The following is a 115343-nucleotide window of genomic DNA, read 5'->3' as shown; positions in this document are numbered from 1 at the left end:
CTGGTGCCGTTCCTGCAGGGCGGCGCATTGCCGGCCTGGCCCGCGCCCACCCCGCTGCCGCTGCTGGGCTGGACGATCTGGCTGCTGATGATCGCCTGCGCCCTGGGCAGCCTGTTCCTGTACAAGCAGCGCCTGCTCGCAGTGCTGGTGCTGGGTGGCACCGGCCTGGCGGTCAGCATGACCTTCGTGTTCCTGTCGGCACCGGATCTTGCGTTGACCCAGTTACTGGTGGAGATGGTCACGCTGGTGCTGATGCTGCTGGCGATGAATTACCTGCCCGAGCGCTCGCTGCCCGAGCCCGCGCGCCTGCGCAAGCTCCGCGATGCCGGTATCGCCGTCGTCGGCGGTGCCGGGCTTGCCGCATTGGCCTATACCTTGATGACCCAGCCCAGCCACACGGTCGCCGGCGAGCTGCTGCAGCGTGCGCTGCCGGAAGCCTACGGGCGCAACGTGGTCAACGTGATCCTGGTGGATTTCCGCGGCTTCGATACCTTCGGCGAGATCACCGTGTTCGCGATCGCCGGGCTGGTGGTACACGCGCTGCTGCGGCGCTCGCGGATGGCGCCGGAGCGCAGCATGCCCGGCCCGCCGATCAAGTTGCCGGTGCCGGCCGATCTGGCGCAGATCATGTTCCCGCTGACGTTGACGGTGTCCTTGTTCCTGTTCCTGCGCGGCCATAACGCGCCCGGTGGCGGCTTCATCGCCGGGCTGGTGCTGGCGGTGCCGTTGCTGATGCAGTACGTGATCCAGGGCACCGCATCGGTGGAATCGCGCTTCGGCTTCGACTACATCCGCCTGATCGGCATCGGCCTGTTGTGCGCGCTGGTCAGCGGTGCCGGTGCGCTGGTGTTCGGCATGCCGTTCCTGAGCAGCGGGCATCTGGAGATTCCGTTGCCGCTGCTGGGCGACCTGGAACTGGCCAGCGCGCTGGGCTTCGATGTCGGCGTGTATCTGGTGGTGTTCGGTGCGGCGATGCTGATGCTGTCGATGATGGGCACGATCAAACCCTCGCGCACGCGCAGCTCGCAGCGCGGCGAGATCGACCCCACCCAACGTTCGACACGCACCGCGGAGCAGCATTGATGGAATTGGCAGTGGCAAGCGCGATCGGCGTCCTCACCGCATTGGCGATCTACCTGTTGCTGCGCGCACGCAGCTTCGACGTGATCCTGGGGATGACCTTCCTGTCGTACGCGACCAACCTGCTGATCTTCGCCGGTGGGCGGCTGCGCAGCGGCCAGGCGCCGGTGCTGCGCGAGGGCGTACCCGCCGACCTGATGCACTACACCGACCCGTTGCCGCAGGCGCTGGTGCTGACCGCGATCGTGATCGCCTTCGCGATGACTGCGGTGAGCCTGGTGCTGGCGATCCGCAGCCGCAGCGACAACGGCAGCGATCATGTGGATGCGCATGAAGACGCCACCACCGGCGTGGACACGCGCGAGGCCCGGCGATGAGCCATCTGCTGATCCTGCCGATCCTGATCCCGATGCTGGGCGCGTCGGCGTCGCTGTTCGTTGAACATCGGCGCTATGGGCCGCGCGTGCAGCGCACGGTGGCATGGGCGAGCATGGCCTTGCTGGCCGCATCGGTCATCGCCTTGTTCGCGCGCGCCGCCGAAGGCCAGGTGTTGGTGTACCTGCTCGGCGACTGGCCGGCGCGCATCGGCATCGTGCTGATGGGCGACCGCCTGTCGGCGTGGATGCTATTGACCACCCTGATCCTAAGCGCGGCCTGCCTGCTGCATGCCTGCGCCGGCTGGGACCGGCGCGCGCCGCATTTCCATGCGCTGTTCCAGTTCCAGTTGATGGGTTTGAACGGTGCGTTCCTGACCGGCGACATCTTCAACCTGTTCGTGTTCTTCGAAGTGATGCTGATCGCCTCCTACGGCCTGCTGCTCAGCGGCGGGCGCGGGCTGCAGATGCGTGTGGGCCTGCATTACGTGGTGTTCAACGTGTGCGCGTCGACCCTGTTCCTGATCGCGCTGGGCCTGCTGTTCGGCGTATTCGGCACCTTGAACATGGCCGAGCTGTCGCAACGCATCGCCGCGTTGCCGGCGCAGGACCTGCCGCTGGCCAAGGCCAGCCTGGGCCTGTTGCTGCTGGTGTTCTGCAGCAAGGCCGCGTTGCTGCCGCTTTACCTGTGGTTGCCGGAGACCTATTCGCGCGCGCCGGCGGCGGTGGCGGCGTTGTTTGCGATCATGACCAAGGTCGGGCTGTACGCGACGCTGCGGGTGTCGGCGCTGTGGTTCGGCGCCGGTGCCGGCGCACTGCAGGGCTTCGGCCGCCACGCATTGCTGTGGCTGGGCATCGCCACGCTGTTGATGGCCGCGTTCGGGGTGATGGCCGCATCGCGGCTGCGGGTGATGGTGTCGTATCTGGTGGTGTTCTCGGCAGCGACATTGTTCATCGCCTTCTCGCTGGACGATGCCGGCGCGTTGGGTGCGGGCCTGTACTACCTGCCGCACAGCAGCTTCGTGGCCGCGGCGTTGTTCATGGTGTCGGACCTGATCCGGCGTCGCCGCGGCAGCGCCAGCGACCGCAAGGAAGTGGTCGCGCCGCTGCCACGGCGTGGGATCCCCGGCGCGATGTTCATGGTCGCCGCGGTGGCGGTCGCCGGACTGCCGCCGTTGTCCGGCTTCCTGGCCAAGGCCGCGTTGCTGCAGCACGTGCCCGAAGGCCTGGTCGGGCCGGTGTGGTTCGCCATCCTGGGCAGCAGCCTGCTGGTGGTGATCGGCCTGACGCGTGCCGGCGTGCGCCTGTTCTGGCGCGTGCCCGAAGCGGTGCAGGACGTCCCCGAGCTGCAGCCGCAACGGCGTGCGCGCATGCGCCCGGTGGAGACCGCCGCAACGCTGCTGTTGCTGAGCGGGCTGGTGGCGATGACGGCCGGTGCCGGCCCGTTGATGCGCTACACCGACGCGGCCGGCGTACAACTGCGCGACCCCGGCGCCTACGTCGAGCAGGTCCGCGCCACCACGCCGCAACGGAGGCAGCCATGAGCACGCGCATGCCGCTGCGCAGCCGGCTGCTGCCCTCGCCGTCGCTGAGCGTGACGGTCTTTATTTTCTGGCTGTTGCTCAGCGACAGCTTCGGGCCGCAGCAATGGGTGCTGGGCTTGTTGCTGGGCTGGGTGGTGCCGATCTTTGCGGCGCGCCTGGACCGCGAGTTCGCCCGCATCGGCTCGCTGCGTTCGGTGCCGCGCATGTTGCTGGTGGCCGCCGGTGACATCGTGCGCTCCAACATCAAGGTGGCCGGCCAGGTGCTCGGCCCGGAGTCGCGCATCCACCCCGGTTTCATCTGGGTGCCGCTGGATATCGCCAACATCCACGGCATCGCCGCGCTGACCAGCATGATCACGCTCACTCCCGGCACGGTGTCGGCAGCGCTCTCGGACGACCGCAAGTATCTGCTGGTGCACGTGCTGCACCTGGACGATCCGGACGCCTTGATCGCTGAGATCAAGACCCGCTACGAGAAGCCCCTGATGGAGATCTTTCCATGACCGGCCACATGTTCATCGAATCGACCATCGTCATCTGCATGCACGCGGTGGGCCTGGCCATGCTGATGGCACTGTGGCGCCTGCTGCGCGGCCCGAGCGTGCCCGATCGCATCCTGGCGCTGGATACCCTGTCCATCACCGCCATCGCCGAGCTGATGCTGCTGGGCATGTACCTGGATTCGCCGATCTACTTCGAGGCCGCGCTGGTGATCGCGATGCTGGGCTTCGGCAGCACCGTGGTGCTGAGCAAGTTCGTGTTGCGTCGGGACATCGTCGAATGATCGCGCTGACCGAATATCTGCTCAGCGCGCTGTTGCTGGTCGGCACCTTCTTCATCCTGATCGGCGCGTTCGGCCTGGTGAAGCTGTCGGACTTTTTCAAGCGCCTGCATGCACCGACCAAGGCCAGCACGCTGGGGGTGGGCTGCGTGCTGCTGGCATCGGTCGGCTATCACCTGTTCCTGGGTGTGGACCCGCAACCGCGCGAGCTGTTGATCACCGTGTTCCTGTTCATCACCGCACCGATCAGCGCCCATCTGATGGCCAAGGCCGCGCTGTCGCTGATGATGGAAAACCGCCCGGAAGTGCCCAACCACGGCGAGATGAAGCAGGAAGGCCTGCCCACACCGCAGACGCAAGGCGATGTGGGCGAAAACGCGGAAACCGCCAAACAGCACGCCGAGCCGGACAAGGATCCGCGCTGAGCTTCGCAGCTGCTTCGAGACCCGCTGCCCGGATGGTCTCGACACGTTGTTCTACGCGCATGCTGCCAATCGGATATGAGCGCGCACGCTGCGCTGCCGGAAGCCGCTTGCGCCGCCGATGCGGCGCAGCGGCGGCCGTGACGGATCAGCCGCAGCCTTCCACATAATCCACTTGCGGCGGCTGCCCGACCCGCCAGCTGCTGACCTTGCCGTCGGCATCGGTCTCGAACACCAACGCGGACCGGGTGGCCGCATCGGCCATGCGCAGGGTGAACGCGCCGGGGACGTATTTGTGCGGCTGTTCGGTCAGACCTGCCGGATACAGCGCGCGCAGCTGCGCCAGCGTCATGCCGACCCTGCCGCCGCCCGGGGCGAGCTCCTTGGGCTCGTTGGTCTGATAACGCATAAGGCGATCGCCTTCGAACATGAAACCGAATCGGCGTGCATCGTCGGCCCACTGCGGCCGTAGCAGATAGCAGCCGCCGTCGGTCGCCGGTTCGCCGCGCAGGTCGCCACCCCAGGCAGCGCGCGCCTGCGCTGCATCCATGCCCAGGCGCAGATCGCCGTACCCATCCAGGCGCGCGAGCGCAGCCGGCTGCTGGCGCAGTTGCGGTGGAAACGTGCCGGCCGGCGCAGTAGCTGGCGGAACATCGCCGGCTGGCTGATCGTTGGCGGCTGCCACCGGTGCGGGTGCCGCGTCGGGCGCGGCCGTGGTGGCGTCCTCGGCACGGTTGCAGCCGGTCAGCAACAGCAATGCGCCCATCAAACCGAGCAATCTGGTGGTCATGCATGCATTCCTTACGGGTCCGCCACAGCCTACACAGCCCACATCGCCGACGATGTGCAGAACGCGCTGGCGTTGCCTCGTGCCAATGTCATCGGCGCTTCATTGGCGGCGGGCAAGCTGGGTGCCTCGCAGGACCGCCGCCATGACCCCGCGCAAGACCGAGCTCGCCCTCACCGCGCTGCAATCGCACCGCAGTCCACTCACCTTGCTGCAGCGACGCGCGCTGATCCTGGCCGACGGCCAGCGCGATCTGGCAACGCTGGCCATGCTGCTGGGCGGGGACGGCGCCGCATTGGTGCATGCGCTCTGCGCGATGGGCTATCTGGAGTCCGGCACGCAGGCAGGGAGTGCGACACGCACTGCCCCGGCGTCTGATTCCTCACCGGCAGGCGTGCCCGGTACCCACGTGACGCCGCCAGCGGCACCACCGAGCGAAGAAGACCTGCAGCGCCAGCGTCGTCGCGCGGCCACCAACGCACGGCTGTACCTGCTCGACATCCTGCAGCTGCAACGTGACCCGGTGGCCGCCGCGCTGCACCGGCAACTGCAGGCCGCACGCGACGAAGACGCCATCGGCGCTGCCATTGCCGAAACGCTGCGCGCCTTGCCGCAGATCACCTCGGCAAGCTACGCCGAGCGCGTACGTGCCCGGATTGGCGAGCTATTGCCGGATGCGCTGCAGGCGGCTTGAGCGGACAACCGGAACCCCCGATCCGACACCTGCGACTTCTGACTGCCGTAGTGCCTGATCAGCACACTCGCCCAGCTGCCTGATTTACTGCGTACCTTCTGAGCCGGACGACTGAAACGCCGCGCGTAATCCGGACCAGCACTGCTGGTAGTCGCCCTGCCGGTGCGCGGCCTGCAAGGCCTGCTGGGTGGGGCGCAGCACCGCACGCGTTTCGAACATGAAGGCCATGGTGTCGGCGATCACATCCGGGCGCGTCAGGTCTGCATGCGAGGCCTTGTCGAAGGTCGCCGCATCCGGGCCATGCCCGCTCATGCAGTTGTGCAGCGAGGCACCACCCGGCGCGAAGCCGTCGGCCTTGGCGTCGTAGACCCCGTGCACCAACCCCATGAACTCGCTGGCCACATTGCGATGGAACCACGGCGGGCGGAAGGTGTGCTGTGCCACCAGCCAGCGCGGCGGGAAGATCGCAAAATCCATGTTCGCCGTGCCATGCGTGTCGCTGGGCGAGGTCAGCACGGTGAAGATGCTCGGATCCGGATGATCGAAGCTGATCGAGCCGATGGTGTTGAAGCGGCGCAGATCGTAGCGATACGGCGCGTAGTTGCCATGCCAGGCCACCACGTCCAGCGGCGAGTGGCCGATGTCCGCACGCCACAGATGGCCCTGGAATTTGGCCACCAGCTCGAACGCACCTTCGCGCTGTTCGTAGGCCGCACGCGGCGTTTCGAAGTCGCGCGCATTGGCCAGCCCGTTGGAGCCGATCGGCCCCAGGTCGGGCAGCCGCAGCAATGCGCCGAAGTTTTCGCAGACATAGCCGCGCGCTTCGCCATCGGGCAGCTCGACACGGAAGCGCACACCGCGCGGTATCACCCCGATCTGCTGCGGCTCCAGCTCCAGCACACCGAGCTCGCTATGGATGCGCAGGCGGCCCAGTTGCGGCACCAGCAACAGCTCGCCGTCGGCATCGTAGAAGAAGCGATCGTGCATCGACGCGTTGGCCGCATACAGATGCACGGCGACCCCGGACATCGCCTCCGGCCCGCCGTTGCCGGCCATGGTGTAGAGACCGTCGACGAAATCGGTTGGCGTGGACGGCAGCGGCAACGGGCTCCAGCGCAGTTGATCCGGCGGCACCGGGCCGCGACCGAAATCGTTGTGGAGCTGCGACTGTTCGACCAGGGAGAAACTGCCATGCACGGCCGCCGGGCGGATGCGGTACAGCCAGCTGCGCCGGTTCTCGCTGCGTGGCGCGGTGAACGCGGTGCCGGACAACTGTTCGGCATACAACCCGTGCGCCACGCGCTGCGGCGAGTTCTGCCCCACCGGCAAGGTACCGGCCACCGCCTCGGTCGCAAACGCGTTGCCGAAACCGGTCATGTAGTGCTGGTTGTTATGCATGGCATGCGTCCGGATCTTGGCCCTCCCTCCCCGGATGCAGAAGGTTGGGATTGAGTTGAATCAGGCCGCTTTCCTACCGAAGAAGAGCTAAGCCTGGCGGATTAAGCCCCTCTCCCGCGGGAAGAGGGGCTTTAACAACGTGCGTCTTCGTTGCTTTGTGTTGTCGGAAAAACACCTTGCCTGAGCGCGCTTGATTGCGACCACTTGCCGCCCGCTTCGTTGGATCCGTACCGGAACTACATCCGACGTGACGGGCAGCCAGGCTGGGCACCACAACACTTTGCACCACTCAAACCCGCACCGACGCAGTTAACGGCACCAACCACAAATCCCGAACAGCTAATCCCCAATCCCCGCCCTCAAAGCACCCCACGCTTCATCTGGTCGCGCTCGATGCTCTCGAACAGCGCCTGGAAATTGCCTTCGCCGAAACCCTCGTTGCCCTTGCGCTGGATGATCTCGAAGAAGATCGGGCCGATGCAGTTCTGGGTGAATATCTGCAGCAGCTTGCGCTGCTTGGTGTCCACGTCGGCGTCGATCAGGATCTTGTTGCGGCGCAGGCGTTCGACATCCTCGCCGTGGTCGGGGATGCGCAGGTCCACCACGTCGAAATAGGTGTCCGGCGTGTCCAGGAATGTCACGCCGGCCTCGCGCATCTTTTCCACCGAGCTGTAGATGTCGTCGGTGAAGCAGGCGATGTGCTGGATGCCTTCGCCGTGGTAGGCATCCAGATACTCGTTGATCTGGCTCTTGGGGTCGGAGGATTCGTTGAGCGGAATGCGCACGATGCCGTCCGGGGCGGTCATCGCCTTGGACACCAGGCCGGTCTTGGCGCCCTTGATATCGAAGTAGCGGATCTCGCGGAAGTTGAATAGGCGCTCGTAATAGTCCGACCAGCGCTGCATGTTGCCGAAGTACAGGTTGTGGGTCAGGTGGTCGATGAAGGTCAGCCCGAAGCCGGCCGGGTGCTGGTCGGCGCCTTCGATCGGCTCGTAGTCGGCGTCGTAGATGCTGCCCGCATCGCCGTAGCGGTCGACCAGATACAGCATGCAGTCGCCGATGCCCTTGACCACCGGGGCCGGCACGGCGCGGGTGTCGGCCTTGTCCTGCACCGCTTCGCCGCCGTTGCCCAGCACGGTCTGCAGCACCGTCTCGGCCGGGGTACGGAAGCGGATCGCAAAGCCGCAAGCGCTCGGGCCGTGCGCGGCGGCGAAATCGGCGGCAAACGAATCGGGCTCTTCGTTGAGCAGGAAGTTGACCCCGCCCTGGCGATAGACGGTAATGGCACGGCTGCGGTGGCGCAGCACCGCGCTGAAGCCCATCTTGCGGAAGTAGTCGTGCAGTTGCGCTGCCTGCTCGGCGGGCGCGGCGAATTCGACGAATTCGAACCCGTCGATCCCCATCGGATTGTCGAAGGTGGTGACCTGCATGCCCAGGTTCGGGCGGGTTGCGGTACTGCTCGGTTGTGCGCTCATCGTCGTTTCTCCACGCTAGGCCGTCCGCAGGGCTATGCGGGGTGGCAGAAGACCCGCGAGAATGCGCAGGCCACCCAAGGTTTGTAGTTGCAAATGAAACCAAAATCAAGACACAGTGCAACATGAGCGATCTCGACGCCCCCACCCCGCCGCCACATCCTGTGCTGCTCAACCTTGAGCAGTTCCTGCCGTATCGCTTGAGCGTGCTGTCCAACCGCATCAGCAGCAATATCGCCAAGGTCTACGGCGATCGTTACGGCATGGCCATTCCCGAGTGGCGGGTGATCACCATCCTGGCGCTGTATCCGGGTTCCTCGGCCAGCGAGGTCTCCGACCGCACCGCGATGGATAAAGTTGCAGTCAGCCGCGCCGTGGCGCGCCTGCTGGAGCGCGGCTTCATCCGCCGCGAAACCCACGGCGACGACCGCCGCCGCTCGATGCTGGCACTGTCGCCGGCCGGCCGCCAGGTCTACGAGACCGTCGCCCCGCTGGTCAACGAGATGGAACAGCGGCTGATGTCGGTGTTCAGTGCCGAGGAGCAGCAGATCCTGGAAAAGCTGATCGACCGGCTGGCCAAGGACGGGCTGCCGCGCATGGCCGGCAAGGACTAAAAAAAACCCCCGCAGTGCGGGGGTTTTTGCATGCCACGGCAACGACGGATCAGGCCTGCGGCGGCGCCCACTGCTTGAGGAAGTCGAACAGCTTCCGGCGATCGAAGCCCTCGCCCTTGCGCAGGTCCGGGCCGGTCTGGGTGGTCAGCAGCTTGCCGTCGTTGTCCAGTACCAGCAGCGACGGATAGTCGTTGAGCTGGGCGAACTGCGACAGGAACGCGGCATTCTCGTTGGCCGCATCGCGATTGACCTTGACCACCACAAAGTGCGCATCGCGGAAGCTGCGCAGCTCTGCATCGCCGCCCATCAGTTCGTCCAGCGCCTTGCACGGCTCGCAGGCCGCATTGCCGACATTGAGCACGATGCGCTTGCCGCCGCGCTTGGCCTCCACCTTGGCGGTCTCCAGATCGGCGGCCGGATCGCGCGAGGGGTCGTACTGCGCATTGAGCGCCGCCGCCGCGGCGATGTCCGCCGCGGTGGGCGTATTGCCCGAGGACACCGGCTGGCTGGGATCGGCGCTGGGCGGCTTCTGCATCGAGGTATCCAGCGGCCGTGGCGCCTCCTGTTGCTCGGTGGGCTGCCCGCAGGCGCTCAACAGACCTGCCAGCAGCAGGCCACAGACAGTGGGTTTGATCGGCATTGCTGTTCTCCTCACTTCACACCATGCATCAGTTTGTTGATCAACGGCGCGATCAGGAACAACACCGCGCCAGCGCCCAATAGCGCCCAAAATCCGAAGGTATACCCGCTCAGGGCCGAGGACACGCTCATCCCTTCGCTTCCGCTGACATGCCCGGCGAAAATGCCCGACAGGTTGTTGCCGATGCCGGTGGACAAAAACCAGCCGCCCATTCCGAAACCGACCAGGCGCACCGGCGCCAGCTTGGTCACCATCGACAGGCCGATCGGCGACAGGCACAGCTCGCCCACCGACTGGATCACGTACACCATGAACAAGGTCCAGAACGGCACCTTGCCAGCATCGTTGACCAGGCTCGACAGTGCAAACATCAGCAGCAGGAACGCCAGGCCGTTGAACAGCAGGCCCAGGCCGAACTTGCGCGGAATCGAGGGGTTGAAGCGGCCGGCCTTGACCCAGATCCAGGCGATGATCGGTGCCAGCGTGATGATGGCAATCGAGTTCACCGACTGGAACCAGGCGGTGGGGAAGGTCCAGTCGCCGAAACCGCGGTCGACGATGTTGTCGGCCAGGAAGGTGAACGAGCTGCCGGCCTGTTCGAAGAACATCCAGAACAGCACGTTGAAGGCGAAGATGATCAGCATCGCGATCACCTTGTCGCGCTGCACCTTGCCTTCGCGGATGCCTTCGACCAGCAGCATCACCGACAGACCGACGAACAACACCGTCAGCACGATCTGCAGCACGTCCGCGCCGACAGCGAGCAGGAAGTACACCACCGGGATCGCCAGCACGCAGCCGACCAGCACCATCAGCACGCGGCCGATGCCCTGCGCGTTCGGCGCCGGTGCACCGATGCCCTTGAGCTGCGCGCGGCCGATCCAGAACCACACCAGGCTGATCAGCATGCCCGCGCCGGAGGCCATGAACACCATCTTGTAGGACGGCATTGCCTGGGTGCCGAACACCTTTTCGGCCAGCAACTGGGTCAGCACCGGCGAGATCATCGCGCCGAGGTTGATGCCCATGTAGAAGATGGTGAAGCCGCTGTCGCGGCGCGGATCGGCCACCGAATACAGCTTGCCGACCATGGTGGAGATGTTCGGCTTGAACAGCCCGTTGCCCACCACCACGGTGGCCAGGCCGATCTCGAACATGGTGTGGTCGGGAATGGCGATCAGGAACAGGCCGGTGGCCATGACGGCCGCACCGACCAGGATCGAGCGTTGGTAGCCGAGCACGCGGTCGGCCACGTAGCCGCCGAAGATCGCTGCCGCATACACCAGCGCCAGATAGGCGCCATAGGTGCGTCCGGCCGGCGCCTGGCCGGTGGCATCGCCGTTGAAGAACTGCGCCACGATGTACAGCACCAGCGCCCAACGAATGCCGTAGAACGCGAAGCGTTCCCAGAATTCGGTCATGAACAGCATCCACAGCGGCCGGGGATGACCGAGCAGCGTGGGGAACTCGGGCGGTGCCGGCGGCGGCGGAGTGGCGGCGGAAGTCGGCGCGGTAGCGTCAACGCTCATGGAATGTCCCTTGCGTATTCAGTAATGGCTGGGTGCCCGGAGCGTACCCCGGGAGACGCGCGAGGATCACTTAGACGTCATGTACGCGTCAAATTCGCAGGACTCGCCGGCCTGATGGCGGCCGGTCTGCGGGGATGACGCCCGTAGCGACCCGCTCAGCCCTTTTCAGGGTCGCCGCGGCCACCACCCACCGGCTCACGACCTTCCACGCCCACCGAGGTGCGCACGTCGAACAGCTCCGGGAAGAACGTCAGCGCCAGCGCCTGCTGCAGAAAGCCCACGCCGCTGGACCCGCCGGTGCCGCGCTTGAAGCCGATCACCCGCATCACCGTGCGCATATGGCGGAAGCGCCAGAGCTGGAACTGGGTTTCCACATCCACCAGGTCCTCGCAGAGCGAGTACTCGCGCCAGTAGCGGTCGGTGTTTTCGTAGATGCGCTCGAACACCGGGCGCAGGCTGTCGTCGGCCACATGCGCGCAGGTCCAGTCGCGGGCCTGGTATTGCGGCGGAATCGCATGCCCGAAGCGTGCCAGGTAGCGCAGGAACTCCTCGTACAGGCTGGGCGCTTCCAGCACCTCGCGCAGCCGCGCCTGCCCCTGCGGGTCATACGCGAACACCTGCAGCATCTGCGGGTTCTTGTTGCCGAGCAGGAACTCGATATAGCGGTATTGCAGCGACTGGAAGCCTGACGAGGGGCCCAGCACATCGCGGAATCCCATGTACTCGCTCGGCGTCAGCGTTTCCAGCACCGACCACTGTTCGGTGAGCTGGCGCAGCACCTGCTTGCTGCGCGCCAGCACCTTGCGGCACTGCCAGACCTGGTCGTTCTGCAGGTGCACCATCGCTGCGCGCAGCTCGTGCGCCAGCAGCTTCAGCCACAGCTCGGAGGTCTGGTGCTGGATGATGAACAGCATCTCGTCGTGGTGCGCCGGTTCGGACAGGGGCTGCTGCGCCGACAGCAACTGGTCCAGCCGCAGATAGCCGCCGTAGGTCAGCCGCCCCTCCAGATCGGTGTGGATGCCGGGTTCCAGGTCACGCAGATTCTTGTCGACGGGCATGGCAGTGCAGGTGGATCGGGCCGGTCAGGGTAGCTCAGTGGCGGGGATTGGGGATTGGGGATTGGGGATTGGGGGGAATCGGGAATCGGGATTCGGGATTCGGGAGGCAGGAGTTGCAGCGCGCGGCCTTGATGCATGTCGCGGCAGCGCGCTGCCGTAGCAGCGACCGGTTTGCCGGGGTGGCCTGCTTACTTGGCAGCCTGACGATGCCGTGGCGTACGCGACCGGTACTTCATACCTGAAAAATCCTGCCGCTTTCGACCGCGTCGTCGCAGCCGCTGCGCAGGTGTCACCGTATCGTCAACCAAGGTCTGCAAATTCATGCAGAATCGAACGGCGCTGCCGGCCAGGGACGTGGCCGGACCAGGGGAGCGCTTCACGTCTCATGGATCAGGGGACTCTCATCTCATGCATGTGTTGCAGCGTCGTGCAGCCTTACTTTTCTGTGCGCTGGCGGTTGCCGGCCACGCCAATGCCCAGGTCGTCATCAGCCAGGTCTACGGCGGTGGCGGCAACAGCGGTGCCACCTTCCGCAGCGATTTCGTCGAGCTGCACAACATCGGCAGTACCACGGTCAGCCTGGACGGCTGGTCGGTGCAATATGCCTCGGCCGCCGGCAGCAGCTGGCAGGTCACGCCATTGGCAGGCAGCGTACCGGCCGGCGGCTACTACCTGGTCAAGCAGGCCGATGGCAGCGGCGGCAGCGTTGCGCTGCCCACGCCCGATGCCACCGGCACCATCGCCATGGGCGGCGGCGCCGGCAAGGTGGCGCTGAGCAACAGCGCCTCCGCGTTGAGCGGCGCCTGCCCCACCGGCAATGCCGATCTGGTCGGCTATGGCAGCACCGCCAGCTGCGCCGAAGGCAATGCGCCCACGCCGGCGCCCAGCAATACGCTGGCAGTGCTGCGCGGCGGCGATGGCTGCACCGACACCGACAACAACGCGGCCGATTTCGCCACCGGCGCGCCGGCCCCGCGCAACGCCGCCAGCCCCGCACGGCTGTGCAGCGGCGGCGGCCAGCCGATCGCCACGCTGGCCGACGTCAGCCAGGCCGAAGGCAACAGCGGCAGCCGCAGTTTCGTGTTCACGCTGAGTTTGAGCCAGCCGGCCGGCGCGGGCGGGGTGAGCTTCACCGCCGCCACCGCCGATGGCACGGCCACGGCCGGCAGCGATTATGTCGCCCTGCCCGCCTCCAGCGTCCGCATCGCCGCCGGCGAGCGCAGCGCCAGCATCACCGTGGAGGTGCTGGGCGACACCACACCCGAACCCGACGAGACCTTCGCGCTGCAGATCAGCGGCCTCACCGGCGCGTTGCCGGCCACGCTGAGCGCCACCGGCACCATCCTCAACGACGACTTCAGCCTGCTGCCGATCCACGCCATCCAGGGCAAGGGCGCACGCTCGCCGCTGGAAGGCCAGGTGGTCGCCACCTCGGGCATCGTCACTGCCCGTCGCAGCGCCGGCTTCTTCCTGCAGGCAGCGGATGCCGAAACCGATGGCGATCCGGCCACCTCCGAAGGCGTCTACGTCTACACCGGCAGCGCACCGCCGGATGCCGCCGCCATCGGCAACCGGGTGCGCGTGCAGGGCACGGTGCTCGAGTACGTGCCCACCGCCGACCCGACCCAGCCGCCGCTGACCGAGATCGGCGGCGGCCTGACCGTGCTGCTGGATTCCACCGGCAACCCGTTGCCGATGCCGGTGGCGTTGAGCGCGAACTTCCCCAACCCGAACGGCGCCTTTGATCAGCTCGAAGCGCTGGAAGGCATGCGTGTCACCGCCGCCAGCCTCACCGTCAATGCGCCCACCGGCGGCAGCGTCAACGAGACCAACGCCACTGCCACCAGCAATGGCGTGTTCCATGCAGTGGTGACCGGCCTGCCGCGCGCCTTTCGCGAGCCCGGCGTGCAGTTGCCCGACCCGCTGCCGGCCGGCTCGCCTGCCGGCGTGCCGCGCTGGAACACCAACCCGGAAGTGATCGCCGTCGGCAGTGCCGGCGTGGGCGCCGAACGGCTGGATCTGGCCTCCGGCTGCGTCGTGCTGGATGTCACCGGCCCGCTGGATTACAGCTTCCGCCGCTACACGCTGTATCCGGAACGCACCCCGCAGGTGAACTGCAACGGTGCCGACCAACCGCGCCCGGCACCGTTGCCGCAGGCCGACGACGTGGCCGTGGCGACCTACAACATGGAGCGCTTCTTCGACGACCAGAACGACCCGGCGATCGGCGAGCCGGTGCTCACCCCGGCCGCGTTCCAGGCCCGCCTCAACAAGGCCTCGCTGGCGATCCGCAACTACCTGCACACGCCCGACATCCTGGGCACGGTGGAGGTGGAAAACATCAGCGTGCTGCAGACCCTGGCTGCGCGCATCAACGCCGATGCCATCGCCTCCGGCCAGCCCAATCCGCAATACGTGGCCTACCTGCAGGAAGGCAATGACGTCGGCGGCATCGACGTCGGTTTCCTGGTCAAGACCGGTACGGTGTCGGCCGGCATGCCGCGCGTGGAAGTGGTGTCCATCGCCCAGGAAGGCAAGACCACCACCTGGACCGAACCGGGCGGTGGCGTGAGCCTGCTCAACGATCGCCCGCCGCTGGTACTCAGCGCCAGTGTGCACCAGGCCGATGGCCGCGTGCTGCCGCTGACCGCCATCGTGGTGCATCAGCGCTCGCTCAACGGCGCCGAGACCGACGATGCGGCCGGCACCCGCATCCGCGCCAAACGCCAGGCCCAGGCCGAGTACCTGGCGCGCCTGCTGCAGACGCGCCAGCAGCTCGACCCGGCCGAACAGGTGCTGGTGATGGGCGACTTCAACGCCTTCGAGTTCAACGACGGCTATGTGGATGCGATGGGCACCGTCACCGGCAGGCCGGCACCGGATGCGCAGACCGTGGTGAGCGGCGATGGCGCGGACCTGGTCAACCCGGACTACACCGACCTGACCTGGTTCAACACGCCCGACCAGAGCTACTCGTACGCCTTCGACGGCAACGTGCAGTCGCTCGATCACATCCTGGCCAACGAGGCGCTGATGCGCGCACCCGGCATCGCCTCGCTGTCGGTGGGCCACGCACGTATCAATGCCGACTTCCCCGGTACCGCGCGCAACGATGCCAATACGCCTACGCGCCTGTCCGACCACGACCCCACCGTGGTGCTGTTGCGCATGGCGCCCGCGTTGCGTGCCGACCTGGGCGCAACGGTCACTGCGGCACGCGCACAGGTCACCGAAGGCGAGCGCATCGATTTCAGTGTGAATGTGGACAACCGTGGGCCCGACAGCGCGGCGTTTGCCGCTGTGGCACTGGCCTTCGATGCCGCGGTCAGCCCACGGGTCACCGCGGCACCGGGCTGGAGCTGCCAGGCGCCGGAAACCGCGACGCAGACGGTGGTCACCTGCACCATCGCCTCGCTGGCAGCCGGTAACGCACAGCGCTTTGCCGTGCAGGTCGACGCTGGCGCGGAACTGGCAGGACGCACGCTGACCCTGGCCGCTTCGGTCGCCTCGCAAACGCCCGACCCGCAGCCGGACAACAACACCGACACCGCCGCAGTCAGTGTGCAGCCAGCGCTGCGCAGCGATCTGGCAGTGCGCCTGGAAGGCCCCGCCACGCTGCCCACCACCGCCTTCAACGCCACCTACCGGGTGTTGCTGGACAACCGCGGCAACGCAGCGGCCACCGGTGCCAGCGTGCGGATCGAAGGCAACACGGTGTCGGCCTTGTCGCTGCTGGTGCCGCCCAGCGGCTGGCGTTGCGCCAAGCAACTGCAGTCGTTGCGCAATGCAGTGTTTGTCTGCAGCACCGCCGCCGCAGTGCAGCCGGGCGCGCAGGCCGTGTTCCAGTTGACCGTCGCGGCAAAGCCGATCCCGGCCGAACGCGCGGTGCGGGTGCAGGCCAGCGCCAGCTCGACCTCGCCCGATGCCAACCCGGCCGACAACACGGCGCTGATCGTCACCCCGATCGGTGGAGGCGCCGGCCGCCGCTGATTGCAGTGCAACACGTCGCAGTTCTGTACTGCGACAAAGGGCGCGGCCTGGTCCGCGCCCTTTTTTTTGTGCAAGCCAGCATCATTGTGTGCTGCGGTGCAGGACAGCTTTTTGCTGCGTGGTCCTTAACATCGCAACTCATATCATTTGAAACTTCTTGGTGAAGGTGTCGCCGCAATGAGCGTAGCCGCGCAGTTCGAGATCGAATATCTGCAATACATGGATGCGGACGGCCAGATCGTCCGCGACGACCTGCCGGCCGACGCCGCCAACCCGCAACAGTTGCTCGCGCTGTTCAAGCGCATGCTGTTCGTGCGCACCTTCGACAGCAAGTCGGTCGCGCTGCAGCGCACCGGCAAGTTGGGCACCTATGCGGCCTGCCTCGGCCACGAAGCCACCCATGTGGGCATCGGCGCATCGATGCGCAGCGGCGATGTGTTCGCGCCCAGCTATCGCGAGTACGGCACCATGTTCGAACGCGGCGTGCGCCCGCGCGACGTGCTGCTGTACTGGGGCGGCGACGAACGCGGCAGCGACTATCCGCGCGATGCCGATGCGGCGATCGACTTCCCGATCTGCGTGCCGATCTCCACCCAGTGCCTGCACGCGGCCGGTTCGGCGCTGTCGTTCAAGCTGCAGGGCAAGCCGCAGGTCGCTGTGGCCTGCTGCGGCGATGGCGGCAGCTCCAAGACCGACTTCTATGCCGCGCTCAATTCGGCCGGCGCCTACAAGCTGCCGCTGATCCTGTGCGTGATCAACAACGGCTGGGCGATCTCGGTGCCGCGCTCGGCGCAGACCGGCGCACAGACGCTGGCGCAGAAGGGCCTGGCCGGCGGCCTGCATTGCCTGCAGGTGGACGGCAACGACCTGATCGCAGTGCTCGAGGCGATGCGCCAGGCGCGTGCGCGTGCACTGGCCGGCGACGGCGGCACGGTGATCGAGTTCCTGACCTACCGCCTGTCCGATCACACCACCGCCGACGATGCGCGGCGCTACCGCGGCGAAGAAGAGGTCAAGCAGGGCTGGGCGCGCGAGCCGCTGCTGCGCCTGCGCCGTTATCTCACCGCGCAGGGCCTGTGGGACGAGGCGCAGGAAACCGCCTGGAAGGCCGAATGCGGCGCGCGCGTGGACGAAGAGGTCAACGCCTACCTCAACACGCCGGTACAGCCGGTGGAAGCGATGTTCGATTACCTCTACGGCGACCCGCCGGCCGAGTTGCTGGCCCAGCGCGCCGAGGTGATGGCACAGGAGGCCCGTCATGGATGAGCTCAACCAGTCACACCTGGCTGCGACACAGCAGCAGGCCAGTGCCCCTTACAACGCCGCAGCCACGCGCGGAGAGATCGCCATGAGTTCGCCCATCACCCTGATCGAAGCCATCACCCAGGCGCTGGCCTGGGAGCTGGAACACGACCCTGCGGTGCTGGTGCTGGGCGAAGATGTCGGCGTCAACGGTGGCGTGTTCCGCGCCACCGCCGGCCTGCAGCAGCGCTTCGGCAGCGAGCGGGTGCTGGACACGCCGCTGGATGAAACCACCATCGCCGGCCTGAGCGTCGGCCTGGCCGCGCAGGGCATGAAGCCGGTGGCCGAAGCGCAGTTCGACGGCTTCGTGTACCCCATGGTCGATCACCTGATCTGCCACGCCGCACGCCTGCGCAACCGCACCCGCGGCCGCCTGCATTGTCCGATGGTGCTGCGCGTGCCGTGGGGCGGCGGCATCCGCGCGCCGGAACATCACAGCGAAGCCAACGAGGCCATCTTCACCAACGTGCCCGGCCTGCGCGTGGTGTTGCCATCCTCGCCGCAGCGCGCCTACGGCCTGTTGCTGGCCGCGATCCGCGACCCGGATCCGGTGATCTACATGGAGCCCAAGCGCATCTACCGCCAGTACAAGGAAGTGGTCGCCAACGACGGCGAAGCGCTGCCGCTGGACGTGTGCTTCGTGCTGCGTGACGGCACCGACGTCACCCTGGTCACCTGGGGTGCGCAGGTCAAGGAAGCGCTGGAAGCGGCCGACAAGCTCGCCGGCGAAGGCATCAGCGCCGAGGTCATCGACGTGGCCACGCTGCGCCCGCTGGACTTCGACACCATTGCCGAATCGGTGGCCAAGACCGGCCGCTGCGTGATCGTGCAGGAAGCCCCGCGCACCGCCGGCTTCGGTGCGGAGATCGCCGCGCAGCTGGCGGAAAAATCGATGTACGACCTGCTCGCACCGGTCGAACGCGTCACCGGCTACGACACGCATATCCCGCTGTTCCGGCTGGAAATGAAGTACCTGCCGAGCGTGGAGCGCATCGTCACCGCCGCCCGTCGCGCGGTGGCCGCCGGCTGACATGCGCGCCCGTCTGCTCTGCGATTACCGCGCCGCGTACGCCAACCCGATCCGCTTCCGTGCTGGTCAGCAGGTGACCATCGGCGTGCGCGATGAGGAATGGCCGGCCTTCGCCTGGGTCAACACCGGCGACGGCCATGCCGGCTGGGCCCCGGTGGCCTGGCTGCGCCCGCTGGGCGACGGCCAGGCCGAAGCCCTGCGCGACTACGACGCACGCGAACTCGATGCCCACCAGGGCGAGGACGTGCTGCTGCATTACGAACATGGCGGTTGGTGGTGGTCCGAGCGTGCCGATGGCATGCAGGGCTGGCTGCCGGCCGCCGACCTCGAACTCCTCGACGACACCACGCCGCCGCTGCCTGCGGCGCAAGAGAACCTGCCATGAGCGAAGCCAAGAATTTCCACCTGCCCGACCTGGGCGAAGGCCTGCCCGACGCCACCATCGTCGAGTGGTTCGTCAAGGAGGGCGACAGCGTGCGCCTGGACGACCCGCTGGTCTCGATGGAGACCGCCAAGGCGGTGGTCGAGGTGCCCTCGCCGTTTTCCGGCACCGTGACCAAACTTGCCGGTGCCGCCGGCGACATCATCGTCACTGGTGCGATGCTGGCGCAGTTCGCGCTGGACGCCTCGCAGCCGCAGCGCGCCGATGGCCAGGACACCGGGCACTCGCACGGCCCTGCACCCACGCACACGCCCAGCACCGGCGACAGCGCGGCCGGCCCGACCGCGCGCGTGGTCGCCTCCGACAACGGCGGCGAGATTGCCGATGCCGATTCCAGTGGCGGGAGCGAGCGTGACGACGCCGGTACCGTGGTCGGTGCGATGCAGAGCTCCAACGCGGTGCAGAGCGAACAGGCGATCGCCGTGGGCGGCGTGCGCGCGATGCCAGCCGTGCGCGCGCTGGCGCGCAAGCTGCGCGTGGACCTGGCCCAGATCCGCGCGAGCGGCCCGGATGGCACGGTGACCATGGCGGATGTGAAGCAGGCCGCCGCGGCCGGCAGCGCGCCGCTGTCTGCAGCGCGCGCCGGCGCATCGGTCACGCCGAGCAACGGCAGCAACGCGCCAGCAACCGCGCCGCACGCCGCTGCCGGCACGCACTCGGCAACCAGCGCAGCCGGCAACGCGCAACCGCGTGCAGCGCTGTCTGCCAGCGGCAAACCGATGCGTACCCAGTCGCCCGGCGTGGTCGCCAAAGGCCAGCCAGAACAGCTCAAGGGCGTGCGTCGCAACATGGCGCGGGTCATGGCCGATGCGCACAGCAAGGTGGTGCCGACCACGCTTAACGACGATGCCGACATCCACGCCTGGCAGCCCGGCAACGATGTCACCGTGCGGCTGGTACGCGGCATCGTGCGGGCGTGCCAGGCGGTTCCCGCGCTCAATGCCTGGTTCGACGGCGAGGCGCTCAGCCGCACCCTGCACACCCAGGTGGATATCGGCATTGCGGTGGATACCGAAGAAGGCCTGTTCGTGCCCGCGCTGCGCAATGCCGACATGCTCGACGCGCACGGCATTCGCGAAAGCGTCAACCGGCTGCGCCAGCAGGTGGAAAACCGCAGCATCGCCGCCTCCGAACTCAGCGGCTACACCATCTCGCTGTCCAACTTCGGCATGTTCGCCGGCCGCTACGCCACCCCGGTGGTGGTGCCGCCATGCGTGGCCATCGTCGCCGCCGGCCGCGCGCGTTACCAGCTCACCCCGGTGATGGGCGGGGTGGAAACCCACAAGGTGATACCGCTGTCGCTGACCTTTGACCACCGCGCCGCCACCGGCGGCGAAGCCGCGCGCTTCCTGCGCGCACTGCTGGACGATCTGGCGCTGGCCGTGTGAACTGACGCCGCCACACCGGCCTTGCGCCATCGCCTGCCGCGCCGTGCTGGGCGGCAGTGCTACGACAGCATTGGCCGGACGCGTGTCAGTGCTCCACGACGCCTTCCGCGCCATGGCAGAGTCAGTCAACGCACTCCACGCTAAACTTGAGCGCCGGACACCAGGCGTTGCGATGCGGACATTTGTCACTCAGGGAGATGGACTTCCCGCGCGGGCATCGCCGATCGGCAATGCCATCATGGAGGCCCCATGAACACACCCGCGACCGACGCTGACTGGCGTCCAGCGGACTGCCCGCCGCTGGCATGGCCGGACCTTGTCGATGACGATGCACGCCTGCAGTGGTACCGACAGGTCTGCACCGCGTATGCCGCACTTCTCGGCGATGACGCTGCGCAACCCGCCAGCCTGCAGGCCGTACTCGCGTGTCAGGCGCGCCTTGGCTGCGCGCTGCCGCCGCTGCTTGCCCGCTATCACGGCGAAGTCGGCTGCCTGGAACTGGCCGAAACGCTGTGCACGCCGGGCGACACCGCACCCAGCATCGAACCCCTGCAGCAGGCCTATCCGAGCATCGACGAGATCGAGGCGAGCGCCGAAGAACAAGCCTTGATCCCGTCGCTGATCGTGTTCGGCGACTACCTGGGCAATGGCAATCTGTGGTGCTTCCATCGCGACAACGGTGCGGTGTATTACTTCGACCACGACGATGGCGCGATGCTGACGCGCCTGTTCGATTCGGTCGCCGTCTATCTGGATGCGCTGATGCTGCTCTGCCTGGGCGAGATTCACGACGATGATGCGGCAGCCCAGGCGCTGCTGGAAGAAAGACTGGGAAGACAGACGGTGCGCAAATGGCGGTACTGACGGCACCGCGAAAAACCATCGGTGTCGTTACCTCACCGCTGCGTCGCAGTCATTGCTTCAATCGCCCACAATGACGCATGTGCCCGGAGATTTCACGATGTCGTTCGACCAGCTCGACCTATCGCCACAGCTGCTGCCTGCCTTTACCGCAGCGCTGACTCGCGCCGGTCACCACACGCCTACGCCGATCCAGCAGCAAGCCATTGCGCCGATGCTGCAGGGGCGCGATCTGATCGCGATGGCACAGACCGGCTCGGGCAAGACGCTGGCCTATGCGCTGCCGCTGCTGCAGCAACGTTGCCTGGCGCCCGACACCGCGCCGCGCGTGCTCGGTGCGCTGGTGCTGGTGCCCACGCGCGAACTCGCTGCGCAGGTCGAAGACACCTTGCGCCAACTGGCCGCGCATCTGCCGCGGCGGCTCAAGATCGTGGCGGCCACCGGCGGCAGTTCGATCAATCCGCAGCTGCTCGCCCTGCGTGGTGGTGCCGATATCGTGGTCGCCACGCCCGGGCGGCTGCTGGATCTGGTCGACCACAACGCGCTGCGCCTGAGCGAGGTCGCCACACTCGTGCTGGATGAAGCCGACCGTCTGCTCGAGCTGGGCTTCGGCGCCGAGCTCGATCGCATCCTGGCCTTGCTGCCGACGCAGCGCCAGAGCGTGCTGTTTTCGGCCACGTTTCCGCCCGGCATCGCCTCGCTGGCCAAGCGTCGCCTGCGCGACCCGCTGCGCATCACCGTTGCCGCCACCCCGGAGGCTGCGCCTGCGATCGAACAACGCGCGATCGCCGTCGATGCCGGCCAGCGCACGCAACTGCTGCGCCACCTGCTGCAGGAGCATGGTTGGTCGCATGTGCTGGTGTTCGTCGCCAGCCGGCACACCGCCGAAAAAGTCGCCGAAAAACTCGGCAAGACCGGCATCAATGCGCAGCCGCTGCACGGCGAACTGAGCCAGGGTCGCCGCGAGCGTACGTTGCACGCCTTCAAACAGCGCGAGCTGCAGGTGCTGGTAGCCACCGACCTGGCCGGACGCGGCATCGATATCGATGCGCTGCCGGCCGTGATCAATTACGACCTGCCGCGCTCGACGGTGGATTACACCCATCGTATCGGCCGCACCGCACGCGCCGGCGCCAGCGGCCTTGCGATCAGCTTCGTCACGGAAGAGAGCCAGCCGCAATGGCGTTTGATCGAAAAACGCCAGGGCCTGCGCGTACCGACCAGCGTGCTTGCCGGGTTCGAGCCGAGCCCCGTGACAGCAGCGCCTGCAACACAGATGCCGAAGACCGGCACGCGCGCTGCGGACGACAACGGCGGCATCAAGGGCAGGCGGCCGAGCAAGAAGGACAAGCAACGCGCCGCAGCGGCGACGCAGGCAGGCAAGCCCAACTGAAGGCGCTGCGTGACACCTGACGCGCTGTCGTCACGCCAAGGCGGACACTACGCGAGGACTCAGTCCTGCTCGAAATCCAGCTCGCCGCCCGGGGCGCTGTCGCCATCGGCACGCGGAGTCCGCTTGCCGGGCTTGCGCAGGATTTCCACGAAGAACTGCTCGCCACCTTCGCTGGTGAGCGCATTGATCGAGCGGATCAGCTCGGCCGGCGGCAGCGGCGCAGCACTGGCCTCGTCCACCCCGAAGCGCATGTCGAAGTCCCAATAATCCGCCCCTTCCGGCAAGTCCTTGCGACGCTCGCGGCGGATGTACTTGCGGATATCGTGCTTGCTGGATTCCAGCAGACGATCGCGGTTCTTGCCTTCGAGGTTGAGCTGGTAGGTCTTGCGCATGGCGACATCGGTTGGGAGCTGGCCGCCTATTGTGAGGCCACACGGCCGTTCTGGGTGAATCGCCGGGGATCCGGTGGCCGGCGGCATGGGCGCAAGCGTTTGCCTGCATCGGAGTGGAGATCGCCACGCGCGCCCTGCGCCAGCATGGATGCACGCCGCCGATGCAGCGCGACGGGCGGCCCATCGATGCAGACTGGCACAGGCGGGCAGGCCACCGCGTCATGCACGGCGACGACGTGTCGCAACCCTCGACCTGCCACCTAGCTGCTGCCGCGCTGGCTGCCCGGCAGCAAGACCGCAGCGTGGCGTTCCATCATCGGCACGTTGCCGCAGCGGACACGTGCGGGTGTGCCGCAGTGCTCATCCCTTCAAGGCGGTTGCCGATGCCGACGGCGCAGCGTGACTGCTCTCGTCCCCCTGCCGTTCGGCCGCAATCACCTCATCGGCGTGATCCTGGCACCAGTGCAGCAGCGCGAGCAGTGGCGCTTCCAGCGTCTCGCCCAGCGCGGTGCGCCGATATTGCACGGCCACCGGCGAGGAGGAGATCACTTCCCTGCTGATCAGGCCGATGCGCTCGAGCCGCCGCAGCGCTTCGGTCAGCGACTTGTGGGTCACGCCGTCCAGCTGCCGCTTGATGTTGTTGAACCGCGTGGGCCCATTGCACAGCACGGTCATGATCATGATCGACCACTTGTTGGCGATCGGCTCCAGCACCGTCCTGATATCGGCAACCCGCGTGAGGCTGCACGGGGTGGTGGTTTCGTCTGCCATATCTAGTTACCTCAAGGTGCGTAATTGAAACTAAGTATATGATGTATATCATCTCGCTGGTGCTGAAAACCGCTTGGACGGGCACTGCCCGCGTCCAGTCCCGCATCGACAACCAACGAGAGAATGTCCATGTCAACGAATGAGCTCCACGGCAAAGTGGCCCTGATTACCGGCGCCTTCAGCGGCATCGGTAGCGCAACGGCAAAGAAACTCGCAGCGGCAGGAATGAAGGTGGGCATTGCCGCACGCCGCATCGACCGGCTGCAGGCATTGAAGTCAGACATTGAACAGGCGGGCGGCCAGGCCGTGGTGCTGGAAATGGATGTCGCCAACAAGCACTCGGTCGCTGCCGGCGTCGCAGCACTGATCGCCGCTTATGGCGCAATCGATGTGCTGGTCAACAACGCCGGCATCATGCCGCTGTCCGGCATCGATGACTTCCATACCGACGAATGGGAACAGATGATCGATGTCAACGTCAAAGGCGTGCTCAACGTGGCCGCAGCGGTGCTGCCGCAGATGATCAAGCAACATTCCGGCCACGTCTTCAATACTTCCTCGATCGCCGGGCGCAAGGTGTTTGGTCAGGGATTTGCGGTGTACTCGGCAAGCAAGTTTGCAGTGACCGCGTTCACCGAAGGCCTGCGGATGGAGGTCGGCAAGAAGCACAACATCCGCGTCACCAGCATTCAACCGGGCATCGTCGCAACCGAGCTTCCGGCACAGACCACCAGCGCGGAATATCAGGCAATGATGGCCGGTTACGCCGGCACGGTTCGCATGCTGGACCCGATGGATATTGCCGACACCATCCTGTTCGCAGCGCAGGCACCGTCCAACGTCAACATCGCCGAAGTCTTCGTGCTTCCGACCGACCAGGTCTGAGTCACCGCCTCACCAGGCAAACCGCAAGGCACGGACGCGCTGTCGTCTGTGCCCTGTACGGCGCCACGATTCCCGCACGCCGGCCTGCCGGCCGGCTGTCAGTTCCTCGCAGGCCGCGGCGGCGGCCCACGCTGGTGAGCGACCGCGCGCCGACGCGTTCGGCAACCGCGACTTGGCCGCCCTGGCCCAGCGGCATCAGGCGTGCTGCGTCGCTGCCCGGGTAATGCCGGAATCGGGCCGGATCTTGAACCAGATCGAATACATCGCCGGCAGGAACACCAGCGTCAGGATCGTGCCGGCCAGGGTGCCGCCGATCAGCGTGTAGGCCAGCGTGCCCCAGAACACCGAATGCGTGAGCGGGATGAACGCCAGGATCGCCGCCAACGCGGTCAGGATCACCGGGCGCGCACGCTGCACGGTGGCTTCCACCAGCGCATGGAACGGGTCCAGCCCTTCGGCCTCGTTGTGATGGATCTGCCCGATCAGGATCAGCGTGTTGCGCATCAGGATGCCCGACAACGCGATCAGGCCCACCAGCGCATTGATGCCGAACGGTTGCTGGAACAGGATCAGGGTCGGCACCACGCCGATCAGGCCGAGCGGGCTGGTCAGAAACACCATCACCATCGCCGAGATCGAACGCACCTGCAGGATGATGATCAGCAAGGTGGCCGCCAGCATGATCGGGAACAGCGGCAGCATCGCGGTGGTTGCCTTGCCGGATTCCTCGATCGAACCGGCCTCCTTGATCTGGTAACCGCTGGGCAATGTGTCGATGATCGGCTGCAGCTGCCTGGTGATCGCCGCCGAGACATCCGGCGGCTGCAGCTGCTCGTCGACATCGCCGCCCACGGTGATCGTCGGCACCCGATCGCGGCGGCGCATGATCGGCTCTTCCATCCGCACATCCACCTTGCCCACCTGCGACAACGGCACGCGCTGGCCGTTGGCACCGGCCAGGGTGAAGTCGGCGATGCGTGCCGGATCGAAGCGCGTGTCGCCGGCCGAACGCGCCATCACCTGCACGCTGCGGATATCCTCGCGCACCAGCGTGACCGGCACGCCGCTGAGCAGGAATTGCAGTTGCTGCGCCACTGCGGCCGAGGTCAGCCCCACCGCCTGCAGGCGGTCCTGGTCCAGGGTGAAATGCAGCGTGGGCGTGCGCGTGCCCCAGTCGGTGTTGACGGTGCGCAGCATCGGGCTGTCCTGCATGACCTGCCTGACCTGCGCGGCGATGCCACGCACCACCTGCGGGTCGGCACCGCTGACCCGGTAGGCCACCGGAAACTGCGAGTACGGGCCGAAGGTGAGTTGGGTCACGCGCACGCGCGCTTCGGATGCCAGGCCTTCGGCGACCGCCTTGCGCATGCGCAGCTTCAGTGCGTCGCGCTCGTGCTGGTTGTCGGTGCGCACCACGATCTTGGCGAACGACGGATCCGGCAACTCCGGGCCCATCGCCAAGAAGAAGCGCGGCGCGCCCTGGCCGATATACGCGGTGACAATCTTCGCTTCGTCCTGTTTGGCCAGCCAGGCTTCCAGCTTGGCCGTGGCCGCGCTGGTCTGGGTGATCGAGCTGCCGTACGGCAGTTGCACTTCGACCAGCACTTCAGGGCGATCGGAGATCGGGAAGAACTGCTTCTTGACGATGCCCATGCCCAGGATCGCAAGCACGAACAGGCCCACCACCGAGCCGGCCACCAACCACTTGCGCGCAATGACGCGTGCCAGCGCGCTGCGGAAGCGGTTGTAGCGCGGCGTGTCGTACATCGCGGCGTGGCCGCCTTCGATCTTCTTCAGATCCGGCAGCATCTTGACGCCCAGGTAGGGCGTGAACACCACTGCCACCACCCACGAGACGATCAGCGCGATCCCCACGATCCAGAACATATTGCTGGTGTATTCGCCGGCGGTGGAGGCGGCAAAGCCGTTCGGCATGAAGCCGACCGCGGTCACCAGCGTGCCGGACAGCATCGGCGCGGCGGTATGGCTCCACGCATAGGCCGATGCGGCGACGCGGCTGTAGCCTTCCTCCATCTTCACCACCATCATCTCGATCGCGATGATGGCGTCGTCCACCAGCAATCCCAGCGCCAGGATCAACGACCCCAGCGTGATACGGTCGAAGTTCTTGCCGGTGGCCAGCATCACCACGAACACCGCCGCCAGCGTCAGCGGCACCGCAGCCGCCACCACGATACCCACGCGCCAGCCCATGCTGACGAAGCACACCAGCATCACTACCAGCAGTGCGACGAAGAACTTGGTCATGAACTCGCCCACCGACGCGTCGATGTTGACCGCCTGGTCGGTGACCTTGCTCAGGGTCATGCCCAGCGGCAGCTCGGCATTGATTGCGCTCACTTCGCTGTCCAGCGATTTGCCCAGATCCAGCCCGTTCCAGCCATCGCGCATGATGATGCCCAGCAGCAACGCCGGCTCGCCGCCACTGCGGATCATGAAGGTGGACGGATCTTCGTAGCCACGTTTGACCGTGGCGATGTCCGACAGTTTCAGGGTGCGGCCCTGCACCACCAGCGGGGTCTCGCGGATCTTCTGCAGGCTGTCGAGCGCGCCGTCCAGGCGAATGAACACCTGCGGCCCGCGCGTTTCCACCGAACCTGCCGCATTCAAGGCGTTCTGCGCATTGAGCGCGGCAAACACCTCCTGCGGACCGACGCCCAGCGTGGCCAGGCGCTCGTGCGAGAACTCGACAAAGATGCGCTCGGGCTGTTCGCCGATGATGTTGACCTTCTTGACGCCCGGCACGTGCAACAGGCGCTGGCGCAGGCTTTCCGCATCGCGCGCAAGCAAACGTTGCGGCTCGCCCTTGGCCTTGAGCGCGAACAGCGCGAAGGTGACGTCGGCATATTCGTCGTTGACCATCGGCCCGATCACACCGGCCGGCAGGTTGCCGACTTCGTCGCCCACCTTCTTGCGCGCCTGATAGAACTGCTCCTGCACCTGGCTGGGTGGTGTGCTGTCCAGCAAGGTCAAGGTCGTGAACGCCAGGCCGGGGCGCGTATAGGTTTCGCTGCGGTCGTACCAGCGCAGCTCCTGCAGGCGCTTTTCGAGTTTCTCGGCGACCTGGTCCTGCATTTCCTGCGGCGTGGCGCCCGGCCAGGCGGTCACGATGATCATGACCTTGACGGTGAAGGCCGGGTCTTCGGCACGCCCAAGCTTGAGGAAGGCGACCAGGCCGGCCAGCGAAATCAGGACGATCAGAAACAGCGTGATCGAGCGCTCGCGCACCGCCAGCGCGGAAAGATTGAACCGGCCTTCGCTCACGGCTGCGCTCCTGCCGCGGCCGCGGCCTTGGCGCCGGTCGTGGCGCCGGCGGCAGGCGCAATCGTGTTGACCACCCGCACCTGCTCGCCGTCGCGCAACAGGTGCGCGCCCAGCGCCACGATGCGCTCACCGCGCGCCAGCTTGCCGGCAACCGTGGCGTGGTCGTCGTCCAGGCCCAGCACCGTCACCGGCCGCCAGCGCACCTTGGCCGGATTGCCGGCAATCACCCACACGCCCGGCCCCTTGCCGGCATCGAACAACGCGGCCAGCGGCACCTGCAGCCCGGCCTGCGTGCCGGCGGCCGTGCCATCGGCAATGCGCAGGCTGACGGTGGTGCCCAACGGCGCATCGCCCAGTGCGCCATCGAGCACGTAACGTGCCTCGAAGGTGCGGGTCAGCCGGTCGGCGCTTTCGGACAGCTGGCGCAAGGTCGCCGGTACGGTGACAGCGGCATTGCCGAACAAGGTGGCCTGCGCCACCGAGCCGACCTGCGGGCGCAAGGTTTCCGGCAACTGGATCACCGCCTCGCGGCGGCCGGCATGCGCCAGCCGCACCACCGGCTGCCCGGCCGCAACGACCTGGCCCGGCTCGACCAGCGTCTCCATCACCACACCATCGGCGTCGGCCAGCAGGTCGGTGTAGCGGTTGGCGTTGCGGGCCACTTCGGCCTGCGCCTGGGCGGCGCTTAGCTGCGCCCTGGCGGCGTCGGCGGCGGCCTTGATCTGGTCGTAGGCCGAAGCCGAGATGGCGCCGGTGCCGCGCAGATCGCGGTAGCGCGCTTCATCCTCACCCTCCTGCTGGGCGCGCGCCTGCGCGGCCGCCACCGCGTCCTGCTGCGCCCGCACGGCGAGCTTGAGGTCGACCGGGTCGATCCGCAGCAGCGGCTGGCCACGCTTCACGCGCTGGCCGGCATCGACCAAGCGCTCCTGCACCTTGCCGGCGACCCGGAACCCCAGGTCGCTCTGCACCCGGGCCGCGACCGTGCCGGAGAAGCTGCGCGCCGCTGCACCGGCGTCTTCGACGATGGCCACCCGCACCAGCGGGGCCTCGGTACGCGGGTCGGAAGGGGGCGCCTTGCCGCAGGCGATCAATGCCAGCGGCAGCACACAGAAAGCGGCAGAGGTAACGAGGCGCCGAAGCATGGCAAATCCAGGAGCGAGCTGATGAAGGCTTGCATCCTGATACTTGTGACTAAATCAGTCAATAGTCACAAACGAATTTAGGGCGATAGACTGCGGAGCACCAGGCTCGACAACAGCACCGGCACCTCGTCGGCCTGCTCGAGGCTATGCTGCAGCAGCAACGGGTTCATGTAGGGGCGCAGCACCATGTAAATCGCCTGCGTGGCCTCGTCCAATGGCGTCTTGCGCTCGAAATCGCCACTTTGCCGGCCTTGCTGCAGCACATCCTGCAGCAGTGTCTGGATGCGCACTTCATAGGCGCGGACCGATTGCCAGCGCTCGGTGGCCGCCGAGGTGGCGATCTCGTACAGCTTGCGATCCTGGAAGAACAGCCGGAGGCTCGCCTCGATCATCACCTTGAAAAGCCTGCGTAATTTCTCCGGCGGCTGCTCCGCCTCGTCGACTGCGGCACGCACCTCGGTCTCGATTTCGCGCAGGCAGTTGCTGCAGATCATCTCGCCGATGGCCTGCTTGGATTCGAAGAACTTGTAGATATAGGCCTTGGAGAACCCGATCGCCTTGGCCAGGTCCGAGACGGCGGTCTTCTCGTAGCCGTAGCGGCTGAAATGCTCGGTGGCCGCAATCACGATCTGATCGCGCACGTCATGGTCGGCCGGGCCGCGGCCCGAAACCGGATAGCTGGATGTCTTGCTCATGCCGCCAGCTTAGCGCCCCGGCGCCCGACATACAAAAGTGACCATTTCGTATTATAGTCACCACTCACTCCTGCCCGCCTGGTCTGCCATGTCCCCGTTCCGTCCTGTTGCCGTGCTTGTCGTTGCCAGCCTTGCCACGGGCTGTGCAGTCGGTCCGACCTATACCCGCCCCGCTGCGCCCCTGCCAGACCGTTACGCGGGCCAGGCGGCGGTCGAAGTGCGCCCGGCGGCGCGACCGGCCGAGCTTTCGACCTGGTGGACCGGCTTCGACGACGCGGACCTGAGCCGCTACGTCACCCAGGCGCTGGCGCAGAACCTGGACCTGGCCCAGGCCACCGCGCGTGTCACCCAGGCCCGCGCCGGCCTGACCGCCGCCACTGCCGCACTGCTGCCCTCGGGCAACATCAGCGGCAACGCGACCCGCGCCTACCAGTCGCTGGAAACGCCGCTCGGCCAGGTGCTCAACAGCACGCCCAACTTCGACCGCTATGCCAGCACCTACGAAGCCAACCTGGGCGCGAGCTGGGAGCTGGATCTGTTCGGCGGCCTGCGTCGCGGGCGTCAGGCCGCACTGGCCGACTACCAGGCCAGCGAAGCCGGCGCCGCCGCCACCCGCCTGGCGGTGGCGGGGCAGACCGCCGATATCTACATCAGCATCCGCGGCCTGCAGGCACGGCTGGAGGTGGCGCAGCGCCAGGTCGCCACCCAGCAGGGCCTGCTGTCGATGGTGACGCTGCTGCACGGCAAGGGGCTCGCGCCGGAGTTGCAACTGCACCAGGCGCAAGGCGCGCTGGCACAGGCGCAGGCCTCGGTGCCCGGTATCGAAAGCGGCCTGGTCGCGGCGATGAACGCCCTGGACGTGATGCTGGGTGTGCCGCCGGGCACGCACCGCGCGGAACTGGCCGCCACCAAACCGATTCCGCTTGCGCCGCGGATCGCCGAGACGGGCACGCCCGGCGACCTGCTGCGGCGCCGCCCCGACCTGATCGCGGCCGAACGCAGGCTGGCAGCGTCGAACGCACGCATCGGCGTGGCGATGGCCGAGTACTACCCCAAATTCTCGCTCAGCGGACTGCTCGGCAGCGCCACCGCGATCTCCGGCGCCAACCTGTTCACCGGCGATGCCAGCCAGTCCGCTGGCGTGCTGGGCCTGCGCTGGCGGCTGTTCGACTTCGGCCGCATCAATGCGCAGATCGCCCAGGCCAAGGGCCAGGAAGCCGAGCAGCTGGCGGCGTATCGCCTGGCGGTCCTGCGCGCCACCGAGGACGTCGAAAATGCATTCACCGCGCTGGTCAAACGCGAACAACAAGCCAGCGTGCTCGCGCAAGGCGTGGACGCACTGGGCAAGACGCGCACCGCGTCCGCACTGGCCTACGAAAAGGGCGTGGTCAGCCTGATCGAAGTGTTGAATGCCGACGAGCAGTTGCTGCGCGCATCCGATGCGCAGGTGCAGGCACGCACGGATGCCGCGCGCAGTGCGGTGGCCACTTTCAGGGCACTGGGTGGCGGCTGGCAATCCAGCGCCGCCGACGCGGTTGCGCTGCAGCAGCCGTCACCGCGCTGACGCAAGCACTGACAGGATCGCGACCGGGCAACCGCCCGCTGCGGCGATTGCATCGCATCGGTGGGCCCTCATTAACCACCGAGGTCTAGACCGACCCTATGCATCTGGCCGGTGACAACCCCATGTGCGTTGCACGATGTTGATGCGGATGACGACTGCGCATCGCCTTGCATGTCGCGAACGTACGCACCCGGCCAGACCGCTTCGAGGTTGCTGCTGTCGCGTCATTGACGCGATGCCAGCCGCAGGTGAGCGACGCAGCGAAACAGTCTGCACGCGCTGCGCTGTGGCATCGCGCAACGCAGCGGCGCGTCAATGCGCGTGGAAGCGGATGCCTTGATCGATTGCGCACTGATACGCCAATAACGGCCCGCGTTGCTGCAGGCTGGGCAGGTCGTACATGTAGGTGGTGAGCCGCACGCGATTGTCCGCGCCCACCTGATAGCGCTGGAACTGCTGGAATGGCTTGCCGTCGCTGCTGGCAGCAATGAACTGGGTATCGGAAAACGCCAACGTGCCATCGGCGGTCAACCGGTACGCACCGATGCGCACACCGCCGCGGCTCTGGCTGGATGCGGTGCCCGCCTCCGCCGTGCAGCGCGACAGATCCACCGACACCGCCACCGCGCGCCCCGCCTCCAGCGCAGCGATCAAGCTGGCCTGGCTACGTAACGATTCAGTGGCGAACGCGGGCACCGCCGCGATGCACAGCGCGGCGGCAACGAGTGACAAACCTGGATATGACGGCATGCGGGTCTCCTCGAGAGTGAGTGGCGGTCAAGTGCATTGCACGACGCGCGGGTGTTAGAGCGGTTACGACGGCTGCAGGCTGCAGGCTGCAGTGCGCGCGATGGCGCTGCAGCAGACCGCAGTCGTCACGGGGCAACGCGCTCAATCGGCGTGGAAGCGGATGCCTTGATTGATCGTGCATTGATACGCTAGCACCGGCCCGCGTTGCTGCAGACCCGGCAGGTCGTACATGTAGGTGGTGAAACGCACGCTGCCATCCGGACGCAGCTGGTAGCGCATGAACTGCTGGATCGGCTTGCCGTCGTTGGCCACGGTGAAGTGCGAACCTGAGAACGCGGCCGTGCCGTCCTCGGTAATGCGGTACGCGTCGATATGGCGGCCGCCACGGGTCTGCGTGACCGGCGTGCCTTCTTCGGGTGTGCAGCGGCCCAGATCGGTGGTCAGGCTGACGTCGTAACCGGATTCCAGGGCTGCGAGCACTTCCGCACGAGTATTGAGCGATTCACTGGCCCAGGCGGGCAGCGCGCAGGCGCACAGCGTGGCGAGCAAGGCAGCGGGAGCAAGACGGGGCATGGCGAACTCCAGAATGGGGGAAGGAAGCGACCTGGACTGTAATCAGCCCGGGGCCGTCAACATGACCCAGTCCTGTCTGCAGCGGCGCACTGCGCTACGCATCACGCGGCATGATTGCGCTGTTTGGCGATGTCCGCGCGAGATTGCGCCGTGCGGGCTATGCCTGCGCGCGCAGAGGCTGTTTGTTGCGTGATCGGGCGCTTCTATCGCCAGGAAAAAGCCGAAGGAATGCCGGCAGACGGCAGACGGCAGACGGCAGACGATACGAGCATTACGCAAGCGTCTGATGCACGCACAAAAAGATGCTGCAACCGGCACGCGTCGACCGGAAGCAACTTAAAGAGGCATCACGCAACCCCACGGGGCTGCGTACCTACCCTCATCCGGCGCTGGCGCGTCACCTTCTCCCGATGGGAGAAGGGTTCAAGATGCGGGGTGATGAGGCACTCTCTCGATGAGAGAAGGCTCAAACTCGCACTCGTCAAAGCTTCAACTTGATACAACCATCAAGAAGCTGCAATACAAATCCACCCCACTACAAACGCGCATTAACCTCGCGCGGCACCTGTTCCGGCTCCGGCTGTAACGCCGGCATCGCGCCCAGCAACAGACGCTCTGCCAGGGCGCGCGTGGCCACGCGCAACTCCGGCACGGCGGTGATTTCCCAATAGCGCCCGCGTAGCAGCGGGCCCACGCAATACAGTCCCGGCACGATCTGCCCGGCACCATCGCGCACGCGCAGTTGTGCATCAGTGTCCACGCCCAGGCCCAGCGGGTCGGCACGCAACAGGCCCGCTTCGCGCATGCCGGCGATCAGCGGATCGCTGGTGCGGTCGATATCGGTATCCAACCCGGTTGCGCGGATCACCGCATCGTAATGATCGGTCTGCGCGTCGGCCGATCCACGCGGGCGAATCACCGCTTCCACGCCGTCGGGCACCCAACGCGCACGCAGCAGGCGCGCTGCGACGATCTGCAGTTGCCCCGATTGCTGCAATTGCGCCAGCTGTTCCGCTGCGCCCGGCGCAACGCGGTGCCGCGCCACCTCCCAATACGGGCGCAGATGGCGCAGGAAACGCGCACGCTGCGGCAACTCCAGCCGCTGCCACAGCGGTTGCAGATGCGGGCGCAAGGCATCCACCACGCGTCGCCAGTCGTCGACTACCGCACTGAGCTGACGCACACCGCGCAGCAGGCCACGCAGGTCGGCATCCTTGACTGCGCGCTGCAAATGCGGCGGCAACTCCAGCGCCGCGCCCGGCTGGCGCAGATGCGCCTGCGGCGCCAGGCCGCGTCGCGAGATCGCCAGCAGGCGGCCGCGATGCCCGCGCGTGTGCAGGGTCAATGCCACGTCCACCATGGTCAGCCCGGTGCCGACGATCAGCACATCGTCGTCCGGCGACAAGCGCGCTAGGGCATCGCCCTGCCACGGCCAGCCGATGTAGCGCGGATGCACGCTCAGGCGCGGGCCGATCCCGGCCAACGCCTGCGGCTGCAGTGCGCCCACCGCCAGCACCACCCGATCGCTGTGGAAGGCATCGCCATTGGCCAGGAACACGCGAAAGCCCTTGCGTGCACGCTCCACTGCCACCGCTTCCTGCGACAGCCGCACGATCGACGCCTGCGCGCCACTGACCGCGGTATCCAGCTCGCTGCGCAGATAATCGCCATAGGCAAGACGCGGCAGGAATTCCAGTCGCCCGCTGTCGCCCAGATGCAGGGTATCGGCGAATGCACCTGGCGCTTGCGCGTCAATGCCCAGGTCCTTGGCGCGTACGTTGAGCAGGTGCTCCGGCCGGGCGGCACCATAGGCGATGCCGCTGCCGAAGGTCTCGGTCACGCCGACCAGGGTGATGCGCACCTGCGCATCGGCCGTCTGCGCCAGCGCACGGACCAGCGCGGTGCCGCAGAAGCCGGCACCGATGACGGTGATATGGGTTTCCATGTGCAACTCCCACTGAATGACCCGCACGTTGTGCCCGCAGCGCGGCGCGAACGTGTAAACAAATGGTTAGCAGCGAACTACCGAAAACGCATGAGCTGATCATGCTTGGTGATGAGGCTTGTGTCGCAAGCGACGTGCGCACGGCATTGCACAAAGATGACAGCGCACGCGACCGCAGCCAGGTGCCGGTGCATGGTTCCCAACCTGGCTCGCAGCGCAGCGCTGCGCAACGCGATTTAGGGTGGCTGACAAAACGTAGCGAGCAATCGCTCGGGGTGTGTGCACGGCGCGCTCAAAACCTGAGTGTACGAGTGGCACATGGCAATTCCGAGCACCGCCGCGCGGCTGGGGATGAGCGCAGTAGATCGCCAGCCCGCTACGCGGTGGCCGGCGCGTCGTTGGCAGAAGCGGTGGAAGTAGTGAAACGGACAGCAGACATTGCGATGCTGCGTTCAACACTGCAACGGCGCCGAGCACCGCGTCATGACCGGGCTGCTCGATAATGTCGGTTTCCAATCGAGTGTCCGCCATGTCCATTTCCGCAGCACCCACGCAAATCTCGCCGCGCAATCAACGTGTGCTGATCGCAGGCGGCAGCCGTGGCATCGGCTTGGCCATTGTCGACGCGTTCGTCCGTAACGGCGCGCAGGTGTCGCTGTGCGCACGTAATGCCGATGGTCTGGCACAGGCCGCACACGCCTTGGCGCCTCATGGAGCCCCGGTACACACCTTCGCCTGCGACCTGTCGGATGCTGCGCAGATCGAGGCATATGTGGAGGCCGCAGCGCAGGCACTGGATGGTCTGGACGTGGTGATCAACAACGCCTCCGGCTATGGACACGGCAACGACGATGCGAGCTGGCAAGCCGGCCTGGACGTGGATCTGATGGCCGCAGTGCGCTGCAATCGCGCCGCGCTGCCGCATCTGCGCAACAGCGACGCGGCAGTGATCCTCAATATCAGCTCGATCAATGCGCAACGCCCCACGCCGCGCGCGATCGCCTACTCCACCGCCAAGGCGGCGCTCAATTACTACACCACCACGCTGGCCGCCGAGCTCGCACGCGAGCGCATCCGCGTCAACGCGATTGCACCGGGCTCGATCGAGTTTCCCGACGGGCTATGGGCCCGCCGCCGCGATGAAGAACCGGAACTGTATGCCCGCATCCGCGACAGCATCCCGTTCGGGGGATTCGGACAGGTGCAGCACATCGCCGATGCGGCGTTGTTTCTTGCATCGCCACAAGCACGCTGGATCACCGGGCAGGTACTGGCGGTGGATGGCGGGCAGTCGTTGGGGATGTGAGCGGAGTATTTGTGCTGGCGAAGATGCCGATCCGCTGCGCGTGACTCTGTAGGAGCGTGCCTGCGCGCGATGAAGCTTTGTCGGTAACGCCCCGTCGCGCGCAGGCACGCTCCTACGACAGCGGGCAACCAGTTCCTTTATCTGTAACGCCCTCGCGACGAAGGGCGGGTGCTGATGGATGGTGGGCAGTTGTTGGGAGTGTGAGCACGGTATTTGCACTGGCGCAGATGCCGATCCGCTGCACGTGACTCTGTAGGAGCGTGCCTGCGCGCGATGAGGCTCTATCGGTAACGCCCCGTCGCGCGCAGGCACCCTCCTACGAATAGCAGGCAAGCCGTTTCTCCCTCTGCAGCGCCCTCGCGACGAAGGGCGGGTGCTGATGGATGGTGGGCAGTCGTTGCGGGTGTGAGCGGGGATTTGTGCTGGCGGAGATGCCGGTCCGCTGCGCGTGGACCTGTAGGAGCGTGCCCGCGCACGATGAAGCTTTATCGGTAACGCCTCGTCGCGCGCAGGCACGCTCCTACGAACAGCAGGCAAGCCGTTTCTCCCTCTGCAGCGCCCTCGCGACGACGGGCGGGTGCTGATGGATGGTGGGCAGTCGTTGGGGGGGCGCACGGCATTTATGCTGGCGGAGACGGCAATCGGCTGCGCCTGAACCTGTAGGAGCGTGCCTGCGCGCGATGAGGCTCTATCGGTAACGCCCCGTCGCGCGCAGGCACGCTACGATACGGCGGCGTCTCACCTCTATCCGGCTGCCTCGCGACCAGGCGATGAGGCAGCGTTAGCCAACCAACTTCGCCGCCTCGACGCTGTGCTCGCCACGCGCCGGTGCCAGCGCGGCGCTCACCATGGCGGCAGCGATGCGTTCGGCCGGGTTGATGCGGAACCGGCGTGGCAGCAGCGGGCCGAGCGCGCCCAGCACGAGGCTGCCGATGTGTTCGCCGGTGCGCCGCTGCTCCCGTTCTCCGCCGATCAGGCCCGGGCGCACGAAGGTGAGCGAGGGGAAGCCGACCGCGCGCAGGTCGCGTTCCAGCTCGCCCTTGACGCGGTTATAGAAGATGCGCGAGTGCGCATCGGCACCGGCCGCCGAATTCAACACGAACACCGAGGTGCCCTGCGCGCAGGCGGCGCGTGCCAGCGCCATCGGGTAGTCGTGATCGATGCGATAGAACGCCTCGCGCGAGCCGGCCTGTTTCATCGTGCTGCCCAGGGCGCAGATGGCCGCTTCCATGCGCGGTGCGGTCCAGTGGTCCAGGCGCTCGAAATCGATCACCTGGTTGCGCAGTTTGGGATGGATCTGCGACAGCGGCCGGCGCGTGATCGCCACCACGCCGGTACAGCGCGCATCGGCCAGCAGTTGTTGCAAAACATGTCCACCGACCAGCCCGGTGGCCCCTGCCAGCAGCACATCCATCAAACCGCCCCTGCCATCAGCGTGCGCCCTCGGAGACGATACGTGCACTGCTGGCGATGCGATCGCGCTCCACTGCCAGCAAGGTCAGCGAGTGCGCCGGCGCCTTCCATTCGCTGCCGCCGGCCACCACGCGGCCGCCATGGCGTGCGGTGTCGACCAGCACGCGCCAATGTTCGTCGTGCATCGCCGGCAGCGTGAACGACACGCTGGTGGAGGCGGCATTGATCAGCATCAGCAAGGTCACGTTGGCGGCGATCTCGCGCAGACCGGTGGTCGGCGAGCGGCCATCCAGGCGCAGCATCAGCGCGCGCGCTTCCGGGTCGTGCCAGCCGGCTTCGTCCATCTCGTGGCCGTCCGGTGCCAGCCAAGTGAGATCCTTCAGGCCCAGCGCTTCGTCGAACTTGCCGTCGAAGAAGCGGGCGCGATGCAGCAGCGGGTAACGCTGGCGGATGCGGATCAGGCGCCGCACGAACGCAGCCTGATCGGCGGCGGCGGCCTTGGTGGCGGCAGTCCAGTCGATCCAGGTCAGTTCGTTGTCCTGGCAATACGCGTTGTTGTTGCCGTTCTGGCTGTGGCCGAACTCGTCACCGGCCAGCAGCATTGGCGTGCCCTGCGACAGCAACAACGTGGCCAGCAGGTTGCGCATCTGCTGACGGCGCAGCTGCTTGATGGCCGGGTCGTTGGTGTCGCCTTCAACGCCGTAATTGGCCGAGATATTGTGGTCGCTGCCGTCCCTGCCCTCTTCGCCGTTGGCGAAGTTGTGCTTGCCTTCGTAGCTGACCAGATCGCGCAGGGTGAAGCCGTCGTGCGCGGTGACGAAATTGACCGACGCGGTGGGGCGGCGGCCACTATGGTTGAACAGATCGGCCGAGCCGGTCAGGCGCGTGGCCAGTTCGGCCAGCTGACCACCGTCGCCACGCCAGAACGCGCGCACGTTGTCGCGGAACTTGTCGTTCCATTCCACCCAGCCCGGCGGGAAGTTGCCGACCTGGTAACCGCCCGGACCGATATCCCACGGCTCGGCGATCAGCTTGGTCTGGCTCAGTACTGGATCCTGGCGCACCGCATCGAGAAAGCTGCCCGACGGATCGAAGCCATAGCGCTCACGGCCGAGGATGCTGGCCAGATCGAAGCGGAAGCCGTCGACGTGCATTTCCTGCACCCAGTAGCGCAGCGAGTCCATCACCATGCGCAACGCGCCGACGTTGGTCAGGTCGAAGGTGTTGCCGGTGCCGGTGTCGTTGATATAGAAGCGGCGATCGTCGGCCAGGCGGTAGTAGCTGGCATTGTCGATGCCCTTGAACGACAACGTCGGCCCCAGCTCGTTGCCTTCGGCGGTGTGGTTGTAGACCACGTCCAGCAGCACTTCCAGCCCGGCGTGATGCAGGCGCGCCACCATCTGCTTGAACTCGGCCACGGTGCGCGTGGCCATGTAGCGCGCCTGCGGCGCGAAGAACCCCAGCGTGTTGTAGCCCCAGTAATTGCGCAGGCCTTTTTCCAGCAGGTACTGGTCGTCGACGAAGGCGTGAACCGGGAGCAGTTCCACCGCGGTGACGCCGAGCAAGCTGATGTGGTCGATCAGCTCGTCGGTCTTCAGGGCCGAGAAGGTGCCGCGATTTTCCGGCGGCACTGCCGGATGCAACATGCTCAGCCCGCGCACGTGCGCTTCGTAGATCACCGTGCGGTTCCACGGCGTCTGCGGCGGGCGGTCCTGGCCCCAGGTAAAGGCCGGGTCGATCACTGCGGATTTGGGCATGAACGCGGCGCTGTCGCGACGGTCGAAGCTCAGATCCTTGTCGCGGTGGCCGATGGTGTAGCCGAACAGATGCGGCGCCCATTTGAGCTCGCCGACGATCTGCTTGGCATACGGGTCCAACAGCAGCTTGTTGTGGTTGAAGCGGTGCCCGGCCTCGGGCGCATAAGGTCCGTGCACGCGGTAGCCGTACAGCTGGCCGGGGCGTGCGTCGGGCAGATAGCCGTGCCAGACCTCGTCGGTGTATTCGGGCAGCGCCAGGCGCTCCTGTTCACGGCCACGCTCGTCGAACAGGCACAGTTCCACCCGGGTGGCGTTGCGCGAGTACAGCGCGAAATTGACCCCCAGGCCATCCCAGGTGGCGCCGAGCGGGTTGGGACGGCCTTCGCGAATGCGCGAGCGCTGAGTGAACTTGCGGGTGGCCATCGGTAACTCCTGAGAACGGTGAACTCAAAACGCTGAGCGAATGCAGGTGCCTGCTTGCCTGGGCACGCTCACCCTGGCACGGCACAGCCTGCAGGGTGAACCATGCAAGGTGACAGAGGCACCGTTACTGGCGTGCAGTCACCGGCGGGCCGGCCTGTTCGGCGGCGCGCTCTTCGGCATCCACCAGCCGCTCGGCCATGGCCCAATGCCGATCTGCGTGGCCGTCCGGGCGGCCTTCGGCCTCCCAGATCTCCTGTGCCAACTGGCGAAGCCGCGCTTGCCGTTCCGTGTCGTTCATTGCTTGCGTTCTCTTAGGGGGTCAACAACACTGCCACTGGCGCACGTGCAAACAGCGTGGATATCGCCACGCGGCCGCCTTGCGGCTGCAGCGTGCTGCCGTCGAGCACATTACGATACGTGGCGGGCGGCAATGCCAACGACGCCTGACGCCAGGCTGCAGGCGGCACCAGCAGCGGCAGATCGCCATCGCCCTGGTTGCCGGCCCCCAGCCGCGTCACTGCCACCACCAGCGACTGGCCGCGGTACTGGCGGCGGAACGCCAGCACCTGCGCATCGCCGCTGACCGCCACGCTCAAGGGCTGATAATCGCCCTTCGCAAACAGCGACGGATGGTCGGCACGCAGCTGCAACAGCAATGCGGTGAGACGTGCCTTGACCGCGCCATCGCGCCAGCTGCGCAGCAGCGTGTTCCAGTCGCGCGCCCGCTCCAGCCATTGCTGGCGCTGCGCGTAGTCGACCGGGCGGCGGTTGTCCGGGTCCACCAGCGACAGATCCCAGCCTTCGGTGCCCTGGTACAGGTCGGGCACGCCCGGCACGGTCAGGCGCAACGTGGTCTGCACCAGCGCGTTGCGCGCACCGGCCGCGGCGATGTGGTTGCTGGCGCGCAGCAACGCCCGCCGCAGCGGCAAGCCGGCGCGGCTGCACAGCACCTGCTCCACGGTGGCCTGCACGGCCTGCTCGTAGGCCGGCGAGCCGTCGGTCCAGCTGGTGTGCAGCTTGGCTTCGCGCACCGCCTTGAGCAGCCACTGCGCAATGCGCTCGGCGTACTCGGCCAGCGGTTCGGTCTGGTCGGCGCCCAGGCCGATCGGCCAGGCGGCCACCAGGGTCTGCCAGAGCATCTGCTGGTCGCCACCGGCCAAGGCCGGCGAGTCCAGCGTCTCGGTCAAGGCATCGAACTGGCTGCTCTGCTCGATCCACCAGCGCGGTTGCTCGGATAGCACCGCCAGCCGCATGCGCAGGTCTTCGCCACGCTTGTGGTCGTGCGTGGCGGTGGCCAGCAACGCGCGCGGGAAATGCTTGGCGCGTTCGAGATTCTGCGCGTGGAACTCGGCCGCCTCGTTGGCGAAGTGGGTCGGATGGCTGCCGACCTCGTTGCGCGACAGCAGCACGCCATGCCGGTAGAACGCGGTGTCTTCCACCGACTTGGCATTGAGCGGTGCGGACAACTGCTCCACGCGACGACGCAGGATGCGCCGCAAGGCGACCTGCGCGCGGTCGGCGCCGGCATCGTCGAGCAGCCAGCGCTCGATCGCGTCGACGGCCGCAACGATCGACTCCGGCATGCCCTCGCGCGCACGCGCGGCGGTAGCGCGCAGGCGCTCGGCTTCGCTGCCGGTCACGCCCTTGGCACCGGCGTAGGTGCGGTACACCGGGAACCAGCGCAGCAATACGCACAGGCCGCGCGCCAGCATCTGCGGGCTGAATTCGCGCGTGGGCGGGTCCAGTCGCGCCAGCGCCGACAACGCACCCACGGCGCGATTGAATTCGGTCTGCAGCGGGCCGCGCAGGATCTCGTCGCGTGCGCTGCGCTCTTCCTGCGCGAAATCGCCACTGCGCCCGCTCACCTTTTGCCAGGCACGCGCCAATGGCTTGAAACCAGCCGGGTCATGCAGCACGCCGCCGACCTGGTCCATGAAGTCGTAGCCGGTGGTGCCATCGCAGGGCCAGTCGGCCGGCAAGGCTTCACCGGGCGCCAGGATCTTTTCCAGATACAACCCCAGCGTGCCGGGCTTGAGGCCACGCGTGCGGCCGGCCGCATCCAGCCGGCTGCGCAGCTTGCGCACATAGCCGGTGGGGTCGGTGAGCCCGTCCACATGGTCGATGCGCAAACCGTCCAGATGGCCTTCGGCCACCAGCCGCAGCGGCAGTGCATGTACCGCGTCGAACACCGCCGGCAGCTCCACGCGCAGTGCCACCAACGAGGTGATATCGAAGAAGCGACGGTAGTTGAGCATGTCGTTACCCACACGCCACCAGTTCAGGCGGTACGGCTGGCGCTCGATCAGCTTGTGCAGACGGCCATCGCCGCGCTTGGCGCCGTCGTTGTAGTCGCGCAGCCATTGCGCGCGTGCCGCTTTCTCCGGCACGTCCAGCGTCTGCGGACGGATCGGGTAACGCTGGTCGTAATGCGCCAGTGCCGCGCTGCCGTCATCCTCCACCACCAGCGTGATCAGGCCTTCGGCCAGTGCGGTGGCATACGGGCGGTCCAGCACCGCCAGCCACAACTTGCCGTCGCGCCCGGGCGCGCGCCAGTCGATGTCGAACCAGTCGGCATGCTTGGCGCTGCGGCCATTGCGCAGCACATCCCACCACCACGCGTTGTCCGCATGCGTGGCCATGTGGTTGGGCACGATGTCGGCGATCAGGCCCATGCCGTGCTCGCGCGCGGCCTGCGACAGGGCGATCAGCGCCTCTTCGCCGCCGAGTTCGGGATTGACCACGGTCGGGTCGATATTGTCGTAGCCGTGCGTCGAGCCCGGCACTGCAGTGCCGATCGGCGACAGGTACAGATGGCTGATGCCGAGGCCGGCGTAATACGGTACCTGCGCGAGCGCATCGTGCAGGGTGAAGCCGACATGCAGCTGCAGGCGGGCGGTGGCGCGAAGCTCGATCATGGATGCGGTTCCGAAACAGCCGCGACGCGACGCGCCTCGGCAAAGCCCTGCAGCGCCGTACTCAGGCGCGCATGCGGCAAGGGATCGGGCAGGCGTCGACGCCAGTTGGGATGGACCTCGACGGTGCCCGGCAGATTGGGTTGTTCTTGCAGCGCCAGGGCGTCTTCCACCGGCAGCAAGGCCAGGGGCGACACACTGGTGGCGGTGAAGCGCAGCGCGCCCAGCAGCGGGCCGTCCGCAGCGCTGAGGCCGGCGTGTTCGACCGCCGCATCCAGGCGTGCCAGATCCTTGCTGCGCGCGGTGGCGTCATCGCTGGCCTGCGCGGGCTGGATCAGTTCCAGCTTGCGCCGCCAGTCGATATCGCGGCCTTCGCGCCAGCCGGTCAGGGTGGGCAGATCGTGCGTGGTGGTGGTGGCCACCGCATCCGGCCGCCACAGCGCCGGCGAGACGAAGGCGCCGTCGTCGTCGCGGGTGAACATCAACACATCGATGCCCATCACCCCGCGCCGGGACAGTTCCTCGCGGATGCCCGGCGGCACCACGCCGAGGTCTTCGCCGATCACAATCGCCCGGTGCCGCCACGATTCCAGCGCGAGCAGGTTGAGCAGATCGTGCAGCGGATAGGCCAGATACGCGCCTTCGTTGGAGCTGGCGCCTTCCGGCACCACCCACAGCCGCAACAACCCCAGGATATGGTCGATGCGGATGCCGCCGCGGTCGCGCAGCACTGCGCGCAGCAACGCGATATACGGTGCGTAGCCGCTACGCCGCAATGCGGTGGGCGAATACGCACCGATGCCCCAGTGCTGGCCGTCGGCATTGAAGGCGTCCGGCGGCGCGCCCAGCACCAGGCCGTGCAGCACGGTGTCGGCGGCCGCTGCGGCTTCGGCGCCATTGGGATCGAAACCGACGGCCAGATCGGCGATCAAACCGATCTTCATGCCGCGCTCGTGCGCCTCGCGTTGCGCATCGGACCAGCTGCGTGCCGCCAGCCATTGCGTGAACACGTGCAGTTGCGGATCGCCATCGCCGAAATCCTGCGCGGCAAACCGTGCAAAGCCCTCCAGCGCCTCACCGCCCTCGCTGCGGAAGGCAGCCAGATCGGGGTGATCGGCGGGCACGCGGGTGTAGAGATGACGCAGCAGCTGCCACTTGGCCTGCGCCGAGGCCGGCCAGTCGATCAGGGCGCTGTGGTGCAGCGTATCGAAGCGCTCGCGCAGGCCGGGCACCTCGTTGATCGCCTCCAGTGCGAGCTCGCCCAATACGCGCACCGGTGCGGCATGCAGGGGATCGAGAAAACGCCGGTCGCTGGGCGAATACGGGCTGTAACCGCCGGTGACCGGGCGCGCGGCATGCACCGGGCTCAGGGCCAGGGCATCGGCGCCGGCCAGTGCGGCATGCCGCACCCATTCCACCGTGCCCGATGCGTCGCCGATGCCGGCGTCGTCGATGCTGCGTGCCGAATACACCTGCAGCGCCATGCCCCAGGCACGCGGTGCCGGCAGGCCACAGGCATCGGCCACGCTGAAGCAGCGTTGCGGGGCGACCGCGACCTGCTGGGTCAGGCTGCCGATCTGCAGCGTCCAGTAGCCGAAACGCTGCGGCGCACGCACCTGCCCCTGCGCATCGGCATGCGCCGGCTCGCTGGCGCCGCTGTCGTCCAGCCAACGGCCGCTGGCATTGGCGGCGACCGACACCGGCAGCAACCCGGCCACCTGCACGGTCAGCAGCGGCGCCGGCTCGGTGGCGTGCGCCTTGCAACGACGCAGGCTGTCTTCGCGCTGCGCAGCGGTGCCGGCAGGCAGTTCCAGCGCGGTGAGCACCGCATGCAGCGATTGGTCGGACACCTGGCGTGGCTGGTCGCTGGCATCCACCCAGTCCACCATCACCCCGGCCGCGCCGGCCAGCGCATGCAGATCGCTCCTGCTCAGATCGCGGGTACTCATGCGCGCGCCTCGTGCCAGGCGATGAAGCCATCGACCGGCAACTGCTGCGCGTCGGCAGCGACGTTTTCGACATGCGCCACGCGGCCACGCAGCGGCGGCATCGGCACCGCCGAGGCGCCGACATTGAAGGCGATATGCCACAGCCCGTCGGGCAGTTCCCAGCTGGCGGTCACTGCACCGTCGGCCAGCACGCTGGCGCCCACCGCGCGCGCCTGTGCAAGCCCCGGTACCAGCCACTGGCGACGCACGCCCAGCAGCGCCTTGAACCAGGCTGTCCACTGCACGCCTTCGCCCTGCGCGGCGTCTTCGATCGGCGAGCGCGAGGCGGCGAAGGTGTCGTGGCTGTTTGGATCGGGAATGGTGGCGCGCTGCGCTTCGTCGGCGAATGCGGCGAAATGCGCAAACTCACGACGCCGCCCTTCGCGCACTGCATCGTCCAGCGGCGGGCCGAAGTCGGTGAAGAACAGGAACGGCTGCGTGGCGCCCCACGGCTCGCCCATGAAGAACAGCGGAATCATCGGCGTCAGCGTGGTCAGCGCCAGCGCAGCACGCAGGCGTTGCGGCGATACCAGCACGCTCAGCCGCTCGCCGCGCGCACGGTTGCCGATCTGGTCGTGGTTCTGCGCAAAGACCACGAACTTGTGCGGCGGCAGCGCCCCGCTGGGCTCGCCACGCACATGCCCGCGCGGGTCCGGCTCGCCCTGGTAGGCGAAACCTTCGCCGAGCACGCGCGCCAGGTGTTCGGTGGGCTTGTCGGCGAAGGCGGCGTAATAGCCTTCCTCTTCGCCGGTCAGCAGCACATGCAGGGCGTTGTGGAAATCGTCGTCCCACTGCGCGGTGTAGCCGCGTTGCAGCTGCGACGCCTGGTTGGCCTCGTTTTCCAGCACCAGATGCACGTGGCGGCCGGCCGGCAGGCTGGCCTGCACGGTCTGCCGCAAGGTATCCAGGAAGGCGTTCGGGGTGATCGCATGCACCGCATCCAGGCGCAGGCCGTCGAAGCCGTATTCGTGCAGCCACATCAGCGCATTGTCGAGAAAGTAACGCTGCACCTGTGGCTTGCGGAAATCGATCGCCGCGCCCCACGGGGTGGGCTTGTCCTCGTTGAAGAACGGGGCGGCATAGCTGTGCAGATAATTGCCGTCCGGGCCGAAGTGGTTATAGACCACGTCCAGCAACACCATCAAGCCGTGTCCGTGCGCGGCGTCGATCAGCGCCTTCAATTGGTCCGGCGTGCCATAGGCTTCCACCGGCGCGTACGGCAGCACGCCGTCGTAGCCCCAGTTATGCGCGCCCGGAAATGCGCTCAGCGGCATCAGCTCGATCGCGGTGATGCCCATCGCCGCCAGCTGCGGCAGTTGCGCCTGCACCCCGGCATAGCCGCCACAGGTGCCAACGTGCAGTTCGTAGATCACCGCCTCGTCCCACGGCCGTCCCTGCCACTGGGTGTTCTGCCAGGCGTAGCCATCGCTGCGCTGCACGGCGCTGGGGCCGTGCACGCCCTCGGGCTGCCAGCGCGAGGCCGGATCCGGCACCGGTTCGCCGCCATCGACGCTGTAGCGATAGCGCGCATCCGCCGCGCATTCGATCACCGCGCTGAAGAAGCCATCCTGCGCGGCCTGCAACGCAACGCGCGCGCCGTCGTCGAAGACCACTTCCACGCTTTTGGCGTCCGGTGCCCAGAGCGCGAAGCGCACCTGTCCCTCACCCGCTGGCCATGCACCCCATGCCGGCGTGGTGTCGTTGCGCTCGTTCATTCTTATTTCTCCGCTTGCAGATAGATCGTGGCCAGCGGCGGTAGGGTCAGGCGCAGGCGTTGTGCGTGCCCGTGCATGCCCATCGGCTCGGTCGCCAGGCGACCGCTATTGCCGAGGTTGCTGCCACCGTAATGGGCACTGTCGGTATTGAGGATTTCGCGCCAGCCGCCGGCACGCGGCACGCCAACGCGATAGTCGTGGTGCGGTTGCGGGGTGAGGTTGCTCACCGTCAGCAAGGGTGCGCCGCCATCGGGATCGTGGCGGATGAATGCCAGTACGCTGTTGCGCGCGTCATCGGCCACGCTCCAGTCGAAGCCGTCGGCACGATGCGTGCCGCGGTACAACGCCGGCACGCGACGCAAGGTGGCGTTGAGATCGCCCACCAGTTGCTGCACGCCGCGATGCGCGGCGCCGTCGAGCAGATGCCAGTCCAGCGATTGATCGTGATTCCAGTCGTTCCACTGGCCGAACTCGGCGCCCATGAATAGCAGCTTGTCACCCGGATGCGCCCACATCAGCGCCAGATACGCGCGCAGGTTGGCAAAGCGCCGCCAGTCGTCGCCGGGCATCTGGCCGAGCAGGCCGCCACTGCCGTGCACCACTTCGTCGTGCGAGATCGGCAGCACGAAACGCTCGGAGAACGCGTACACCAGGCCGAAGGTGAGCTGGCTATGGTGCTGCGCGCGCTCGGCTGGATCGCGCTGCATGTAGCTCAGCGTGTCGTGCATCCAGCCCATGTTCCATTTGTGGGTGAAGCCCAGTCCTCCCTCGCTGATCGGCGCGGTCACGCCCGGCCAGGCGGTGGACTCTTCGGCGATGCTCAGCACACCGGGAAAGCGCGTGGCGATCTCGCTGTTGAGCTGGCGCAGGAAGGCGACCGCTTCCAGATTCTCGCGGCCGCCATGCGCGTTGGGCACCCACTCGCCTTCGGCACGGCCATAGTCGCGGTACAGCATCGAGGCCACTGCATCCACGCGCAGGCCGTCGAGGTGGTAGTGGTCGATCCACTCCAGCGCGCTGCCCAGCAGATAGGCGGTCACTTCGGGCCGGCCGTAGTTGTAGATCAGCGTGTTCCAGTCGCGATGCATGCCTTCGCGCGGGTCGGCATGCTCGTACACCGCGGCGCCGTCGAACTGCGCCAGGCCGTGTGCATCATCGGGAAAGTGCGCGCTGACCCAGTCCAGGATCACGCCGATGCCGGCGCGATGACAGGCATCGACGAACTGGGCAAAGCCATCCGGACTGCCGTGGCGCGCGGTCGGTGCGTACAGCCCCAAAGGTTGATAGCCCCAGGAACCGCCGAACGGATGCTCGGTGATCGGCAGCAACTCGATATGGGTGAAGCCGAGCTGCTGCACATAGGGGATCAGCTGTGCGGCCAATCCTGGCCAGTCCAGCGGCTGGTTGTGCCCATCGCGCCGCCAGGACGCGGCATGCACTTCATAGATCGACAGCGGCGCCGGCGCGGCACTGGCATCGCGCGCGGCCATCCAGGCGGCATCGGTCCAGGCAAACGCAGCCGCGCCCGGCACCACCGAGGCGGTGGCCGGCGGCAATTCGCTCTGGCGCGCCACCGGGTCGGCCTTGAGCAATACGCGGCCATCGGCAGCGGTGACGGCGTACTTGTAACGCGTGCCGGCTTCCACACGCGGCAGGAACAGCTCCCAGAACCCGCCGATGCGCGGGCGCATCGGGTGCCGGCGCACGTCCCAGCCATTGAAATCGCCCACCACTGCCACGCGTTGCGCATGCGGCGCCCACACCGCAAAGCGCACCCCGGGCACGTCGTCGTAGTGCAGGTGCTGGGCACCCAGGGCACGGCGCAGCGCCTGGCCATCGCCGGCAGCGATCTGCAGCAGGGTGGATTCGTCCAGCGTGGCGGCAAAGGCGTATGGGTCTTCGATCTCCTGCACCACGTCCGGCCACACGATGCGCAGCCGATACGGGCCTTCGACCGCCAGCGTGCCCTCGAACACACCATCGACCGGGCCAGCCTGCATGCGCGCCAGCAACTTACCGCGTGGATCGATCAGGCCCATGGCCTCGGCACCGGGCGCCAGCACGCGCACCAGCCGGCGGCCGTCTGCCTGGGAATGCGGGCCCAATACCGCGAATGCATCGGCAGGCAGGCCATCGGCCAGCGCCTGCACGCTCTGCACCAGATCCGACATCCCATCCATGGTCACCACCGGCGCTTCCGTTTCCTGCCCCTGCACGCCCAGCCGTTCGCTCATGACACCGTCGCAAGCGCGGGAGCGGTTGCGGCGGTGCGTTCGTACAGCGAGAGGTATTTCTTGCCCGCCACATCCCAACCACTGGGACGCAGCATCGCCGCGCGGCGCATCGCCGACAGCAGGCTGGGCAAGCGGAAGGTGCGGAATGCGCGCTCCAGGCAGCGGCGCAAGGCCTCGACACTGGCGTGCTGGAATAAAAAGCCGGTGACGCCGTCATCCACGGTGTCGATCAGGCCACCGGTAGCGTGCGCGATCGGCAGGCAGCCAAAGCGTTGTGCATACATCTGGCTCAAGCCGCACGGCTCGAAGCGCGACGGCATCAGCAGGAAGTCGGCGCCGGCGAACATGCGCCGCGCCAGGCCTTCCTCGAAGCCGATGAAGGCACCGACCTGGCCCGGATAGCGCCGGGTCAGCTCGGCGACCTGTTGCTCGATCTCCGGCTCGCCGCCGCCGATCACCGCGATCTGGCCGCCGGCCGCCACGATCTGCGGGGCGACCTCGCAGATCAGGTCCAGGCCCTTCTGATGTACCAGCCGCGACACCACCGCGAACAGCGGGCCGGTGCTCTCGCGCAGCCCGAAGGCCTTGCGCACCTGCGCGGCGTTGGCCTGACGGCCCTGCCACTGATTCACGCTGAAGTGCGTGTCCAGATATTCGTCGGTACGCGGGTCCCAGCTGGCGTCGATGCCGTTGACGATGCCGGTCAACGCGCCCTTGGCGGCGCGGCCGGCCAGCAGGCGGTCCAGGCCACAGCCCTGCGCCGGGCCGGTGATCTGCTGGGCATAGCTGACGCTGACCGTGTTGACGTGGTCGGCATGCACGATGCCGCCGCGCAGGAACGACATCTGCCCGTAGAACTCCAGCTCGGCCACACGCTCGGCCGGGATGCCCAGCGCAGCGGCCATCGAATACGGCACCAGGCCCTGGTAGGCCAGGTTATGGATGGTCAACAGGCACGGCGTGGTGCCGCCGGACCAGCGCACATAGGCGGCCGCCAGCGCACACGGCCAGTCGTTGAGGTGCAGCAGGCGCGGCTTCCAGCCCAGCCCGGCATGGCCGGCGGCGATCTGCGCAGCGGCATGCGACAAGGTGGCAAAGCGGATCGCGTTGTCTTCGAACTCCGAGCCGCTGGTGCTCACATAGGGCGAGCCGTCACGTTCGAACAATTCCTTGGACAGCAGGATGTAGATCGGCAGGCCGTCCGATTGCACGATGCGGCCGATGTCGCAGGCCGGCAGTGCGGCGTGCGCCAGCACCCGGCCGACGATCTCCACCTTGCCCGCCCGCGCCAGTACCGCGCGGTAGCCGGGAATCAGCACACGGACGTCGTAGCGATGGCGCAGCGCGCGTGGCAGCGCCGCAGCCACATCGCCCAGACCGCCCGCCTTGATGAAGTCCGCCATCTCCGACACCACGAACAAGGCGCCGCGGGTATCGGCCGGCGACACCGGCAGACGCTCGTGATGGCGAATGAAGCGGCCACGTGCATCACGCGGTCGCCCGCTCTTCTTCAGAGTGGGGAGCATCGTGCTGCGCTCGAAGCGTGCGGTAGTAGCGTGAAGCGGCATCATGGCAACCATCTAAACGTCCGTCGTAAAGTGGGTGGAGACGGAAAACAGCGAAGCGACAACCATCATCTGCCGATTCAGCCAGACGACCTGCTACGAATGAGGAGCGGGGCCAACGCGCGTACTCCACGTTGTCCTTGAGATGAATCTACACCCCGTGCAAATAAAATATGCGTGAATACGTGCTGACTTTTCTGCGACAGCTACATTCCCTTGCGCATGGTTGCGCATGCCTACTGGCATAAGCGGCGCATTGCAGTGCGATGACATCCCTGCCGTGGTGCGCGGTTGTTGAAACGCACCGAAAGCGGGCGGTGACGGCGGCGCCCGCCATCATCCGCCTGACTTGTTCAGGCATGCGCGCAGGTCGCGCATCGCCCACCGCCTGGCATCGGGCGGGCACGCCGGAACTGCGCAGAACTGCCCAGACCGCTTAAGCGCGACGCCTGCGCGCCGATAACCAGCGATGGCACCACGACTTTCCGAGATCCCGGCGCATGGCAGACCAGCCTGAACTCCCAAGCCGCCCACGTGGCGGGCTGCGCCGCCTGTTGCCCTGGGGCGGGGCGGACAGCGCGCGCCCGGCCGCCGCCCTGCCAAGCGTGATCGGCAGCGAGCGCGGCGGGCACGGCCTGGCCGCGCATCAGCTGGTGCCGGCCAAGAACAAGTCCGGCGCGCACGACCCGGCGGCCGCCACCGCCCTGTTGATGCGCCTGTTCTCGCACGCCGCGCATCCGGAGGCCTTGCTGCTGGCCTTTGCCGAAGGCATCACCAGCCTGCATGGCGAACTCGGCGACATGGGCGTGCGCCTGAGCGCGGCCTATGCGGCCGGCGACTGGCCCGGCTATGGCCGCGCCTTGCGGCAACTGATCGACAAGTACATCCGCACCATCGACACCGGCGACTCGCTGGCCGAAGGACGCACCGAAGCCGAGCAACTGCGCGACCTGCTGCGGCACGCGCTGGGCAATGCCCTGTCCACGCTGCTGCAACGCAGCCCGGAACTGGCCGAGGAAGCACAGACCCTGGCATCGGCACTGCGCCATTGGCGCCCCGGCCATGAGCTGATCACCCTGGAACAGCGCCTGCGCGAACTGAGTCATCAGATCGGCCTGCGTGCCGAAGATGCCAGCGAGCAGCAGAACCTGCTGCTCGGCCTGTTCGACCTGTTGTTGGAAAACGTCGGCGAACTGCTCGACGATCGCAGCTGGCTGCAGGGCCAGATCTCGGTGGTGCGGCAGCTGATCTCCGGGCCGCTGGATGTCGGCTCGATCGAACAGGCACGCGGCACCTTGCGCGAGGTCATCTACAAGCAGGGCCTGCTCAAGCAAGGCATTGCCGACTCCAAGACCGCGATGCGCGAGATGATGGTGTCCTTCGTCGACCGGCTCGACGGCATGGCCACCAGCACCGGCGAGTACCACGATCGCGTTGCCGGCTATTCGCAGGCGATCGGCGACGCTCGCAGCATTCCCGACCTCAACCGGCTGTTGCAGGACGTGCTGCAGGACACCGCCGGGGTGCAGGCGCAGGCACTGGCCGCGCGCGACGAACTGCTGGCCGCACGCCGCCAGGTCGAGGACGCCGAGCAGCGCATCGCCTCGCTCGAACAGGAACTCAAGGACGTGGCCGGGCTGGTGCGCGAAGACCAGCTGACCGGCGCGCTGAACCGCCGCGGCTTCGAGGAACTGTTCCAGCGCGAGGCCGCACGCACCCAGCGCGGCGGGCAACCGTTGTGCGTGGCGATGCTGGATCTGGACGACTTCCGCCGCCTCAACGAGACCCACGGCCACGCCGGTGGCGACGCCGCGCTGCGCCACACCGTGGACGTGGCCAAGTCGGTGCTGCGCACCACCGATGCCATCGCCCGCTTCGGCGGCGAGGAGTTCGTGCTGCTGTTGCCGGACTCCACCATCTTCGAAGCCAGCGCGGCGGTGATCCGCCTGCAGCGCGCACTGGCCCAGCGCTCTTTGCTGCACGAGGACGTGCGCGTGTTCGTCAGCTTCAGCGGCGGCGTGGCACTGCGCCATCTCGACGAGGCCCAGGACGATGTGATCCGCCGTGCCGACCGCGCCATGTACGACGCCAAGGCGGCCGGCAAGAATCGGGTGATCAGCGCCGACTAGCCGCGAACGCGGCCTGCCGCATCGACCGGTCGGACCGGATCACCGACGCACGACGCAGAGGCGCCGCAGGTCCTTCGGTTGCCGCCGGGCTCCCACCACGACCAGCCGCTTCCATGCGGCTGCCAGGGGCTCCCCTGGCCGCCGCGGGACGGCATCAGTGCGCCGCCGGCTTCCCGCGCAGCTTCTGGAACAGCATCACTGCGCCCAGCACGATCGCACCGGCAATCACACCGACCAGCATGTTGCCCAGTGCATCGACCAACCAGCCCATGCCGCCGGCCGACTTGGCCAGGTCCTGCACCAGGTGATGCAGCGCCGGGATGTTGTGCACCAGGATGCCGCCGCCGACCAGGAACATCGCCAGCGTGCCGGCCACCGACAGGAACTTCATCAGCCACGGCGCGGCCACCAGGATGCCGCGGCCCAGCGCCGCCAACGCCGCGCCCTTCTTGCTCAGGTACAGGCCCAGGTCGTCCAGCTTGACGATGGCCGCAACCAGACCGTACACGCCGATGGTCATCGCCAGGGCGATCGCCACCAGCACCGCGACCTGCTGGCCGAACGACACCCCGGCCACCACGCCCAGCGACAGCACGATGATCTCCGCCGACAGGATGAAGTCGGTGCGGATCGCGCCCTTGACCTTGTCCTTTTCCAGCGCCACCACGTCCACGTTCTGGTCGGCCAGCGCGCGGGTGCGCTCGGCATGCCGCTGCGCTTCCTCGTCCTGGTTGTGCAGGAACTTGTGCGCCAGCTTCTCCACGCCCTCGAAGCACAGGTAGGCACCGCCGATCATCATCAGCGGCATCACCAGCGGCACGTTGTAGCCGCGCCCGCGCAGCCAGGCTTCCAGCGCGCTGATCGCCAGCGCCGCCGGCACCAGGATCACCTTGTTCATCAGCGAGCCCTTGGCCACTGCCCACACCACCGGCAGCTCGCGGTCGGCGGTGACGCCGGTGACCTGCTGCGCATTGAGCGCCAGGTCGTCGCCCAGGACGCCAGCGGTCTTCTTGGCCGCGACCTTGGTCAGGATGGAAACGTCGTCCAGCAGCGTGGCGATGTCGTCGAGCAGGGTGAACAGGCTGGCACCGGCCATGCGGGGGTCCTTCGTGAGTGGCGGTGGATTCTCGCCGATCCTGCGCCCGTATGGGGTGATGGCAGGCCGTTGCACGCCGTTGCCGGCCGTTGGCGCGTGATGCCGATGCCCGCCGGCCGCACGATCCGGCCATGCCCGCCGGCCCCGAGCCGCACCCGACTACGCCATGGCAACACGTCTGGATTCACCGCCCGACGACCCGCCGCTGGCCACACTCGCGCTCTTGCACGACCGCCGGAGATGGCCTTGAGTCCGAACGACCCGTACCGCACACCGGCCCAGGCCGCGATCCCCGCCGACACCGGCGTGGTGGGCGGCATGAGCCGTCGCACGCAGATCCTGCGCCTGTTGCTGCGGTATCGCGGGTCGGGCGTGTTCGCCGGCATGAACCTGGATCCGGCCGCAATCAACGAGTACGAAGTGCCCGCCGAAGGCACGCCCGACCAGTTCGTCTCCGACCTGGAGGCGCTCGGCCCCACCTTCGTCAAGCTCGGCCAGATGCTGTCTACGCGGCCGGACATCGTGCCGCCGGAGTTCGCCACGGCGCTGGAACGCATGCAGGAGAACACCAGTTCGGTGCCGGTGGAGCGCATCCGCCAGATCATCGAAGAAGAACTCGGCGTATCGGTCAACAAGGCGTTCTCGTTTTTCGATCCGGTGCCGCTGGGCTGCGCCTCGCTGGCGCAGGTGCACCGCGCCGCCCTGCGCGACGGCACCCCGGTGGCGATCAAGGTGCAAAAGCCCGAAGTCGCCGCCCAGGTACGCTCGGACCTGGACGTGCTCAAGAGCTTTGCCACCGCCGCCGACCGCCTGACCGGCATCGGCCGGCGCGTGCGCTTTGCCGACTGGCTGGGCGAATTCGGCAAGACCCTGCGTGCCGAGCTCAATTACGAGGACGAGGCCGAGACGCTGGTGCGCTTCGGCAAGCATCTCAAGCCGTTTCCGCTGTTGTGGATCCCGCAACCGGTGTGGGACCTGAGCAGCCGCAAGGTGCTGACCATGCAGCTGGCCGAAGGCGTGCGCGTGGACAAGATCTCCGGCCTGCGCCGCACCGAGCAGCCGATGGACAAGCTGGCCGCAGAGCTGGTCAAGGGTTACCTGGACCAGATGTTCGTGCATGGCGAGATCCATGCCGACCCGCATCCGGGCAATCTGCGCGTGCTGCAGGACGGGCGCCTGGCGATCTTCGACCTGGGCATGGTCGCGCACGTGCCGCCGCGCCTGCGCGAGCGCTTGCTCAAGCTGCTGTTCGCCGCCGTCGACGGCCGTGGCGAAGAGGTCGCCGAAGAGACCATCGCGCTGAGCACGCGCCTGGAGGATTACGACGAAGACCGCTACCAGCGCGAAACCGGGCAGATGATTGCCCGCTACGCCGCGCACGACACCACTTCCGAGGGCCGCGTGGTGCTGGATCTGGTGCGCATCGCCACCTCCAACGGCTTGCGCACGCCGCCGGAGCTGAGCCTGCTCGGCAAGACCTTGTTGAACCTGGAAGGCGTGTGCCGCACGCTGTCGCCGCACCTGGACACGCGCCGCGTCGTCGAGCGCCACCTGCAGCATGTGATGCGCGCGCGCCTGAAAAAGTCGCTGTCGGCCGCCAATTTGGCCAGCGAGGCGATGGAGCTGCAACATCTGGTGCGCGAAGGACCGCGCCGCATGTCCGAGATCCTCTCGCTGGCAGCGGAAAACCGCCTGCAGATGCGCGTCACCGGGCTGGAAGAATCGCATCTGATGGAAAGCCTGCAGAAGATCGCCAACCGCGTGGCGGCCGGCATCGTGACTGCGGCGCTGATCATGGCCTCGGCGCAGATGATGCGTATCGAAACCGGCTTGAAGCTATGGGGCTATCCGGCGATTGCGATGGTGCTGTTCCTGCTCGGCGTCGTGCTGGGCCTGGGCATCGTGCTCAGTGCGCTGCTGTTCGACCGCCGTGTGCGTGCACGCGAAGAACGCGGGCATCGATAGCGCCACACCCCCGCGTAGGAGCGCACCCGGGCGCGACGCAGCTTAACCGGCGTCGCATGCCAAGACCGCCGCATCCAGCGGTCAAAAGGAATCGGGCGATGTGGCGTTATCGAAACGTCGCCTATGTGCGAAAGCCGCGCCAGTTGCGGAGTGCAGAAACCGTGGATCCCTCAGCGAGCGCCACCACGACCAGCTGATCGTCAGCGCGCGCAACCACCGCGCTACGACAAGCGCTCAACTCCAACAAACATTTCAGTCAGCTTCAGCGCGGCATAGTCCGTCATCCGGGTGTCACATTGAGTGTGGCGCACAGGACATGGCGAGCAAGGCGTCCGGTACGCGCTCGCATCATTCCCCCACGGACGCTGCCGCATGCATTGGATGTTGTTGTTTTCGCTGTTGCTCCTGCTTTGGCTATTGGTCGCCTCGCCGCGTCTGGCATGGCTGAAGGCCGGATTGTTGTCGTTGCTGCTGCTGTTGCTCAGTGCCTGGGGCCTGGTGGATCGGCTCAGCGGCGACGGCATCAACGCTGCCACGCTGTATCACCTGCGCGCGGACATGGACGGTGCCGGCGTCAGCGATTTCTCCGGCTATATCGCCGTGTTTATCGGCATGGTGCTGTTATCGCTCAGCCCGCTGGTGTTGCTCAGGGTGCGACGCTTCCGTCGCCCGCGTGGAGGCAATGCGGTGTTTGGCGGCTTCGTGGTGATCTTGCTGGTGAGCATCGCGGTCAGCCCCTTGTACCGCGACGGCAAACGCCTGTACTACCAGCTGCGCCCGGTGGATTACGCCACCGTGGTACCGGAATATCTGGTGCCGCAGCAGCCCTTGCAGAAGCGCAAGAACATCGTGTGGATCTACGGCGAGAGCCTGGAACGCACCTACTTCGACGAAGACGTGTTTCCCGGCCTGATGCCAAACCTGCGCGCGCTGGCCAGCGAGGCGGTGGACGTGCGCAACCTCACCTCCACCGAGGGCAGCGGCTGGACCATCGCCGGCATGGTCGCCTCGATGTGCGGCGTGCCGCTGACCACCGCACCCGGCGATGAAAACAGCATGGGCCGCATGGGCCTGTTCCTGCCCGAAGCGCGCTGCCTGGGCGACTATCTCAAGGATCAGGGCTACCGCAATCACTATGTCGGTGGCGCCGATGCCAGCTTTGCCGGCAAGGGCAGTTTTCTGTCCAGCCATGGCTTCGATGTGGTGCACGACGTCAGCTACTTCCGCGACAGGGGCGTGGCGCCGAAACACTTTTCCGCCTGGGGCGTGCACGACGATGTGCTGCTGGACGATGCCTGGGACAGCTTCCAGACGCTGTCGCGCGCCGGCCAGCCGTTCATGCTCACCACGCTGACCATGGACACCCACCACCCTGCCGGCCATCTGCCGCTGGCGTGCAAGGGCCAGCACTACGACAGCGCGTTGGGCGACATCGGGCTGCTGCATGCGATCAAGTGCAGCGACCGGCTGATCGGCGAGCTGGTCGCACGCATTCGCAACAGCCGCTACGGCAAGAACACCATCATCGTGATCGCCTCCGATCATTTGGCGATGCCCAACGATCTCAGCGATGTCCTGGCCAAGCAAAAGCGCGAAAACCTGCTGCTGTTCCTGGGCAAGGACATCGCCCCGCAGCAAGTGGTCACACGCGCCGGCAGCACATTGGATTCGGGGGCGACGCTGCTGCAGTTGCTGGAGCCGGGCATGCGCACGCTGGGCTTCGGCCGCTCGCTGCTGGCCAACGATGCGCCCCCCAGCGCCAGCGTTGCGGCCAGCCGCGACAGCGGCAAGGACTACCCGCGCTATCTCGCTTACGCACGCACGCTGTGGACCGGGCGCAGCACCCGCATGCTGCGCATCAACGGCAACGGCGATGTGGTGGTGGGCGTGCAGCAGGTGCGCCCGCCGGTGCTGCTGGAATACGACGACGACACCAATCTCAAAACCGTCTATCTGGAAAACACCTCGCGCCAGTTCGACCGCACCCGCACCGAGGGCACGCTGGCCTATGTGGATCGCTGCACGGCGTTCGAGGACGGCTCGGCCGATGGCGACTGGTGCGCGCTGGTGGTCGACCGCCACCAGAGCATGAAGCTGTACCGCGACCCGGACCTGACCCGCGGCATCGCTGTGGATGCGCCACTGGAGGCCAGCCAGCAAGGCCCGCGCCCACGCGTGCGCCAGCCGATCATGCTCACCCAGGCCGCGCGCAAGACCGAAGCCGGTCGCTACATGCTGGAGCTGTACGCCAAGCGCCGGCCAACGCGTGCATTCTGGGTAGAGGCAGTCTCGTCGGAGCGCAAGGTGGTGCTGGCCCAGCAATGGGTGGTGCCCGATGCGGCCGGTCGCATCCGCATGCCGGTGGGCCTGGAACATGCGGTGGACGATCTGGAAATCCGCGCCTGGCTGGACTACACCGAAGACGTCAGCGTGGACGACCTGGCGCTGGTGAAGCAGACCCAGGTCGCGGATCGCTCCTGAGTCTGGCTGTCGTCCTGTATGAAGCAACGGCGAAGGCAAAGCTCAAGAGCAACGTCGAAGCTTGCGATCTGTGGCCTGGCTGCGGGCCCTTGCCCGCCCACCATCGCAGGACGCGCCGCAAGTACGTCCATGTAGGCTCTTACGCGGCATCCATGCCGCGTAAGGTCCCGCGACGGTGGGCAGGCAAGGACCAGTCGAAATGGTCGGTGTGTATGGCGCAGGCAGAGCGGGAACTGCGTTGTTCGATCACTGTGCGTGCGAGCAGCCTTGCATCGCAAGTTGAGCATTGGGCAGGTTTTCAAAACGCGACCTGCAACCTCTTTATTCGCCTATCGCAGTGCAAACCGGGCATTACGCTTTCAAAAAGCAGCCGAGCAACTTTCTGGTGCGGTGTCCTTGCCGGTTGCGGGACCCTTGGCGGCATGGATGCCGCCAAGGAGCCTCCATGGACGGATTCACGGCGTGTCCCGCAAGTAGTAAGGGCACCGCACGCTCGACCAACCAAGCTTTTGACCTGAGAGTTAAACAACGCCAGCACTCGAAATCTCGGTTGTTTGGGACAGCTGGATAGTGCGGATAAATCAGTTGTAGCTAGGCAGATCCAAAACCCCACTGCAGCGCCCCTTCCCGCGCGCTGCATCCACGTGTCGACTCAATCTTCCGATGCAGGCGTGCCATCGGCTGGATCGCGCGCCACCGCGGCACCTGCACGGCTGAACCGAATTTCCTGCGGCGATTGCAGCGCAATCCCCGCCGTTTCCATCCGCTGCAACAAGGCGAAGAACAGCTCGCTGCGTACTCCGTACGAATCGCGCGGGCTGCGCACATAGGCGAACGAATTGAAGTTGACGTGCCCGCCGGCCAGCGAATCGATGAACACCGAGGGGGCCGGATCGGCCAGCACCTTGGTGTGCTCGGCGAACAGGTCCAGCAGCATGTTGCGCACCTTTGCCACGTCGGTTTCCAGCGGCACCGAGAACTGCAGCTGCACCCGCCCCATCGGGTTGGACAGGGTCATGTTGCGCACGCTCTTGGTGATCAATTCCGAGTTGGGCACGATCAGGGTGGAGCGGTCGCCGACCTGGATCTCGGTCGCACGCACGCTGATCTTGCGCACGTCGCCCTCCTGGTCGCCGATACGCACCCAGTCGCCGATCTTCACCGGCCGCTCGGCCAGCAGGATCAGGCCCGACACGAAGTTCTGCGTGATCGCCTGCAGACCGAAACCGATACCCACCGACAGCGCGCTCAACACCAGCGCAAGCCGCTTCAGATCCAGGCCCAATGCAGTCAGGCCCCACACCACCACGATCAGCCAGCCCAGGTAGCGCGCCACCGTGCTGATGGAATTGCGCGCGCCGTCATCGAGCTCGGTCTTGGGCAGATAGGTGTTGAGCAACCACTGCTGCACCACGTGCACCAGCCCCATGCCGAGCAGGAACACGCACAGCGCCCTGAACACATCGCCCGGGGTGATCACCAGCTCCTTGCCGATGGTGATGCCGTGGGCGATGTTCTCCGCCCAGTCGGTGACCACGCTGATGTTGGCGCCATATGGCGTCAGCAGTACCGCAATGCCCAGCAGCACCAACAGCACCCGGGTTGCCGCCGATATCAGCAGCCCGAGCTGCACCAGGCGTCCACTGCCGATGCTGAGCGCATGCGACAAGGCCCGGCTGAAGCGGCCGTCGGGCTTGAACAGCCAGGTCATCAGATCGTCGGCAAAGACCACCAGCAGGCCGAGCAGGCTGCACACCAAGGTGATCCAGATGATCTGCCGCTCCACGAACAACGCCAGATTGAGATAGCCGAACAAGGCCGCGATCAGCGCAAAGATCACCGCCAGATGGCCCAGCAGGCGGATCAGCACGATAAAGCCGCCACCGCGCGAGACCACCGGCGGCGGCGCATCGCTGTCCGGATCGGCCACACCGGCATTTGCCGCATGCGCACGCAAGGACAGGCTCAGCCCGGCCAACGCCGACAGGATCAACCCCGCGTACAGCAACGCGGCCAGCGCATCGGTGGCGGTGGTCAGTGCGGGGCTGCTGCCGGCCACCTCGTTGATCTTCATCGCCATGCCGCTGAACCAGATCACCGCCGCGGTGGCCAAGCAATGCACGCGCAGGCGGTCGACAGTGGCATCGTCCAGCGGGAACAGGCGCCAGCTGGGCTGATGTTTCATCAACAGGCTGGCACTGAGCGAACCGACGAAGGCAGCCACCACGCTGATGGCGACGAATCCGGTCAGCAACTGGTCCAGATCGTCAGGCAGCTCGCCGAGCGCGCGGATGCCCTCGACCAGCACGAATGCCGCAATCCCCAGAGTCAGCGTGCCGACCAACAGAAACCACAGTGCCAGCCCCGAGCGTCGCAGGCGCCCGCCGGGCGCACGCGAGGCCGCATAGCGACGCCCCAGATGGCGCAGGAAGATGCGCAGCGGAAGCGCCAGCAGCAACGCGATGACGGCAGCGGTCATCAGCCCGCCCACGCCGTTGGCGGCGATGCCGGCCTGCACCATCTGCACCGTCTTGTCGGACAAGGCCTGCAGGCGGGCACGATCGTCAGGCCATTGCTGCCCGATCTGTTTCCACAAGGTCGGCGACAACGGCGATGCGACCCGCGTGGAGAGCTTCACGCTGAAGCGTTGCACGCGCTCGCGTTCGAGCCGGTCGGCCAGTTCCTTGGCATTGGAGACCAGCAGCGTGGCCCGGATGAACTCGGCATTGAGCTGATCGCGCTCCTTGGTCAGCGCCTTGCGCTGTTTTGCCAGGTCGGCCGGTTCGTTCGGCGCCGCGACACCGAGCCCCTCCAGTCGCCCGTTGAGCTCCTTGAGCGGTTGCTCCAGCGTGCGCACCAGATCCTGCGCCTGCCGCTGCGCGCCGGCGACATCGTCGGTGAGCTTGCCGAGCTGCTCGGTGTCGGCCTTCTCCATGCCCGCGTCGGCCTGGGTCAGCACCTTCTGCATGTTGTCGAGCTGAGTCTGTGCGGTCTCCAGCAGCGTGTCGTCGTCCTGCGCCACGGCGGCGCCCACGCACACCATCCACAACGCGACCAGCAGCAGCACACGCTGCAACACGCCGCGACGGGCACCCAGGGCAACTCGGAATTCGGACACAGGCAAGGATCGGACAGGCGCACACCAGCGCGGTGCCGGCATCTTAATCCACTGCTTCCAGCCAGGCAGATCAAAGCTGCCGTGAGGGTTCAGCCTGGCAGAGCTCGCCAGCAGCGGCTGTTGCTGCGCGATCGCAGGTTCTTTCGCGATGCGGTGACAGCGCCACCCGCCGCAGTGGATGCACCGTCCGGTCATCCCAACCTGAGCATGAACGCGGTGCAGCTTGTCACCTCGCGGCAACGGTGCGCTGTCGCAGAATCGAGTCACCGCTACGGCAGACGCAGCGGATGACCGCGAAGGAGAACACTCTATGCAGATTCAGATCCAGACCGACAAGCACGTGCCGCATGACCCCTCAGTCGTGCAGCATGTCGAGAAGACCTGCTCCGCCCAGCTGGCGCATTTCGCCAACGACATCACCCGCGTCGAAGTGCATTTGCGCGATGAGAACGGCCAACGCGGCGGCGCGGCGGATCGAACCTGCAGCATCGAGGCGCACGTCGCCGGCCTGCCGCCGATCGCGGCCACCAATAGCGCCGAAACCACCGCCTCGGCCGTCACCGGCGCCGCACGCAAGCTGCGCACCGCCATCGAACACGCACGTGGCAAGCAGCACGCCAAGGCCACCGCACCGCCGCCGGAAATGCTCTGATCCGCGCCTGGGCAGGGTGGCGCCAGGCGCCCCCTGCCAGCCGCTGCATCGTTGGCACCGCAGCGCAATAACGCATTGATACATCAGCCGGCACCAACTCCTGGTCCAGAAACGCCATCGGCCCGCTGCAGTGTCACTGCAGCGGGCCGATGGCGTTTTGATCTGGTGCGCCCGGAGGGATTCGAACCCCCGACCAATGGCTTCGGAAGCCACTACTCTATCCGGCTGAGCTACGAGCGCCTGGCCGGGCATTATGCCAGAACCACCGCCGCGCGCGTGACATCCGCAACGCGGGGCCTGCCGAACGGCCGGACACCGCTGCATTGCCGATGGAACCCTGGTCCGGAGCCCGCGCCAGTGCGGGGCCGCTTGGCGCGACCTCGCGCAGCTGCCCGGAAATTTGGACGATGCCTGGCTTGATCGTCACCCAGCGCATGACCGCAGCCGAGCCGCGCTGCTACCCTTTGCAGCATGAGCAAGCATGGTGTTGAACAGCTGCCGACAGCGCCCGCGCTGACCTGGCCGCAGCGACTGGGGCAGTACTGGACGTTGGTCCGCGGCGATCGTCCGATCGGCAGCCTGTTATTGCTGTGGCCCACCTGGTGGGCGTTGTGGCTGGCCGCCGGTGGCCTGCCGCCGCTGTGGACACTGTTCGTGTTCACCGCCGGGGTCTGGCTGACCCGCTCGGCCGGCTGCGTGATCAACGACTATGCCGACCGCTGGCTGGACCCGCATGTGGAGCGCACCAAGTCGCGCCCGCTGGCCACCGGGGCGGTGTCCGGGCGCGAGGCGCTGTGGGTGTTCGTGGTGCTGATGCTGGTGGCATTCGCGCTGGTGCTCACGCTCAACTGGCTGACCGTGGCCCTGAGCGTGCCGGGCGTGTTCCTGGCCGCCAGCTATCCCTATCTCAAACGCCACACCCACCTGCCCCAGGTCTATCTGGGCATGGCCTTCGGCTGGGGCATCCCGATGGCCTTCGCCGCGGTGCAGGGCAGCGTGCCATTGCTGGGCTGGCTGCTGTATGCGGCCAACATCCTCTGGGCCACGGCCTACGACACCTGGTATGCGATGGTCGACCGCGAGGACGACATCCGCATGGGCAGCAAGTCCACCGCCATCCTGTTCGGCAGGTTCGACCTGATCGCGCAAGGCCTGCTGTATGCATCAATGTTTGCTGCATTGGCGCTGGTCGGCCTGCGCGCCGGTCTCGGTATCGCGTACTGGGCGGGGCTGGGCGTGGCCGCACTGCTGGTGGCCTACGAGTTCCGCCTCGCCCGCCACCGCGAACGCGGCCCGTGCTTCCGCGCCTTCCTGCACAACAACTGGGTGGGCCTGGCGATCTTCGTCGGCATCGCCGCGGCGCTGGGATTGCGCTGACGCGCAGAAAGGTCAATCGCCTCGGCTTCAGCCCCTCTCCCCGCGGGAGAGGGGGTTGGGGGTGAGGGTACGGGCGAAGCCCCATGCTGCAGCTCACAACCCCCAGCCCACGCTGCAGCTCACAACCCCCGGCCCACCAAGCCTCACGGCACCCGCGCGCATACCCACGCATCCACCCGCTGCACACCGGCCCGCTGCAAGGCCTGCGCCGCCGCATGCAGCGTCGCACCGGTGGTCATCACGTCATCCACCAGGGCCACATGCGCGGGCAAGGCGCCACGCGCGACAAAGGCCTGGCGCAGATTGCGCTGACGCTCGGCCGCATCCAGCTCCGATTGCGGCGCGGTCGCGCGGACCCGGCGCAGCAACGGCAGGCAGGGCAGCCGCAGCGCGCGGCCGAGCGGTCTGGCCAGCTCCAGCGCCTGATCGTAACCACGCTGGCGCAAGCGCTGCCGGTGCAGACTCACCGGCACCAGCGCCTGCGGACGCGGCAGGCCTGCGCAACGTTTGGCCATCAACTCGCTGAGCAAGCGCCCGGCAGCCAGATCCTGGTGGAACTTGAAACGCCGCAGCAAGCCATCCACCGGCCAGCGATAGGTGAAACACGCATGCACGCGTTGCAGCGGTGGCGGGTGCTGCAGGCATTGCCCGCACAGCAGCGCGTCACCGCAGGCGTATAGCTGCGTTGCGCAACGCAGGCAGGCGTGCCCGTGATCCGGCAATGCGGCGCGACACGACGGGCACAGATCGCAGTCGGCGCTGCCGGGTTCCGCGCACACCAGGCACCGGCTCGGCAGCAGCAGCCGCAACACCCGGCGCGGCCACCTGTAAACCGAGTTGACCTCTTCGAAGTTGACAGCCTCTTCCATGCTCACCAGACTGCCTGGCTTCCAAGCCGCTGACTGTCAGGAAACCCCGATGTCTGTTGTCGTACGCCATGACTGGGATCGCAAAGAGCTGCAGGCGCTGTTCGATCTGCCGTTTCCGGAGCTGCTGCACCGCGCCGCCAGCGTGCATCGCGCCCATTTCGATCCGGCGCAGGTGCAGGTGTCCACATTGCTGTCGGTCAAGACCGGCGGCTGCCCGGAAGACTGCGCGTACTGCCCGCAGGCGCAGCGCTACGACACCGGCGTGACCGCGCAGAAGCTGATGGAGACCGAAGAGGTCGTCGCCAAGGCACGCCAGGCCAAGGCCGCCGGCGCCTCGCGCTTCTGCATGGGCGCGGCCTGGCGCTCGCCCAAGGAGCGCGACATCCCCAAGGTCGCGGCGATGATCCGCGAGGTCAAGGCAATGGGCCTGGAAACCTGCGCCACGCTCGGCATGCTCGACGCCGGCCAGGCACGCGCGCTCAAGGACGCCGGGCTGGACTACTACAACCACAATCTGGACACCGCGCCGGATTACTACGACTCGATCATCCACACCCGCCAGTATCAGGACCGCCTGAACACGCTGGAGCACGTGCGCGATGTCGGCCTGAAGACCTGCTGCGGCGGCATCGTCGGCATGGGCGAAACCCGTGAGCACCGCATCGGCCTGCTGCTGGCGCTGGCCACGCTGCCGGCGCATCCGGATTCGGTCCCGATCAACCAGCTGGTCCAGGTTGCCGGCACCCCGCTGCACGGCACCCAGCAACTGGACCCGTTCGAGTTCGTGCGCATGATCGCGGTCGCCCGCATCACGATGCCGCGTTCGATGGTGCGCCTGTCCGCCGGCCGCGAGGCGATGAGCGACGAACTGCAGGCGCTGTGCTTCCTGGCCGGTGCCAACTCGATCTTCTACGGCGAAAAACTGCTCACCACCGGCAACCCGGACACCGAACGCGACCAGGCCCTGTTCCAGCGCCTGGGTCTGCGCCCGATGCAGATCACCGTCGACGCCGCCGAGCACGACCACCCCGGCACCGTGCATGCGGAAATCACCCGCAGCACGGCCTGCGAGCACGCCGCCTAACCGCGAATCTAACGTCCGGCACCGGTCGTCGGTGCCGGCTGGGCGTGCCGGGCGCGGCAGGCTACGCTAACGCCCCCTTCTGCCGTTGAACGCCCCCATGGCCCGCCCCGATCTGCACGAACGGATTTCGTCGCTGCGCACCTTGCGTGTGGCCCAGGAACGGGTGCGGGTACGGCGGCTGGTGGGCCGTCGCGATGGCGTGCGGCTGGAAGTCGATGGCCGCTGGCTGACCGGTTTCTGCTCCAACGACTATCTGGGCCTGTCGCAGCAGTTCGAAGTGGTCGCCGCGTTGCAGGACGCCGCCGCGCGCGATGGTGCCGGCGCCACCGCCTCGCATCTGATCTGCGGCCACCACACCGCGCACGAAACGCTGGAGCGCGAGATCGCCGAGTGGCTCGGCTATCCGTCGGCGCTGCTGTTCGGCAGCGGCTTCATCGCCAACCTGGCGGTGCAGCAGGCCTTGCTCAGCGAGGACGACGATGTCTGCGTGCAGGACCGGCTCAACCACGCCAGCCTGCTCGATGCCACACGCCTGGCCGGCTGCCGGTTGCGCCGTTATCCGCACCTGGATGTGGAAGGCGCGATGCGTCAGCTCAAGGGCTCGCCCGAAGGCGCGGCGATGCTGGCCAGCGATGGCGTCTTCAGCATGGATGGCGATATCGCGCCGCTGCGTGCGTTGAGCCTGGTGGCACGCATGCAGCAGGCGTTGTTCTACGTCGACGACGCACACGGCGTGGGCGTGCTCGGCCCGCAGGGGCGCGGCTGCGTTGCCGATGCCGGACTGGGCGTGGCCGAAGTGCCGCTGCAGCTGGTGACCCTGGGCAAGGCGCTCGGCGGCTATGGCGCGGTGGTGGTCGGCGATGCAGCGCTGGTGCGCCATCTGGCCGAAACCGCGCGCCCCTACATCTACACCACCGCGTTGCCACCGGCGCAGGTCGCTGCGACGTTGGCAGCCGTGCGGCTGGCGCGTCGCGACGATTGGCGGCGCGCCAAGCTGGTCGAGTCGATTGGCAGTTTCCGCGATGGGGCACGCCGGCATGGCTTCGAGCTGATGGCCTCGGATACGCCGATCCAGCCCCTGCTATGCGGCGAAGAAGCCACGGTCATGGCGATGTCCGCCGCGCTGGAACAGGCCGGCTTCCTGGTCGGCGCGATCCGCCCGCCCACCGTGCCCGAAGGCAAGGCGCGTTTGCGTGTGACCCTGTCCGCGCTGCATACGCCGCAGCAGGTGCAGGCCTTGATCGAGGCCATCGTGCAGGCGCGCGACGTGGTCAGCCGGCAACCGCTGCGTGCGTCTGCCTGAGGGCGACGATCCAGACGATTGCGCAATAGCCGCGCGGCGGCGGCCGGTGCTCGACGTGGCAGTGTCCGCGTCGCTGATGTTGCCGGATCGCTGCTGTCGGTGCGGTCCTGCGCGTCCGCAACCGGCTTGGCGTGCCGCGCAGATCGGCTCCACGCGCAGCGCAGGCTGGCGCAAGACACCTTGCGCCGCACACGCCGACCCATGCGCCGGTCAGCGCCATCAGCGACAATCCCCGCATGCATATCGATGTCATCGGCCACGGGCCTGCGCTGGTTCTCCTGCACGGTTGGGCGTTGCACGGCGGCGTGTTCGCGCCATTGGTGGAACGCCTGGCCGCGCAGCATCAACTGCATCTGGTGGATCTGCCCGGGCACGGTTTCAGCCGCGACGACAGCACGCCGCTGGCGCTGCCGGACGTGGTTGCCGGCATCGCCGCCGCCACGCCGCCGGCGGTGTGGGTCGGCTGGTCGTTGGGCGGGCTGTTTGCGCTGCATGCCGCGGCTACCCAGCCCAAGGTACGCGGGCTGGCGATGATCGCGGCCACGCCGCGTTTCGTGCGTGGCCACGATTGGCCCGACGCCGTCGAGCGCGAGGTGTTCGTGCAATTCGGCCAGGACCTGGCGCGCGATTATCGCGGCACGCTGGAGCGGTTTCTGGCGCTGGATACGCTGGGCTCGGCGCATGCCCGCAGCGAGTTGCGCAGCCTGCGCGAGACGCTGGTGGCGCGTGGCGAACCGGCCGCCGAAGCACTGCAGCAAGGCCTGCAGCTGCTGGAACGCAGCGACCTGCGCCGTGCGCTGCCGCAACTCGCACGCCCCAGCCTGTGGATCGCCGGCCAGCGCGACCGGCTGGTACCGGCGGCCGGCATGCACGCCGCCGCCGCGCTGACGCCGCACGCGCAGGCACTGACCATCGCCGGTGGCGGGCACGCACCGTTTCTTGGCCATGCCGATCAGGTCGCCGAGGCGCTGCAACGCTTCGTTGCGTCCGTGCCATGAGCGGATCGTCGATCATGCGGCATCGCTGATCGAGGACACACACATGGATCTGGGAATCGCCGGGCGCTGGGCACTGGTCTGCGCCGCCAGCAAGGGCCTGGGGCTGGGCTGCGCACGCGCGCTGGCCAGCGAAGGCGTCAACGTGGTGATCGTCGCGCGCGGCCGCGCTGCCCTGGAGCAATCCGCCCAGGCATTGCGCGCACTGCCGGGCGCCGGCGAAGTGCGCAGCGTGGTGGCCGATATCACCACCCCGCAGGGACGCAGCGATGCGCTCGCCGCCTGCCCGCAGCTGGATATCCTCATCAACAATGCCGGTGGTCCACCGCCCGGCGATTTTCGCCAGTGGGAACGCGACGACTGGCTGCGCGCCCTGGACGCCAACATGCTGGCGCCGATCGAACTGATCCGCGCCAGCGTCGATGCGATGCGCGCGCGGCGCTTCGGCCGCATCGTCAACATCACCTCCAGTGCGGTGAAGGCGCCGATCGACATCCTGGGCCTGTCCAATGGCGCGCGCGCCGGCCTCACCGGCTTCGTCGCCGGGCTGGCGCGCAGCACGGTGGTCGACAACGTCACCATCAACAATCTGCTGCCCGGCCAGTTCGCCACCGACCGCCTGCGCGGCAACTTCGCGGCGATCGCGCAACAGCAAGGCAGCAGCGCCGAGGAGGTCGCCGAGCGCAAGCGTGCGGGCATTCCCGCCGCACGCTTCGGCGAGCCGGACGAATTCGGCGCGGCCTGCGCGTTCCTGTGCAGCGCGCAGGCCGGCTACATCACCGGGCAGAACCTGCTGATCGACGGCGGTAGCTATCCCGGCACGTTCTAGAGCGCCTCGGCCACGCGGCGAGTTGTGGCAACCGCCGCGGGCATCCGGTGGGTTTTCCGTTGAGCCCCTTGCCGCTCGCCGCGCAGCCACCGACGGACCGAACGTCTGCAGACTCGCCAGGCCGATGCCAGGCCATCCATCGATTCCCTCCGCCCCGGCCACAGGCGACAATAGCGCCGCTCATGAATAGTACTTTCGACCCCCGCCACGTCCGGCGCGCCTTTGCGCGTGCCGCCAGCAGCTATGCCGCCGCCGCCGCACTACAGCGCGAAGCCGAAGCGCGCCTGCTCGAATCGCTCGACTACCTGGGCGACCAGGTGCCCAAGGTGGTGCTGGATGTCGGCGCCGGCCCCGGCCACGCCAGCGGCGCGATCAAGAAGCGCTGGCCCAAGGCGCAGGTGATCGCGCTGGACCAGGCCATGCCGATGCTGCGCCAGGCGCGCAAGGCGGCGGGCTGGTGGAAGCCATTCGCGCAGGTCTGCGCCGATGCACGCGCCTTGCCGGTGGCCGACGGCAGCGTGGACGTGATCTTCAGCAACCTGTGCCTGCAGTGGGTGGAAGACCTGCCGGCGGTGTTCGCCGGTTTCCGTCGCGCGCTGCGGCCGGGCGGCTTGTTGCTGTGCTCCACCTTCGGCCCGGAGACGCTGATCGAGTTGCGCGAGGCCTTCGCCCAGGCCGACCCGGCCCCGCACGTCAGCCGCTTTCCCCCGATTGCCCAGTTCGGCGATGCCTTGCTGATGTCCGGCTTCCGCGACCCCGTGCTGGACCGCGACCTGTTCACGCTGACCTACAGCGACCTGCCCGCGCTGATGCGCGAGCTGCGCGCGATGGGCGCCACCAACGCACTCAGCAATCGCCGCGCCACCCTGACCGGACGCGGCCGTTTTGCCGCCGCCAGCGCCGCCTACGAGCCCTTGCGGCGGCCGGACGGCACCCTGCCCAGCTCCTGGGAAGTGATCTATGCCCACGCCTGGGCACCGGCGCCGGGCGCGCCCATCCGCGAGCAGGGACACGATGTCGCCAGCGTCCCGGTGGCCTCGATCCCGATCCGCCGCCGCATCGACTAGCGGCGGTGCAGATCGCCGGCAGCAACGCAGCCGTTGCCGGCGAGACACACAGTTTTGCGACGACACCAATGCTGACCTGTCAGGCTCGGTCGCGACACCCGGTAGAATTCAGCAGTCAATGGCCGCATGTTCCTGTTGCGGCTTGCCTTTTCGACGCCTCAACCGGCGTGGCTAGCAAAACGCAGCACGCAGCCGTCAGGTGGCTGCAGGCGGCGCGCAGGAATCTGCATGTACGCGTAGTACATGCCGGTTCCGAGCACCGGCAGCGCCCCGCCCGGCTGCTGCATTGTCGTTTTGATAGCCGCTCTTAGGTTTGCGGCCCCCGTCCCCCAATCGGCCTTCCCAATGTTGAAGTGGCTCATCATCGCGCTGTTCATCGCATCGGCGCTGTACATCCATTACCGCGGTCGCGTACGGCACCGGCTCAGCCGGCAGCTGCTGGACCATTCCACTTTCATGGCGCCGATCAACACGCTGATGTATCTGTGTTCGCGCGTGCCGACCACGCCGTTCATCGATCCCGGCAAGGAATTTCCGGAGCTGGCGCCGCTGCGCGCCAACTGGCCGCTGATCCGCGATGAAGCGGTGGCGCTGCAGCAGATGCAGAAGATCCGCGCTGCCGACGGCTACACCGACATCGGCTTCAACTCGTTCTTCCGCCGTGGCTGGAAGCGCTTCTATCTGAAGTGGTACGGCACCGCGCACCCGTCGGCGTCCGAACTGTGCCCGCAGACCACGGCGTTGCTGAAGTCCATCCCCACGGTCAAGGCCGCGATGTTCGCCGAGTTGCCGCCGGGCAGCGAACTGCGCCCGCACCGCGATCCGTTCGCCGGGTCCATGCGCCTGCACCTGGGGCTGGCCACGCCCAACGACGACCGCTGCTTCATCGATGTCGACGGGCAGCGCCATAGCTGGCGCGATGGCGAGTGGACGATGTTCGACGAGACCTACATCCACTACGCGCGCAACGACACCGACCAGGACCGCATCATCCTGTTCTGCGACATCGAGCGCCCGATGCGCTGGCGCTGGGCCGCGGCGGTGAACCGCTTCGTCGGCCGCAGCCTGCTCTCGGCCGGTGCCTCGCCCAATCAGGAAGGCGACAAGACCGGCGGCATCAACCGCGTGTTCCGCTATTTCTACGCCGCGCGCCTGAAGGCCAAGGCGCTGAAGGAACGCAACAACCCGCTGTACCAGACGCTCAAGTGGGGCATCTTCATCCTGGTGGTGGTCGGGATCGTGTTGCTGTAATCCCCGCCCATCCACGTAGGAGCGCACCCGGGCGCGACCGGCATTGCCGGTAACGCCCCATCGCGCGCAAGCGCGCTCCTACATAGGCACAGCTCCGGCCGCAACACCGCACCAATCACGTAGGAGCGCACCCGGGCGCGACCAGGCATTGCCGATAACGCCTTATCGCGCCCGGGTGCGCGCCTACGCCGTGGCGGTCGATGCGCTCAGCGCGAGACCTGCGCGATCCATTCCTGCAGGTTGTAGTAGTTGGTGACGCGGGTGATCTTGCCGTCGCGCACATCGAAGAACGCACCGCCCGGCAGCACATAGGTCTGCCCATTGGCTTCCGGCAGGCCTTCGTCGGTGGTGTGGTAGACCCCGTGCACCACGTACTCGGCACCGACCCGGGTGCCATCCTCGTTGGCGGTGATCACGATGTCGCGCAGCTGCTCGCGGTAGCTGTCGTTCATGCGCTGCAGGAAGGCGGCAAATTCCGCCCGGCCGATCTCGCGCGGCCCCTGGTTGAGGTCATGCGCGACGTCGTCGGCCAGGAACGCCAGCATGGCGTCCCAATCGCCGCGGTTGAATGCCGCGTAATAGGCCTGGACCAGGCCGGTGGCGTGTTGCCGATTGCGCTCGCTCATACTCGAACCTGCCGCTGGGAAAGCCGCATCATAGAGCGCGTTTTGCGCTTCAACACGCCTGCCCTGCGGCATACCCGGTGTCAGGCGCCCTGCACCACCAGATCGCGATGGAAGTAATAGACCTCCTGCAGCAGGAAGCGCCAACTGGTGTGGAAGCTGCGAAAGCGCGTGCTGGGCGTGGAAGAGGCCAGCGCGTCCACCCCCAGCTCATCGCTCAGCCGCAGCGCGCGCGCCATGTGCAACGGGTCGCTGACGATGATCGCCCGGTGCATGCCGTGCCGGTCCATCAGCGCGCGTGCCTGCTGCAGATTCTGCCGGGTGGTGCGCGAGACCGTCTCGATCACGATCGCCTCCGGCGGTACGCCGTGGCGTAGCGCATAGCGCCGCGCCACCTGCGACTCGGCAAAGCGCGCGCCGTTGCCGAAGCCGCCGGTGAACAGCAGCCGCGGCGCGTAGCCCTGCGCGTACAGGTCCAGCGCATGCCGGATGCGCTCTTCGAACACCGGCGAAGGGCGCGCGTCGTAGGCAGCCGCGCCCAGCACGATGATCACGTCGGCCGGCGCGGCCTGGTCGCGATCGCCGACCCAGACGATCCAGCCGGCCACGCCCACCAGCCAGATCAGCGTCAGCATGCACAGGCGCCAGCACCAGCCCCACAGACCGATCCCACGCGACCGCCTGCTCACGCCGCGGCCCACGGCAGCGCATCCAGATCGACGTTGCCGCCGGACAGGATCAGCCCGACCCGCCGCCCGGCAAAGCGCGCCGGGTCGGCCAGCACCGCTGCCAGCGCAATCGCCGAGGACGGCTCCACCACCTGTTTGAGCACCTGCCAGATCAGCCGCATCGCCTGCACCACCGCCGCATCGTCCACGGTGATCACCTGCGCGCCGGCGGCCTGCAGCACTGCGAAATTCGGCGCACCCAGGGTGCCGCGCAACCCGTCGCAGAGCGTGTCGGGCACGAAGTCGACCAGGCGCTCGCCGGCCGCCAGCGAACGCGCGGTATCGGCCGCACCGCTCGGCTCGGCCAGCACCAGCGCACAGCCGGGCGCCGATTGCAGCGCCAGCGCAGTGCCGGCGGCCAGCCCGCCGCCGCCGACCGGTGCCACCAGCACATCCAGCCCGCCGCTCTGCTGCAGCAGCTCCAGCGCGGCGGTGCCCTGCCCGGCGATCACCGCCGGGTCGGTATATGGATGCACCAACGTCGCGCCGCTGCCGGCCTGGACGTCGGCACACATCTGCTCGCGCGCGGCGATGGTGGGCGCACAGCGCCACAGCGTGGCGCCGTGGCGGGAAATATTGGCCAGCTTGGCGGCCACCGCGCCTTCGGGCACCACCACGTGGCAGCCGATCCCGCGCGTGCGCGCGGCAAGTGCGAGTGCGGCGCCGTGATTGCCGGACGAATGGGTGACCACCCCGCGCGCGGCCAGTTCCTCCGGCAATGACCACACCGCGTTGCAGGCACCACGGAACTTGAAAGCGCCGCTGCGCTGCAGGTGTTCGGCCTTGAAGAACAACTGCGCACCGCAGAGGGCATCCAGGCTGTGCGAGGTCAGCAGCGGAGTCGGCGCGCACTGCGGCGCGATGCGCGCAGCGGCTTGCAGGACGTCGGAATGGGCAAGAGGAACCGTCTCGATCATGCCTGCAAGATTAACGTATCGTCTCCGCCTTCACGGCTGTGCGCGCCTTGCCCGCGCATGCTGGATCGATGCAGAAGCACCACATTGCGGCACAGTTAAGGACCGATTCAATGCATCGGTTCGAAAGTGACACCATGGTTGCAGGAGGGCACCATCCATGAAATTCCGTCTGATCTTCGCGGCCGGGCTATTGGCTCTGGGCGGCTGCGCAACCTACGACTACACCGGTGCGGGGTCGGGCGGCTATTACCGCGGCGCGCCCGCGGTGCAGTACCGCTACCCGCCGGGCTACTCGCCGTATTTTTACGGCAACCCGTACGGCAACCCTTACGGCGCCGGGTCGATCGGGCTGTACGATTACCCGGTCTACCGCGGTGGCGGCTATTACTACCGCCCGAACGATCGACGCCCGCAGTACCGGCCACCACGTCCGAACGGTTCGTTCAACAATGGCCCGCGTCCGAACGGCCCCCGCCCCAACGGGCCGCGCCCGCAACAACCCAATCGTCCACCGGCGACCGGCGCTCCGCCGTCGCGGCCGCCGCCCCGCATCGGTGCGCCGCCGCGGGTGATCCGCGAGATTCAACGGCAGACCGCGCCACGCAACACGCGTGAGCAGATTCCCTGAGTTGCTGACTGCGACGTGGCCCACAAATGGTGATGTTGGGGGCTTGCGTTCAGCCGGCACTTGGTCGCAAGCTAGGTGCTCTGTGTGACCCGCCACGTCATTTTTTGACGTGGCCCGCCCCACTGACCGACTTATGTCGATGTCCGACAGGGAAATCTGGATCCCCCCTGTTCCGGCCCTGTCGGATATCGGCGCCTCCAACGCATAAAGCCCCGGCATGCCGGGGCTTTATGTTTTTGTCGTCTGGTCTGCTGTGCCGCACCCGCGGCTACCCGTGCGAGCAGGCTGGGCTGTACCGGCGTTGGGTCGCAGAAAAAAATAAGGGTCGGCAGTCCCCCGACTACCGACCCTTACGCTACCCCATCGCACGCGTGGCTGGCCCCTGTTCCAATTCCAGCCTTGCGCCCATGTCGCAATGCCACGACGGGTGCAGTAGGGATATCCGCACGGAACATGCCAACTTGAGGGTCAGTGTTCGATAATGTGATTTACATCACACTTTTACCCATCGAGTGACCTCGCTCGCCCTTCAGCCGATACTTTCGCGGCCGCCAACCTCCTTCTGCTCCTGGTCCACGCCCATGTCTGACTCCTTCTATCGCTACGACGTCATCGTGATTGGCGGCGGCCATGCCGGCACCGAGGCGGCGCTGGCCTCCGCGCGCGCCGGGGCGCGCACCTTGCTGCTGACCCACAACATCGAGACGGTGGGTGCGATGAGCTGCAACCCGGCCATCGGCGGGATCGGCAAGGGCCATCTGGTCAAGGAAATCGACGCGCTGGGCGGGGCGATGGCACGCGCGGCGGATCAGGCCGGCATCCAGTGGCGCACGCTCAATGCCTCCAAGGGGCCGGCGGTGCGCGCCACCCGCTGCCAGGCCGACCGCAATCTCTACCGCAACGCGATCCGCCGCATCGTCGAGGCGCAGCCCAACCTGACCGTGTTCCAGGCGGCGGTGGACGACCTGATCATCCACAACGGCGCCGCCGAAGCCGACAGCGTGCGCGGCGTGATCACCCAGACCGGGCTGCGCTTCGAAGCGCCCTCGGTGGTGCTGACCGCCGGCACCTTCCTGGCCGGCAAGATCCACGTCGGCGAGACCCAGTACGCGGCCGGACGCATGGGCGACCCGCCGGCCACCACGCTGGCCGCGCGTCTGCGCGAGCGGCCGTTCGCGATCGACCGGCTCAAGACCGGCACCCCGCCGCGCATCGACGGCCGCACGCTCGACTACAGCGTGATGGCCGAACAACCCGGCGACGATCCGCTGCCGGTGATGTCGTTCATGGGCCAGCTCGGCGATCACCCGCGCCAGGTCAGCTGCTGGATCACCCAGACCACTGAGCAGACCCACGACATCATCCGCAGTGCGCTGCATCGCTCGCCGCTGTATTCCGGGCAGATCGAAGGCATTGGCCCGCGTTACTGCCCGTCGATCGAGGACAAGGTGGTGCGCTTTGCCGAGAAGAGCAGCCACCAGATCTTCGTCGAGCCCGAAGGCCTGGAAGTGGCCGAGATCTATCCCAACGGCATCTCCACCTCGCTGCCGTTCGACGTGCAGCTGGCACTGGTGCGCTCGATCCACGGGTTTGCGCAGGCGCATATCACCCGCCCCGGCTACGCGATCGAATACGACTTCTTCGACCCGCGCGGGCTCAAGGCCTCGCTGGAAACCAAGGCGGTGGGCGGGCTGTTCTTCGCCGGGCAGATCAATGGCACCACCGGGTACGAGGAGGCCGCCGCACAGGGCCTGCTGGCCGGGCTCAATGCCGCGCGCCATGTACAGGGATTGCCGGCGTGGTCGCCGCGCCGCGACCAGGCCTACCTGGGCGTGCTGGTGGACGATCTGATCACCCACGGCACCACCGAGCCGTATCGCATGTTCACCAGCCGCGCCGAATACCGCCTGCAGCTGCGCGAGGACAACGCCGATGCGCGCCTGACCGGCGTCGGCCGCGCGATGGGCCTAGTCGACGATGCGCGCTGGGCGCGCTTCTCCGCCAAGCAGGAGGCGGTGCAGCGCGAAAGCGCGCGCTTGTCGGTGCTGTGGGCGACCCCGGGCAATGCGCTGGGCCGCGAAGTGGCCCAGACCCTGGGCGTGGCAGTGAGCCGCGAAACCAACGTGCTGGACCTGATCAAGCGCCCCGAACTCAACTACGCCACGCTGATGCGCGTGCCGACGCTGGGGCCAGGCGTGGACGATGCGCAGGTGGCCGAGCAGGTGGAGATCAGCGTCAAATACGCCGGTTACCTGGATCGCCAACGCGACGACATCGCACGCCAGCAACGCCACGAAACCACGCCGATTCCGGATGGATTCGATTACGCCAGCGTGCGCGGGCTGTCGATCGAAGTGCAGCAGAAACTTGAGCGCGTGCGCCCGCAAAGCATCGGCCAGGCGCAACGCATTGCCGGCATGACGCCGGCGGCGATCTCGCTGCTGCTGGTGCATCTGGAACGGGCGCGCCGCAGCCAGGTGGCGTAAGCGCTCGCGATCCGCTGGCAGGTCGGTCAATGCCGACCGCCTGTTCGAACGCGTGCGTTTTATACGCCGCACTTGCGTCGATGTTTGTCAGCGGATGTCACGGCGCGATGCCATGTCGCCGCAGGCGAAGCAACACGCCGGTATCGCCTCGGCGATGCCGGAAAGCGCGATGGAGGTCGCGAACGAGTTGGTATGCTCCGGCACCACTGACGACTTCCTGATCATGAACAGACTGCGCGCGCTGCTGACGGCCACCTACCGAATCGCCTGCCCCGCCCTGCTGCTGATGCTGGGCGGCACCTCGCAAGCGGCCGCGCAGACCGAGGAAGACGGACGTTACTGGCTGAGCGTGTATGCCCAGGGCAAGCTGCCGGTCGAAAACCTGTACTGGAGCATGGACGTGCATCCACGCTGGCGCGAAGAGGGCGAACAGTTCGACCAGTTGATCCTGCGCCCTGCGGTGTTTTACCGGTTCACTCCCAAGGCCAGTGTCTGGATGGGTTACGACACCATCATCAGCCACCCGGCCGGGCAATCCTCCAACCGCGAAAATCGCTGGTGGGGGCAGTTTCAATATCAGTTCGATCCGATTGCCAATATCACCATCACCAGTCGCACCCGCCTGGAGCAGCGTCACCGCGAAGGTTTCAGTGACGAAGGGTATCGGGTGCGCCAGATGATCAGGGCGGTCCGGCCCAGCGCATTGTCTCCGCAACTGTCGTGGGTGGCCTTCAACGAACTGTTCGTCAATCTCGACCAGACCGAGTGGGGCGCCCGACGCGGTCTCGACCAGAACCGCGTCTTCGTCGGCATCAACTGGAAGTTCAACGATATTGCCAATGTCGACGTCGGTTATCTGAATCAGTTCGTCAACACCAGTACGGTGGACCGCGAAAACCACGTGCTGATGACCACGTTCCGCTTCAACTTCTGAGCCTGCTGGTGGCTCGCAAGGCCTGCGCACTTGCGAGCCTGGATCGTCGTCTTTCCCTCGAGCGTTGAGCCACATGCGGGCATGGCTGCAGCGCTGCGGCAGCGCGCGCACGGCACGCCTGCCGCAGGCCCTTATGCGGCCCTGCGCTCGACGGCTGGCAGCAAGCGCTGGCGCAGCAGCAGCGCTGCCATCTCCAGCGTTTCGCCGGCGGCGCGCAGGACGCCGCCCATATTGATGAAGCCGTGGATCATGCCGGGAAAGCTGTGCAGGGTGACTTCCACGCCGGCGGCGCGCAGGCGTTCGGCATAGCTGCGCCCTTCGTCGTAGAGCATGTCGCGCTCGCCCACGATGACCAGTGCGGGTGCAACGCCGGCCACCTCTGGCACCAGCATCGGCGAGACGCGCCAGTCCTGTGCAATGGCGGGGTCGGGCAATAGATGGCGATTGAAGAAGCGCACTGCCTCTGTGGTCAGCGGCGGCAGGCCGGCGTTATGCGATCGCGACGGGTATTGGCCGTTGTCCTCGCGCGCATCGGTGAGCGGATACACCAGCACCTGGCAGCGCAACGCGATCCCGGCATCGCGCGCGGCCAGCGCCGCGACTGCGGCCATGGCGCCGCCGATGCTGTCGCCGGCCACGGCCAGGCGCTGCACATCGGCACCGACCGCATCGGGCTCGGCAACCAGCCAATGCAGGGCCGCAATCACGTCCTCCACGCCGGCCGGCGCGGGATGTTCCGGTGCAAGGCGATAGTCGACCGCCAGCAGCTGGCAGCCGGCGCGCGCCGCCAGTTGCCGGCAGACGTCGTCGTGGGAATCGAGGTCGCCCACCACACCGCCGCCGCCGTGCACGAACAGGCAGGTCGGGGCCGGACCGGCAGCCAGCCCGGACGGGCGATACAAACGCAGGCGCACCGGGCCGGCGGCGGTGCCGGCCTGCAGGTCGCGCACCTCGGCCATCTCCACACGCGAAAAGCCCAGCTGCGTGCCGAGTGCACGCATCATTGCGCGCGCGCCCTCGATCGGCAGGGTTTCCATCGGTGGTTGAGCGGCGTGTTGAAGCTGGGCAAACAGGCGCACGACATCGGGATCAAACGACATGGCGGACTCTCCAGGAGACGATGGCTGAGCCTGCCAGATACTTATGATCAATCACCATTCAACGCCATCAATTATTTCAATGGCGGTACCGGAGATGCGCGGCAGTACCGCAAAAACCCCCGTGCTGCCGATGCATGCGCCTGCCATGGCGATGCCTGGCGAACAATCGCGCCATCAGCATCCGTTGGTTTTTTGCTGCACTGCATCGTGGCTGCGCGCCTGCCTCGGCGCGCCCCTGCTTGATCACCCTGAGCGGTGCATTGCGGCCGCGCGCCAGCTGCGCCGCTGCTGCTGTGACGCCGCATCGCGCGCGAACGCAACAGCGCTCTAGTCGTCGTCCTCGGCAGCGGCCTCGCGGCCCTGCTGACGGATGAGGTTTTCCTGGCGTGCGTCCTCGATCGAGGCGCGGATGGCACGCACGTCGGCGCGCCGGGTGTCGAACTTGAAGCGGCCGGTCAGCACGCTGTCCGGGCGCAGCTCGCCCTTTTCGAACAGCGCCCACATCTCTTCGCCGTAATGCGTATCCAGCAACTCCGGGGCGAAGCGGCCGAGGCAGTCGCGCAGGTTGTGCACATCGCGCAGCAGCATGTCGCGTGCAGCATTGTTGCCGGCAGCACTGACCACCTGCGGAAAGTCGATCAACACCGGGCCCTCGGGCGAGACCAGCACGTTGTATTCGGACAGGTCGCCGTGCACCAGGCCCAGCGACAGCATCTTGACCACATCGCCGATCAGGCTGGTGTGGAAGCTGCGCGCCTGCTCCGGCTCCAGGTCCACTTCGCCCAGCCGTGGTGCGCTATGGCCGGCCTCGTCGGTGACCAGGTCCATCAGCAGCACGCCGTGGAAATAGCCGCGCGGCTTAGGCACGTGCACGCTGGCGTCCATCAGTTGATAGAGCACCTCGGCTTCGGTGTTCTTCCATGCGGTCTCGGCTTCGCGCCGGCCGAACTTGGTGGCCTTGCCCATCGCGCGCGCCTGGCGGCTGCCACGCACCTTGCGGCCTTCCTGATATTGCACGCGCGCCTGGAAACTGCGTTGCGCCATGTCCTTGTAGACCTTGGCGCACAGGATGTCGGCGCCCGTACTGACCACATAGACGGATGCTTCCTTGCCGCTCTTCAGTGGTCGCAACACTTCGTCGATGATGCCGTCGTCGATCAGCGGTTGCAGGCCCTTGGGGGTTTTCATGGACTAAGGAGACCGATCCGAAACAAACCAGCAACGATTATGCGGCAACCAGGGTGAAGCGCTTACATGTCCAGGCGCAAGCTGCGACCGGGGGCATGTATCGGCGTGAGCGCTTACCATGCACGGACCCGTCCAAGCTGCGATCCGATGCCCGAGCCTGCCTCCAGCCGCCGCAAACCCACCACCACCGTGGCCACCGCCGGGAGCGAACGCGGCCTGCCGCATGAGTTGATGCAGCAGATCGCCGCCGCCCAGGGCGACCCGGACTTCATGACCTCGCTGGGCCGCGGGCTGGTGGTGCTGAGCGTGTTCGCCCAGCACGCGCGCGAGGTGACGATGTCGCAGATCAGCCTGGAAACCGGCATCTCGCGCGCGGCGGTGCGCCGGGTGCTGCATACCCTGGCCAGGCTGGGCTATGTCGGCGAGCAGGGCCGCGGCTACGTGCTGCTGCCGCGCGTGCTGGGGATCGGCGGTGCGTATGCGGCATCTTCGTCGATGACCGCGGCGGCGCAGCCGGTGCTGGACGGGCTGCGCGACCAGTTGCACGAATCCTGCTCGCTGGGCGTGCTGGATGGCGACGACCTGCTGTACGTGGCGCGCGCCGAGACGGTGCGCATCATGTCGATCGGGCTGCGCCCGGGCACACGCCTGCCGGCCTACTGCACCTCGATGGGCCGCGTCCTGTTGGCCGCCCTGCCCGGCGACACCTTACAGGCGTACCTGGAGCGCACCACACTGCGCCCGCGTACCGACCGCACCGTGACCCAGGCATCTGCACTGCTGGAAGTGCTGGCGCGCACGCGCCGCGAAGGCATGTGCCTGACCGACCAGGAACTGGAAATCGGCCTGCGCTCGATCGCGGTGCCGGTGCGCAACCTGCGCGGCGAGGTGATCGCCGCGCTCAACATCGGCGCCCAGGCCGGGCGCGTGAGCCTGCAGACGATGCAGACGCTGCTGGAGCCGTTGAAGCAGGCGGCGCAGCGGCTGGGTGCGTTGTTGAGTTAGTCGCCGGCGGGCGCGCTCAGCGCGGCCGGCGCAGGAAGCTCACCACCGCATCCATCCAGGCGGCATGGGTGTCCTCGACATGCGCCACGTGATCGGCGTGCGGCAGCGTGACCCAGCTGCGGTCTTCGCTGCGCAGACGTGCGTACAGGTGCGCGTTGTCCGCCTGGGTCGCGATGGGATCGTCGACGCCACGCAGCAGCAAGACCGGCAGCGTGGTCACTTGCTCCGGCTGGAAGGCGAACTGCTCCATCGCGCGCCAGTCGGTGCGCACCGGGTCGGCCGATACCGCCTGCGCCACATAGGCCGCACGCACGCCGGGCGGTGCGGCGTTGGCGGTGATGAAGTCCTCGCCGGCCGCCGCGGCCGTGGTGCGCGCACGCAGTGGCTGTGCCGGCGCCGGGGTGGTGTCGGGCGCTGCGTCGACATCGTCGGGGAAGCCGTACAGCACCAGCGCCGACACCGCCTGCGGATGTTGCTGGGCGATCAGCAGCGCCACCCGCGCGCCATTGGAATAACCGAGCAGCGCCGGCGGCGGCAGCTGCGGGTGCTGGCGGGCAACCCAGCTCAGCACCGCATCGACATCGGCCACGGCGCGCGCGGGCGTGTTCCAGCCGCTGCGATCGCGCGCACTGCCGCCATAGCCGCGCAGATCGACCGCGTAGGCGGCGTAGCCGGCCTGCGCCAATGCCGCCAGCACCGAGCGCGCATCACGCGGCTCGTCGGGAACCTGCAGATCGAAATTGGGCAACGCACTCCAGGTGCGCCCATGCACCAGCAGGATCGTGCCGCGCGGCTGCGCGGGGACGCGCGACCACACCGCCAGCGTCTGGCCATCGTCGGTGCGCACCTGCGCCAGCTCGGTCCCGGGCCCGGGATGCGGTTGTGCGTGCAGCCCGGATGCAGTGAGCAGCAGCAAAAGCAAACACATGGTACGCAGCAGCATCGGCAACCTCATGGGGAATGTCCTGTGCGAACGGAAGCGGTGGTCCATTGCGGTACGTGCATCATCCCGTCGTCGATGGGTGATGTCATCAGCGGTGATGTGCATACGGGACGGCCAGGGTGCAACGCAGTGCGCGCGCTGGCACGCCACCATGCCCGGCGTGCCATCAGTGCAGGCCAGGGACACAGCCAACCTAACCGGTCGCATTGCCCGCCGCATGCCGCGCAAACGCAGCGTGCCTGCTGCACTCACGCGTCGCCGTGGTCGTCAGCCTTCGCGCACCGGCTCTTCTTCGCCGGCCTGCTCCTCAAGGATGGGCTTGGCCAGCGCGAAGGCATGGTTGGCGGCAGGCACGCCGCAATAGACCGCGGCCTGCAGCAGGACTTCCTTGATCTGCTCGGGCGTGACGCCATTGTTGCGCGCGGCGCGCACGTGCAGCTTGAACTCCTCGTCGTGGCCCAGCGCCACCATCATCGCCAGGGTCAGCAGCGAGCGGGTGTGCGCGGGCAGGCCATCGCGGGTCCAGATGGTGCCCCAGGCGTAGCGGGTGATCAGCGTCTGGAACTCGTCGGTGAACTCGGTGCGTGCAGCCAGCGAGCGCTCGACATGCGCATCGCCCAGGACGCGTCGGCGCTCGCGCAAGCCTGTCTGGTAACGCTCGTCTTCGTGCATCGGAATCTCTCCTGCGTGGGAATGAGGAATGGGAATGGGGAATGGGGTGCTGACGGCTGCTGCAGGTCAGCTGTGGCCGTAGGGCAAGCGCTGACGTATCAGGTGCATTGGTTGCGATTGACGTCGCTGGCGACAGGCAGCCGGACGTGGTCAGCTGGGCGCAGATGCAACGCATGAGCGAGAATGCCGGGCGTCGTGCGTGCCGGATCGGGGTGACGGCTGCACGCGTCCGGCAGCTGCCTGGCCGGGCGGAGGGTCACACGTGGTCGGCCTGCAGAAAGCCCAGCACGCTGTGGTTGAACGCGGCCGGCGACTCCAGGTTGCAGATATGCCGGCCGGGCACCTGTGCGTAGTGGCCGTGCGGGGCGGCGTAGGCGATCTCGCGCAGATCGGCCGGCGGACAGACCGGGTCGTCGTCGCCGGCCAGTGCGAGCAGTGGCAGCTCCAGCGTGTCCAGCGCGCCGCGGAAATCGGCGTCGGCCACCGCCTGGCAGCAGGCGATATAGCCCTGCGGCGATGTCGACACGAAGGCGGCCACGATCATGTCCAGGCGCTGCGCATGGCTGAGCGCAAACGGCGGGGTGAACCAGCGCTGCAAGGTGGCATCGACCAGCCCCGGCAGGCCTTCGCTGCGCACCTGCTCGATGCGCGCGTTCCAGCTTTCGCTGCTGCCGATCTTCTGCGCGGTGGCGCACACCACCAGCCGGCGCAGGCGCTGCGGTGCATGCAGGCCCAGCCATTGCCCGGTGAGTCCGCCGATCGACAGGCCGCAGAAGTCGCTCTGCGCGATCTGCAACGCATCCCACAGCGCCAGCACGTCCTGGCCGAGGTCGGCAACGCGGTATGGGCCGGGCGGCGTGTCCGAATCGCCATGGCCGCGGCGGTCGTAGCGCAGGATGCGGTAATGCGGCGCAAACGCGGCGATCTGCACGTCCCACATATGCAGGTCGGTGCCCAGCGAGTTGCAGAAGGTCAGCCAGGGGCGGCCTTCGGTACCGTCGAGGCGGTAGTGCAGGCGATGCGTGGGCAATTGGAGATAAGCCATCGGAGCACCGTCAGCGGGATGAAGAAGCGGCCAGCACGCGATCGATCCAGACCGAGGACATGCCGCGCCAGCTGTCCACATCGAACACCGCCTGCAGTTGCGCCTGCGTGAGTACCGCGCTCACCTGCGCGTCGTCGCCGAGCACCTCGCGTAGATGGCGCTGCTGCGCCTGGGCGCGTGCCACCGCCTGTTCGACCAGCGCATGCGCCTGTGGCTTGCCAAGCCGTGGTGCCAGCGCGAACACCGCTGCCTCGGCGTACAGCACGCCGCCATGGCTGTGCAGGTGCGCGCGCATGGCCTCGTGGTCCAGTTGCAGGTCGGCCAGGCAGCCTTGCATCTGCGCCAGGCTGCCGGCGGTCAGGCACACGATCTGCGGCAAGGTCTCCCATTCGGCATGCCATTGCCCGGCGGCGCGTTCATGCGGCTGCGCCATCGCGCTGAACAAGGTCGCCACCAGGCCGGGCACGCGGGTGGCAGCAGCAACCGCGGCGACGCTGGAGACCGGATTGCGCTTGTGCGGCATCGCCGAGGAACCGCCCTTGCCGGCTGCGGCCGGCTCGAACACTTCGCCGACTTCCGACTGCATCAGCAACACCACGTCGCCGCCGATCTTGCCCAGCGTGCCGGCCAGCAGGCCGAACGCACAGCCGACCTCGACGAGGCGATCGCGTGCGGTATGCCACGGCATCGCGGGCAACGGCAGCGCCAGCGTGGTTGCCAGCGCCTGGGCGACATCCAAACCGCGCTCCTGCAACGACGCCAACGTGCCGGCCGCGCCCCCGAACTGCAGCACCAGGCCATCGTGCTGCAGGGCCTGCAGGCGCTGGTGCGCGCGCTGCAGCGCATCCAGCCAGGCGGCGACCTTGAGCCCGAACGTGACCGGCACCGCCTGCTGCAGCAAGGTACGTCCGGGCAGGCCGGTGTTGCGTTCGCGCGCGGCCAGCGCAGCCAGCTCGGCGCACAGGCCCTGCAGGCGCGGCAGCAGCAGGTCGAGCGCGGCGCGCAGCTGCAGTACCGTGCCGGTGTCGATGACGTCCTGGCTGGTGGCGCCCCAGTGCACCCAGCGCGCGGCCTGCGCATCGTGGGCGGCCACGCGCGCGGTCAGCGCCTTGACCAATGGAATGGCGGGGTTGCCGGCAAGTGCGGTGGCCTGGGCCAGCGCGGCCAGATCGTAATGCTGCACATCGCATGCGGCCGCAATGGCCTGCGCGGCCTCGGCGGGAATCACGCCGCATTGCGCCTGCGCGCGGGCAAGCGCGGATTCAAAGTGCAGCATTGCCTGCACCCGCGCCGTGTCATCGAACAACGCGTCGCAGGCAGGCTCGCCAAACAGGGATCCCAACAAGGAAGACGTCGCAGTCATGCATGGCCTCGGGTGGCGTGCCGGCAGCATGGCACCGATGCGCAAGAGTGCCAACTGGCGTGCGCGTTGCTGGGTGGTGTGCACGCACGGTGGTCGGTGCAAGTCATGCGTGCTGCACGTTTGGACAAGGCGCGTGTCGCGGCGGGATCACGGCATCGCGCGCGGGTACCACGCGATCACGATGGATCACCGAGGGCAGCGCGCGCAGGCACCTGCCTGCCCGGCGCGCGGCGACAGCTGCGCAGCATCTGCACGCAGGTGCAGGTGTGCTGCTCGAACGGAGACAACCATGCATGGCACCCCGCGCACCGACGGCGCGATCAATAGTTGAAGAACACCGTTTCCGCATCGCCCTGCATATGGATGTCCCACACGTAATCGCTGCCACCGCGCGATTGCGCCAGCAGCGTGCTACGACGCTCGGCCGGCACCAGGGCCAGGATGGGGTCGCTGCCCAGCTGCGGATCGTCGGCGAAGTACAGCCGCGTCGACACGCCGCGCAACAGCCCGCGCATGAAGACCAGTACGCTCAGATGCGCTGCCTGCAGCTTGCCATCCGGCCCGGCGACCTGGCCCGGCTTGACGGTGCTGAAGGAAAAACGCCCCTGCGCGTCGGTCGGCACGCGGCCCCAGCCATCGAAACCGGGATCGTGCGCCTGGCAGCGCGCATCGGCGGCATGCGCATAGATGCCGGCCGCATCGGCCTGCCACAGCTCCAGCACTGCGTCGGCCACCGGGTTGCCGGCGCCATCGAACACGCAACCGCTGACCTGCACGTGCGTGCCCGCGGCCTGCGCAGGCGCGAGTTGCGCGCGATACAGCGGCTCCAGCCCGAGCCGGTAATACGGGCCAACGGTTTGCGACGGGGTGGTGTGCAGGCTCATCGATTCACTCCCAGACCGTCTGCTTGCGACCGCGCAACACGATGTCGAAGCGGTAGGCCAGCGCGTATTCGCTCACCGCGTTTTCCCAGTCGAAGCTGGACACCATGCGTTCGCGCGCCTGCGCATCGTCCACGCAGTTGTAGATCGGGTCGTGCGCCAGCAGCGGGTCGCCGGGGAAGTACATCTGGGTGATCAGCCGCTGCCCGATGCCATCGCCATGCAGCGAAAAATGGATATGCGCCGGCCGCCAGGCGTTGTAGTGATTGCGCCACGGATACGCGCCCGGCTTGATGGTCTTGAAGGCGTAGCGGCCGTGGTCGTCGGTGAGCACCTGGCCGGTGCCGCGGAAGTTGGGATCCAGCGGTGCGTCATGCCGGTCGCCGGCATGTTGATAGCGGCCGGCGGCATTGCATTGCCACACCTCGACCACGCTGTTGCGCACCGGCTTGCCGTTTTCGTCGAGCACGCGACCGGACACGATGATGCGCTCGCCCAATGGCTCGCCCGCAAAGCCGGCGGTGAGGTCGGCGGCATGCTCACCCAGGGTGAGCCGATTCAATTGCGGCCCGGTGACTTCCGACAGCGTGGCCGGGATATCGATGGGCGCACGCGTGGGGCCGCGCAATGCGGTGGATGCGTAGGGCAGATGCAGGTAGGCCGGCTGCGTGCCGATCCGCGGCCGGCGATAGCCGAGCAGCGGATCGATCGACGTGTCAGAGCTGGGGTCGCGCATGCGGGATCTCCATCGGTTGCGCTACGGCAGGATCAAAACGTGGGTGTGCGGTCACGGCAGCGGCAGTTGCAATCGGCGTACTACACGCGCTCGATCGCCAGCGCTACGCCCTGCCCGACCCCGATGCACATGCTGGCCAGCCCAAGCCGCCCGTTGCCCGCCTCCAGTTGCCGCAACAAGGTCAGCGCCAGCCGCGCACCGCTCATGCCCAGCGGATGACCCAGCGCGATGGCGCCGCCATTGGCGTTGACCTGCGCGGCATCGTCGGCCAGGCCGAACGCGCGCGTGCAGGCCAGCACCTGCGCGGCGAAGGCTTCATTGAACTCGATCGCATCGAACTGCTCGATGCGCAGGCCCAGGCGCGCCAGCAGGCGCTGCGTGGCCGGTACCGGGCCGATGCCCATGTAGGCCGGCTCCACACCCGCCGATGCGAAGCCGAGCACGCGTGCCCGCGGGGTCAGTCCATGCGCGTGCACGGCCTGCGCAGACGCCAGCAACAGGGCGGCAGCGCCATCGTTGAGACCGGCCGCATTGCCGGCCGTCACCGTGCCGGGCTGGCGGAACACCGGCTTGAGCTTGGCCAGCATCTCGGCGGTGGTGTTCGGGCGCGGATGCTCGTCGCGATCGACCGCGCTTGCTTCGCCCCCTTTGCGTGCGGCCACCGGCACCGGAGTGATTTCTGCATCGAAGAAACCGGCCGCCTGTGCGGCGGCGGCGCGCTGCTGGCTGCGCAGCGCAAACGCGTCCTGGTCATCGCGCGCGATGGCATGGCGCTGTGCCACGTTCTCCGCGGTCTCGCCCATCAGCTCCACGCCATAGGCGCCCTGCAGGCGCGGATTGATGAACCGCCAGCCCATGGTGGTGTCTTCCAGCTGTTGCGTGCGCGCGAACGCGCTCTCGGCCTTGCCCATGACCCAGGGCGCGCGGGTCATCGATTCGACCCCGCCGGCGATCGCCAGGCCCAGCTCGTCGGCGCGAATGCCGCGCGCCACCGTGCCGACCGCATCCAGCCCCGAGCCGCACAGGCGATTGAGCGTGCTGCCCGGCACCGAACTGGGCAGCCCCGCCAGCAACAGACTCATGCGCGCGACATTGCGATTGTCCTCGCCGGCCTGATTTGCGCAGCCCAGGTACACGTCGTCGATCAGCGCCGGCTCCAGTTGCGGATTGCGTGCCATCAACGCGGCAATCGGTATCGCGCCCAGGTCGTCGGCGCGCACGCCGGCCAGGGCGCCGCCGTAGCGGCCGATCGGCGTGCGGATGCCATCGATCAGATAGACCTCGCTCATGCCTCGGCTCCGGCTGCCTGCTTGCCATGCGCGGCGTCGGTGCGTGCCTGCAGCGCGCGCAGCGCCTGCAGTTCCGCAGCGCTGGGTGGGGTGGTCTGCGCCAGATCGGCAGCGAAGCGGATCGGCCAGCCGGTGGCCGCGCTCACCTGCTCGCGGGTGCTGCCGGGATGCAGCGCGGTGACGGTGAGTTCGCGGGTCACGGGATCGGGCTCCATCACGCACAGGTCGGTGACGACCACGGTGGGGCCGGCGCCGGGCAGGCCGGCACGCTGCCGCGCATCGCCACCGTCCAGATGCCCGACCGTGGTGATGAAGTCCAGCGCGGGCACGAAACTGCGTCTGGATTGGCGAATGATGATGAACACCTGTTTGGCGCTGGCCGCGATCTCCGGCGCGCCGCCCGCGCCGGGTAGCCGCGTCTTCGGCGCGTCGTACGGGCCGATCACCGTGGTGTTGAGGTTGGCATGGCGATCGATCTGCGCCGCGCCCAGGAAGCCCACGTCCACGCGCCCGCCCTGCAGCCAGTAGCGAAAGATTTCCGGCGTGGAGACCACGGTGTCGGCGGTTTCGGCCAGTTCGCCGTCGCCGATCGACAACGGCAGCACTTCCGGGCGCGCGCCGATCGGGCCGGATTCGTAGATCAGGGTGACATCCGGCGCATGCGTCAGCCGCGCCAGGTTGGCGGCGGTGGATGGCAGGCCGATGCCGACGAAGCACACCGCGCCATCGGGCAGGCGCCGTGCCGCCGCCACGGTCATCATTTCGTTGGTGCTGTAGTCGCTCATGCGGCCACCTGCAGCAGCGAGTGCGCGTACACGCGCTGGAACGCAGCAAAGTCCTCGGTGTCGAGAATGTGCGTCTGGATCCACGCCTGGAAGCGTGCACGGTCGCGCGCAATCGCATCCCAGGCCAGGTAGAAGCGGTTGTCGCGGGCGTAATAGCCGTGCGCGTACGACGGCGCCGCACCGCCGGGCACATGGCAGACCGCATCGACCACCCAGCGCGGCAGGATGCAGGCGTTGGGCGGCGCATCCAGCGTGTCGACGATCTCTTCCACCGTGACGATCACCTTGCGCGCCGCCAGCGCGGCTTCCTTCTGCACGCCCAGGATGCCCCACAGCAGCACATTGCCGCGGCGGTCGGCCTGCTGCGCATGGATGACGGTGACATCGGGCCTGACCGCCGGCGTGGTGGCCAGCGTCTCGCCGGTGTACGGGCATTGCAGGAACTTGATGCTGTCGTTGACGCGCGGCAGGTCCGAGCCGACATAGCCGCGCAGCACCGCGAACGGCAGGCCAGAGGCACCGGCCACATACGCGTTGGCCATGTCGGCATGGCTGTGTTCGCGGATCTGCAGCGGCTGCGGCCACGCATGTTCGACCGCATCGCGCAGCCGGTGCAGCGAGCCGACACCCGGATTGCCGCCCCAGGAAAACCGCAATGCCGACGCACAACCGGCGCCGATCAGCTGGTCGTAGATCAGGTCCGGGGTCATGCGCACCAGGTGCAGGTCGCGCTTACGCTGGCGGATCACCTCGTGGCCGGCCGCATGCGGAATCAGATGGGTGAAGCCTTCCATCGCCACGCAGTCGCCATCGGCGATCAGCTGGGACACCGCTTCTGAAAGGGGGACGATCTGGGCCATTGCTTCGGTCCTGCGCAGCGAGCGTGTGGTCACGTTAGGCGCAGCTGCACGGCCCGGTCAATGCGATTATCGGTGCATCAATTCGATAATCGCACAATTTCGGCGGGTGACCGACGCTCCAACATTGTCTCCGGTGTATACATAACTTCGCTTGCAAGCAGACGCCAGCGCCGGCATGCGCGTCAACTGGTCGCCAGCCGGCGCACCGCTGCCGATCCGCACCCCAGGTTGTATACAAACCCCAGGAGCCACGGTCATGTCCCAGTCCAAGCAGCTGTTTCCCCTCAATGCGTGGTACGCCGTCGCCTGGGACCACGAGATCAAGCATGCGCTGACCCCGCGCAAGGTCTGCAACCTGGATGTGGTGGTCTATCGCACCACTGCCGGGGCCGTGATCGCGCTCGAGGATGCGTGCTGGCATCGCCTGGTGCCGCTGTCGATGGGCAAGCTGCGCGGCGACGATGTGGTGTGCGGTTACCACGGGCTGGTCTACAACAGCCAGGGCCGCTGCGTGCACATGCCCTCGCAGGAGACCATCAATCCCTCCGCGTGCGTGCGCAGTTTTCCGGTGGCCGAGAAGCATCGCTATGTGTGGATCTGGCCGGGCGACCCGGCGCAGGCCGACACCCGCCTGATTCCCGACCTGCACTGGGCGCACGATCCGGCCTGGGCCGGCGATGGCCGCACCATCTATGCCAAGTGCGACTACCGGCTGGTGCTGGACAACCTGATGGACCTGACCCACGAGACCTTCGTGCATGGCTCCAGCATCGGCCAGGACGAGATCGCCGAAGCGCCGTTCGAGGTGATGCATGGCGACCGCTCGGTGGTGGTGTCGCGCTGGATGCGCAACATCGACGCGCCGCCATTCTGGGCCAGCCAGATCGCGCGCCATCTGGATTACCGCGGCAAGGTCGACCGCTGGCAGATCATCCGCTTCGAAGCGCCCGGCACCATCGCCATCGACGTCGGCGTAGCCATCGCCGGCACCGGTGCGCCGGAGGGCGACCGCAGCCAGGGCGTCAACGGCTACGTGCTCAATACCATCACGCCGGAAACCGACACCACCTGCCACTACTTCTGGGCGTTCATGCGCAACTACGCGCTGCACGACCAATCGCTGACCACGCTGACCCGTGCGGGCGTCACCGGCGTGTTCGGCGAGGACGAGGCGGTGCTGGAAGCGCAGCAACGCGCCATCGACGCGCATCCGGATCACACCTTCTACAACCTCAACGTCGATGCCGGCGGGATGTGGGCGCGCCGCGTGATCGATCGGCTGATCGCCCAGGAGCAGCGCGCGCAGGAACTGTCGCTGCGCATGGTGGGCTGAGCACCGCATCGGAGGTTTCCATGTCACCCGCCACCCCGTTTCGCAGCAGTGCCGCGCAGACCACGCGCGCACTGCTGTCGCTACGCGAACTGATCCTCGACGGCACCCTGCCGGCCGGAACGCGCCTGTCCGAGCTGGCGGTGGTGCAGCGGCTGGGCATGTCGCGTACTCCCGTGCGCGCCGCGTTGCAGCGGCTGTGCGAAGAAGGCCTGGCCAGCGCACTGCCCGGCGGCGGCTATGCGGTGCAGGCCTTCAGCGAACGCGACGTGCACGATGCGATCGAATTGCGCGGCACGCTCGAAGGCCTGGCCGCGCGCATGGCGGCCGAGCGCGGAGCATCGGCCGCGGCGCTGGCCCAGGCACGCCAGCTGCTGGACACGCTCGACCGCATCGTCGGCTCGCCGTTGCACGCCATCGACTTCAGCGCGTACGTGCAGGCCAATGCGCAGTTCCACGCGTTGCTGGTGGCCATGGCCGGCAGCGATGTGCTGGGCCGCGAGCTCACCCGCGTGCTGCAGCTGCCGTTCGCCTCGCCCAACAGCCTGGTCATGGCGCAGACCACCAGCGCCGAGGCGCGGCTGATCCTGACCCTGGCGCAGGACCAGCACCGCGAAGTCCTGGCCGCCATCGAAGACCGCCAGGGCGCGCGCGCCGAAGCGCTGATGCGCGAACACGCACGGCTGGCCCATCGCAATCTGCGCCACGTGCTGCAGACCCCGGCGGCGATCACCCAGGTGCGCGGCGGCGCGCTGATCGGCCGCGCCCATCCCGCCACTGCCGGCAGCAGCCGGCCCACCCCTCTGCCTGGAGTTCCCCATGCGTAAAGACACCCAGTGGCACCGCGCCCATGTGGTCAGCATTGCCGACGCCTGCGAGGGCGTGCGCGAAATCGTGCTCGACCCGGGCACCGCGGCGCGCGGCTTCGAGGTCGGCAGCCATCTGGATTTTCGCGTGCAGTTGCATGGCCGCGCCGACGTGCGCTCGTACTCGCTGGTGGGCGAGCCGCGTGCCGATGGCTACTACCAGATCGCGGTACGGCAGATGCCCGACAGCCGCGGCGGCTCGCGGCACATGTGGACGCTGCAGCCCGGCGATGTGGTGGAGATCTCCCCGCCCAGCAACAACTTCGCGCTGGACGAGGGCGGCGAGGAGATCCTGCTGATCGCCGGCGGGATCGGCATCACCCCGATCATCGGCATGGCGCAGCGGCTGGCGCGCCGCCACCGCGCGTTCCGCCTGCTGTATGCCGGGCGCACGCGCCGTGCGATGGCCTATGTCGACGAGCTGGAAGCGCTGCTGGGCGAGCGCCTGCAGCTGCAATGCGACGACGGCGCCGGCCCGGCGGATCTTGCTGCCGAGCTGGCGCGGCTGTCGCCCAATGCCGAGGTGTACGTGTGCGGCCCGCTCGGCATGCTCGAGGCGGTGCGCCAGCACTGGCATGCCGCCGGGCGTCCGCGCGCGCGGCTGCATTTCGAAACCTTCGGCAACAGCGGGCGGGTGCCGGCGCAGGCGTTCGTGGTCAAGCTGCCCGGGCTTGGCCTGGAAGTGCCGGTGGCCGAGAACGAATCGATGCTGGATGCGCTGGCCGACGCCGGAGTCGAGCTGATCGCCGAATGCCGGCGCGGCGAATGCGGGCTGTGCGCGGTCGAGGTGCTGGACAGCGCGGCCGATATCGATCACCGCGATGTGTTCTTCAGCGACGAACAGCGCCGCGAGAACCGCAAGCTGTGCGCCTGCGTCTCGCGCGCGGTGGGCGGCAGCATCAGCATCGATACCGGCTACCGCGGCGAGCTGGGCTGAGCGCAGCCATCGGCACGCCGGCGCTCGCGCAGCGCGTGTTTGCATCCTCACGCGCATGCGCGATCATCTGCGCATGGAGTCGAATCACTACAGGACGGTCCCGGCGCCGGCACTCAACCCGCGCCAGGAACAATTGGTGGCATTGGTGCGGCAGCAGGGCTTTGCCGAGGTGGAAGGGCTGGCGACGCGCTTCGAGGTGACGCCGCAGACCATCCGTCGCGATCTGACCCTGCTGTGCGATGCCGGCGTGCTGCGCCGCTATCACGGTGGCGTCAGCATGCCCTCGAGCGTGGAAAACCTGGCCTACACCGCGCGCAAGGCGCTGCAGGCGCGCGAAAAACAGCACATCGCCGCGCAGGTCGCCCGCTTCATTCCCGACGATGCCTCGTTGTTCATCAACCTGGGCACCACCAACGAAGAGGTCGCGCGCGCCTTGCTGCAGCACCGCGGCCTGCGCGTGATCACCAACAACCTCAACGTGGCGGTGATGCTCAGCGCCAACCCCAGCTTCGAGGTGATCGTGGCCGGTGGCGTGGTGCGCGGGCGCGACCAGGGCGTGACCGGCGAGGCGACGGTGGAACTGATCCGGCAATTCAAGGTGGACTTCGGGGTGATCGGCATTTCCGGCATCGATCTGGACGGCACCCTGCTGGACTTCGACTACCAGGAAGTGCGCGTGGCCCAGGCCATCATCGAGCACTCGCGGCAGGTGCTGCTGGCCGCCGACCACAGCAAGTTCGGCCGCAATGCCATGGTGCGACTGGGCACGATCGCCCAGGTGCACGACTGGTTCACCGACCGGCCGCCGCCGCGGGAACTGGCCGCCGTGCTGGCCGAGGCCGGCACCCGCGTGCATCTGGCCGAGCCTGGCGACGCCGGCTGAGCGAATTGTTCGTTTTTGTGCGTTTGCGGTACGGCGTGCCGATCTTGTCGCCCTATTGATCCGCTTTGGCTATCGAAGATCCAGCTTCGATAGGCCGAATTGCTCTTTATCCGTTTAGTTTTCAGGCCTGACAGCTCTTCACGTCCCGAAAAGGTTTGATGTTCGAATATGTTCGAACATGACAACTTGGGTTCGCTACTGGCGCGCCCGGACGGAGACACCGATGGGCGAGACATACGATCTTCTGGTGATAGGCGGCGGCATCAATGGGGTTGGCATCGCCCGCGATGCGGCCGGGCGTGGCCTGTCGGTGTGCCTGTGCGAACAGGACGATCTGGCCGCGCATACCAGCAGCGCCAGCACCAAGCTCATTCACGGTGGCCTGCGCTACCTGGAGCAGTACGAGTTCGCGCTGGTCGGCAAGGCGCTGGCCGAGCGCGAGGTGTTGCTGCGGCTGGCCCCGCACATCATCTGGCCGCTGCGCTTCCTGCTGCCGCATCAACCGCATCTGCGCCCGGCCTGGATGATCCGCGCCGGGCTGTTCCTGTATGACCATCTCGGCGGCAGCAAGCGCAGCCTGCCGCGCTCGCGCCGGCTGTCGCTGCGCACGCACCCGGTGGGCCAGCCGCTGCAGGAATCGCTGCGCACCGGCTTCGTGTACTCCGATGCCTGGGTGCAGGATGCGCGGCTGGTGGTGCTCAATGCGATGGACGCTGCCAGACGTGGCGCACAGATCCGCACCCGCACACGCTGCGTCGGTGCCTGGCGCGATGCAGGCTTCTGGTACGCCGAGCTGGAAGACCGCGACGGCCGCCGCCGCACCGTGCAGGCGCGTGCGCTGGCCAACGCGGCCGGGCCGTGGGCGGTGTCGTTCCTGGACAAGGTCGCCGCAGTGCCGCACAAGCACGCACTTCGCCTGGTCAAGGGCAGCCACATCGTGGTGCCCAAGTTGTTCGACCACGACCACGCCTACATCTTCCAGCAACCGGATCGGCGCATCGTGTTCGCCATTCCGTATGAGCACGACTTCACCCTGATCGGCACCACCGACGTGGATTACCAGGCCGACCCCGCCGCGCCCAGCATCGATGCGGCGGAAGTGCAGTACCTGTGCGATGCGGTGAACCTGTATTTCCAGCAGCAGATCGCTCCCAGCGATGTGGTGTGGAGCTATAGCGGCGTGCGTCCGCTGCTGGACGACGCCGAGGACAACGCTGCCGAAGTCACCCGCGATTACCAGCTGGAAGTGCTTACCGACGGCGCACCATTGCTCAACGTGTTCGGCGGCAAGCTCACCACCTATCGCAAGCTGGCCGAAGAAGCGGTCGACCGCCTCACCCAGGCGCTGGGTGCCCGCAAGCCGGCATGGACCGCGCGCGGCGATGCATTGCCCGGCGGCGAACAACGCGATATTGCCAGCCTGCTCGAGCGCGTGCGCAACGCATACCCGTGGCTGCCGGCGCCGACCGCGCAGCGGCTGGTACGTAACTACGGCACCTGTGCGGAGCAGCTGCTGGGCCAGGCGCAGGACATCGCCGCCCTGGGCACGCACTTCGGCGCCGATCTGTACCAGGCCGAGGTGGACTACCTGCGTGCCCACGAATGGGCCGTTACCGCAGACGACATCCTGTGGCGCCGCAGCAAACTCGGCCTTCACATCGACGCGGCCGGGCGCGCACGTCTGGAGGCGTATTTGCAGACACACTCGGTCCGGCAGGCGGACGGCGTGCCGGCCTGATCGAACCACGTTGCCGGCGAGGACGGGTCGCGCGGCAACGTATCCTGGCGCATTCGCCGGCATCATCCTGAGTCACGTGGAGGGCACCCTGATGAGCATCACCGAAGACCCCTGCGCGCCAATGCGCGCATTGCACCACCCTGCCTGCATCATCGCCATCGGCACGAGGAAGCGCGCATGAGCCGCCAACTCGTGGGTGAGTTGATTTCCGAGGCGGTGGCGATGTTCATCATCATCGCGCTCGGCGATTCGGTCGCGGCAATGTACGTCCTCTACGACCCCAGCCCGTACCAGAACGCCTATTGGGGCGTGTGCATCGCCTGGGGCCTGGCGGTGACGCTGGCGATCTATGTCACCGGCTCGGTGTCCGGCACGCATGCCAACCCGGCGGTGACGCTGGCGCTGGCGCTGTTCCGCGGTTTCTCCTGGAAGAAGGTGCTGCCGTACTGGGGCGCGCAGGTGATCGGTGCATTCCTGGGCGCGGCCATCGTCTACCAGTTGTACGGCCCGGTCATCGACCACTACAACCAGGTGCAGCAACTCACCCGCGAAGCCGGTGGCGCCGCCGGGGTGTTCTTCACTGCACCCGGCCTTGCGGTCACGCCGATGCATGCGCTGGTCGACCAGATCATCATCACCGCGTTCCTGATCTTCGGCATCTTCGCCATCACCGAACAATTCAACGAAGCCGCGCCGACCGCCAACTCCGGCGCGCTGATGATCGGCCTGCTGGTGGCGACGCTGGGCGCGTCGATGGGCTATCTGGAAGCCTGGGCGATGAATCCGGCGCGCGATTTCGGCCCGCGTCTGTTTGCCTACCTTGCCGGCTGGGGCGAGGCCGCGTTGCCTGCCAAGGACAACTACTGGTGGATTCCCATGGTCGGCCCATTGATCGGCGGCCCGATCGGCGCGCTCGCCTACCAGTGGCTGATCCTGCCGTTCCTGCCGGCACGCGTGCGCCATCTGCAGGGCGGCAAACCGCTCGATCCGCGCTGATCGCCCTGCTGCACGACTGACAGCACTGCGCTGCCGCCAGACAGGCTGGGTTTTATCGGCCTTTCGCGCAGCAGCGTGCACTGCCCCCTTTCTCGCCGTGCGCCAGCGCCGGCATTGTTCGAGGAATCTCCGATGGAAAAGCAGTACGTCCTTGCGATCGATCAGGGCACCACCAGTTCACGGGCGATGTTGTTCGATCGCAACGGCAAGGTGGCCGGCGTGGCGCAGCGCGAGTTCGGCCAGATCTTTCCGCAGCCGGGCTGGGTGGAACACAACCCGCGCGAGATCATGACCAGCGTCTACACCACGATCACCGAGCTGCTCAACAACGCGCAGATCGATGCGCGCTCGATCGCCGGTATCGGCATCACCAACCAGCGCGAGACCGCGGTGGTGTGGGACAAGGCCACCGGCCAGCCGATCTACAACGCCATCGTGTGGCAATCGCGGCAGACCAAGGACATCTGCACACAGCTCAAGGAGGCCGGGCACGAGCAGATGGTGCGCGACAAGACCGGTCTGCTGATCGATGCGTATTTTTCCGGCACCAAGGTCAAATGGATCCTCGACCACGTCGACGGCGCCCGCGAGCGCGCGCGTAACGGCGAGCTGGCCTTCGGCACCATCGATAGCTGGCTGATCTGGAATCTCACCGGCGGCAAGGTGCATGTCACCGACTACACCAATGCCTCGCGCACGCTGATGTACAACATCCACACGCTGGAGTGGGACGCCGAGCTGCTGGCCATGCTCGACGTGCCGAAGGAAATGCTGCCGGAGGTGCGCTCGTCCAGCGAAATCTACGGCATGACCCAGACCCAGTATTTCTACGGCGAGCAGGTGCCGATCGCCGGGATCGCCGGCGACCAGCAGGCCGCACTGTTCGGCCAGGCCTGCTTCGAGCCGGGCATGGCCAAGAACACCTATGGCACCGGCTGCTTTGCGCTGATGAATACCGGCGACAAGGCGGTTGCGTCCAAGGCCGGTCTGTTGACCACGATCGCCTGGGGCATCGACGGCAAGGTCGAATACGCGCTGGAAGGTTCGATCTTCGTCGCAGGCTCGGTGGTGCAGTGGCTGCGCGACGGCCTGCGCATGCTTGGCAAGGCCAGCGACTCGCAGGCCTATGCCGAACGTGCCGGCGACAACGACGGGGTCTATCTGGTACCGGCCTTCGTCGGCCTGGGCGCACCGTATTGGCGCAGCGATATCCGCGGCGCGGTGTTCGGGTTGACCCGCGGCACTACCAAGGAACATTTCGTGCGTGCGGCGGTGGAATCGATGGCCTACCAGACCCGCGACGTGTTGACTGCGATGCAGGCCGATTCGGGCATCGAGCTGAAGGAACTGCGCGCCGACGGTGGCGCGATCGCCAACGACTTCATGGCGCAGTTCCAGAGTGACATGCTCAACGTGCCGGTGCTGCGACCGGAAGTGGCCGAAACCACGGCACTTGGTGCGGCCTATCTGGCCGGTCTGGCGACCGGGTTCTGGAGTAGCCGCGAAGAGATCGCCAAGCAGTGGGCGGTGGATCGCCGCTTCGAGCCGACCATGGCCGACGACAAGCGCGAACAACTCTATGCCGGCTGGCAGCAGGCGGTGGAAGCGACGATGGGCTTCCGCATCAGCTGACCGCTGCGCTTAAAAGACAACGCCCACTATCAGGCGGGCGTTGTCGTTTCCGTCAACCACTTGCATGGGTTGCTGACGACCTGCATGGATCACGCATTGCAGGGCTGCACGCTGCAGCCCTGCAGTGCAGTAGCGATTACTGGCCGCCGCTATTGGCGCGGCCGGCAATGGTGTCCGGATCCCAATGCTCCTTGATCAGGCCTTTTTCGATGCGGAACATGTCGAACCAGGTGGTGGTGTAGGTGGTGCCCGGTTTGTTCGGATTGGGCAGGGTGCGCACCGACACCAGCGTGACCAGATCGCCGTCGGCAGTGATGGCCACCAGCGGCAGCTGCACGCGCGGCTGCACCGGCGTCGGCTTCACGAAGGCGGTCAGGAAGGCAATGAACGCATCGCGGCCATTGGCCACATTCGGGTTGTGCTGGATGTAGTTCTTGTCCATGTACATCGGCGCATACTGCACCTGGCCGGCTTCGAACACGATGCGCCAGAAATCGTAGACCAGCCGCTTGTTGGCGGTTTCATACCAGGTGGAGCCGAGCAGCATCTTCTGGTGGTTGGGATTTTCAGTCACTGCGGTCTGCGCGAACGCAGCCACCGGCGCCACCAGCATGACCAGCAGCAAGGCGCGGGAGAACAGCTTATTCATGGAAGACTCCTTATGTGGAGACGGGCACTGCATTGGCAGGGATACCAGCACGGTGCACCGTTGATTGGGGGACGACGCGCCTTGGCATACAGGGTTTTCCACGCGTCGCCGCCAGCCTAACGGCCGCGTCCGCTCGCCCGCTAGCCGCCCTGGAGTGCACCAGGGCACCTGCGGTATGGGTGGTAATCAGAAGATAACCACGGCAGTCAGTTTTTCTATCGCGCACGCACGAGGCGTCTCGGCGGCGGCCATCGCTACGCTCAATCCGGCAGCTCCACCAACGGCAACCCTGCATAGTTTTCGGCCAGGGTGGCGCGCCCGGCCTCGCTGTCCAGCAGATAATCCAGCTCTGCGGCATGAATGCGTGCGGTGAATGCGTCCTGATCGTCGAAGGTATGCAGCAAGGTGGTCATCCACCATGAAAACCGTTCGGCCTTCCACACCCGCTGCAATGCCAGCGCCGAATACTGCTGCAGCACCGCGGTATCGCCACGCGCGTTCCAGCGCTCGAACAATTGCGCCAGCAAACCGACATCGGCCAGCGCCAGATTCAGGCCCTTGGCGCCGGTGGGCGGCACGATATGCGCCGCATCGCCGGCCAGGAACAGCCGCCCGTACTGCATGGGTTCGGCGACGAAGCTACGCAACGGCGCAATGCTCTTCTCGATCGACGGCCCAGTGAGCAGTTGCGCAGACAAGGCGTCTGGCAGACGCGCACGCAACTCATCCCAGAATGCCTGATCGCTCCATGCCTCTACCCGCGCATCGGCCGGTACCTGCACGTAATAGCGCGAGCGCGTTGGCGAGCGCATCGAACACAAGGCAAAGCCGCGTGGGTGCTGCGCGTAGATCAACTCGTCGTTGACCGGCGGGGTGTCGGCAAGCACACCAAGCCACCCGAACGGATACACCCGCTCGAACAGGCGCAGTCGCTCCGGCGGGATGCTGGCGCGACTGATGCCATGGAAGCCGTCGCAGCCGACGATATAGTCGCAATCGATACGCAGGCGCTGGCCATCGTGGGTGAATTCCACCGCGGGCATATCGCTGTCCACTCCACACAGCGTCACGTCTTGCGCGCTGTAACACGTTGGCGCAGCGCTGCGCGCACGGGCCTGCATCAGATCGGTAGTGACCTCGGTCTGGCCGTAGACGGTGACGCTGCGTCCGCAGCCGCGCAGCAGATCGATGCGCTCCCGCCGGCCATCCAGCGACAGTTCGAAGCCGTGATGCGGCAAGCCTTCGCGTTGCACGCGTGCGCCAACGCCTGCCCGCTGCAGCAGCGCCACGCTGCCCTGTTCCAGCACGCCGGCACGGATACGCCCCAACACATGCTCCGGGGTCTGCCGCTCGATCACCACGGTATCGATACCGGCCCGCAGCAACAGTTCGCCCAGCAACAGGCCGGAGGGGCCAGCGCCGATGATCGCGATCTGGGTTCGCATGCAATGCTCCTGCCTCAGCCGACGGATGCAGGCCAGTGTGGGTAGCCAAGCACATGCTTTGAAGGGATGATTGCGTGCAGTGCTTGGACTTTTCGACGATGCCCACACGCGCACACGCCACTGCCGCAGCTGCTGCGGTTCCCGCCTTCGGCCTGTATGGCGAGCAGCATGCCGACACGCCCGAGCTATTGCATTGGGAGTCGATTGCCGCACGCAGCCGGCTGCATGACTGGCGCATCGCCCCGCACCGGCACGAAGACCTGGCGCAACTGCTGTACGTGCAACGCGGGCCGGCGACGCTGCAGCTGGATGGCCGCAGCCAGCGCGTGCGTGGCGCAAGCGTGATCTGGCTGCCACCGCTATGCGTGCATGGTTTCAAATTCGATCCACAGGTGCGCGGCCACATCATCACCGTGTGCATGCCATTGGCACGTAATGCCTTGAGTGCCGCGCCACTATTGCAGCGTGCACTGGCCGTCCCGCAGGTCCTGCAAGCACGCCGCGCACGCGGATTGCTCGACGTGCTGTTCGCCAGTATTGCCGGCGATCACGCGTACCGACGCATCGGCCACGAGGCCGCATTGCACGCCGCCGCAGCGCAGCTGTTGATCTGGACCGCCCGCACGGCGCTGGAGCACGCGCAGGATGCGGCTGCGGTGAGCCCGTACGCCGACCCGGCACTGCGCCATCTGCGTGGTTATCAGGCCTTGATAGACCAGCACTACCGCGCGCACTGGCCGATCTCCCGTTATGCCGAGCAGCTGGGTCTGACTCCGGGCCATCTCAACGCGTTATGCCAGCGACTGGCCGGCGCCTCGGCACTGCAGTTACTGCAGCGCCGGATCATGCTCGAAGCACGCCGCAGCCTGCGCTACACCAGCCTGAGCGTGCAGCAGATCGCCGCCAGCCTTGGATTTTTCGACGCTGCATACTTCAGCCGCTACTTCGCACGCCATGCCGGCTGCTCGCCGACGCAATTCCGCGCTGGCGAGTAAGAGCGGCTGGTCTGGAGCTTGGCTGCAGAGCCCTTGCGATAGCTCAATCGTAGAGCGGTTGATCTGCGGCTTTGTTGCAGGGCCCTTGCCCGCCCACCATCGCAGGACACGCCGCAAGTACATCCCTGCAGGCTCTTACGCGGCATCCATGCCGCGTAAGGTCCTGCGACGGTGAGCGGGCAAGGACCAGTTGAGATGGTCGGTCTTTTGCAGCAGTTGCCCACGCATTAGCTCAATCCTAGAGCGGTTGATCTCAGGCTCTGCGGCACGGCCCTTGCCCGTCCACCATCGCAGGACACGCCGCAAGTACGTCCCTGTAGGCTCTTACGCGGCATCCATGCCGCGTAAGGTCCAGCGACGGTGAGCGGGCAAGGACCAGTTGAGATGGTCGGTGCGCAAGGTTAAGAGCAGTGCGCTTGGACATCGCGGCTAGATCAACCCCAGAGCGGCTGATCCACGGCTCGCCTGCAGCCCCGCCCCCCCGGGTCAGTTGCACCGCGCCGGTCAGAACGGGTACTGCGGCAATTCGTTCTTGATCGTCAGCCATTGCCAGTGGGTGTACTGCTCCCAATCGGCCGGTCCGCCGACACTGGTGCCGTTGCCCGACGCGCCGGTCCCGCCGAAGGGATTGATGACTTCATCGGCAACGGTCTGATCGTTGATGTGCAGCAGGCCGGTGTGCAGCTTGTCGCCCAGGCGCATCGCGCGCGACACCGACGCCGACAGGATGCCCGCAGCCAGACCGTACTCGCCATGGTTGGCCAGTTCCGCGGCTTCTTCGTCGGTATCGAACACGGTGATGTTGATCACCGGGCCGAAGACTTCCTCGTCGAATGCACGCATGCCCGGACGCACGTTGGACAGCACCGTCGGCGCATAGAACAGGCCTTGGTTGCTGGCGCCGGCCTCCACCACCGCACCGGCGGCGACGCTGTCGTCCACGATATCGATCACGCGCTGCAGCTGGCGCTGGTCGATGATCGGGCCCAGTGCCACGGTGCCGCTGACTGGGTCGCCGACCGGCAGATGCCTGGCTTTTTCGGCCAGCCGCTGGGTGAATGCATCGGCAATCCCGCGCTGGACCAGCACGCGGCCGGTGGCCATGCAGATCTGTCCCTGATGCATGTAGGCGCCGAATGCCACCGCAGAGGCGGCCTTGTCCAGATCGGCGTCGTCGAGCACGATCACTGCATTGTTGCCGCCCAACTCCAGCGACACCTTCTTCAAATGCCGGCCAGCGATCTCGCCGATGCGCCGCCCGGCCGCGGTGGACCCGGTGAAGGCAATCATCGGGACATCCGGCGATTCGACCAGCGCCTGCCCGATGGCGGCATCGCCATGCAGTACATGCAGTAGTCCCTTCGGCAGGCCCGCTTCTTCCAGCACCTGCGCGATGACCACGCCACCGGTATACGGCGTGCGCGGGTCGGGCTTGAGCACCACTGCATTGCCCATCGCCAGTGCCGGGGCGACCGAGCGCAGCGACAGGATCAGCGGGAAATTGAACGGGGAAATCACTGCGATCACGCCCAGCGGCAGATGCCGCGCCAGGCTGAGCTGACCGGCGCCCGTCGGCAGCACCTGGCCGACCGCCTGCAGCGGCAGCGCCGCAGACTGCTGGTAGATCACCACCGACTCGTTCACTTCGCGCTGGGCCTTGGGCAGGATGCCGCCGGTTTCGCGCGCGATCAGCAGCGCCGCTTCGGCACTGCGCGCTTCCATCAGCTGCGCGGCACGGTGAAACACCGCAGCGCGCTCGCGCGGCGCAGTGGCTGCCCAGGCACGCTGCGCTTTCTTGGCCAGCGCCACGGCAGCGGCGACATCGGCCAGGTCGGCCTTGCCGACTTCGTGCAGCCGCGTGCCGGTGGCCGGCTCGATGATCTGCACGGTGCCGCCGTTGCCGGGCACCCAGTCGCCGTTGAAGATGCAGCCATGCCACGCCGGAGCGGCGCTTGCGACAATGGCGGTATTGGGGAGAGCGTTCATGGTCTAGCCTCCTGCTGAGGGGGTGGTGTTACAGAGTGGTGGACGCCAGCCCGCCATCGACCGGCAGGGTGATGCCGTTGATCCAGCGCGCCGCATCGGAGGCGAGAAACACGATGGCCTCCGCCACCTCGTCGGCATACGCCGGCCGCGTCATGCGCTTGGCATCTTCCTTGACGCGCTCCTCGCCGAGCATGGTGACGAAATCGCCAAGAATCGGCGTAAACACCGGCCCCGGCGAGACGTTGTTGACGCGCACGCCGTGCTCGGCGAACCAGGGCCGCGACTGCAGCAGCGTCCACACGATCAGCGCTTCCTTGAAGTACTGGTAGCAGGTGTCGTGCGCCACCGGATGCGCCTGCAGCCATGTATGGCCAGACGCAAAGCTGTCGGTGGCGGCCAGTTGCTTGTGCAGTTCCAGGCGCTGCGGCCACTCGGCGCCCAGGATGGAGGCCACATTGATGATGGAACCACCGGGCGTCATGCGCGGCAGCAGCGCCTGGCTCAAATGGCGCAGGCCCAGATAGTTGACGCGCGCCACCACCTCCAACGGCGCGGTACCGGGGACGCCAGCCACATTGGCCAGCGCATCGATACGCGCCGGCAAGGCCTGCACCAGCGCATCGATGGATGCCGGATCGCCAAGATCAGCTTGGTGGAACCCGTGCAGCGACATCTGCACCGGCGTGCGATCGACGCCGATCACCGTGGCGCCATGGAAACGGGCCAGACGCGCGACTTCGGCACCGATGCCCGATGCCACGCCGGTGACCACGATCGTCTTGTTCTGCAAATTCATTGCCACTCTCCGAAGAGGCCGGATGTACCGGCGCTAGAACACATGGACGTACTGCAGGTTGACGTTGTTGCCGGAGGCGGCGTTCTTGACCTCCACCGGCAGATACACATTGGCGAACAGCATGTTGTTGGCATCCATCCGCCATACGCCACCGGGACCCGCATAGAACACGCTCTGGCGGGTGTCGGCCACGCGCTGCCCATTGGTGCGGTTGTCGCGGAACTGGGTGAGGTAATAGGCATTCACGCCAAGCCGGATGTCGGGTACCACTTCCCAGGAGGTGGCGAAGTTGATCCAGCCCGCGTCGCCGGCCTGGCCGTTGCGGAACTCGAAGCCCGGCGGCAGGTTCGGGCGCCGCTCGCTGCGGAAGTTGTAGATGTAGTTGATGCGTGCGCTGACTTCCCAGTTGGGGGTCGGGAACAAGGTGAACGCATATTGCGGCACCAGCGACCAGTAGCCGGCGCCCTGATTGAGGTCGCGATCGCGGTCGAACTTGCCGATCGGCGCGATCGCATCGATTTCGAAGCGCTGCGAAAATACCGGCCTGCCATTGCGGATCACCGGCAGCATCTGCAGATACGGGCCGAAGGTCAGGTCACCCACGCCAGCGCCGTTGTCGCGCAAGCTGGCAATGCTGTTGCGCCCGAACGAGGCATCCAGATTGATCAGCGGCAGCAGCGTGTTGATGCCCACTGCGCCGCCGAAGAGCTTGTACGGGGTGACATAGGCGACCTGGGTCAGCAGCAGGGTGGAATCGATGCGTGGGCGGTCGAACACCGGTACGTCGTCGCCGCGGGAATCCTTGATCGCGTCCAGTGAGCTCTGGCGCAGATAGGTGATCACCGCCCAGCCGGGCGTGGTGCGGGTGAAACCGTCCAGATAGCTGGTGCCGCCGGTATTGATGCCGTTGGTCAGCGTCGTACTCTGCGGCAGGCTCTGTGCGCCGGCCGTGCCGGCAGCAAGCAGCGACACCACGCCAAACGCTGCGCGGCGCAGTGCCGACGCGCGGGAAGACAACCTAGACAGGACCGATCGATAGCTCACTGCGAACATCTCCAGCATTGGGAGGAACAGCGGGAACTGCGGCGGGACAACGGTCAGGCAGGCGCAATCGACACGCCGGCAACGGCGCGTGCGCAGGTCAACAGGAAAGCTGGCCGTGCGCCTGCACGGCAGCGGCGGATTACGCGGTGTCGAGCCGGTCCAGCCGGTCGAGTGCGCGCAGCAACGGCGCCTCGCTGCTGCCCAGCACCACGCTGAGCTGCTGTTCCATGCGCAGCACTTCGGCCTCGGCAGCGCTCAGCAGGGTCACGCCGGCGCTGGTCAGCGACAGATGCTGCATGCGTCGGTCCTGGCGTCCGCGCACCTGCCGCAGCAGGCGGCGCTTGACCAGGCGTGCCACCACGATCGCCAGGTTGGGCGCCGACACGTGCAGCACGTCGCCGATCTGGCGCTGGTTGATGCCCGGGTTGCCGTCCACCAGCATCAGCAGCGAGAAGTCGACCGGCTTGAGGTCGAACGCAGCAACGCAGTCCTGAAACATCCGCCGCACCAGCAACTCGGTGCGGGTGATGCGGTAGCCCAGCAGCCGCAGCAGGCGTGCCTGATCCACCGTAGTGACGGCATCCGGCAGCGGTACGGCAGTGGCAGTGACGGACATGACGGTTCTCGCAGCGAAGACGACAGGCGGACCGGTGCGCGCAACGCTCACCGCCCGCAACGCCGATCCGCGGCGTGAGCTGCATTGTAGACGCGCGCAGGCATGCCGATGTGGGCGTGGCCGCCGAGCGCGTGGCACCGCCGTGCAGGCAGGCGGCCACAGGCTGGTGCCAGTCCAGCGCCAGCACGTGGCGGCCACATGCGGCGGCACGCAGGTGTGGGAAGCGACGGTCATCCAGGCACGGCTGCGACATGGGATCCGGGGTCGGCAAGTGATTGCGTTCCGGAATAGTTATGGATCATAACTACATTGCCAAGCTGCAGCGCAGCATGGTCGCGCCCGCCAGGCTGACTCGGCGGGCCGATAGGCCTGGCGGGCATGGTGGCAACCGCCTGTGACCGGCGAGCCGGGCACAGGTGCGCGCGGTATGCCGGCCCTGGCGGCGATGGTGGCAATCACGACGGCAAGGCCGCGGCCCTCGCCCGACGACACTTGCGGACCCAGCCCACTCGCCCAGCGCATCTCCGCGCCAGGTAGGCCGCGTGCACACGCGCGGCGTGTGGCCAGTGGGTTACGGGTTACGGCAGCCAGAGCTTCTCGAGATCGCGGAAGCCCCAGTCCGAGGGGCTTTCCATCTGCGCGATACGGTCCTGGCAGTCCGGGCGCGACAGGTCGATGTCCTGCACCAGCACATGGCTGCGCAGCTTGGCCGAATAGAACACGCGCACCTTGGGCTTGAGCAGCGCATCGGGGGTCTGCTCGATGACCACCGCCAGTTTCTGCGACTCCAGCCGCACCAACGAGCCGACCGGATAAATCCCCAGCCGGCGCACGAAGGCCTGGAACACCACCGGGTCGAAGTGCCCCTGCCACGACGCCATGCGCTTGAGCGATTCGGCCGGATCCCAGCCGCGTTTGTAGGGGCGGTCCGAGCTGATGGCATCGTACACATCGCACACCGCGCCCATCCGCGACATCAGCGCGATGTTCTCGCCCGCCAAGCGGTTCGGGTAGCCGCTACCGTCCATTTTCTCGTGGTGGTGCAACGCGATCTCCAGCACCACCGCGTTCTGCACGCCGCCGGCCAGCAGCAGGCGATGACCGTCCAGCGGGTGCTGGCGCATGATCGCCATCTCTTCGTCGGTGAGCTTGCCGGGCTTGTTGAGGATGTCCAGCGGCGTCACCGCCTTGCCCATGTCGTGCAGCAGGCCGCCCATGGCCGCCTCGACGACCTGCCCTTCGGGCAGACCGAGCTGGCGCGCCAGCCCGCTCATCAGGCCAGCCACCGCCATCGAATGCAGATAGGTGTAGTCGTCGGCGGTCTTGAGCCTTGCCACGCTGATCAAGGCCTGCGGATGCCGCAGGACCGAATCGTTGATGGCTTCCACCAGCGGCATCGCCGCCTCGGTGTCGACGGTGCGGCCAAGCCGCACATCGCGGAACATCGCCTCGACCGTATCGCGGCCGTCTTCGAAGATCTTGCGTGCGCGCACCACTTCGGACTCGATGCCGACCTGCGCGGTGACGCTATTGGTCCGCGCGGTGCGCGTGGTGGTGGCCGGCTCGGGGGGGTCCGGTGCCGGCGGCGGCGCTTGCTCCGGCTCCGGCTCAGGCTGCGGATCGGGCGCGTCCGGCGCCGCCGTGTCCAGGTCCAGGCCACGCGCGGTGTCGATCACCAACTGCTCGATCCGGCTGCCATGGATCTTCTCCACGTCGTCCGAATCGACCAGGAACGAGGTCTTCCAGAACGGGTGGTGCACCCACGCGCCCAGCAGCTTGTAGACATACATGCCGGGGCGGAGTTGGTCTGAATCGATGGTTCTGAGCATGCCGGCGCTGATCTGCAAATGGTCCGCGGAAGAGCCCGCCACGACGATGGAGGGTCTGTCGGGTTATCGGCAGTGCGCAGGATTTCTTTGGTCCGGTAGAACTCGCTCGCGCCGTGCGGCGACCGCTGGCTGAGCAGTTCAGCGCGCCGGCAGGCGCATGCCCAGCACAGCGATGGCCGCGAGCAGCAGCGGCACGCTGCAGGCCAGGTACAGGGCCGCCGGCGACCAGCCCGCATCCACCAGCACGCCCACGCACAGCGGCGAGGCGATCGCACCGAAGCGGCCCACCCCGATCGCCCAGCCCATGCCGGTGGAACGCACTGCCGCCGTGAAGACCACCGGCGCCACCGCATACAGCCCGGCGATGGCGGCAAACAGCACCGCGCCGCTCAGCACCGCAATGACGAACGCCCAACCCAGCACCGTGCTGTACCAGCCAAAGGCCATCAGCGCCAGCGCCGACAGCCCCAGCACACCGGCGGTCAGCCACGACAGCCGCGCACGCGCGGCCAGCGCGCTGAAGATCGCACCGCCGGCGATCCCGCCCAGATTCAACAACACGCCACCGGTCACGCCCTGCTCTGCCGACAGGCCGGCCACGACCAGCAACTTTGGGGTCCAGCTGAGCACGAAGTAGAACGCGAACATCAGCAGAAAGAACGCCAGCGCGATCAACAGCGACTGCCGCCGCAATGCCGGCACGAACAGGGCCGCATAGCCCCGCGCCCGATCGGAGCCATGCGGCGGCGGTGACGGCAGTACCGCCTGCGGCGGCATGCCCATGCGCGCAAGCACCGCGTTGAAGCGTACGCCAGCACCGGGCGGGCGACGCGCGATCAGAAATTCCAACGACTCGGGCAAAAACGCCAGCACCAAGGGCACACACAGCAGCGACCCGAGCGCGCCGAGCACAAACACCGCGTGCCAGGACCAGTGCTGCAACAGCAGTGCTGCGATCGCGCCGCCCAGCGTCGCGCCGATCGGATAACCGGTGGCCTGCAGCGCCAGTGCCGTGCTGCGCCACTGGGCGGTGGAATATTCGGCAGCGATGACCGCAACGCAGGCCAGCATGCCGCCGATGCCGATCCCGGTAAATGCCCGCAACGCGCCGAGTTGCCACACCCCGGTGGCCAGCGCCGAGGCGCTCATGCCCACGGTCAGTATCGCCAGGCATGCCAGGATCGTCGCGCGCCGCCCGATGCGGTCGGCCAGCGGCGCCAGCAGCAACGATCCCACCGCCATGCCGACCAGGCCGGCACTGAACAAGGCCCCGAGCAGCTTGCCCGACAACTGCCACTGCGCCGACACATGCGGGGCGGTGAAGGCCATCGCCATCACATCGAAGCCATCGAGCATGGTCAGCAACACGCACACCGCCACCGCCCTCCACTGAAACGGCGTCATGCGTTGCAGTACGAAGGGTGCAGGTGTCGCGGCGCTCTGGGTCATCGGGTGATCCTGGTTAGGGAGGGCAGCTGCATTGGTAACCTCACGCATGGCCATGCGCTCACGCAGCGCCACCACGACGAAGACGCAAGCGCGCTGGAAGCTGCGACGGCCTTCGACAGCGCAGCGGTACTGCATTGCGGCAACGACAGTCGGGGTGTTGCAACGTCACCGCACGCTAGGCCGATCGCAGAGGGCGTTCAAGACGGCGGCCTGCACGGGTGTGCGCTTATCGAACAAGCCGGCAGCGCGCTTCGCTTATCCCGCCACGCATTCGTTGAGCTGTCTGCGTAGCGGCATCTGCGGTGTGCGCCTTGCCTGCACGGAAACGATCGACTTTCATGCGGCTGCAGCGCGTGCCTCGAGTGCGATCAGACCGGGCAACCATCACGTTCGTTTGGTCAGGCCTACAAAGCGCAGTGCCGCACTCGTGATGCAGGCATGGATGCAACGCTGCTGGCAGCGAGGTTGAACGACGCGACATATGCATGACTGCACACCGCCACACACACCTCGATCCGTTCGGAGCGGCAGCGAATTTGCAGGCGCGGCCTCACACGCCCTGGCGCCAGCTGTTCCAACACACTGCGCCGCTGCATCAGGCACGTCCGCAGCCAGATCGATCCACTGCCGCACCAGCGCTTTCCGCATGCAGACGCTCGCCCGCTATCATGCAGGCCGCGCCCGCACCGGGCGGCAAGCCGACATGCCGGAGATCATCGTGACCCCGATTCGCTCGTTCCTGGAACACACCCCGCAACTGGGCGCACGCGTCTATGTCGATCCTGCCTGCACCATCATCGGTAAGGTGAGCCTGGGCGATGACGTGTCGGTGTGGCCGGGCACGGTGATTCGCGGCGACGTCAATCATGTGCAGATCGGCGCACGCACCAACGTGCAGGACGGCACCATCATCCACGTCAGCCACCATAGCCCGTTCAACAAGGCCGGCTACCCGACCGTGATCGGCGCCGACGTCACGGTCGGCCACGGCACCATCCTGCATGCCTGCACCATCGAAGACCTGTGCCTGATCGGCATGGGCGCCTGCGTGCTCGACGGCGCCACCGTCAAACGCTACGGCTTTGTCGGCGCCGGGGCGGTCGTCGGCCCGGGCAAGATCGTCGGCGAAGGCGAGTTGTGGCTGGGCAATCCCGCACGGCTGGCCCGCACGCTCAGCGACAGGGAAATCGAAAGCCTGCATTACTCCGCACAGCATTATGTGCGGCTCAAGGACCAGTACCTGGGCACCGTCGGCACCGGCTGAGCCGTTGTCCGCCCTACGCAGGCATGGCAAGATCGGCGCCCTGCGGCGTGGGGACGCTGCCCTCGAATGGATTCGACCCGATGCATACGCGTTTTGCCCTGGGCAGCCTGCTGGCCGCCTGCCTGCTGATCGCAAGCCCGTCGCTGCTGGCCATTCCAGCCGACGCCGTCGACGAAGCGCAGGTGCTGTCTGCCCTGCAGTACCGCGACGGCCACATCGACGTGCCGCAAGCCAAGGCGCACTTCGACCTGGACCCGGCATTCCGCTACCTGGACAAGGCCGACACGCGCCGCGTGCTGGAGCAGCTGTGGGGCAACCCGCCTGACGACAGCGTGCTGGGCATGATCGTGCCGCGCACACCCGCGCTGGATGCGCCGGGTGGCTGGGCAGTGGTGGTGACCTATGCCGACGACGGTTATGTGTCCGACGAGGATGCCGCCAAGATCGATTACAGCGAATTGCTGGCCGACATGCAGAAGGGCACCGCCGAAGACAACGCCGCGCGCCGTGAGCAGGGCTACGGCACCGTCGACTTGCTCGGCTGGGCGGTGCCGCCGCGGTACGACGCCGGCAGCAAGAAGCTCTATTGGGCCAAGGAACTGCGCTTCGATGGCGCCCAGCAGCACACGCTCAACTACGATATCCGCGTGCTGGGCCGCAGCGGCTACCTCAGCCTCAATGCCGTCGCCGGCATGGACCAGCTCGAACAGGTCCGCCAGGGCATGCAGCAATTGCTGCCGATGGCCGAATTCGACCAGGGCGCGCGCTACGCCGACCACAACCCGTCCACCGACAAGATCGCCAGCTATGGGCTGGCCGGCCTGATCGGCGGTGGCCTGGCGGCCAAGGCCGGGCTGTTCGCCAAGCTGGGCCTGTTGCTGGCCAAGGGCTGGAAGCTGGTGCTGTTGGGCGTGTTTGCCGTGGGTACCGGCATCAAGCGGGTCTTCTCCCGCAAGGCGCAGGGCACCGGCAGCTGAGGCGTGCCGCGGCTCACGGCCGCGTGGCGTGCTCCAGTGCCGTCAACGTGGCCAGCGCCTGCGCGCGCGATGCGCCGCACATGTCCTCGGACGGACGCAGGCTGGCGCACACCGCCGGCCGCGTCGGCAACCCGAACAGGCGACAACGGCCCTGGCCGTCGAGCTGCACGCAGGGCACACCCGCCGGCTTGCCTTGCGGCATGCCGGGGATGGCCGAACTGATCGACGGCGCGATGCAGCAGGCCGCGCAGCCGGCGCGGCACGGGATGTTCTTGCGCATGCCGCCAGTGTAAACCGCCGCCACCTGCCGGCAGCGGCAGCGTGGCTAGCGCGGCGGGATGTAGCTGGACAGGCGCACGTCGAAAAAGGCCTGCACGGCAGCGAGATTGCTCTTGGCCTGAATGTCCGCGCCCACGTCGCGGCTCATGCCGAGCACGTCGTCATCCGGCCAACCGGGGCCGAAGCACCATTGCGTGCTGGGGATATTGTTCGCCTGCAGATGGGCCAGCATGCGCGTGGTGGCGACCTCCGCGCTGCGGTTGCCGGCCGGGTAGCCGTGCTCGCCGAGATAACCGCGCTTGCCGGCATCCCGCAGGGCGTCGATGAAGGGCGTCACCATCGTGATGCCGGTATCGGGCTGGATCACTTCGTTGCGCCCGCCCGGTCCGATCCAGTTGCCGCCGCCAGCCCCGTTGTTGTCCAGATAGTTGTGCGCTTCGTAGACGATGCGGTTGTAGGGATCGGGGATGTCGAACAGGCCCATCGAATCCTTCTGCCAGAGCCGGGCACTGGCATAGCCGTTGCCGCACACGAACACGAAGTGGTCGCGGTCGCGATCGATGATGGCCTTGCAGCACGCAGTGGCGGTGTTCTGCCAGTGCGTTGCCATCGACAGCACGCTGCCGTCGGCGGCGCGCTCGTCGCCCTGATAGGGCTCGTTCATCACGCCCCAGCCGAACACTGCCGGGTGCTGCCGGAACCGGTTGACGATGCGTGCCCACAGGTCGGGCAGGCCGGACGCGTTGTAGAGCGTGCACCCCGGCGTGCCGATCACGCGGTATTCGTACAGCTTGAGCAGCCCGTCGCGGCGATCGAAATAGCCCTGGTAGCCGAAGTTACGCAGCGGATAGGTGTCGGCCCAGACCGCGGCGGCCGCCGGGTCGTCGATGCGGTTGCCGCGCGCATCAAGAAGCGTTCCGCTGGGGTCGCGCCGATAGCCCGACTTGACGGCCACCCGCTGCGGCAGGCGCATGTAGTCATGCAGCTCAACGATGGCGCGCTTGCCGCGGGCGGCGATGTGGTCCAGCGCATCCTGGACCTGGCTGCAGTAGGTCTCGTTCAAGGCCAGCCCCTGCCCCCGCGTGAAGCGCGCGGCGGTGGTCGGCAGCCGGAACAGCGGGCAGGCCCCGGCGGCGGCCACGTGCTGTGCGGCAATGGCGCGATAGTGGGTGCCGATCTCGGCATTCTCCACATAGCTGTTGGAGGCCAGGCCCGACAGGTTCAGGCCCGCGAACGGCAGGGTGGCGCTCTGCGCAGCCGCACGGCCGCCCCACCCGAGGCCGGCCAGTGCCACCGCGCCGGCTGCGCCCTGCAGCACGCGACGGCGGGTGATGCAGGCTGCTGCCGGCGTCTGGTCGATGGGATGCGGGCCTGCCGCCGCCGTGCGGCGTGGGTGTGGATGGTCGGACATGGGCGCCTCCTGCGGTGCCGTTGGTGGAGATCCTTGGCGGTGGTGCTCCCCTCTGCCGCACCGGTCTGACGGCGATGGTGCCGGTGTGGCAGCGGCGCAATCTGCGCTCCGGTTTGCACTCCGGGCACTGCATGCCGGCCCACATACGTTTACATCGCATTACATGCCAAGCCGACCAGCGGGCGCCGCGTGCGGGAGGCGCGTGTTCGCACGCCCGGCGAACGCTCCGGCGCCGCCTGTGCGATGCGCGCTGCCCGCGCCCTCCCCCACCGCCACGGCGTGCCCTGGCCCACGTGCTACCGTGCCGGATCCCCGGAGCGCGCCGCGACCGTTGCAGCAGCAACAGTCACGACGCGGTCTAATTGCCAGCCACCGCTCGCCAATCAGCCGTCGAATTCGCCATGCCCGAGTATCGCTCCAAGACCTCCACCCACGGCCGCAACATGGCCGGCGCCCGCGCACTGTGGCGGGCCACCGGCATGAAGGATGGCGACTTCCACAAGCCCATCATCGCCATCGCCAACTCGTTCACGCAGTTCGTGCCCGGGCACGTGCATCTGAAGGATCTCGGCCAGCTGGTCGCGCGCGAGATCGAACGCGTCGGCGGCGTGGCCAAGGAATTCGACACCATCGCCGTGGACGACGGCATCGCCATGGGCCACGACGGCATGCTGTATTCGCTGCCCAGCCGCGAGATCATCGCCGACTCGGTCGAATACATGGTCAACGCGCATTGCGCCGACGCGCTGGTGTGCATTTCCAATTGCGACAAGATCACCCCCGGCATGTTGATGGCCGCATTGCGGCTCAATATCCCCACCGTGTTCGTCTCCGGCGGGCCGATGGAAGCCGGCAAGACCAAGCTGGCCGAACACAAGCTCGATCTGATCGACGCGATGGTGATCGCCGCCGACGACAGCGCCTCCGACGAAAAGGTGGCCGAGTTCGAGCGCAGCGCCTGCCCCACCTGCGGCTCGTGCTCGGGCATGTTCACCGCCAACTCGATGAACTGCCTGACCGAAGCGCTGGGCCTGTCGCTGCCGGGCAACGGCACCGTGGTGGCCACGCATGCCGACCGCGAGCAATTGTTTTTGCGCGCCGGGCGCGTGGCGGTGGAGCTGTGCCACCGCTGGTATGGCGGCGAAGATCCCACCGCCCTGCCACGCGGCATCGCCACGTTCGAAGCGTTCGAAAACGCGATGACGCTGGATATCGCCATGGGCGGCTCGACCAACACCATCCTGCATCTGCTCGCCGCCGCGCAGGAAGGCGACGTGCCATTCGGCATGCGCGATATCGACCGCCTGTCCAAGCGCGTGCCGCAGCTGTGCAAGGTCGCCCCGAACACGCCGAAGTACCACATCGAAGACGTGCACCGCGCCGGCGGCATCATGGCCATCCTCGGCGAGCTGGCGCGTGGCGGCCTGCTGCATACCAACGCGGCCACGGTGCACGCACGCACGCTGGCCGACGCCATCGCGCAATGGGACGTCACCCAGACCAACGCGGAAACGGTGCACACGTTCTACAAGGCCGGCCCGGCCGGCATCCCCACGCAGATTGCCTTCAGCCAGGCCACCCGCTGGGACAGCCTGGACACCGATCGCAGCGAAGGCTGCATCCGCGATGTCGCGCATGCGTTCTCGCAGGAGGGCGGCCTGGCCGTGCTGTACGGCAATATCGCCCGCGACGGCTGCGTGGTGAAGACCGCGGGCGTGGACGAATCCATCCACGTGTTCGAAGGCAATGTGCGCGTCTTTGAGAGCCAGGATTCGGCGGTCAAGGGCATTCTGGCCGACGAAGTGAAAGCCGGCGACATCGTGGTGATCCGCTACGAAGGCCCCAAGGGCGGCCCCGGCATGCAGGAAATGCTCTACCCCACCAGCTATCTCAAGTCCAAGGGCCTGGGCAAGCAATGCGCCCTGCTCACCGACGGCCGTTTTTCTGGCGGCACCTCGGGCCTGTCGATCGGCCACGCCTCGCCGGAAGCCGCCGCAGGCGGCGCGATCGGCCTGGTGCGCGACGGCGACAAGATCCTGATCGACATTCCCAACCGCTCGATCAATCTGCTGGTGTCCGACGAAAAACTTGCCAATCGTCGCGCCGAACAGGATGCCAAGGGCTGGAAGCCGGTGGAGGTACGCCCACGCAAGGTCACCACGGCGTTGAAGGCGTATGCGCTGCTGGCAACCAGTGCGGACAAGGGTGCGGTGCGCGACAAGGCGCTGCTTGACGGCTGAAGCATTGCCATAAAGACCGCGGATTTTTAGCCGTCTTCATCGACTCCCGGCATCGGACTTTGCAGGGACTTCAGTCACGACGCCTCATAGCAAACGCCTACAGCGGGTTGGCTTTGCTTGCCCGCAACGTCACCCACCGTCGATGCGCAGCCCGTCCAGCGGGCTGCGCACCGCCGACGCCCCGCGCCCCAGCACATGCGTGTAGATCTGCGTGGTTGCCACATCCTTGTGGTCCAACAGCTCCTGCATAGTGCGCGCGACATCCTTGGCCGAGAGCACCACCGGAATGGACCGCGCCCGCTTGGCGCGCTGCAGTTTCTCCATCCAGGGCAACTCCGCGCCCAGAACCTCGCGATACAGGAACAGCAGCGCCGCCAGCGCCTGATGTTGCGTGCCGGCCGACACCTGGCCCTGCGTCGCCAGTTCGGTGAGAAACGCCTCGACCTCTGCCCGCCTAATCTGAGCTGGATGCCGTTTGCCGTTGGCCGGAATGAAGCGTCGGATCCAGCCCACAGACGCTTGCTCTGTACGCAGGCTTTAGTGACGAAGCCGCAGCCGAGCACGGACCTGATCCAACAGCTTCGGAGCCAGAGGCGTCATTACGCCTGCATCGTCACGGGTGTAACTCATACGCCTGCCCACACGTCGGATCACGCAACCAGCATCGACGCAAAGACTGCCGGTGGCCATCCGGCAAGTTATCGTCAAGGAATAGGAATTCCTCCTTTCCAGACCTCCGGCCTTAGTCGATACTTGGCGCAACACCGCTCTCAGGCGGTCCAATCGTGGTTAGGCACCGCATGCAGCTAATTGGCTTTTCAATTGCCGAAGACTTTATCGCGCTTGAGCGCGGGCCTGACCGTTTTGACCTACACAACAACTTTGACTTTCAGGGCATGTCATACGCCCCAGCGCAACAGACGTTAGAGCTACATTGGCACCGTGGCACCGGCGATTGGGTAAAGCCATCAGACCCGCCTGAGCTCTCACTCAGCTTTGCGGGGGTGTACTTGTTCAAAGCCCAGGAGCGAGACCCGACAGTTCCATTCACCGAGGATAACTGCTTGGACTCCCTTGGATTCATGTGGGACGACCTATTAGCTGAGATGCGTGCATTCGCCTCGAGTAGACCGTCTGAGGGCCGCAACCACCTTACGGCCAACTTCATGAGCGGCTTTAGCATCAAAGTGGGCGCCGTGTCCGCGACTCTGCGTGTCTCGGGCGGTGCCTAACAATTTATTCATGCCGAACCCGCTTCGCGGGTCGGCTTAATTCAGGCGCTAGACCGCAATGTTAGAACTCCGCAATCCTCAGAAAATCGCACTTGAGCTACTTTCAGTTTCTGATTTGCCTCATTTAAGCCAGGATCACAGTCTTCCATTCATTGAAATTGCGGGAGACTTCGCTTTTCTTGACTCTCTCTCTGCCAAGAATGAGACAGAAGGCCGTGATGCGCCCCAAGCAAGAC

The 115343-nt window shown here is 67.0% G+C and carries 95 protein-coding genes, 1 tRNA gene, 2 other RNA genes and 1 pseudogene (2 of these 99 running past the window's edge); 46 read left to right on the top strand and 53 right to left on the bottom strand.

Annotated elements, in window-relative coordinates; genetic code table 11:
• The 6 genes in view from KHN93_RS02400 to KHN93_RS02375 are tightly spaced (each overlapping or abutting the next) and all read left to right on the top strand, a layout consistent with a single transcriptional unit that may run on beyond the window.
• On the top strand, positions 1-1083 hold the 3' end of the coding sequence (locus tag KHN93_RS02400) for a monovalent cation/H+ antiporter subunit A (protein ID WP_039531378.1). It extends 1746 nt beyond the left edge of the window; 1083 of the gene's 2829 nt are visible here — the last part of the coding sequence; its start codon lies beyond the left edge, outside the window; it ends in the stop codon at positions 1081-1083.
• Positions 1083-1457: a Na+/H+ antiporter subunit C gene (locus KHN93_RS02395; protein WP_016901335.1), complete on the top strand. Its 375-nt coding sequence runs from the start codon at positions 1083-1085 to the stop codon at positions 1455-1457. The genes KHN93_RS02400 and KHN93_RS02395 overlap by 1 nt, the downstream gene beginning before the upstream one ends.
• Positions 1454-2998 carry a monovalent cation/H+ antiporter subunit D gene (locus KHN93_RS02390; protein ID WP_211921859.1) on the top strand — a complete coding sequence of 515 codons (1545 nt, stop codon included), beginning with the start codon at positions 1454-1456 and terminating at the stop codon, positions 2996-2998. Before KHN93_RS02395 ends, KHN93_RS02390 begins: the two co-directional genes overlap by 4 nt.
• A complete protein-coding gene (locus KHN93_RS02385) occupies positions 2995-3501 on the top strand; it encodes a Na+/H+ antiporter subunit E (protein ID WP_016901331.1) in 507 nt (168 codons plus the stop codon). Before KHN93_RS02390 ends, KHN93_RS02385 begins: the two co-directional genes overlap by 4 nt.
• On the top strand, positions 3498-3782 hold the full coding sequence (locus KHN93_RS02380; RefSeq protein WP_016901330.1) for a K+/H+ antiporter subunit F: 285 nt from the start codon (positions 3498-3500) through the stop codon (positions 3780-3782). The genes KHN93_RS02385 and KHN93_RS02380 overlap by 4 nt, the downstream gene beginning before the upstream one ends.
• On the top strand, positions 3779-4204 hold the full coding sequence (locus KHN93_RS02375; RefSeq protein WP_104590964.1) for a Na+/H+ antiporter subunit G: 426 nt from the start codon (positions 3779-3781) through the stop codon (positions 4202-4204). Before KHN93_RS02380 ends, KHN93_RS02375 begins: the two co-directional genes overlap by 4 nt.
• 145 nt (positions 4205-4349) lie before the next feature.
• On the opposite strand, the gene KHN93_RS02370 is transcribed toward KHN93_RS02375, so the two are convergent.
• The gene (locus tag KHN93_RS02370; protein ID WP_212579580.1) at positions 4350-4967 is read right to left on the bottom strand and encodes a lectin; all 618 of its coding nucleotides are present in this window, start codon (positions 4965-4967) and stop codon (positions 4350-4352) included.
• Positions 4968-5133: 166 nt separating this feature from the next.
• Between KHN93_RS02370 and KHN93_RS02365 the strand changes: the two genes are divergently transcribed.
• Entirely contained in the window at positions 5134-5682 is a 549-nt protein-coding gene (locus tag KHN93_RS02365; protein ID WP_211921857.1) for a hypothetical protein, read from the top strand.
• An 84-nt stretch (positions 5683-5766) separates the two neighbouring features.
• On the opposite strand, the gene hmgA is transcribed toward KHN93_RS02365, so the two are convergent.
• Complete coding sequence (hmgA, locus tag KHN93_RS02360) at positions 5767-7080, bottom strand: homogentisate 1,2-dioxygenase (RefSeq protein ID WP_211921855.1); 1314 nt, start codon at positions 7078-7080, stop codon at positions 5767-5769.
• A 359-nt stretch (positions 7081-7439) separates the two neighbouring features.
• On the bottom strand, positions 7440-8555 hold the full coding sequence (hppD, locus tag KHN93_RS02355; protein WP_024938217.1) for a 4-hydroxyphenylpyruvate dioxygenase: 1116 nt from the start codon (positions 8553-8555) through the stop codon (positions 7440-7442).
• Positions 8556-8677: 122 nt separating this feature from the next.
• On the opposite strand from hppD, the gene KHN93_RS02350 reads away from it, so the two are divergent.
• Positions 8678-9166: a MarR family winged helix-turn-helix transcriptional regulator gene (locus KHN93_RS02350; protein WP_024938218.1), complete on the top strand. Its 489-nt coding sequence runs from the start codon at positions 8678-8680 to the stop codon at positions 9164-9166.
• Between the two features lie 49 nt (positions 9167-9215).
• Here KHN93_RS02350 and KHN93_RS02345 read toward each other — a convergent pair whose 3' ends face one another.
• The 3 genes from KHN93_RS02345 to KHN93_RS02335 all read right to left on the bottom strand — a co-directional run bounded on the left by KHN93_RS02345 (position 9216) and on the right by KHN93_RS02335 (position 12393).
• Complete coding sequence (locus KHN93_RS02345; protein ID WP_016901644.1) at positions 9216-9806, bottom strand: thioredoxin family protein; 591 nt, start codon at positions 9804-9806, stop codon at positions 9216-9218.
• A gap of 11 nt (positions 9807-9817) precedes the next feature.
• A complete protein-coding gene (locus KHN93_RS02340; protein WP_039517133.1) occupies positions 9818-11335 on the bottom strand; it encodes a peptide MFS transporter in 1518 nt (505 codons plus the stop codon).
• 155 nt (positions 11336-11490) lie between these two features.
• Entirely contained in the window at positions 11491-12393 is a 903-nt protein-coding gene (locus KHN93_RS02335; RefSeq protein WP_039531404.1) for a tryptophan 2,3-dioxygenase, read from the bottom strand.
• Between the two features lie 408 nt (positions 12394-12801).
• On the opposite strand from KHN93_RS02335, the gene KHN93_RS02330 reads away from it, so the two are divergent.
• The 7 genes from KHN93_RS02330 to KHN93_RS02300 all read left to right on the top strand — a co-directional run bounded on the left by KHN93_RS02330 (position 12802) and on the right by KHN93_RS02300 (position 22799).
• On the top strand, positions 12802-16383 hold the full coding sequence (locus tag KHN93_RS02330; RefSeq protein ID WP_211921853.1) for a lamin tail domain-containing protein: 3582 nt from the start codon (positions 12802-12804) through the stop codon (positions 16381-16383).
• Between the two features lie 177 nt (positions 16384-16560).
• On the top strand, positions 16561-17649 hold the full coding sequence (gene pdhA, locus KHN93_RS02325; protein ID WP_016901647.1) for a pyruvate dehydrogenase (acetyl-transferring) E1 component subunit alpha: 1089 nt from the start codon (positions 16561-16563) through the stop codon (positions 17647-17649).
• Positions 17642-18715 (top strand): alpha-ketoacid dehydrogenase subunit beta, encoded by a 1074-nt coding sequence (locus KHN93_RS02320; RefSeq protein WP_039515775.1) that lies wholly within the window; start codon positions 17642-17644, stop codon positions 18713-18715. Before pdhA ends, KHN93_RS02320 begins: the two co-directional genes overlap by 8 nt.
• 1 nt (position 18716) lies before the next feature.
• Positions 18717-19100 carry an SH3 domain-containing protein gene (locus tag KHN93_RS02315; protein WP_016901649.1) on the top strand — a complete coding sequence of 128 codons (384 nt, stop codon included), beginning with the start codon at positions 18717-18719 and terminating at the stop codon, positions 19098-19100.
• On the top strand, positions 19097-20545 hold the full coding sequence (locus KHN93_RS02310; RefSeq protein WP_211921850.1) for a dihydrolipoamide acetyltransferase family protein: 1449 nt from the start codon (positions 19097-19099) through the stop codon (positions 20543-20545). The genes KHN93_RS02315 and KHN93_RS02310 overlap by 4 nt, the downstream gene beginning before the upstream one ends.
• A 249-nt stretch (positions 20546-20794) precedes the next feature.
• Positions 20795-21409, top strand: a complete 615-nt coding sequence (locus KHN93_RS02305) for an SMI1/KNR4 family protein (protein WP_102250774.1) — start codon at positions 20795-20797, stop codon at positions 21407-21409.
• A gap of 97 nt (positions 21410-21506) precedes the next feature.
• Complete coding sequence (locus KHN93_RS02300; protein WP_211921849.1) at positions 21507-22799, top strand: DEAD/DEAH box helicase; 1293 nt, start codon at positions 21507-21509, stop codon at positions 22797-22799.
• Between the two features lie 59 nt (positions 22800-22858).
• Here the strand turns inward: KHN93_RS02300 and KHN93_RS02295 are convergent, their stop codons facing one another.
• Both KHN93_RS02295 and KHN93_RS02290 read right to left on the bottom strand, forming a co-directional pair.
• Positions 22859-23191, bottom strand: a complete 333-nt coding sequence (locus tag KHN93_RS02295; protein WP_047127928.1) for a DUF6172 family protein — start codon at positions 23189-23191, stop codon at positions 22859-22861.
• A gap of 360 nt (positions 23192-23551) precedes the next feature.
• Positions 23552-23962, bottom strand: a complete 411-nt coding sequence (locus tag KHN93_RS02290; protein ID WP_104561245.1) for a winged helix-turn-helix transcriptional regulator — start codon at positions 23960-23962, stop codon at positions 23552-23554.
• Between the two features lie 129 nt (positions 23963-24091).
• Between KHN93_RS02290 and KHN93_RS02285 the strand changes: the two genes are divergently transcribed.
• Positions 24092-24847: an SDR family oxidoreductase gene (locus KHN93_RS02285; protein ID WP_244812190.1), complete on the top strand. Its 756-nt coding sequence runs from the start codon at positions 24092-24094 to the stop codon at positions 24845-24847.
• Positions 24848-25042: 195 nt separating this feature from the next.
• On the opposite strand, the gene KHN93_RS02280 is transcribed toward KHN93_RS02285, so the two are convergent.
• From KHN93_RS02280 to KHN93_RS02270, 3 genes are all read right to left on the bottom strand, one after another.
• Positions 25043-28132: an efflux RND transporter permease subunit gene (locus tag KHN93_RS02280; protein WP_211921845.1), complete on the bottom strand. Its 3090-nt coding sequence runs from the start codon at positions 28130-28132 to the stop codon at positions 25043-25045.
• Positions 28129-29274: an efflux RND transporter periplasmic adaptor subunit gene (locus tag KHN93_RS02275; protein WP_211921843.1), complete on the bottom strand. Its 1146-nt coding sequence runs from the start codon at positions 29272-29274 to the stop codon at positions 28129-28131. The genes KHN93_RS02280 and KHN93_RS02275 overlap by 4 nt, the downstream gene beginning before the upstream one ends.
• A 77-nt stretch (positions 29275-29351) precedes the next feature.
• The gene (locus KHN93_RS02270) at positions 29352-29969 is read right to left on the bottom strand and encodes a TetR/AcrR family transcriptional regulator (RefSeq protein WP_039517156.1); all 618 of its coding nucleotides are present in this window, start codon (positions 29967-29969) and stop codon (positions 29352-29354) included.
• An 88-nt stretch (positions 29970-30057) separates the two neighbouring features.
• Between KHN93_RS02270 and KHN93_RS02265 the strand changes: the two genes are divergently transcribed.
• Positions 30058-31533 carry an efflux transporter outer membrane subunit gene (locus KHN93_RS02265; RefSeq protein ID WP_211921841.1) on the top strand — a complete coding sequence of 492 codons (1476 nt, stop codon included), beginning with the start codon at positions 30058-30060 and terminating at the stop codon, positions 31531-31533.
• Positions 31534-31845: 312 nt separating this feature from the next.
• Here KHN93_RS02265 and KHN93_RS02260 read toward each other — a convergent pair whose 3' ends face one another.
• The 4 genes from KHN93_RS02260 to KHN93_RS02245 form a co-directional block, all read right to left on the bottom strand.
• Positions 31846-32283 carry a VirK family protein gene (locus KHN93_RS02260; RefSeq protein ID WP_047127922.1) on the bottom strand — a complete coding sequence of 146 codons (438 nt, stop codon included), beginning with the start codon at positions 32281-32283 and terminating at the stop codon, positions 31846-31848.
• A 141-nt stretch (positions 32284-32424) separates the two neighbouring features.
• Positions 32425-32856 (bottom strand): VirK family protein, encoded by a 432-nt coding sequence (locus KHN93_RS02255; protein WP_024938233.1) that lies wholly within the window; start codon positions 32854-32856, stop codon positions 32425-32427.
• 535 nt (positions 32857-33391) lie between these two features.
• Entirely contained in the window at positions 33392-34801 is a 1410-nt protein-coding gene (locus tag KHN93_RS02250) for an FAD/NAD(P)-binding protein (RefSeq protein WP_211921839.1), read from the bottom strand.
• A 243-nt stretch (positions 34802-35044) separates the two neighbouring features.
• Positions 35045-35121, bottom strand: a non-coding RNA gene (locus KHN93_RS02245) — sX9 sRNA.
• Positions 35122-35330: 209 nt separating this feature from the next.
• On the opposite strand from KHN93_RS02245, the gene KHN93_RS02240 reads away from it, so the two are divergent.
• Complete coding sequence (locus tag KHN93_RS02240; RefSeq protein ID WP_211921837.1) at positions 35331-36107, top strand: SDR family NAD(P)-dependent oxidoreductase; 777 nt, start codon at positions 35331-35333, stop codon at positions 36105-36107.
• A 781-nt stretch (positions 36108-36888) separates the two neighbouring features.
• On the opposite strand, the gene KHN93_RS02235 is transcribed toward KHN93_RS02240, so the two are convergent.
• The 8 genes from KHN93_RS02235 to glgA form a co-directional block, all read right to left on the bottom strand.
• The gene (locus KHN93_RS02235; RefSeq protein ID WP_211921835.1) at positions 36889-37521 is read right to left on the bottom strand and encodes an NAD(P)H-binding protein; all 633 of its coding nucleotides are present in this window, start codon (positions 37519-37521) and stop codon (positions 36889-36891) included.
• Positions 37522-37537: 16 nt separating this feature from the next.
• Positions 37538-39700, bottom strand: a complete 2163-nt coding sequence (glgX, locus tag KHN93_RS02230) for a glycogen debranching protein GlgX (RefSeq protein WP_211921834.1) — start codon at positions 39698-39700, stop codon at positions 37538-37540.
• Positions 39701-39824: 124 nt separating this feature from the next.
• Positions 39825-39998 carry a DUF2934 domain-containing protein gene (locus tag KHN93_RS02225; protein ID WP_005993048.1) on the bottom strand — a complete coding sequence of 58 codons (174 nt, stop codon included), beginning with the start codon at positions 39996-39998 and terminating at the stop codon, positions 39825-39827.
• 13 nt (positions 39999-40011) lie between these two features.
• Positions 40012-42615: a malto-oligosyltrehalose synthase gene (gene treY, locus KHN93_RS02220; RefSeq protein WP_211921832.1), complete on the bottom strand. Its 2604-nt coding sequence runs from the start codon at positions 42613-42615 to the stop codon at positions 40012-40014.
• On the bottom strand, positions 42612-44561 hold the full coding sequence (locus tag KHN93_RS02215) for a 4-alpha-glucanotransferase (RefSeq protein ID WP_211921830.1): 1950 nt from the start codon (positions 44559-44561) through the stop codon (positions 42612-42614). Before KHN93_RS02215 ends, treY begins: the two co-directional genes overlap by 4 nt.
• Positions 44558-46315: a malto-oligosyltrehalose trehalohydrolase gene (gene treZ, locus KHN93_RS02210; protein WP_047127917.1), complete on the bottom strand. Its 1758-nt coding sequence runs from the start codon at positions 46313-46315 to the stop codon at positions 44558-44560. The genes KHN93_RS02215 and treZ overlap by 4 nt, the downstream gene beginning before the upstream one ends.
• Before the next feature lie 2 nt (positions 46316-46317).
• Positions 46318-48549, bottom strand: a complete 2232-nt coding sequence (locus KHN93_RS02205; RefSeq protein ID WP_211921828.1) for a 1,4-alpha-glucan branching enzyme — start codon at positions 48547-48549, stop codon at positions 46318-46320.
• Positions 48546-50129 carry a glycogen synthase GlgA gene (gene glgA, locus KHN93_RS02200; RefSeq protein WP_026064138.1) on the bottom strand — a complete coding sequence of 528 codons (1584 nt, stop codon included), beginning with the start codon at positions 50127-50129 and terminating at the stop codon, positions 48546-48548. The genes KHN93_RS02205 and glgA overlap by 4 nt, the downstream gene beginning before the upstream one ends.
• Positions 50130-50614: 485 nt before the next feature.
• On the opposite strand from glgA, the gene KHN93_RS02195 reads away from it, so the two are divergent.
• Positions 50615-52243: a GGDEF domain-containing protein gene (locus KHN93_RS02195; RefSeq protein WP_039811774.1), complete on the top strand. Its 1629-nt coding sequence runs from the start codon at positions 50615-50617 to the stop codon at positions 52241-52243.
• Between the two features lie 154 nt (positions 52244-52397).
• Here KHN93_RS02195 and KHN93_RS02190 read toward each other — a convergent pair whose 3' ends face one another.
• Entirely contained in the window at positions 52398-53339 is a 942-nt protein-coding gene (locus tag KHN93_RS02190; protein ID WP_053046019.1) for a DUF808 domain-containing protein, read from the bottom strand.
• A gap of 240 nt (positions 53340-53579) precedes the next feature.
• On the opposite strand from KHN93_RS02190, the gene KHN93_RS02185 reads away from it, so the two are divergent.
• Complete coding sequence (locus KHN93_RS02185) at positions 53580-55304, top strand: ABC1 kinase family protein (protein WP_211921826.1); 1725 nt, start codon at positions 53580-53582, stop codon at positions 55302-55304.
• A 372-nt stretch (positions 55305-55676) separates the two neighbouring features.
• Positions 55677-57785, top strand: coding sequence for a phosphoglycerol transferase I (locus KHN93_RS02180; RefSeq protein ID WP_211921824.1), 2109 nt, complete (start codon positions 55677-55679; stop codon positions 57783-57785).
• Between the two features lie 652 nt (positions 57786-58437).
• Here the strand turns inward: KHN93_RS02180 and KHN93_RS02175 are convergent.
• On the bottom strand, positions 58438-60861 hold the full coding sequence (locus KHN93_RS02175; protein ID WP_212579579.1) for a DUF3772 domain-containing protein: 2424 nt from the start codon (positions 60859-60861) through the stop codon (positions 58438-58440).
• Between the two features lie 352 nt (positions 60862-61213).
• On the opposite strand from KHN93_RS02175, the gene KHN93_RS02170 reads away from it, so the two are divergent.
• A complete protein-coding gene (locus KHN93_RS02170) occupies positions 61214-61555 on the top strand; it encodes an HPF/RaiA family ribosome-associated protein (RefSeq protein ID WP_016903259.1) in 342 nt (113 codons plus the stop codon).
• Positions 61556-61718: 163 nt separating this feature from the next.
• Here KHN93_RS02170 and KHN93_RS02165 read toward each other — a convergent pair.
• Positions 61719-61795 (bottom strand) — tRNA-Arg (locus tag KHN93_RS02165).
• A gap of 231 nt (positions 61796-62026) precedes the next feature.
• On the opposite strand from KHN93_RS02165, the gene ubiA reads away from it, so the two are divergent.
• Complete coding sequence (ubiA, locus tag KHN93_RS02160) at positions 62027-62932, top strand: 4-hydroxybenzoate octaprenyltransferase (RefSeq protein WP_102255503.1); 906 nt, start codon at positions 62027-62029, stop codon at positions 62930-62932.
• A 143-nt stretch (positions 62933-63075) separates the two neighbouring features.
• Here the strand turns inward: ubiA and KHN93_RS02155 are convergent, their stop codons facing one another.
• Entirely contained in the window at positions 63076-63801 is a 726-nt protein-coding gene (locus KHN93_RS02155) for a ComF family protein (RefSeq protein ID WP_211921822.1), read from the bottom strand.
• 49 nt (positions 63802-63850) lie between these two features.
• Between KHN93_RS02155 and bioB the strand changes: the two genes are divergently transcribed.
• The 5 genes from bioB (at position 63851) to bioC (ending at position 69079) form a co-directional block, all read left to right on the top strand.
• On the top strand, positions 63851-64885 hold the full coding sequence (gene bioB / locus KHN93_RS02150; protein WP_047124578.1) for a biotin synthase BioB: 1035 nt from the start codon (positions 63851-63853) through the stop codon (positions 64883-64885).
• A 97-nt stretch (positions 64886-64982) separates the two neighbouring features.
• Positions 64983-66188, top strand: a complete 1206-nt coding sequence (gene bioF, locus KHN93_RS02145; RefSeq protein ID WP_211921820.1) for an 8-amino-7-oxononanoate synthase — start codon at positions 64983-64985, stop codon at positions 66186-66188.
• A 236-nt stretch (positions 66189-66424) separates the two neighbouring features.
• Positions 66425-67186 carry a pimeloyl-ACP methyl ester esterase BioH gene (bioH, locus tag KHN93_RS02140; RefSeq protein WP_211921818.1) on the top strand — a complete coding sequence of 254 codons (762 nt, stop codon included), beginning with the start codon at positions 66425-66427 and terminating at the stop codon, positions 67184-67186.
• 43 nt (positions 67187-67229) lie between these two features.
• Positions 67230-68012: an SDR family oxidoreductase gene (locus KHN93_RS02135; RefSeq protein WP_211921816.1), complete on the top strand. Its 783-nt coding sequence runs from the start codon at positions 67230-67232 to the stop codon at positions 68010-68012.
• A 182-nt stretch (positions 68013-68194) separates the two neighbouring features.
• Positions 68195-69079: a malonyl-ACP O-methyltransferase BioC gene (gene bioC, locus KHN93_RS02130; RefSeq protein ID WP_039517288.1), complete on the top strand. Its 885-nt coding sequence runs from the start codon at positions 68195-68197 to the stop codon at positions 69077-69079.
• Positions 69080-69248: 169 nt separating this feature from the next.
• Here the strand turns inward: bioC and KHN93_RS02125 are convergent.
• A non-coding RNA gene (locus tag KHN93_RS02125) (sX9 sRNA) lies at positions 69249-69324 on the bottom strand.
• A gap of 100 nt (positions 69325-69424) precedes the next feature.
• On the opposite strand from KHN93_RS02125, the gene lpxO reads away from it, so the two are divergent.
• Positions 69425-70330 carry a lipid A hydroxylase LpxO gene (gene lpxO, locus KHN93_RS02120; protein ID WP_016903250.1) on the top strand — a complete coding sequence of 302 codons (906 nt, stop codon included), beginning with the start codon at positions 69425-69427 and terminating at the stop codon, positions 70328-70330.
• 206 nt (positions 70331-70536) lie between these two features.
• Here the strand turns inward: lpxO and KHN93_RS02115 are convergent, their stop codons facing one another.
• The 3 genes from KHN93_RS02115 to KHN93_RS02105 all read right to left on the bottom strand — a co-directional run bounded on the left by KHN93_RS02115 (position 70537) and on the right by KHN93_RS02105 (position 72598).
• Positions 70537-70956, bottom strand: coding sequence for a nuclear transport factor 2 family protein (locus KHN93_RS02115; protein WP_039517295.1), 420 nt, complete (start codon positions 70954-70956; stop codon positions 70537-70539).
• An 80-nt stretch (positions 70957-71036) separates the two neighbouring features.
• Positions 71037-71654 (bottom strand): YdcF family protein, encoded by a 618-nt coding sequence (locus KHN93_RS02110; protein WP_026064498.1) that lies wholly within the window; start codon positions 71652-71654, stop codon positions 71037-71039.
• Positions 71639-72598 carry a pyridoxal-phosphate dependent enzyme gene (locus KHN93_RS02105; RefSeq protein WP_102583198.1) on the bottom strand — a complete coding sequence of 320 codons (960 nt, stop codon included), beginning with the start codon at positions 72596-72598 and terminating at the stop codon, positions 71639-71641. The genes KHN93_RS02110 and KHN93_RS02105 overlap by 16 nt, the downstream gene beginning before the upstream one ends.
• 157 nt (positions 72599-72755) lie before the next feature.
• Between KHN93_RS02105 and KHN93_RS02100 the strand changes: the two genes are divergently transcribed.
• The 3 genes from KHN93_RS02100 (at position 72756) to KHN93_RS02090 (ending at position 76646) form a co-directional block, all read left to right on the top strand.
• Positions 72756-73226, top strand: coding sequence for a hypothetical protein (locus KHN93_RS02100; protein ID WP_211921814.1), 471 nt, complete (start codon positions 72756-72758; stop codon positions 73224-73226).
• A gap of 581 nt (positions 73227-73807) precedes the next feature.
• Entirely contained in the window at positions 73808-75712 is a 1905-nt protein-coding gene (mnmG, locus tag KHN93_RS02095; RefSeq protein ID WP_211921812.1) for a tRNA uridine-5-carboxymethylaminomethyl(34) synthesis enzyme MnmG, read from the top strand.
• A gap of 223 nt (positions 75713-75935) precedes the next feature.
• The gene (locus tag KHN93_RS02090) at positions 75936-76646 is read left to right on the top strand and encodes a DUF2490 domain-containing protein (protein ID WP_052767959.1); all 711 of its coding nucleotides are present in this window, start codon (positions 75936-75938) and stop codon (positions 76644-76646) included.
• Between the two features lie 131 nt (positions 76647-76777).
• On the opposite strand, the gene KHN93_RS02085 is transcribed toward KHN93_RS02090, so the two are convergent.
• Positions 76778-77746 (bottom strand): alpha/beta hydrolase, encoded by a 969-nt coding sequence (locus KHN93_RS02085; RefSeq protein WP_166772757.1) that lies wholly within the window; start codon positions 77744-77746, stop codon positions 76778-76780.
• 43 nt (positions 77747-77789) lie between these two features.
• Here KHN93_RS02085 and KHN93_RS02080 point away from each other — a divergent pair, with 43 nt between their 5' ends.
• Positions 77790-78077 (top strand): hypothetical protein, encoded by a 288-nt coding sequence (locus tag KHN93_RS02080; protein WP_211921810.1) that lies wholly within the window; start codon positions 77790-77792, stop codon positions 78075-78077.
• Here KHN93_RS02080 and KHN93_RS02075 read toward each other — a convergent pair.
• Positions 78074-78934, bottom strand: a complete 861-nt coding sequence (locus tag KHN93_RS02075; protein ID WP_039528778.1) for a PA4780 family RIO1-like protein kinase — start codon at positions 78932-78934, stop codon at positions 78074-78076. The two genes, KHN93_RS02080 and KHN93_RS02075, sit on opposite strands and share 4 nt — an antisense overlap.
• Before the next feature lie 147 nt (positions 78935-79081).
• Here KHN93_RS02075 and KHN93_RS02070 point away from each other — a divergent pair, with 147 nt between their 5' ends.
• A complete protein-coding gene (locus tag KHN93_RS02070; protein ID WP_024938784.1) occupies positions 79082-79939 on the top strand; it encodes an IclR family transcriptional regulator domain-containing protein in 858 nt (285 codons plus the stop codon).
• A gap of 16 nt (positions 79940-79955) precedes the next feature.
• Here KHN93_RS02070 and KHN93_RS02065 read toward each other — a convergent pair whose 3' ends face one another.
• The 9 genes from KHN93_RS02065 to KHN93_RS02025 form a co-directional block, all read right to left on the bottom strand.
• A complete protein-coding gene (locus KHN93_RS02065; protein WP_211921808.1) occupies positions 79956-80882 on the bottom strand; it encodes an alpha/beta hydrolase in 927 nt (308 codons plus the stop codon).
• Between the two features lie 267 nt (positions 80883-81149).
• Positions 81150-81554, bottom strand: a complete 405-nt coding sequence (gene pcaC, locus KHN93_RS02060) for a 4-carboxymuconolactone decarboxylase (protein ID WP_211921806.1) — start codon at positions 81552-81554, stop codon at positions 81150-81152.
• Positions 81555-81810: 256 nt separating this feature from the next.
• Positions 81811-82599: a 3-oxoadipate enol-lactonase gene (pcaD, locus tag KHN93_RS02055; protein WP_104599627.1), complete on the bottom strand. Its 789-nt coding sequence runs from the start codon at positions 82597-82599 to the stop codon at positions 81811-81813.
• 10 nt (positions 82600-82609) lie between these two features.
• Positions 82610-83962 (bottom strand): 3-carboxy-cis,cis-muconate cycloisomerase, encoded by a 1353-nt coding sequence (locus KHN93_RS02050; protein ID WP_104561336.1) that lies wholly within the window; start codon positions 83960-83962, stop codon positions 82610-82612.
• A gap of 320 nt (positions 83963-84282) precedes the next feature.
• Positions 84283-84846 carry a protocatechuate 3,4-dioxygenase subunit alpha gene (pcaG, locus tag KHN93_RS02045; RefSeq protein ID WP_104561288.1) on the bottom strand — a complete coding sequence of 188 codons (564 nt, stop codon included), beginning with the start codon at positions 84844-84846 and terminating at the stop codon, positions 84283-84285.
• A 4-nt stretch (positions 84847-84850) separates the two neighbouring features.
• Complete coding sequence (pcaH, locus tag KHN93_RS02040) at positions 84851-85579, bottom strand: protocatechuate 3,4-dioxygenase subunit beta (protein WP_024938790.1); 729 nt, start codon at positions 85577-85579, stop codon at positions 84851-84853.
• Between the two features lie 80 nt (positions 85580-85659).
• On the bottom strand, positions 85660-86868 hold the full coding sequence (gene pcaF / locus KHN93_RS02035; protein WP_104561290.1) for a 3-oxoadipyl-CoA thiolase: 1209 nt from the start codon (positions 86866-86868) through the stop codon (positions 85660-85662).
• Positions 86865-87653 carry a CoA-transferase subunit beta gene (locus KHN93_RS02030; RefSeq protein WP_039517333.1) on the bottom strand — a complete coding sequence of 263 codons (789 nt, stop codon included), beginning with the start codon at positions 87651-87653 and terminating at the stop codon, positions 86865-86867. Before KHN93_RS02030 ends, pcaF begins: the two co-directional genes overlap by 4 nt.
• Positions 87650-88513 carry a CoA transferase subunit A gene (locus tag KHN93_RS02025; RefSeq protein ID WP_104561292.1) on the bottom strand — a complete coding sequence of 288 codons (864 nt, stop codon included), beginning with the start codon at positions 88511-88513 and terminating at the stop codon, positions 87650-87652. Before KHN93_RS02025 ends, KHN93_RS02030 begins: the two co-directional genes overlap by 4 nt.
• Before the next feature lie 256 nt (positions 88514-88769).
• Between KHN93_RS02025 and KHN93_RS02020 the strand changes: the two genes are divergently transcribed.
• The 7 genes from KHN93_RS02020 to glpK all read left to right on the top strand — a co-directional run bounded on the left by KHN93_RS02020 (position 88770) and on the right by glpK (position 96895).
• On the top strand, positions 88770-89846 hold the full coding sequence (locus KHN93_RS02020; RefSeq protein ID WP_016904721.1) for an aromatic ring-hydroxylating dioxygenase subunit alpha: 1077 nt from the start codon (positions 88770-88772) through the stop codon (positions 89844-89846).
• A 20-nt stretch (positions 89847-89866) separates the two neighbouring features.
• Positions 89867-90670, top strand: a complete 804-nt coding sequence (locus tag KHN93_RS02015; protein WP_016904720.1) for a GntR family transcriptional regulator — start codon at positions 89867-89869, stop codon at positions 90668-90670.
• The gene (locus tag KHN93_RS02010) at positions 90663-91646 is read left to right on the top strand and encodes a PDR/VanB family oxidoreductase (RefSeq protein WP_046345406.1); all 984 of its coding nucleotides are present in this window, start codon (positions 90663-90665) and stop codon (positions 91644-91646) included. The genes KHN93_RS02015 and KHN93_RS02010 overlap by 8 nt, the downstream gene beginning before the upstream one ends.
• Positions 91647-91701: 55 nt before the next feature.
• On the top strand, positions 91702-92529 hold the full coding sequence (locus tag KHN93_RS02005; protein ID WP_104561294.1) for a DeoR/GlpR family DNA-binding transcription regulator: 828 nt from the start codon (positions 91702-91704) through the stop codon (positions 92527-92529).
• 223 nt (positions 92530-92752) lie between these two features.
• A complete protein-coding gene (gene glpD, locus KHN93_RS02000; protein WP_211921804.1) occupies positions 92753-94267 on the top strand; it encodes a glycerol-3-phosphate dehydrogenase in 1515 nt (504 codons plus the stop codon).
• A gap of 177 nt (positions 94268-94444) precedes the next feature.
• Positions 94445-95263, top strand: coding sequence for an MIP/aquaporin family protein (locus KHN93_RS01995; RefSeq protein ID WP_211921802.1), 819 nt, complete (start codon positions 94445-94447; stop codon positions 95261-95263).
• A gap of 132 nt (positions 95264-95395) precedes the next feature.
• Positions 95396-96895, top strand: coding sequence for a glycerol kinase GlpK (gene glpK, locus KHN93_RS01990; RefSeq protein ID WP_039517354.1), 1500 nt, complete (start codon positions 95396-95398; stop codon positions 96893-96895).
• Between the two features lie 136 nt (positions 96896-97031).
• On the opposite strand, the gene KHN93_RS01985 is transcribed toward glpK, so the two are convergent.
• Both KHN93_RS01985 and pobA read right to left on the bottom strand, forming a co-directional pair.
• On the bottom strand, positions 97032-97544 hold the full coding sequence (locus KHN93_RS01985; RefSeq protein WP_016903479.1) for a nuclear transport factor 2 family protein: 513 nt from the start codon (positions 97542-97544) through the stop codon (positions 97032-97034).
• Between the two features lie 260 nt (positions 97545-97804).
• Positions 97805-98989, bottom strand: a complete 1185-nt coding sequence (gene pobA / locus KHN93_RS01980; protein WP_211921800.1) for a 4-hydroxybenzoate 3-monooxygenase — start codon at positions 98987-98989, stop codon at positions 97805-97807.
• Between the two features lie 98 nt (positions 98990-99087).
• On the opposite strand from pobA, the gene KHN93_RS01975 reads away from it, so the two are divergent.
• Positions 99088-99984: a helix-turn-helix domain-containing protein gene (locus KHN93_RS01975; protein ID WP_104574371.1), complete on the top strand. Its 897-nt coding sequence runs from the start codon at positions 99088-99090 to the stop codon at positions 99982-99984.
• A gap of 504 nt (positions 99985-100488) precedes the next feature.
• Here the strand turns inward: KHN93_RS01975 and KHN93_RS01970 are convergent.
• The 6 genes from KHN93_RS01970 to KHN93_RS01945 form a co-directional block, all read right to left on the bottom strand.
• Positions 100489-101970 (bottom strand): benzaldehyde dehydrogenase, encoded by a 1482-nt coding sequence (locus tag KHN93_RS01970; RefSeq protein WP_211921798.1) that lies wholly within the window; start codon positions 101968-101970, stop codon positions 100489-100491.
• Between the two features lie 28 nt (positions 101971-101998).
• The gene (locus KHN93_RS01965; RefSeq protein WP_211921796.1) at positions 101999-102766 is read right to left on the bottom strand and encodes a coniferyl-alcohol dehydrogenase; all 768 of its coding nucleotides are present in this window, start codon (positions 102764-102766) and stop codon (positions 101999-102001) included.
• A gap of 33 nt (positions 102767-102799) precedes the next feature.
• Positions 102800-103828, bottom strand: coding sequence for a SphA family protein (locus KHN93_RS01960; protein ID WP_425600166.1), 1029 nt, complete (start codon positions 103826-103828; stop codon positions 102800-102802).
• 121 nt (positions 103829-103949) lie between these two features.
• Positions 103950-104426, bottom strand: a complete 477-nt coding sequence (locus tag KHN93_RS01955) for a MarR family winged helix-turn-helix transcriptional regulator (protein ID WP_024938805.1) — start codon at positions 104424-104426, stop codon at positions 103950-103952.
• A 578-nt stretch (positions 104427-105004) separates the two neighbouring features.
• A complete protein-coding gene (locus tag KHN93_RS01950; protein WP_104561340.1) occupies positions 105005-106255 on the bottom strand; it encodes an HD-GYP domain-containing protein in 1251 nt (416 codons plus the stop codon).
• 138 nt (positions 106256-106393) lie between these two features.
• Positions 106394-107704 (bottom strand): MFS transporter, encoded by a 1311-nt coding sequence (locus tag KHN93_RS01945; protein ID WP_211921794.1) that lies wholly within the window; start codon positions 107702-107704, stop codon positions 106394-106396.
• A 718-nt stretch (positions 107705-108422) separates the two neighbouring features.
• On the opposite strand from KHN93_RS01945, the gene KHN93_RS01940 reads away from it, so the two are divergent.
• Positions 108423-108968: a gamma carbonic anhydrase family protein gene (locus tag KHN93_RS01940; protein WP_039530167.1), complete on the top strand. Its 546-nt coding sequence runs from the start codon at positions 108423-108425 to the stop codon at positions 108966-108968.
• A gap of 80 nt (positions 108969-109048) precedes the next feature.
• Complete coding sequence (locus KHN93_RS01935) at positions 109049-109945, top strand: DUF2167 domain-containing protein (RefSeq protein ID WP_211921792.1); 897 nt, start codon at positions 109049-109051, stop codon at positions 109943-109945.
• A gap of 13 nt (positions 109946-109958) precedes the next feature.
• Here KHN93_RS01935 and KHN93_RS01930 read toward each other — a convergent pair whose 3' ends face one another.
• Both KHN93_RS01930 and KHN93_RS01925 read right to left on the bottom strand, forming a co-directional pair.
• A complete protein-coding gene (locus KHN93_RS01930; RefSeq protein WP_080959949.1) occupies positions 109959-110225 on the bottom strand; it encodes a YkgJ family cysteine cluster protein in 267 nt (88 codons plus the stop codon).
• Positions 110226-110270: 45 nt separating this feature from the next.
• Positions 110271-111635: a glycoside hydrolase family 5 protein gene (locus tag KHN93_RS01925; RefSeq protein WP_211921790.1), complete on the bottom strand. Its 1365-nt coding sequence runs from the start codon at positions 111633-111635 to the stop codon at positions 110271-110273.
• A 401-nt stretch (positions 111636-112036) separates the two neighbouring features.
• Here KHN93_RS01925 and ilvD point away from each other — a divergent pair, with 401 nt between their 5' ends.
• A complete protein-coding gene (ilvD, locus tag KHN93_RS01920) occupies positions 112037-113875 on the top strand; it encodes a dihydroxy-acid dehydratase (protein ID WP_211921787.1) in 1839 nt (612 codons plus the stop codon).
• 237 nt (positions 113876-114112) lie between these two features.
• Here ilvD and KHN93_RS01915 read toward each other — a convergent pair.
• Positions 114113-114475: pseudogene (locus KHN93_RS01915) on the bottom strand (phage integrase N-terminal SAM-like domain-containing protein); the annotation flags it as partial.
• A gap of 690 nt (positions 114476-115165) precedes the next feature.
• Between KHN93_RS01915 and KHN93_RS01910 the strand changes: the two are divergent.
• Positions 115166-115343, top strand: partial view of a hypothetical protein gene (locus KHN93_RS01910; protein ID WP_211921784.1) — the 5' portion only. Its footprint extends 281 nt past the window's final position; 178 of the gene's 459 nt are visible here — the first part of the coding sequence; its start codon is at positions 115166-115168; its stop codon lies off the right edge, out of view.

The sequence above is a fragment of the Xanthomonas arboricola pv. juglandis genome (assembly GCF_905367715.1).
GTDB classification, from domain to species: Bacteria; Pseudomonadota; Gammaproteobacteria; order Xanthomonadales; family Xanthomonadaceae; genus Xanthomonas; species Xanthomonas arboricola.
The sequence above is the reverse complement of the archived record's forward strand: the minus strand, read 5'-3'. Positions and strand labels throughout refer to the sequence as shown.

What these genes read in the sequence shown, in the direction of transcription:
- glgX (WP_211921834.1), bottom strand. Translation starts at nt 39,700, where the DNA reads ATGGCCACCCGCAAGTTCACTCAGCGCTCGCGCATTCGCGAAGGCCGT.
- KHN93_RS01935 (WP_211921792.1), top strand. Translation starts at nt 109,049, where the DNA reads ATGCATACGCGTTTTGCCCTGGGCAGCCTGCTGGCCGCCTGCCTGCTG.
- KHN93_RS02050 (WP_104561336.1), bottom strand. Translation starts at nt 83,962, where the DNA reads ATGACTGCGACGTCTTCCTTGTTGGGATCCCTGTTTGGCGAGCCTGCC.
- KHN93_RS02025 (WP_104561292.1), bottom strand. Translation starts at nt 88,513, where the DNA reads ATGGCCCAGATCGTCCCCCTTTCAGAAGCGGTGTCCCAGCTGATCGCC.
- glpK (WP_039517354.1), top strand. Translation starts at nt 95,396, where the DNA reads ATGGAAAAGCAGTACGTCCTTGCGATCGATCAGGGCACCACCAGTTCA.
- KHN93_RS02255 (WP_024938233.1), bottom strand. Translation starts at nt 32,856, where the DNA reads ATGCCCCGTCTTGCTCCCGCTGCCTTGCTCGCCACGCTGTGCGCCTGC.
- KHN93_RS02225 (WP_005993048.1), bottom strand. Translation starts at nt 39,998, where the DNA reads ATGAACGACACGGAACGGCAAGCGCGGCTTCGCCAGTTGGCACAGGAG.
- KHN93_RS02030 (WP_039517333.1), bottom strand. Translation starts at nt 87,653, where the DNA reads ATGAGCGACTACAGCACCAACGAAATGATGACCGTGGCGGCGGCACGG.
- KHN93_RS02180 (WP_211921824.1), top strand. Translation starts at nt 55,677, where the DNA reads ATGCATTGGATGTTGTTGTTTTCGCTGTTGCTCCTGCTTTGGCTATTG.
- KHN93_RS02305 (WP_102250774.1), top strand. Translation starts at nt 20,795, where the DNA reads ATGAACACACCCGCGACCGACGCTGACTGGCGTCCAGCGGACTGCCCG.
- pcaC (WP_211921806.1), bottom strand. Translation starts at nt 81,554, where the DNA reads ATGCACGAAGACGAGCGTTACCAGACAGGCTTGCGCGAGCGCCGACGC.
- KHN93_RS02115 (WP_039517295.1), bottom strand. Translation starts at nt 70,956, where the DNA reads ATGAGCGAGCGCAATCGGCAACACGCCACCGGCCTGGTCCAGGCCTAT.
- pcaF (WP_104561290.1), bottom strand. Translation starts at nt 86,868, where the DNA reads ATGAGCGAGGTCTATCTGATCGATGGCATCCGCACGCCGATCGGCCGC.
- pcaD (WP_104599627.1), bottom strand. Translation starts at nt 82,599, where the DNA reads ATGGCTTATCTCCAATTGCCCACGCATCGCCTGCACTACCGCCTCGAC.
- KHN93_RS02260 (WP_047127922.1), bottom strand. Translation starts at nt 32,283, where the DNA reads ATGCCGTCATATCCAGGTTTGTCACTCGTTGCCGCCGCGCTGTGCATC.
- bioB (WP_047124578.1), top strand. Translation starts at nt 63,851, where the DNA reads ATGTCTGTTGTCGTACGCCATGACTGGGATCGCAAAGAGCTGCAGGCG.
- KHN93_RS01985 (WP_016903479.1), bottom strand. Translation starts at nt 97,544, where the DNA reads ATGAATAAGCTGTTCTCCCGCGCCTTGCTGCTGGTCATGCTGGTGGCG.
- KHN93_RS02295 (WP_047127928.1), bottom strand. Translation starts at nt 23,191, where the DNA reads ATGCGCAAGACCTACCAGCTCAACCTCGAAGGCAAGAACCGCGATCGT.
- KHN93_RS01970 (WP_211921798.1), bottom strand. Translation starts at nt 101,970, where the DNA reads ATGAACGCTCTCCCCAATACCGCCATTGTCGCAAGCGCCGCTCCGGCG.
- KHN93_RS01995 (WP_211921802.1), top strand. Translation starts at nt 94,445, where the DNA reads ATGAGCCGCCAACTCGTGGGTGAGTTGATTTCCGAGGCGGTGGCGATG.
- KHN93_RS02315 (WP_016901649.1), top strand. Translation starts at nt 18,717, where the DNA reads ATGCGCGCCCGTCTGCTCTGCGATTACCGCGCCGCGTACGCCAACCCG.
- KHN93_RS02330 (WP_211921853.1), top strand. Translation starts at nt 12,802, where the DNA reads ATGCATGTGTTGCAGCGTCGTGCAGCCTTACTTTTCTGTGCGCTGGCG.
- KHN93_RS01965 (WP_211921796.1), bottom strand. Translation starts at nt 102,766, where the DNA reads ATGAATTTGCAGAACAAGACGATCGTGGTCACCGGCGTGGCATCGGGC.
- KHN93_RS02065 (WP_211921808.1), bottom strand. Translation starts at nt 80,882, where the DNA reads ATGCTGCTGCGTACCATGTGTTTGCTTTTGCTGCTGCTCACTGCATCC.
- KHN93_RS02080 (WP_211921810.1), top strand. Translation starts at nt 77,790, where the DNA reads ATGATCAATCACCATTCAACGCCATCAATTATTTCAATGGCGGTACCG.
- KHN93_RS02370 (WP_212579580.1), bottom strand. Translation starts at nt 4,967, where the DNA reads ATGGGCGCATTGCTGTTGCTGACCGGCTGCAACCGTGCCGAGGACGCC.
- KHN93_RS02375 (WP_104590964.1), top strand. Translation starts at nt 3,779, where the DNA reads ATGATCGCGCTGACCGAATATCTGCTCAGCGCGCTGTTGCTGGTCGGC.
- bioF (WP_211921820.1), top strand. Translation starts at nt 64,983, where the DNA reads ATGGCCCGCCCCGATCTGCACGAACGGATTTCGTCGCTGCGCACCTTG.
- KHN93_RS02205 (WP_211921828.1), bottom strand. Translation starts at nt 48,549, where the DNA reads ATGAGCGAACGGCTGGGCGTGCAGGGGCAGGAAACGGAAGCGCCGGTG.
- KHN93_RS02240 (WP_211921837.1), top strand. Translation starts at nt 35,331, where the DNA reads ATGTCCATTTCCGCAGCACCCACGCAAATCTCGCCGCGCAATCAACGT.
- KHN93_RS02275 (WP_211921843.1), bottom strand. Translation starts at nt 29,274, where the DNA reads ATGCTTCGGCGCCTCGTTACCTCTGCCGCTTTCTGTGTGCTGCCGCTG.
- KHN93_RS02345 (WP_016901644.1), bottom strand. Translation starts at nt 9,806, where the DNA reads ATGCCGATCAAACCCACTGTCTGTGGCCTGCTGCTGGCAGGTCTGTTG.
- bioC (WP_039517288.1), top strand. Translation starts at nt 68,195, where the DNA reads ATGAATAGTACTTTCGACCCCCGCCACGTCCGGCGCGCCTTTGCGCGT.
- ubiA (WP_102255503.1), top strand. Translation starts at nt 62,027, where the DNA reads ATGAGCAAGCATGGTGTTGAACAGCTGCCGACAGCGCCCGCGCTGACC.
- KHN93_RS02100 (WP_211921814.1), top strand. Translation starts at nt 72,756, where the DNA reads ATGAAATTCCGTCTGATCTTCGCGGCCGGGCTATTGGCTCTGGGCGGC.
- KHN93_RS02105 (WP_102583198.1), bottom strand. Translation starts at nt 72,598, where the DNA reads ATGATCGAGACGGTTCCTCTTGCCCATTCCGACGTCCTGCAAGCCGCT.
- ilvD (WP_211921787.1), top strand. Translation starts at nt 112,037, where the DNA reads ATGCCCGAGTATCGCTCCAAGACCTCCACCCACGGCCGCAACATGGCC.
- mnmG (WP_211921812.1), top strand. Translation starts at nt 73,808, where the DNA reads ATGTCTGACTCCTTCTATCGCTACGACGTCATCGTGATTGGCGGCGGC.
- glpD (WP_211921804.1), top strand. Translation starts at nt 92,753, where the DNA reads ATGGGCGAGACATACGATCTTCTGGTGATAGGCGGCGGCATCAATGGG.
- KHN93_RS02310 (WP_211921850.1), top strand. Translation starts at nt 19,097, where the DNA reads ATGAGCGAAGCCAAGAATTTCCACCTGCCCGACCTGGGCGAAGGCCTG.
- KHN93_RS02320 (WP_039515775.1), top strand. Translation starts at nt 17,642, where the DNA reads ATGGATGAGCTCAACCAGTCACACCTGGCTGCGACACAGCAGCAGGCC.
- KHN93_RS02390 (WP_211921859.1), top strand. Translation starts at nt 1,454, where the DNA reads ATGAGCCATCTGCTGATCCTGCCGATCCTGATCCCGATGCTGGGCGCG.
- KHN93_RS01955 (WP_024938805.1), bottom strand. Translation starts at nt 104,426, where the DNA reads ATGTCCGTCACTGCCACTGCCGTACCGCTGCCGGATGCCGTCACTACG.
- KHN93_RS01930 (WP_080959949.1), bottom strand. Translation starts at nt 110,225, where the DNA reads ATGCGCAAGAACATCCCGTGCCGCGCCGGCTGCGCGGCCTGCTGCATC.
- KHN93_RS02010 (WP_046345406.1), top strand. Translation starts at nt 90,663, where the DNA reads ATGCGTAAAGACACCCAGTGGCACCGCGCCCATGTGGTCAGCATTGCC.
- KHN93_RS02270 (WP_039517156.1), bottom strand. Translation starts at nt 29,969, where the DNA reads ATGAGCAAGACATCCAGCTATCCGGTTTCGGGCCGCGGCCCGGCCGAC.
- pcaH (WP_024938790.1), bottom strand. Translation starts at nt 85,579, where the DNA reads ATGCGCGACCCCAGCTCTGACACGTCGATCGATCCGCTGCTCGGCTAT.
- KHN93_RS02215 (WP_211921830.1), bottom strand. Translation starts at nt 44,561, where the DNA reads ATGAGTACCCGCGATCTGAGCAGGAGCGATCTGCATGCGCTGGCCGGC.
- KHN93_RS02395 (WP_016901335.1), top strand. Translation starts at nt 1,083, where the DNA reads ATGGAATTGGCAGTGGCAAGCGCGATCGGCGTCCTCACCGCATTGGCG.
- treZ (WP_047127917.1), bottom strand. Translation starts at nt 46,315, where the DNA reads ATGAACGAGCGCAACGACACCACGCCGGCATGGGGTGCATGGCCAGCG.
- KHN93_RS02340 (WP_039517133.1), bottom strand. Translation starts at nt 11,335, where the DNA reads ATGAGCGTTGACGCTACCGCGCCGACTTCCGCCGCCACTCCGCCGCCG.
- KHN93_RS02365 (WP_211921857.1), top strand. Translation starts at nt 5,134, where the DNA reads ATGACCCCGCGCAAGACCGAGCTCGCCCTCACCGCGCTGCAATCGCAC.
- treY (WP_211921832.1), bottom strand. Translation starts at nt 42,615, where the DNA reads ATGATCGAGCTTCGCGCCACCGCCCGCCTGCAGCTGCATGTCGGCTTC.
- KHN93_RS02005 (WP_104561294.1), top strand. Translation starts at nt 91,702, where the DNA reads ATGCGCGATCATCTGCGCATGGAGTCGAATCACTACAGGACGGTCCCG.
- KHN93_RS01925 (WP_211921790.1), bottom strand. Translation starts at nt 111,635, where the DNA reads ATGTCCGACCATCCACACCCACGCCGCACGGCGGCGGCAGGCCCGCAT.
- pcaG (WP_104561288.1), bottom strand. Translation starts at nt 84,846, where the DNA reads ATGAGCCTGCACACCACCCCGTCGCAAACCGTTGGCCCGTATTACCGG.
- glgA (WP_026064138.1), bottom strand. Translation starts at nt 50,129, where the DNA reads ATGGTTGCCATGATGCCGCTTCACGCTACTACCGCACGCTTCGAGCGC.
- KHN93_RS02070 (WP_024938784.1), top strand. Translation starts at nt 79,082, where the DNA reads ATGCCCGAGCCTGCCTCCAGCCGCCGCAAACCCACCACCACCGTGGCC.
- KHN93_RS01945 (WP_211921794.1), bottom strand. Translation starts at nt 107,704, where the DNA reads ATGACCCAGAGCGCCGCGACACCTGCACCCTTCGTACTGCAACGCATG.
- KHN93_RS02155 (WP_211921822.1), bottom strand. Translation starts at nt 63,801, where the DNA reads ATGGAAGAGGCTGTCAACTTCGAAGAGGTCAACTCGGTTTACAGGTGG.
- KHN93_RS02015 (WP_016904720.1), top strand. Translation starts at nt 89,867, where the DNA reads ATGTCACCCGCCACCCCGTTTCGCAGCAGTGCCGCGCAGACCACGCGC.
- KHN93_RS02250 (WP_211921839.1), bottom strand. Translation starts at nt 34,801, where the DNA reads ATGGAAACCCATATCACCGTCATCGGTGCCGGCTTCTGCGGCACCGCG.
- KHN93_RS02350 (WP_024938218.1), top strand. Translation starts at nt 8,678, where the DNA reads ATGAGCGATCTCGACGCCCCCACCCCGCCGCCACATCCTGTGCTGCTC.
- KHN93_RS02265 (WP_211921841.1), top strand. Translation starts at nt 30,058, where the DNA reads ATGTCCCCGTTCCGTCCTGTTGCCGTGCTTGTCGTTGCCAGCCTTGCC.
- KHN93_RS02300 (WP_211921849.1), top strand. Translation starts at nt 21,507, where the DNA reads ATGTCGTTCGACCAGCTCGACCTATCGCCACAGCTGCTGCCTGCCTTT.
- KHN93_RS02020 (WP_016904721.1), top strand. Translation starts at nt 88,770, where the DNA reads ATGTCCCAGTCCAAGCAGCTGTTTCCCCTCAATGCGTGGTACGCCGTC.
- KHN93_RS02135 (WP_211921816.1), top strand. Translation starts at nt 67,230, where the DNA reads ATGGATCTGGGAATCGCCGGGCGCTGGGCACTGGTCTGCGCCGCCAGC.
- pobA (WP_211921800.1), bottom strand. Translation starts at nt 98,989, where the DNA reads ATGCGAACCCAGATCGCGATCATCGGCGCTGGCCCCTCCGGCCTGTTG.
- KHN93_RS01975 (WP_104574371.1), top strand. Translation starts at nt 99,088, where the DNA reads ATGCCCACACGCGCACACGCCACTGCCGCAGCTGCTGCGGTTCCCGCC.
- KHN93_RS02385 (WP_016901331.1), top strand. Translation starts at nt 2,995, where the DNA reads ATGAGCACGCGCATGCCGCTGCGCAGCCGGCTGCTGCCCTCGCCGTCG.
- KHN93_RS02235 (WP_211921835.1), bottom strand. Translation starts at nt 37,521, where the DNA reads ATGGATGTGCTGCTGGCAGGGGCCACCGGGCTGGTCGGTGGACATGTT.
- hmgA (WP_211921855.1), bottom strand. Translation starts at nt 7,080, where the DNA reads ATGCATAACAACCAGCACTACATGACCGGTTTCGGCAACGCGTTTGCG.
- hppD (WP_024938217.1), bottom strand. Translation starts at nt 8,555, where the DNA reads ATGAGCGCACAACCGAGCAGTACCGCAACCCGCCCGAACCTGGGCATG.
- KHN93_RS02285 (WP_244812190.1), top strand. Translation starts at nt 24,092, where the DNA reads ATGTCAACGAATGAGCTCCACGGCAAAGTGGCCCTGATTACCGGCGCC.
- KHN93_RS01950 (WP_104561340.1), bottom strand. Translation starts at nt 106,255, where the DNA reads ATGCTCAGAACCATCGATTCAGACCAACTCCGCCCCGGCATGTATGTC.
- KHN93_RS02190 (WP_053046019.1), bottom strand. Translation starts at nt 53,339, where the DNA reads ATGGCCGGTGCCAGCCTGTTCACCCTGCTCGACGACATCGCCACGCTG.
- KHN93_RS02335 (WP_039531404.1), bottom strand. Translation starts at nt 12,393, where the DNA reads ATGCCCGTCGACAAGAATCTGCGTGACCTGGAACCCGGCATCCACACC.
- KHN93_RS01960 (WP_425600166.1), bottom strand. Translation starts at nt 103,828, where the DNA reads ATGCTGGAGATGTTCGCAGTGAGCTATCGATCGGTCCTGTCTAGGTTG.
- KHN93_RS02290 (WP_104561245.1), bottom strand. Translation starts at nt 23,962, where the DNA reads ATGGCAGACGAAACCACCACCCCGTGCAGCCTCACGCGGGTTGCCGAT.
- KHN93_RS02075 (WP_039528778.1), bottom strand. Translation starts at nt 78,934, where the DNA reads ATGAAAACCCCCAAGGGCCTGCAACCGCTGATCGACGACGGCATCATC.
- KHN93_RS02380 (WP_016901330.1), top strand. Translation starts at nt 3,498, where the DNA reads ATGACCGGCCACATGTTCATCGAATCGACCATCGTCATCTGCATGCAC.
- lpxO (WP_016903250.1), top strand. Translation starts at nt 69,425, where the DNA reads ATGTTGAAGTGGCTCATCATCGCGCTGTTCATCGCATCGGCGCTGTAC.
- bioH (WP_211921818.1), top strand. Translation starts at nt 66,425, where the DNA reads ATGCATATCGATGTCATCGGCCACGGGCCTGCGCTGGTTCTCCTGCAC.
- pdhA (WP_016901647.1), top strand. Translation starts at nt 16,561, where the DNA reads ATGAGCGTAGCCGCGCAGTTCGAGATCGAATATCTGCAATACATGGAT.
- KHN93_RS02085 (WP_166772757.1), bottom strand. Translation starts at nt 77,746, where the DNA reads ATGTCGTTTGATCCCGATGTCGTGCGCCTGTTTGCCCAGCTTCAACAC.
- KHN93_RS02090 (WP_052767959.1), top strand. Translation starts at nt 75,936, where the DNA reads ATGAACAGACTGCGCGCGCTGCTGACGGCCACCTACCGAATCGCCTGC.
- KHN93_RS02185 (WP_211921826.1), top strand. Translation starts at nt 53,580, where the DNA reads ATGGCCTTGAGTCCGAACGACCCGTACCGCACACCGGCCCAGGCCGCG.
- KHN93_RS02170 (WP_016903259.1), top strand. Translation starts at nt 61,214, where the DNA reads ATGCAGATTCAGATCCAGACCGACAAGCACGTGCCGCATGACCCCTCA.
- KHN93_RS02195 (WP_039811774.1), top strand. Translation starts at nt 50,615, where the DNA reads ATGGCAGACCAGCCTGAACTCCCAAGCCGCCCACGTGGCGGGCTGCGC.